The 93,933-nt window shown below is 73.0% G+C and carries 80 protein-coding genes, 1 tRNA gene and 1 riboswitch; of the genes, 42 read left to right on the top strand and 39 right to left on the bottom strand.

Going from position 1 to position 93,933, the window contains the following annotated elements:
• The first annotated feature begins 498 nt into the window (after positions 1-498).
• Positions 499-1,410 carry a Yip1 family protein gene (locus ACIQE0_RS33235; protein WP_402338999.1) on the top strand — a complete coding sequence of 304 codons (912 nt, stop codon included), beginning with the start codon at positions 499-501 and terminating at the stop codon, positions 1,408-1,410.
• A gap of 112 nt (positions 1,411-1,522) precedes the next feature.
• Here ACIQE0_RS33235 and ACIQE0_RS33230 read toward each other — a convergent pair whose 3' ends face one another.
• From ACIQE0_RS33230 to ACIQE0_RS33215, 4 genes are all read right to left on the bottom strand, one after another.
• Positions 1,523-3,046, bottom strand: a complete 1,524-nt coding sequence (locus tag ACIQE0_RS33230; protein ID WP_402338997.1) for a ricin-type beta-trefoil lectin domain protein — start codon at positions 3,044-3,046, stop codon at positions 1,523-1,525.
• Positions 3,047-3,241: 195 nt separating this feature from the next.
• Positions 3,242-3,730: a phosphoribosyltransferase gene (locus ACIQE0_RS33225; protein WP_366339065.1), complete on the bottom strand. Its 489-nt coding sequence runs from the start codon at positions 3,728-3,730 to the stop codon at positions 3,242-3,244.
• A gap of 78 nt (positions 3,731-3,808) precedes the next feature.
• Positions 3,809-4,384: a dCTP deaminase gene (gene dcd, locus ACIQE0_RS33220; RefSeq protein WP_366339015.1), complete on the bottom strand. Its 576-nt coding sequence runs from the start codon at positions 4,382-4,384 to the stop codon at positions 3,809-3,811.
• A 152-nt stretch (positions 4,385-4,536) separates the two neighbouring features.
• On the bottom strand, positions 4,537-4,695 hold the full coding sequence (locus tag ACIQE0_RS33215; RefSeq protein WP_167739062.1) for a hypothetical protein: 159 nt from the start codon (positions 4,693-4,695) through the stop codon (positions 4,537-4,539).
• 403 nt (positions 4,696-5,098) lie between these two features.
• Here ACIQE0_RS33215 and ACIQE0_RS33210 point away from each other — a divergent pair.
• From ACIQE0_RS33210 to ACIQE0_RS33180, 7 genes are all read left to right on the top strand, one after another.
• A tRNA-Gly gene (locus ACIQE0_RS33210) sits at positions 5,099-5,172 on the top strand.
• A 955-nt stretch (positions 5,173-6,127) separates the two neighbouring features.
• Entirely contained in the window at positions 6,128-7,234 is a 1,107-nt protein-coding gene (locus tag ACIQE0_RS33205; RefSeq protein ID WP_402338947.1) for a sensor histidine kinase, read from the top strand.
• Positions 7,231-7,890, top strand: coding sequence for a response regulator transcription factor (locus ACIQE0_RS33200; protein WP_366339019.1), 660 nt, complete (start codon positions 7,231-7,233; stop codon positions 7,888-7,890). The genes ACIQE0_RS33205 and ACIQE0_RS33200 overlap by 4 nt, the downstream gene beginning before the upstream one ends.
• A gap of 297 nt (positions 7,891-8,187) precedes the next feature.
• Positions 8,188-9,117, top strand: coding sequence for an ABC transporter ATP-binding protein (locus tag ACIQE0_RS33195; RefSeq protein ID WP_402338945.1), 930 nt, complete (start codon positions 8,188-8,190; stop codon positions 9,115-9,117).
• A gap of 80 nt (positions 9,118-9,197) precedes the next feature.
• Positions 9,198-10,010 carry an ABC transporter permease gene (locus ACIQE0_RS33190; RefSeq protein ID WP_402338943.1) on the top strand — a complete coding sequence of 271 codons (813 nt, stop codon included), beginning with the start codon at positions 9,198-9,200 and terminating at the stop codon, positions 10,008-10,010.
• 468 nt (positions 10,011-10,478) lie between these two features.
• Positions 10,479-11,267 (top strand): GntR family transcriptional regulator, encoded by a 789-nt coding sequence (locus ACIQE0_RS33185; RefSeq protein ID WP_402338941.1) that lies wholly within the window; start codon positions 10,479-10,481, stop codon positions 11,265-11,267.
• A 3-nt stretch (positions 11,268-11,270) separates the two neighbouring features.
• Positions 11,271-12,029, top strand: coding sequence for a glycosyltransferase family 2 protein (locus ACIQE0_RS33180; RefSeq protein WP_402338939.1), 759 nt, complete (start codon positions 11,271-11,273; stop codon positions 12,027-12,029).
• 86 nt (positions 12,030-12,115) lie between these two features.
• On the opposite strand, the gene ACIQE0_RS33175 is transcribed toward ACIQE0_RS33180, so the two are convergent.
• Positions 12,116-13,042, bottom strand: coding sequence for an FkbM family methyltransferase (locus ACIQE0_RS33175; protein WP_402338937.1), 927 nt, complete (start codon positions 13,040-13,042; stop codon positions 12,116-12,118).
• Between the two features lie 90 nt (positions 13,043-13,132).
• The gene (locus ACIQE0_RS33170; RefSeq protein WP_366339031.1) at positions 13,133-14,362 is read right to left on the bottom strand and encodes an amidohydrolase family protein; all 1,230 of its coding nucleotides are present in this window, start codon (positions 14,360-14,362) and stop codon (positions 13,133-13,135) included.
• A gap of 312 nt (positions 14,363-14,674) precedes the next feature.
• On the opposite strand from ACIQE0_RS33170, the gene ACIQE0_RS33165 reads away from it, so the two are divergent.
• Complete coding sequence (locus tag ACIQE0_RS33165; RefSeq protein WP_402338935.1) at positions 14,675-15,751, top strand: HpcH/HpaI aldolase/citrate lyase family protein; 1,077 nt, start codon at positions 14,675-14,677, stop codon at positions 15,749-15,751.
• A gap of 4 nt (positions 15,752-15,755) precedes the next feature.
• Positions 15,756-16,646: an HpcH/HpaI aldolase/citrate lyase family protein gene (locus tag ACIQE0_RS33160; RefSeq protein ID WP_402338933.1), complete on the top strand. Its 891-nt coding sequence runs from the start codon at positions 15,756-15,758 to the stop codon at positions 16,644-16,646.
• Between the two features lie 40 nt (positions 16,647-16,686).
• On the opposite strand, the gene ACIQE0_RS33155 is transcribed toward ACIQE0_RS33160, so the two are convergent.
• Positions 16,687-17,454, bottom strand: coding sequence for an ATP-binding protein (locus tag ACIQE0_RS33155; RefSeq protein ID WP_402338931.1), 768 nt, complete (start codon positions 17,452-17,454; stop codon positions 16,687-16,689).
• A gap of 496 nt (positions 17,455-17,950) precedes the next feature.
• Here ACIQE0_RS33155 and ACIQE0_RS33150 point away from each other — a divergent pair, with 496 nt between their 5' ends.
• Positions 17,951-18,790: a helix-turn-helix domain-containing protein gene (locus tag ACIQE0_RS33150; RefSeq protein WP_402338929.1), complete on the top strand. Its 840-nt coding sequence runs from the start codon at positions 17,951-17,953 to the stop codon at positions 18,788-18,790.
• Entirely contained in the window at positions 18,787-18,999 is a 213-nt protein-coding gene (locus ACIQE0_RS33145; RefSeq protein ID WP_402338927.1) for a DUF397 domain-containing protein, read from the top strand. The genes ACIQE0_RS33150 and ACIQE0_RS33145 overlap by 4 nt, the downstream gene beginning before the upstream one ends.
• 9 nt (positions 19,000-19,008) lie before the next feature.
• Here the strand turns inward: ACIQE0_RS33145 and ACIQE0_RS33140 are convergent, their stop codons facing one another.
• The 4 genes from ACIQE0_RS33140 to ACIQE0_RS33125 form a co-directional block, all read right to left on the bottom strand.
• A complete protein-coding gene (locus ACIQE0_RS33140) occupies positions 19,009-20,124 on the bottom strand; it encodes a CapA family protein (protein WP_402338925.1) in 1,116 nt (371 codons plus the stop codon).
• Between the two features lie 150 nt (positions 20,125-20,274).
• On the bottom strand, positions 20,275-21,810 hold the full coding sequence (locus ACIQE0_RS33135; protein WP_402338923.1) for an alpha/beta hydrolase: 1,536 nt from the start codon (positions 21,808-21,810) through the stop codon (positions 20,275-20,277).
• An 82-nt stretch (positions 21,811-21,892) separates the two neighbouring features.
• Positions 21,893-22,468 (bottom strand): transglycosylase family protein, encoded by a 576-nt coding sequence (locus ACIQE0_RS33130; RefSeq protein WP_366339043.1) that lies wholly within the window; start codon positions 22,466-22,468, stop codon positions 21,893-21,895.
• Between the two features lie 258 nt (positions 22,469-22,726).
• Complete coding sequence (locus ACIQE0_RS33125) at positions 22,727-23,443, bottom strand: hypothetical protein (protein WP_402338921.1); 717 nt, start codon at positions 23,441-23,443, stop codon at positions 22,727-22,729.
• A gap of 257 nt (positions 23,444-23,700) precedes the next feature.
• Between ACIQE0_RS33125 and ACIQE0_RS33120 the strand changes: the two genes are divergently transcribed.
• Together ACIQE0_RS33120 and ACIQE0_RS33115 are read left to right on the top strand one after the other, a co-directional pair.
• Positions 23,701-24,939 (top strand): sensor histidine kinase, encoded by a 1,239-nt coding sequence (locus tag ACIQE0_RS33120; RefSeq protein WP_402338919.1) that lies wholly within the window; start codon positions 23,701-23,703, stop codon positions 24,937-24,939.
• Between the two features lie 162 nt (positions 24,940-25,101).
• Positions 25,102-25,758: a response regulator gene (locus ACIQE0_RS33115; RefSeq protein ID WP_402338994.1), complete on the top strand. Its 657-nt coding sequence runs from the start codon at positions 25,102-25,104 to the stop codon at positions 25,756-25,758.
• A gap of 25 nt (positions 25,759-25,783) precedes the next feature.
• Here ACIQE0_RS33115 and ACIQE0_RS33110 read toward each other — a convergent pair whose 3' ends face one another.
• The 5 genes from ACIQE0_RS33110 to ACIQE0_RS33090 all read right to left on the bottom strand — a co-directional run bounded on the left by ACIQE0_RS33110 (position 25,784) and on the right by ACIQE0_RS33090 (position 32,640).
• Positions 25,784-27,580 carry an FAD/NAD(P)-binding protein gene (locus tag ACIQE0_RS33110; protein ID WP_402338917.1) on the bottom strand — a complete coding sequence of 599 codons (1,797 nt, stop codon included), beginning with the start codon at positions 27,578-27,580 and terminating at the stop codon, positions 25,784-25,786.
• 110 nt (positions 27,581-27,690) lie between these two features.
• The gene (locus ACIQE0_RS33105; RefSeq protein WP_358463345.1) at positions 27,691-27,768 is read right to left on the bottom strand and encodes a hypothetical protein; all 78 of its coding nucleotides are present in this window, start codon (positions 27,766-27,768) and stop codon (positions 27,691-27,693) included.
• Positions 27,769-27,939: 171 nt separating this feature from the next.
• Complete coding sequence (gene lanKC, locus ACIQE0_RS33100) at positions 27,940-30,654, bottom strand: class III lanthionine synthetase LanKC (RefSeq protein ID WP_402338915.1); 2,715 nt, start codon at positions 30,652-30,654, stop codon at positions 27,940-27,942.
• Entirely contained in the window at positions 30,651-31,355 is a 705-nt protein-coding gene (locus ACIQE0_RS33095; protein ID WP_366339053.1) for a GNAT family N-acetyltransferase, read from the bottom strand. The genes lanKC and ACIQE0_RS33095 overlap by 4 nt, the downstream gene beginning before the upstream one ends.
• Positions 31,356-31,371: 16 nt before the next feature.
• A complete protein-coding gene (locus ACIQE0_RS33090) occupies positions 31,372-32,640 on the bottom strand; it encodes a beta-ketoacyl-[acyl-carrier-protein] synthase family protein (RefSeq protein WP_402338913.1) in 1,269 nt (422 codons plus the stop codon).
• A gap of 427 nt (positions 32,641-33,067) precedes the next feature.
• Between ACIQE0_RS33090 and ACIQE0_RS33085 the strand changes: the two genes are divergently transcribed.
• Positions 33,068-33,247, top strand: coding sequence for a DUF5708 family protein (locus ACIQE0_RS33085; protein WP_274914770.1), 180 nt, complete (start codon positions 33,068-33,070; stop codon positions 33,245-33,247).
• An 87-nt stretch (positions 33,248-33,334) separates the two neighbouring features.
• Here the strand turns inward: ACIQE0_RS33085 and ACIQE0_RS33080 are convergent, their stop codons facing one another.
• Positions 33,335-34,585: a helix-turn-helix domain-containing protein gene (locus tag ACIQE0_RS33080; protein WP_402338910.1), complete on the bottom strand. Its 1,251-nt coding sequence runs from the start codon at positions 34,583-34,585 to the stop codon at positions 33,335-33,337.
• 382 nt (positions 34,586-34,967) lie between these two features.
• Between ACIQE0_RS33080 and ACIQE0_RS33075 the strand changes: the two genes are divergently transcribed.
• Together ACIQE0_RS33075 and ACIQE0_RS33070 are read left to right on the top strand one after the other, a co-directional pair.
• Complete coding sequence (locus tag ACIQE0_RS33075) at positions 34,968-35,624, top strand: DUF1707 domain-containing protein (RefSeq protein ID WP_366339059.1); 657 nt, start codon at positions 34,968-34,970, stop codon at positions 35,622-35,624.
• Positions 35,625-35,702: 78 nt separating this feature from the next.
• Positions 35,703-36,539 (top strand): ABC transporter permease, encoded by an 837-nt coding sequence (locus tag ACIQE0_RS33070; RefSeq protein ID WP_402338908.1) that lies wholly within the window; start codon positions 35,703-35,705, stop codon positions 36,537-36,539.
• Positions 36,540-36,771: 232 nt separating this feature from the next.
• On the opposite strand, the gene ACIQE0_RS33065 is transcribed toward ACIQE0_RS33070, so the two are convergent.
• Complete coding sequence (locus tag ACIQE0_RS33065; protein WP_402338906.1) at positions 36,772-38,505, bottom strand: thiamine pyrophosphate-binding protein; 1,734 nt, start codon at positions 38,503-38,505, stop codon at positions 36,772-36,774.
• Positions 38,502-39,761, bottom strand: a complete 1,260-nt coding sequence (locus ACIQE0_RS33060; RefSeq protein ID WP_402338904.1) for an aldehyde dehydrogenase family protein — start codon at positions 39,759-39,761, stop codon at positions 38,502-38,504. Before ACIQE0_RS33060 ends, ACIQE0_RS33065 begins: the two co-directional genes overlap by 4 nt.
• Before the next feature lie 364 nt (positions 39,762-40,125).
• Here ACIQE0_RS33060 and ACIQE0_RS33055 point away from each other — a divergent pair, with 364 nt between their 5' ends.
• Complete coding sequence (locus tag ACIQE0_RS33055; protein ID WP_402338902.1) at positions 40,126-41,403, top strand: helix-turn-helix domain-containing protein; 1,278 nt, start codon at positions 40,126-40,128, stop codon at positions 41,401-41,403.
• A gap of 87 nt (positions 41,404-41,490) precedes the next feature.
• Here the strand turns inward: ACIQE0_RS33055 and ACIQE0_RS33050 are convergent, their stop codons facing one another.
• Both ACIQE0_RS33050 and ACIQE0_RS33045 read right to left on the bottom strand, forming a co-directional pair.
• The gene (locus ACIQE0_RS33050) at positions 41,491-42,057 is read right to left on the bottom strand and encodes a 4'-phosphopantetheinyl transferase superfamily protein (RefSeq protein WP_402338900.1); all 567 of its coding nucleotides are present in this window, start codon (positions 42,055-42,057) and stop codon (positions 41,491-41,493) included.
• A gap of 510 nt (positions 42,058-42,567) precedes the next feature.
• A complete protein-coding gene (locus tag ACIQE0_RS33045; protein ID WP_402338898.1) occupies positions 42,568-42,813 on the bottom strand; it encodes an acyl carrier protein in 246 nt (81 codons plus the stop codon).
• A 266-nt stretch (positions 42,814-43,079) separates the two neighbouring features.
• Between ACIQE0_RS33045 and fabI the strand changes: the two genes are divergently transcribed.
• Genes fabI through ACIQE0_RS33025 form a run of 4 tightly spaced genes read left to right on the top strand, consistent with a single transcriptional unit; the run spans position 43,080 to position 46,105 of the window.
• Positions 43,080-43,850, top strand: a complete 771-nt coding sequence (fabI, locus tag ACIQE0_RS33040; protein ID WP_402338896.1) for an enoyl-ACP reductase FabI — start codon at positions 43,080-43,082, stop codon at positions 43,848-43,850.
• A 6-nt stretch (positions 43,851-43,856) separates the two neighbouring features.
• Positions 43,857-44,363, top strand: a complete 507-nt coding sequence (locus ACIQE0_RS33035) for a MaoC family dehydratase (protein ID WP_402338894.1) — start codon at positions 43,857-43,859, stop codon at positions 44,361-44,363.
• Positions 44,360-45,856, top strand: coding sequence for a class I adenylate-forming enzyme family protein (locus tag ACIQE0_RS33030; protein WP_366333258.1), 1,497 nt, complete (start codon positions 44,360-44,362; stop codon positions 45,854-45,856). The genes ACIQE0_RS33035 and ACIQE0_RS33030 overlap by 4 nt, the downstream gene beginning before the upstream one ends.
• Positions 45,857-45,883: 27 nt before the next feature.
• A complete protein-coding gene (locus tag ACIQE0_RS33025) occupies positions 45,884-46,105 on the top strand; it encodes a hypothetical protein (protein ID WP_402338892.1) in 222 nt (73 codons plus the stop codon).
• A gap of 84 nt (positions 46,106-46,189) precedes the next feature.
• Here ACIQE0_RS33025 and ACIQE0_RS33020 read toward each other — a convergent pair whose 3' ends face one another.
• From ACIQE0_RS33020 to ACIQE0_RS33005, 4 genes are all read right to left on the bottom strand, one after another.
• Positions 46,190-46,681, bottom strand: coding sequence for a DUF6344 domain-containing protein (locus ACIQE0_RS33020; protein WP_366333260.1), 492 nt, complete (start codon positions 46,679-46,681; stop codon positions 46,190-46,192).
• Positions 46,682-46,980: 299 nt separating this feature from the next.
• Positions 46,981-47,418 (bottom strand): DUF5994 family protein, encoded by a 438-nt coding sequence (locus ACIQE0_RS33015; protein WP_366333261.1) that lies wholly within the window; start codon positions 47,416-47,418, stop codon positions 46,981-46,983.
• A 73-nt stretch (positions 47,419-47,491) separates the two neighbouring features.
• On the bottom strand, positions 47,492-47,734 hold the full coding sequence (locus tag ACIQE0_RS33010; protein WP_366333263.1) for a hypothetical protein: 243 nt from the start codon (positions 47,732-47,734) through the stop codon (positions 47,492-47,494).
• 305 nt (positions 47,735-48,039) lie between these two features.
• Complete coding sequence (locus ACIQE0_RS33005) at positions 48,040-48,615, bottom strand: TerD family protein (protein ID WP_366333265.1); 576 nt, start codon at positions 48,613-48,615, stop codon at positions 48,040-48,042.
• A gap of 216 nt (positions 48,616-48,831) precedes the next feature.
• Between ACIQE0_RS33005 and ACIQE0_RS33000 the strand changes: the two genes are divergently transcribed.
• The 4 genes from ACIQE0_RS33000 to ACIQE0_RS32985 all read left to right on the top strand — a co-directional run bounded on the left by ACIQE0_RS33000 (position 48,832) and on the right by ACIQE0_RS32985 (position 52,272).
• Complete coding sequence (locus ACIQE0_RS33000; RefSeq protein ID WP_402338889.1) at positions 48,832-49,305, top strand: BlaI/MecI/CopY family transcriptional regulator; 474 nt, start codon at positions 48,832-48,834, stop codon at positions 49,303-49,305.
• A gap of 4 nt (positions 49,306-49,309) precedes the next feature.
• Positions 49,310-50,275 carry a M56 family metallopeptidase gene (locus tag ACIQE0_RS32995; protein WP_402338887.1) on the top strand — a complete coding sequence of 322 codons (966 nt, stop codon included), beginning with the start codon at positions 49,310-49,312 and terminating at the stop codon, positions 50,273-50,275.
• Positions 50,276-50,475: 200 nt separating this feature from the next.
• A complete protein-coding gene (locus tag ACIQE0_RS32990; RefSeq protein WP_402338885.1) occupies positions 50,476-50,670 on the top strand; it encodes a hypothetical protein in 195 nt (64 codons plus the stop codon).
• A gap of 267 nt (positions 50,671-50,937) precedes the next feature.
• Positions 50,938-52,272: an LCP family protein gene (locus ACIQE0_RS32985; RefSeq protein WP_366333468.1), complete on the top strand. Its 1,335-nt coding sequence runs from the start codon at positions 50,938-50,940 to the stop codon at positions 52,270-52,272.
• Positions 52,273-52,330: 58 nt separating this feature from the next.
• On the opposite strand, the gene ACIQE0_RS32980 is transcribed toward ACIQE0_RS32985, so the two are convergent.
• Positions 52,331-52,615 carry a DUF1876 domain-containing protein gene (locus ACIQE0_RS32980; protein WP_366333273.1) on the bottom strand — a complete coding sequence of 95 codons (285 nt, stop codon included), beginning with the start codon at positions 52,613-52,615 and terminating at the stop codon, positions 52,331-52,333.
• 254 nt (positions 52,616-52,869) lie between these two features.
• Between ACIQE0_RS32980 and ACIQE0_RS32975 the strand changes: the two genes are divergently transcribed.
• A complete protein-coding gene (locus ACIQE0_RS32975; protein ID WP_402338883.1) occupies positions 52,870-53,607 on the top strand; it encodes a DUF4097 family beta strand repeat-containing protein in 738 nt (245 codons plus the stop codon).
• 52 nt (positions 53,608-53,659) lie between these two features.
• Here ACIQE0_RS32975 and cobN read toward each other — a convergent pair whose 3' ends face one another.
• Positions 53,660-57,262 (bottom strand): cobaltochelatase subunit CobN, encoded by a 3,603-nt coding sequence (gene cobN, locus ACIQE0_RS32970; protein ID WP_402338992.1) that lies wholly within the window; start codon positions 57,260-57,262, stop codon positions 53,660-53,662.
• A 32-nt stretch (positions 57,263-57,294) separates the two neighbouring features.
• Positions 57,295-57,446, bottom strand: a riboswitch (cobalamin riboswitch).
• A gap of 83 nt (positions 57,447-57,529) precedes the next feature.
• Between cobN and cobG the strand changes: the two genes are divergently transcribed.
• The 3 genes from cobG to ACIQE0_RS32955 are packed head-to-tail and all read left to right on the top strand — an operon-like array spanning position 57,530 to position 61,247.
• A complete protein-coding gene (cobG, locus tag ACIQE0_RS32965) occupies positions 57,530-59,050 on the top strand; it encodes a precorrin-3B synthase (RefSeq protein ID WP_402338882.1) in 1,521 nt (506 codons plus the stop codon).
• Positions 59,047-59,679, top strand: coding sequence for a precorrin-8X methylmutase (locus ACIQE0_RS32960; RefSeq protein WP_366333279.1), 633 nt, complete (start codon positions 59,047-59,049; stop codon positions 59,677-59,679). Before cobG ends, ACIQE0_RS32960 begins: the two co-directional genes overlap by 4 nt.
• Positions 59,680-59,729: 50 nt before the next feature.
• Positions 59,730-61,247, top strand: a complete 1,518-nt coding sequence (locus ACIQE0_RS32955) for a precorrin-2 C(20)-methyltransferase (RefSeq protein ID WP_402338990.1) — start codon at positions 59,730-59,732, stop codon at positions 61,245-61,247.
• A gap of 14 nt (positions 61,248-61,261) precedes the next feature.
• On the opposite strand, the gene ACIQE0_RS32950 is transcribed toward ACIQE0_RS32955, so the two are convergent.
• Positions 61,262-62,032, bottom strand: a complete 771-nt coding sequence (locus ACIQE0_RS32950) for a cobalt-precorrin-6A reductase (RefSeq protein ID WP_402338880.1) — start codon at positions 62,030-62,032, stop codon at positions 61,262-61,264.
• Positions 62,033-62,049: 17 nt separating this feature from the next.
• Here ACIQE0_RS32950 and ACIQE0_RS32945 point away from each other — a divergent pair, with 17 nt between their 5' ends.
• A complete protein-coding gene (locus ACIQE0_RS32945; protein ID WP_402338878.1) occupies positions 62,050-63,210 on the top strand; it encodes a cobalt-precorrin-5B (C(1))-methyltransferase in 1,161 nt (386 codons plus the stop codon).
• Between the two features lie 97 nt (positions 63,211-63,307).
• Here ACIQE0_RS32945 and cobM read toward each other — a convergent pair whose 3' ends face one another.
• Positions 63,308-64,075, bottom strand: a complete 768-nt coding sequence (gene cobM, locus ACIQE0_RS32940; RefSeq protein ID WP_366333285.1) for a precorrin-4 C(11)-methyltransferase — start codon at positions 64,073-64,075, stop codon at positions 63,308-63,310.
• A gap of 21 nt (positions 64,076-64,096) precedes the next feature.
• Positions 64,097-65,383 carry a precorrin-6y C5,15-methyltransferase (decarboxylating) subunit CbiE gene (gene cbiE, locus ACIQE0_RS32935; RefSeq protein WP_402338875.1) on the bottom strand — a complete coding sequence of 429 codons (1,287 nt, stop codon included), beginning with the start codon at positions 65,381-65,383 and terminating at the stop codon, positions 64,097-64,099.
• A gap of 222 nt (positions 65,384-65,605) precedes the next feature.
• On the opposite strand from cbiE, the gene tsaD reads away from it, so the two are divergent.
• The 3 genes from tsaD to ACIQE0_RS32920 all read left to right on the top strand — a co-directional run bounded on the left by tsaD (position 65,606) and on the right by ACIQE0_RS32920 (position 69,261).
• Positions 65,606-66,679 (top strand): tRNA (adenosine(37)-N6)-threonylcarbamoyltransferase complex transferase subunit TsaD, encoded by a 1,074-nt coding sequence (gene tsaD, locus ACIQE0_RS32930; RefSeq protein ID WP_366333289.1) that lies wholly within the window; start codon positions 65,606-65,608, stop codon positions 66,677-66,679.
• A 258-nt stretch (positions 66,680-66,937) separates the two neighbouring features.
• Positions 66,938-67,954, top strand: coding sequence for a cation diffusion facilitator family transporter (locus ACIQE0_RS32925; protein ID WP_366333291.1), 1,017 nt, complete (start codon positions 66,938-66,940; stop codon positions 67,952-67,954).
• 302 nt (positions 67,955-68,256) lie between these two features.
• Positions 68,257-69,261: a hypothetical protein gene (locus ACIQE0_RS32920; RefSeq protein WP_402338873.1), complete on the top strand. Its 1,005-nt coding sequence runs from the start codon at positions 68,257-68,259 to the stop codon at positions 69,259-69,261.
• On the opposite strand, the gene ACIQE0_RS32915 is transcribed toward ACIQE0_RS32920, so the two are convergent.
• The gene (locus ACIQE0_RS32915) at positions 69,254-70,195 is read right to left on the bottom strand and encodes an NADP-dependent oxidoreductase (protein ID WP_366333295.1); all 942 of its coding nucleotides are present in this window, start codon (positions 70,193-70,195) and stop codon (positions 69,254-69,256) included. The genes ACIQE0_RS32920 and ACIQE0_RS32915 overlap by 8 nt on opposite strands.
• A gap of 187 nt (positions 70,196-70,382) precedes the next feature.
• Between ACIQE0_RS32915 and ACIQE0_RS32910 the strand changes: the two genes are divergently transcribed.
• Positions 70,383-71,540, top strand: a complete 1,158-nt coding sequence (locus ACIQE0_RS32910; protein ID WP_366333297.1) for a betaine/proline/choline family ABC transporter ATP-binding protein — start codon at positions 70,383-70,385, stop codon at positions 71,538-71,540.
• 86 nt (positions 71,541-71,626) lie between these two features.
• Here the strand turns inward: ACIQE0_RS32910 and ACIQE0_RS32905 are convergent, their stop codons facing one another.
• From ACIQE0_RS32905 to ACIQE0_RS32895, 3 genes are read right to left on the bottom strand one after another with little or no spacing between them, the layout of a single operon-like run.
• Positions 71,627-72,619 (bottom strand): ABC transporter substrate-binding protein, encoded by a 993-nt coding sequence (locus tag ACIQE0_RS32905; protein ID WP_402338870.1) that lies wholly within the window; start codon positions 72,617-72,619, stop codon positions 71,627-71,629.
• Positions 72,616-73,290, bottom strand: a complete 675-nt coding sequence (locus tag ACIQE0_RS32900) for an ABC transporter permease subunit (RefSeq protein WP_366333301.1) — start codon at positions 73,288-73,290, stop codon at positions 72,616-72,618. Before ACIQE0_RS32900 ends, ACIQE0_RS32905 begins: the two co-directional genes overlap by 4 nt.
• Complete coding sequence (locus ACIQE0_RS32895) at positions 73,287-74,018, bottom strand: ABC transporter permease (RefSeq protein WP_402338868.1); 732 nt, start codon at positions 74,016-74,018, stop codon at positions 73,287-73,289. The genes ACIQE0_RS32900 and ACIQE0_RS32895 overlap by 4 nt, the downstream gene beginning before the upstream one ends.
• Before the next feature lie 310 nt (positions 74,019-74,328).
• On the opposite strand from ACIQE0_RS32895, the gene ACIQE0_RS32890 reads away from it, so the two are divergent.
• A complete protein-coding gene (locus ACIQE0_RS32890) occupies positions 74,329-75,132 on the top strand; it encodes a polysaccharide deacetylase family protein (protein WP_402338866.1) in 804 nt (267 codons plus the stop codon).
• 166 nt (positions 75,133-75,298) lie between these two features.
• On the opposite strand, the gene ACIQE0_RS32885 is transcribed toward ACIQE0_RS32890, so the two are convergent.
• Positions 75,299-76,573 carry an alpha/beta hydrolase-fold protein gene (locus ACIQE0_RS32885; RefSeq protein WP_366333307.1) on the bottom strand — a complete coding sequence of 425 codons (1,275 nt, stop codon included), beginning with the start codon at positions 76,571-76,573 and terminating at the stop codon, positions 75,299-75,301.
• Between the two features lie 753 nt (positions 76,574-77,326).
• Here ACIQE0_RS32885 and ACIQE0_RS32880 point away from each other — a divergent pair.
• Both ACIQE0_RS32880 and metG read left to right on the top strand, forming a co-directional pair.
• Positions 77,327-79,051 (top strand): VWA domain-containing protein, encoded by a 1,725-nt coding sequence (locus tag ACIQE0_RS32880; RefSeq protein ID WP_402338863.1) that lies wholly within the window; start codon positions 77,327-77,329, stop codon positions 79,049-79,051.
• A gap of 236 nt (positions 79,052-79,287) precedes the next feature.
• Entirely contained in the window at positions 79,288-81,003 is a 1,716-nt protein-coding gene (gene metG, locus ACIQE0_RS32875) for a methionine--tRNA ligase (protein WP_402338861.1), read from the top strand.
• 153 nt (positions 81,004-81,156) lie between these two features.
• Here the strand turns inward: metG and aspS are convergent, their stop codons facing one another.
• Positions 81,157-82,944, bottom strand: a complete 1,788-nt coding sequence (gene aspS, locus ACIQE0_RS32870; RefSeq protein ID WP_366333313.1) for an aspartate--tRNA ligase — start codon at positions 82,942-82,944, stop codon at positions 81,157-81,159.
• Between the two features lie 270 nt (positions 82,945-83,214).
• Here aspS and ACIQE0_RS32865 point away from each other — a divergent pair, with 270 nt between their 5' ends.
• Positions 83,215-85,401, top strand: a complete 2,187-nt coding sequence (locus ACIQE0_RS32865; RefSeq protein ID WP_402338859.1) for a SpoIIE family protein phosphatase — start codon at positions 83,215-83,217, stop codon at positions 85,399-85,401.
• On the opposite strand, the gene ACIQE0_RS32860 is transcribed toward ACIQE0_RS32865, so the two are convergent.
• From ACIQE0_RS32860 to ACIQE0_RS32850, 3 genes are all read right to left on the bottom strand, one after another.
• Positions 85,317-86,477 carry an AI-2E family transporter gene (locus ACIQE0_RS32860; RefSeq protein WP_402338857.1) on the bottom strand — a complete coding sequence of 387 codons (1,161 nt, stop codon included), beginning with the start codon at positions 86,475-86,477 and terminating at the stop codon, positions 85,317-85,319. The two genes, ACIQE0_RS32865 and ACIQE0_RS32860, sit on opposite strands and share 85 nt — an antisense overlap.
• A gap of 160 nt (positions 86,478-86,637) precedes the next feature.
• Entirely contained in the window at positions 86,638-87,591 is a 954-nt protein-coding gene (locus ACIQE0_RS32855) for a pirin family protein (protein WP_366333319.1), read from the bottom strand.
• A gap of 172 nt (positions 87,592-87,763) precedes the next feature.
• Positions 87,764-88,228, bottom strand: a complete 465-nt coding sequence (locus ACIQE0_RS32850; protein ID WP_366333321.1) for an SseB family protein — start codon at positions 88,226-88,228, stop codon at positions 87,764-87,766.
• A gap of 217 nt (positions 88,229-88,445) precedes the next feature.
• Between ACIQE0_RS32850 and ACIQE0_RS32845 the strand changes: the two genes are divergently transcribed.
• The 3 genes from ACIQE0_RS32845 (at position 88,446) to ACIQE0_RS32835 (ending at position 93,842) form a co-directional block, all read left to right on the top strand.
• The gene (locus ACIQE0_RS32845; RefSeq protein WP_366333323.1) at positions 88,446-90,272 is read left to right on the top strand and encodes an acyl-CoA dehydrogenase; all 1,827 of its coding nucleotides are present in this window, start codon (positions 88,446-88,448) and stop codon (positions 90,270-90,272) included.
• Positions 90,273-90,577: 305 nt separating this feature from the next.
• Positions 90,578-91,873, top strand: a complete 1,296-nt coding sequence (locus ACIQE0_RS32840; RefSeq protein ID WP_366333325.1) for a M18 family aminopeptidase — start codon at positions 90,578-90,580, stop codon at positions 91,871-91,873.
• Position 91,874: 1 nt separating this feature from the next.
• Positions 91,875-93,842, top strand: a complete 1,968-nt coding sequence (locus ACIQE0_RS32835; RefSeq protein WP_402338854.1) for a BTAD domain-containing putative transcriptional regulator — start codon at positions 91,875-91,877, stop codon at positions 93,840-93,842.
• The last annotated feature ends 91 nt before the right edge of the window (positions 93,843-93,933 follow it).

The following is a 93,933-nucleotide window of genomic DNA, read 5'->3' as shown; positions in this document are numbered from 1 at the left end:
GGGGGGGCGGTGGGCGGGGGGCCTGGACCGCGACTGAGCCGCGCCCCCCCCCCCCTCCCGCCCCACAGACCCGTCCCCTCCCGTGTGTGGGTCGTAATTCCCAGGCGGGGCGCGCTGTTCGTGGGTCGGTGCGGGTCGTGTGTCGAGTGGTGACCGTTGGTGGCCCACTCGCCTTGGCCGCTGCGAGGGGTTTTCCACCCCACAACGGGAGGTGGCGGGCCTTCGGGGCTGGGGGTGTCCGGACGTAAAGCGCAGCAGTCCGGACACCCCCAGCCCCGAAGGCCCGCCACCGCACCCGACAGCCCCGCGCAGCGGACAATCAGCAAGCGCCGCAGGCGCAAAAGACAGCAACCCTCACGGCGGGGCAGCCAAACACGTGGGAAGCAACCCCGCCACCGCGGACTGTCACAGCTCGGCCCCAATAGGCCGCGCAGCCCTCCGTCGCGGGCCACCGGCTGCGCCGGAGCAGGTACTTTCGGAGGCGTGGCTGGATTCAGGATGGGGCGCGGACGGGACGGCCGTCCCGCACAGGACGGACAACAGGTGGGGCAGCAGGGGCCGCCCGGGTACGGGCCGCCGGCGCCGGGCGGGCAGCAGCCCCAGCAGGGGCAGTGGCCGGCGGCGCCGCAGTCGTACGCGGGACCGCAGGAGCAGCCCGAGTACTTCGGCGACGGCGGCTACCAGGCCCAGGGCCCGTCGTACGCGCCGTACGACTCCCACAACAACGTGGCGGGCCACACCCAGCAGTTCAGCGTCGGTGAGGTGCCGGACGCCTACGGTGCGTACGGGGACGGGCCCGGCCGGGGCGACGGGCAGTACGCGGAGGGCGGCACCTACCGCGCCGGCGAGGCGACCGCGCCCCCGGCCGGGCCCCGGCTGCCGTGGAAGGAACTGCTGTCCGGCATCGTGCTGCGGCCCACGGCCACGTTCTGGCAGATGCGCGACCACGCGCTGTGGGGCCCGGCGCTGATCGTCACCTTCCTCTACGGCCTGCTCGCGGTCTTCGGCTTCGACAAGGCCCGCGAGGACGTGCTCAACGCCACGTTGGGCAACAGCATCCCGTGGGTGCTGATCACCTCGGTGATGTTCGTCGTCGGTGGGCTGATCCTCAGCGCGGTCACCCACACCATGGCCCGCCAGCTGGGCGGTGACGGCTCCTGGCAGCCGACCATCGGTCTGGCCATGCTGGTCATGACGATTCCGGACGTTCCCCGGCTGCTTTTCGCCATGTTCCTGGGCGGTGACAGTCCGCTGGTGCAGATCCTGGGGTGGGCCACCTGGCTCGCCACCGGCTATCTGATGACGTCCATGGTCAGCAAGTCGCACGACCTGCCGTGGCCCAAGGCACTGGGCGCCGCCTCGATCCAACTGGTCGCGCTGCTGGCCCTGGTGAAGCTCGGCACCCTGTAACGGGCGCGCGGTCCGGCCCACGGAAGAGGGGCCCGTCCCGGGAGACATACCTCCTGGGACGGGCCCCTCGCCCGTACACGGGACGGGTCGGTTCAGCACCGACCGCGGGCGGTCAGGCGAACCGCTGGGCCGCCGAACCGTCGCACTGCTGGAGCCGCAGCGGGTCCTTGGCCGCGCCCAGCGTCAGGCAGAGCGCCTGTGCGGCGGCCGGCCGGAGCGTGCCGCCGTTCCGGACGAACTGCTGGTTGGCCGCGCCGGAGCAGCTCCACAGGATCAGCGCGGCCCCCTTCTCGTAGCGGGCCCCCGGTACGTCCAGGCACCGGGCGTGGGTCAGCTCCACGTGCAGCGACTTGTCGCCCTGGTCGTACCACCAGCCCTGGTTGCGCTGCCCGGCGGTGCAGTCCCAGCCGCCGACCGCCGTGCCGTTGCGGGACTGGCCGCCGGTGGCGTCCACGCAGGTGCCGGTCGCGGCGTTCTTCAGCGGCCGGTAGGCGTCGTCCCAGGCGCCCGGGTACAGCTTGGGCTGCCCGGTGTCGGCCGGGTCGGCGCAGGACGCCTCGCGCAGCTGCGGTGCCGCGTACAGCTGGGTCAGGCAGGACGCGAACGCGCCGTGCCCGCGGGCGTTGGGGTGGAACGACTGGCGGACCGAATTGGCGTCCGGCGGGAAGGGGTTGGAGACGTTCACGTACAGCCCGCGGGCCCAGGTGTTCGCCATGCACACCTCGTGCCCGTGGAAGAGCCGCGAGGCGTCGAGGTAGGTGGCGCCGGTGTCCTGCGCGATCTTGCGGACGCCGCGTTCGAAGGCCGGCACCGCGGCGTTGCGGCCCCAGGCGGCGTCCGAGGTGTAGCCCTCGCACCCGCCCGGGATCTGTCCCGGGTAGTTGGGGTTGTCCTGCATGTCCGGCCCGATGGGGCTGGGGTAGGACATCACCACCAGGCGGTAGTCGCCGTCGGCGTACCCGGCGTCCCGCATCACGGTCCGCAGGTCCGTCACCGTCGCCTCGACCTTCGGCACCAGGCCGTCGACGCGCGCCTGCCACCCCGGCCGGTACTTCGGCTCGCAGGCCCCCTGGAGCAGGAACCAGCGCTCGACGCAGTCCGTCATCACCGGCCCGAACTGGAGGTCGTCGTTGGCCCCGGCGACCAACAGCACCATCTTGAGCCGGGTGTTGCGCGCCGCGACCGCCAGGCTGTCGCTCTGCACCAGTTCGTCGGGGTACTGCTTGCTGCCACCGATCCGGATGTTGCCGGTGTACGCACCGGAGCAGGCGACGTTGTACGTGACGTCCGCCGCGATCCCGGTCCGGTGGATCGCCGAATCCGGCGACCGGTGGCACCAGTTGGTGGGCCCGTCGGTCCCCGCCTCGTACGTCCCGACGCCCTCGCCCGAGATCTCGCTGTCGCCCAGCGAGATCAGCGAGGTCTTCCGTTCGTCGAGCGGCCGCACGGCGGAGTCGCCGTACAGCTTCGTCGCCTGTTGTTCCCGGACCCGCTCCAGTTCCGGTGACAGCGGTTTGACGGCCGGCCGCACCGCCGCCGGGCCGGTGCCCGCCGAAGCGCCGCCGGTCCCCGCGGCGCTCGCGCCGCCCGCCGTCACCGTGAACACGGCGGTCAGCGCCGCCGCCGACACCGCCACGGCGGCCCGCAGCCGCCGTCCTCGCCCGTGTCTCGCACGCACCTCGGGCCTCCCCTCCGGTCTGCTGTTACCGCCGGTTTCTACTCGGAGGTAGTGACCGGTGGAACACCCGGAGCAGAACTGGCCGAAAGGCGTGCCCCAAAACGCCCGCGGGCCCGCAAAACGCGGGCCCGCGGTACGTGCAGAAACGATCCCTCAGGCGTCGAGCACCTGGCCGTCGCGCCGGACCACCGGCGGCTCGACGCTCCACGGGAAGTTGATCCAGTCGTCCGTGCGCTTCCACACGTACTCGCACTTCACCAGCGAGTGCGACTTCTCATAGATCACCGCGCTGCGGACCTCGGCGACGGTGCCCTGGCAGAAGTCGTGCACCAGCTTCAGCGTCTTGCCGGTGTCGGCGACGTCGTCGGCGATCAGCACCTTCTTGTCCGAGAAGTCGATCGCGTTCGGCACCGGTGCGAGCATCACCGGCATCTCCAGGGTGGTGCCCACCCCGGTGTAGAACTCGACATTCACCAGGTGAATGTTCTTGCAGTCCAGCGCGTACGCCAGTCCGCCGGCCACGAACACCCCGCCCCGGGCGATCGACAGCACGATGTCGGGCTCGTACCCGTCATCCGCGATCGTCTGCGCCAGCTCACGGACGGCTCCGCCGAACCGCTCGTACGTCAGGTTCTCCCGCACGTCACCCACGACTCTTCCCAGACCTTCTCTTCGTCTCCGGGGACCGCCCGGCCCCGCCTCACACCTGCGTAAGGTGCCTCACACCTGCGTACGGTGGAAGTTCTTGAACGACCGGGACGGGGTCGGACCGCGCTGCCCCTGGTAACGCGAGCCGTAGCGCTCGCTGCCGTACGGGTGCTCCGCCGGCGAGGTCAGCCGGAACATGCACAGCTGCCCGATCTTCATGCCCGGCCACAGCTTGATCGGCAGCGTCGCGACATTGCTCAGCTCCAGCGTCACGTGCCCGCTGAACCCCGGGTCGATGAACCCGGCGGTCGAGTGCGTCAGCAGCCCCAGCCGCCCCAGGCTGGACTTGCCCTCCAGCCGCGAGGCGATGTCGTCGGGCAGGCCGATGACCTCGTACGTCGAGGCCAGCACGAACTCACCGGGGTGCAGGATGAACGCCTCGTCGCCCTCCGGCACGACCTCACGGGTCAGATCGGGCTGCTCGACGGCGGGGTCGATGTGCGGGTAGCGGTGGTTCTCGAACACCCGGAAGAAGCGGTCGAGCCGCACGTCGATGCTGGACGGCTGCACCATCGAAGCGTCGTAGGGATCGATGCGCACCCGCCCGGCGTCGATCTCGGCCCGGATGTCCTTGTCTGAGAGAAGCACGCAGACGAGGATACGCGCCCGCACACACCCCTCCGCACGACGAGGGCCCGGCCCCCACCAGGGACCGGGCCGCTCCTGCCTCGCGCCGACGTCGCGCTCGAAGATCACGCCGACTTCCGTCGCCGGCCTCCGTCGCGCTCCCGCGACCGCCGCTACCGCTTCGCGTGCTCCACCGGCACCGCGTGCCGCAGCCGCGCACAGCGCGGGCAGCGCAGCAGCCGCCCGGGACCGAGCCGGTCGGTGGTCTGCATGGGGAACGAAGCGGTGCTGAAGACGTGCCCCTCGGCACAACGTACGACGGTGCGCTCCATCAAGTCCCTCTCCCAACTGCCTGGACAACAAAAGCCACATTAGGGGATGAACTGGATGCCCTCGCAGGCGGCACTCCGATGCCCCACCGTACGCCTCAACTCCCTTCCCCCGCACCCGCGTCCCACCCCGCGACCCCCACCGGAAGACCGCCGAAACGACACTGGAAGACCACCGAAAGACCACCGAAAGACCACCGGAATCCCGCGGGAAGGTCACCTGGAAACCGCTCCGTCGCAGCGCCCCTCGATGGCCTGGCGGCGCCCCGCCGACGCCCCCTCGGCGCCCCGCCGATGTCGCGGTGAAGTCGCCGAGCAGATCCCGGACATGCCAAATACGCCGCGGCGCGGTGATGGGGTAGAGTGTGCGACGACGCTTCGCCTCCAGACTCTGGGGCGGTGTTACGCGGGTGTAGTTTAATGGTAGAACATGAGCTTCCCAAGCTCAGAGCGCGGGTTCGATTCCCGTCACCCGCTCCATAGCGAAGGCCCAGGTCAGCGACCTGGGCCTTGTTTGTTGTCTGGCCCTGTCGCGGGACCGTGTGCCCTCCGCGTGTTCCAACTCGCGGACATATCCTGGCCGGAGGGGCAGTGCCGTACCTCCGAGGCCAAATCCCTGATCAGCGTGGTGCGGTGGGCTTCGCGCTTCTATGGTCCACCAACCAACGCACGCCGGCTCACGCACGCCGGTCGGCGAACCACCCTGCGGACGACGGGACTTGTCGGGCCGTACGTCGCCTCTGACGGAGATCGCTCCCGTGAAACCACGAAGAACCGGCAGGTGCTTGGCGGTTAAACCTGACTGGGGACGCGTGCTGCGTGGCGCTCGGCAATCAGGTTCCGAGGATGTGGGACGCCGCAGCAACGTGGCGTCGTCGGCATGCGTCTCCGATGAGGCCGAACACCAGGTAAGGACGCCGCCCGCCTGCCACCGCAACGACGCGGCGAGGAGGCAGCGGCTGGTACGGCCGGCGCGCCGGAGCGGCAGCAGGCTCGTACGCCGGGGGCCGGGGTGTTGGGCAACGCGCACCCAGAGCCCGTCCCGGCCGCCGAAGACGAGCCATGGCCGGTGGTCGCGCTGCACCGTGCAGCGAACGCCGCTTCAAACCCATCGTGGAAGACCCGGTCTAAACTGCCGAGTGGGCGACGGGCACAGGGTCCGTGCTCCGCGCCCGGGAGTCGACGGTGAAAGCGGAACCGCGACGAAGGCGGAAGCGCAGCGTGGGCCGAGCGGCCGGGGCCGCTCGGTCCGGGTGAGCAGGACGTGCCACTGGAGGTTCGCACCACCATGGGGACGTATCCCCCCGCATCGGCAGAGCCAGGCGGTCCCGGTCCGACGGCGCCGGTGTCGCACCAGCACCGTCCGGTCGGCTGGTGGTGGCAGAGGCCACAGCGGTTCCCGACACGGCCGTTTCGGTGGGAGAGCCGCCGGAGCATGCTGTTCGATGTTCTGGCCGCCCTCGGCTACACGACGGCCGTGGTGCTGCTCACCGTGCCCACGGGCCATCCCTTCGGGGTGCCGGAACCGATCTTCTATGCGGTGACGGTCCTTATCGGACTGGCGCTGACCGGACGCCGACGCTGGCCGGCTCAGCTGTGCGCGGCGGCGATCCTGGCCACACCCGTCCTGCTCCAGGTTTCCCCCCTCCCGTTCTTCCTGTACGCGGTGGCCGCCTACGGTCGCCGCCGCCAGCTGGTCGTGCTGACCGGGGCTGCGGTGCTCGCGCTGGCCGCCCTCATCTTTCTCCCCGCCCGCACCGGGCTGCTTCCGCTCTACACCCTGGTCTTCTTCGTGGCCGGCCCGGTGCTGCTCGGCTTGTACGCCGGGGCGCGACGAGCGGTGGTGGCGAACCTGCGGGAGCGCGCCGAGCGCCTGGAACGCGAACAGAGCCTGCTCCGTCGCCAGGCTCGTATGGAGGAACGGACGCGGATCGCCCGGGAGATGCACGATGTGGTCGCCCACCGGGTCAGTCTCATGGTCATCCATTCCGGAGCCCTGGAAGTCGGCGCGGCGGACGGGGAACGCGCGGCCGAAGCCGGTCGGCTCATCGGTGACATCGGCCGACAGGCTCTCGAAGAGTTGCGCGAGGTGCTCGGTGTGCTGCGGCTGGACGAGGACGAGGAGGCTGCCCCGCGCGCTCCGCAGCCGACCGTCGACGATCTGGCCACGCTCGTCGAGCAGTCGCGCTCCACGGGTATGCGGATCGAGCTGGTCTGCTCCGGCCTTCGCCGGCCGCCGGCCCAGGCCACGGGGCACACGGTGTACCGGCTGGTCCAGGAGGCTCTGACCAATGTGCACAAGCACGCCGGCAACGCCGCGACCCGGATCGAACTCCGGTACGGGCCCGATGCCCTTCATGTCGCCGTGGACAATGAGTTGCCCGCAGGGCCTGTGACCGTCGGGCTGCCCAGTGGGGGAAACGGCCTGGTCGGGCTCCGCGAGCGCATCACCCTCCAAGGTGGCGTCTTCGAAGCCGGTCCGCGGCCGGAGGGCGGATTCCGGGTCGTGGCCGAGTTGCCCATGAAAGAAGTGGCCCCATGAGTATCCGCGTCCTTCTCGCCGATGACGAAGCCCTGGTCCGCTCCGGCCTGAGCATGATCCTGCAGGCCGCTCCCGACATCACGGTGGTGGCTGAGGCGGGCAACGGCGTGGAGGCGGTGGAGTTGACCCGCGCGCACCGTCCCGACCTGGTGCTCATGGACATCCGCATGCCCGTCATGGACGGGTTGGCCGCCACCGTGGAACTCACACGGCTACCCCATCCTCCGAAGGTCGTCGTGCTCACCACCTTCGACCTGGACGAGTATGTGCACGCGGCACTGCAGGCCGGCGCGATGGGCTTCCTCCTCAAGAACTCCCCGCCCCGGGAGCTCGCGCACGCCGTCCGTACCGTCCACGAGGGCGAGGCCATGCTCGCCCCGTCGGTGACCCGTCGGCTGATCTCCGATTTCTCCGCCCGTGACAATTCCAGGGCCGCGGACGCCCGGAGCCGCGTCGCGTCTTTGACCGGACGGGAACGCGAGGTGCTGACCCTGGTCGCCGAGGGGCGCTCCAACGGCGAGATCGGCGCGGCCCTGCACATGAGCGAGTCGACCGTGAAGACCCATGTGAGCCGGCTGCTCGCAAAGCTGGAGTGTGCCAATCGCGTGCAGGCAGCGATCCTGGCCCACGACGCCGGCCTCCTCGACGCGGCATAGCACTGCTCGACGCGGCATAGCACTGCTCGACGCGGCGCGGCCCCGCCGGCCGGCGTTCCTGGGGCCGGACGCGACACCTGCGGGCGAGAGCCGGAAGCGGCTGATCACGGATCTGCCCGGCGCTCATACCTCCGGCGTACGGAGCCGTCCGTCGATCGTCGGACTCTGCGGGCGGCCGTCCGGGACGATCGTCGCCGCAGGTCGGACCGTATGGGCGTCCCGCGCGCGGGGCCCGGATTCCTACGGTGATCCGGCAAGGGGAACACCCCTTGGGAGCCGCGCGGAAGGAGCACGCCCATGAGGGCAGGCACATTGGAGGCTCAGGGCCTGACCAAGCACTACGGAAAGAAGGCGGCCGTACACGACCTGTCGTTCACGGTCCGCCCCGGCCAGGTGACCGGCTTCCTGGGGCCCAATGGGTCCGGCAAGTCCACGACGATGCGGATGTTCCTGGGCCTGGACCGCCCCGATTCGGGAAAGGCGCTGGTCGACGGCCGTCCCTTCGACCGGTTGCGGCACCCGCTGCGCGAGGTCGGTGCCGTGCTCGATGCCAAGGCCGTGCATCCTGGCCGCACCGCGTACGGCCATCTGCTGAGCCTGGCATACAGCAACGGCATCGGACGCGCGAGGGTGGCGGAGGTGCTGGATCTCGTCGGCCTCGTGGAGGTGGCAAACAAGCTGGTCGGCGGCTTCTCCATGGGGATGACCCAGCGGCTGGCCATCGCCGCCGCGCTGCTCGGTGATCCGCAGGTGCTCCTCCTCGACGAACCCCTCAACGGCCTCGACCCGGAGGGAGTCCGCTGGGTCCGCGACCTGATGAAGGGACTTGCCGCCGAGGGCCGCACGGTGTTCGTCTCCAGCCATCTGCTGAGTGAGATGGAGCTGACAGCGGACCACCTGGTGGTGATCGGGCGCGGCAGGCTGATCACTGAGGCCGGTGTGCGCGAGGTCATCGAGGCCGGCTCGGGGGGAGCGGTCAAGGTCCGTTCCCCCCAGGCCATTCAGCTCGCCGGTCAGCTGCGGAAGTCCGGCGCGCAGGTCACCGCGGACGCCGAAGGAACCCTGCTCGTCACCGGCCTGGACTCCGCGCGGATCGCCACGATCGCCTCCGGTTGCGGGGCGCTGTTGCACGAACTGGCCGTGCAACACGTCTCGTTGGAAACCGCGTTCATGCATCTCACCTCCGGCAGCACCGAGTACCGCAGCGAGAGGGCCGGACCCGCCTGACCCGCCCGGGGCGCTCCCGGCCCACCGCGCGAGCCCGCACCAGACCACCACGCCCGAACGACACCCCGGCAGGTACCCGCATGTCCCTCCCCCTTCCCGCCCACACCCACCGGAGCGCCGCCCCACCCCCCGCCCCACGGTTCGCCGACCTCCTCCGGTCCGAGTGGGTCAAGCTGCGCACCGTCCGGACAACGGTGTGGTGCCTGGCGGCCACCGCTCTCACGAGCGTCGGCGCGGCCGTCTTGGTTGCGGTGAAAGCCCGCAGCCAAGGCCCTCGTACGATCGACGTGACCGTGAACTTCAGCCACCTCGGAATCATGGTCGGGCAACTCGCCGTGATCGTCCTCGCGGTGACCGCCATCGGCAGCGAGTACCGCACCGGGACGATCTGCGTGTCCCTGACCGCCGCGCCCCGGCGTGCGCGGTGGCTCGCCGCCAAGACCGTCACGGTGGCGGCGCTCGGCCTCGTCACCGGGACCGTCCTGAGCATCGCGTGCTTCGCCCTCGTATACCTGTGCACGCCGCACGTCTTTGGTTCCCTCACGACGCCCGGCGTGGTCCGCGCAGTCGTCGGCGTGGGGCTCTATCTGTGTGCGTTGTCCGTGCTCTCGCTGGCGGTCGGCGCCGTCCTGCGCAGCACCGTCGGCGGCATCGTCGCGATGTTCGCACTGGTCTACGTCGTGCCGGGCGTCGTGGCCCTCTCACCCCTCCGTGAACTGGAACGATTCCTGCCTGCCGGAATCTCGCCGCCCAACGCCGGGTGGACGATCATGCAGGTCGCCCCGGAATGGCTCGGCGGCCTGCCCCCCTGGGCCGGGTTCGCGGTGCTGTGCGCCTGGGCGGCCGCCGCGATGGCGGGGGCGACCTATCTCCTGCACACGCGCGACGTCTGAGACCCGCACCGCCACCTGCGCGGAGCCGGCGAGGCCCTCCGTCGCACCGGCAACCCACTGATCGTGCAGATCTCTCGCGGGGGCGCAGGACGGCCGCGTGTCGGCCGTTTTCGGAGCGGTGCGGCCGCCTTCCGCGGCGCCCGTTCCGCGGGCGGCATGGCCAACTCGCTTGCCCTTGCGGACGGATGGAGAACTCCCCGTCAGGGAGGGCGGGTTCGGGTGTCCGCCGGATGAAGTAGCCGAGGGGCGGCGGCAGTTCCTCCGGCCGATGTTTCCGTCGTGCCCGCCCCTCCCTCGCGGATCACGTGCTCCCCGGTGGTGCGTCGGGGACGGCTCCGGCGGCTTTCCGAGGCGGGTGCCGGTCGGGTCGTCAAGACCTCTTGAGGAGTCGTAGGCTGGAAGTGGCGTCGGGCCGTCCGGCCTGGTCAGGTGGGGTCGGGGCGCCGAGGAGCGGGACGGTGAGCACCCATGGCAGTGGCGTACGAGCGGATCGCGGACGAGCTGCGGACGTCCATACGGGCGGGGCGGCTGAAGCCCGGTGACCGGCTGCCGGCGGAGACGCGGCTCGCCGAGCGGTTCGGGCACAGCGTGCCGACCGTCCGGGAGGCGCTCCGGGCGCTGCGCGACGAGGGTCTGATCGAGAAGCGGCACGGCATCGGTACGTTCGTCCGCCGTCGGCGGACCGTCGCCCGGCGCACCAACCTCCGGCACCAGTGGGAGAAGGACCGCGCCCGCGAGCCCCTGGAGCGGCGGGCGCAGACCGGGGCCACCGAGTACGACACCGGGCTCCAGGTCGACGATCTCGTCTTCCACGCCCGCTACCGCACGGTCGCGGCGGGGGCGGACCTCGCCGGGGCGTTCGACGTCCCCGAGGGCACGGAGCTCCTCGAACGCAGCTACCGGACGCGGTGCGCGGCCGAGAGCGCCCCGTTCAGCCTGGTGACCTCCTATCTCGTCCGCACCATGATCGCGGCCAATCCCGACCTCCTGGACGAGGCCAAGGAGCCGTGGCCGGGAGGCTCGCAGAGCCAGCTGCTCTCCGTCGGGATCGAGGTGGACCGCGTCGAGGAGCGCGTCACCGCCCGCCCGCCGGCGCCCGAGGAGACGGCGGAGCTGGAGCTGCCGCCCGGGACGTCGGTGCTGGTGCTGCGGAAGCTCTCGTACGACACCGGGGACCGCGTCGTGGGCGTCTCCGACACCGTGCTGCCCGGCGACCGCACGGAACTGCTGTTCACTACTCCCCTGGAAAGGTGGTGAGCCGTGCGCCGGCGCATCATCATCGTCACGGCCGTCCATGCCCCGTCCGCACCGTTCCTGCCGGACGCCTACGCCTCGCTCCGCCGGCAGGAGCTCCCCGACGGGTGGGAGTGGCAGTGGGTCATCCAGGAGGACGGGAAGAGCGACCAGGTCGCCCCGTACGTCCCGGACGACGCACGGGTGACCTTCCGCCAGGGGCGGCCGGGCGGACCGGGCGTCGCGCGCACCCTCGCCCTCTCGCAGGCGGCGGGCGAGTACGTCAAGGTCCTGGACGCGGACGACCAGTTGGCGCCCGGCGCGCTCGCCCGCGACCTGGCCGCGCTGGAGGGTGACCGCGGCATCGGCTGGGCGACCTCGCGCGCCCTGGACCTGCTCCCCGACGGCTCCACCGTCGGCTTCGAAGGGGACCCGGAGCCCGGCCCGATCGAGCACGGCGCGGTCCTCGACTTCTGGGCGGCCCACGACTTCCGGGCGCAGGTCCACCCGGCGACCCTCTGCGTCCGCCGCGACCTGCTCCTCGCCCTCGGCGGCTGGATGGCGCTGCCGGCCTCCGAGGACACCGGTCTGCTGCTGGCCCTGAACGCCACGAGCCGCGGCTGGTTCACCCCCGAGGTGGGCCTGCTGTACCGGAAGTGGCCCGGCCAGGCGACCGGCCAGCCCTCGCACACCGAGACCGCCGAGCGGGCCGCCCGCATGGCGGTGGTGGAGGCCCGGGCGCGCCACCTCGCCGCCTTCCGGTGGCGTCGTCCGGCCGACGGCTGAGGCCGACGGGCCGCCTGGCTGCGGCGAGTTGGCGGCCTTCGGCGCGTCGGGCGGGGTGGAGGTGGCGCGCGCCGGAGGTGAGGGGCTTAAGGAAGCTGTTCCGCGTCGACGCGGGAGAAGACCAGGTCGCTCTCCTCCACCACGGGGCCGCGCCAGCGGACGGGGGCGGAGGTCGCCGCCGCGTGCAGGGACGCGGGATAGCCGCCGGCGGCATAGGAGTTGGGGAGCCGGTAGGTGTGGAAGCCGTGCCGCCGCATGGTGTCCAGGAGTTCGGTGAGCGAGTCGCCCAGGCGCGCCATCCGCTCGGGGGTGACCTCGATGGTGATCTCGGCGTCGGGCCGCAGCTGGGCGAGGAGGGGTTCCAGACCGCGCACGACCGCGCCCTCCGCCCCCTCGACGTCGATCTTGATGACGCGGGCGGCGGCGATCTCCTCCGGGCGCAGGAGGGCCGGCAGCGGGTGCGCCTCGATGTCGAGCGTGGTCTCCGCCGGGCCCTCGTACGGGACGATGCTGGCGGCGCCCATGTTGCGGGAGCTGGCGAGGATGAACGTCAGCGTCCTCGGGGCGTCGGAGACGGCGGCGTTGACCGTGCGGACGTTGGTGCACCCGTTCAGCTCGACGTGCCGGGCGACCCTGCGGTGGAACGCCGGCATCGCCTCGATGGAGACGACGGTGCCGCGCGCGCCGACCAGGTGTGAGGCGAGCAGGCTGAAATAGCCGATGTTGGCGCCGACGTCGATGAAGCCGTCACCGGGCCGCAGCCGGCGGCGGAGCCAGTGCGACAGGTGCGGCTCCCAGAGGCCGAAGAGGTAGATGTAGCGCTGGATGAGGTCCTGGGTGTCGACGGCCATCCGGGCGCCGAACCGCGTGCGGACCACCCGGCGCCGCGGGTGGTCCCGCAGTCGCGCGTTCAGGAACCGTTCCGCCAGCGCGGCCTTCCCCAACAGGCCGGGCGCCTCGCGCAGATAGCCGCGCCCCAGCGTGGCCAGGGTCTCGGCCATGGTGTCGTTCATCGCTCGCCTCTCAGCGGGTCCGTGAACCGCCGTGCCGGGGGCCGGCGCCCCCAGCACCCCACCGCAGCGACCGGTCGGCGCGGGCGGTGCTCAAACAGCCGCCCGAGCACGGTCGAACGGCAGGTCCAGCATACGAATCGCGTTGCCGCGCAGGAGCTTGTAGGCCACGTCCTCGGGGAGGTGGCCGACGTGGTCGGCGGCCACCTGCCTGGTGTGCGGCCAGGTCGAGTCGACGTGCGGGTAGTCGGTCTCGAAGGTGGCGTTGTCGACCCCTACGGTGTCGATCGCCTCGATGCCGTGCCTGTCGCGGAAGAAGCAGCAGAAGATCTGGCGGTAGTAGTACGTCGAGGGCGGCTCCGGGACGAGGTCCTTGACCCCGCCCCAGGCCCGGTGCTCCGCCCAGACGTCGTCGGCCCGCTCCAGGGCGTACGGGATCCAGCCCATCTGCCCCTCGCTGTAGGCGAGTTTGAGCCGCGGGAACCTCACCAGCACCCCGCTGAACAGGAAGTCCATCATCGAGGCCATGGCGTTGTTGAAGGACAGCGACGCCTGGACGGCCGGCGGGGCGTCCGGGGAGGCCGCCGGCATCTGCGACGACGACCCGATGTGCATGTTGACCACCGTCCCGGTCTCCTCGCAGGCGGCGAAGAACGGGTCCCAGTAGCCGGAGTGGATGGACGGCAGCCCCAGGTGGGTGGGGATCTCGCTGAAGGTCACCGCCCGGACGCCGCGCGCGGCGTTGCGCTCGATCTCGGCGACGGCGAGGCCGACGTCCCAGAGGGGGATCAGGCACAGCGGGATCAGCCGGCCGCCGCTGTCGCCGCACCACTCCTGAACCATCCAGTCGTTGTACGCCCGGACGCAGGCCAGCCCGACCTCCTTGTCCTCCGCCTCGGCGAAGGTCTGCCCGCAGAACCGCGGGAAGGTCGGGAAGCACAGGGACGCCTCGACGTGGCCCCGGTCCATGTCCGCCAGCCGGGCCGCGGGGTCCCAGCAGCCGCGCCGCATCTGGTCCCGGGTGATCCCGTCCAGCGTCATCTCGTCGCGGGAGAAGCCGACGGCGGCGATGATGCGCTTGTACGGGAACAGCAGCCCCTCGTACTCCCACCAGTCCGTGAGCTGGCCCTCCGGGTCCGTGGTGAACCGGTACTTCCCGCCGACGTACGCCAGCTCGCCGATGCCTGCGGTGAACGGCTTCGGGCCGCGGTCCCGGTACTTCCGCGGGAGCCAGGTGTCGAAGAGGTGCGCCGGCTCGATCACGTGGTCGTCCACGCTGATGATCCTCGGAAGCTCCCCCGTACCGCTGTTGCCGCTGGTCACGTTGCACCCCCAACTGCCGGGCCGGCGAGCCTCGCGGACCGGCGTCCGACGTATCCGACGTATCTGACGATCCATCAGATCGGAGGTTAGGAGCCTTCCCCCGCAACCACAAGGGAAGGCCGGAAAGTCGGGCCGTCGGGGGCGGTTGCGTCCGTCGGCCGGGCCGGCCGGGCCGGCGCCACACCTTCCCCACTCGTGATCAACAGCACACATACTGCGCGGTAACAAGGGTGGGGCGGCGGGCCTAGAGTGTGCGCCGTTGGCCGGCTGCGGGTGGTCGGGCCGGGTGGTCGGTGCGCGTGGGGAGGCAGGGTGCGCTCTGCGAAGGACTTTTTCCGTCCGTTGGCCGTGGGGGCTCCACAACCGGTACGGGAGGTGCCGTTCCGGCCGTCGCGGATGATCCACTTCTTCGATCCGGGCAATCCGCGGATGGCGGCCAAGGTGCCGGACATCGCGCCGGGCGTGGACGTGCTGCTGGGGAATCTGGAGGACGCGGTCGCCGCGGACCGCAAGGAGGCGGCGCGGGCCGGGCTGGTCGAGATCGCGCGGGCCACGGAGTTCGGCCGGACGCAGCTGTGGACGCGGATCAACAGTCTGGACTCGCCCTGGGCGCTGGACGATCTGCTGACGCTGGTCACCGAGATCGGCGACCGGCTGGACGTGATCATGGTGCCGAAGGTGGAGGGCGCCGAGGACATCCACTACGTCGACCGGCTGGTGGCGCAGTTGGAGGCGAAGGCGGGGGTGCGGCGGCCGATCCTGCTGCACGCCATCCTGGAGACGCCGCGCGGGGTCGCGAACGTGGAGGAGATCGCCGGGGCCAGCCCGCGGATGCAGGGGATGTCCCTGGGGCCGGCGGACCTGGCGGCCAGCCGGCGGATGAAGACGACCCGGGTCGGCGGCGGCCACCCCGACTACCTGGTGCGGGAGGACCCCCGGGCGGGGGCGGCGGACGGGCCGCGGGCGACGTTCCAGCAGGACCTGTGGCACTACACGATCGCGCGGATGGTCGACGCCTGCGCCGCCCACGGGATCCTGCCGTACTACGGGCCGTTCGGCGACATCAAGGACACCGTCGCGTGCGAGGACCAGTTCCGCAACGCGTTCCTGCTGGGGTGCGTGGGAGCGTGGAGCCTGCACCCGGTGCAGATCGGGATCGCGAAGAAGGTGTTCTCGCCGGCTCCGGCGGAGGTCGCCTGGGCGCGCCGGGTCATCGCGGAGATGGGCGACGGCACCGGTGCGGTGATGATCGACGGGAAGATGCAGGACGACGCCACGGTCAAGCAGTGCCGGGTGGTGGTGGAGCTCGCCGAGGCGCTGGCGGCACGCGATCCCGAGCTGCGGGCGGCGTACGCGGCGGCGAGCGGCGAGGAAGAGGAAGAGGAGTAGGTCCGTGGGTGGCGAGGGCTGCGAGGACGTGGTGCGGGCGCGGCGGTCGGTGCTGTACATGCCGGGCGCCAACGAGCGGGCGCTGACGAAGGCGGCGTCGCTGCCGGCGGACGGGCTGATCCTGGACCTGGAGGACGCGGTCGCGCCGGACGCCAAGGAGGCGGCGCGGGAGCGGGTCGCGGCGGCGGTGGCCTCCGGCGCGTACGGCCGCCGGGAGGTGACGGTCCGGGTCAACGGGCCGGGCACCGCGTGGTTCGCGGACGACCTGCGGGCGGCGGCGCAGGCCGGGCCGAACGCGGTGGTGGTGCCGAAGGTGGAGTCCGCCGAGACCGTGCGGGAGGTGGAGCGGCGGCTGGAGGCGGCCGGCGCCCCGGACCGGACGGCGATCTGGGCGATGGTGGAGACGCCGCGGGCGATGCTGGACGCCCGTGCGGTGGCCGGGGCGAGCGAGCGGCTGACAGTGCTGGTGATGGGCACCAACGACCTGGCGAAGGAGCTGCACGCCGCGCATGTGCCGGGCCGGGCGCCGCTGTTGACCGGGCTGTCGCTGGCGCTGCTGGCGGCCCGGGAGGCGGGGAAGGCGATCCTGGACGGGGTGTTCAACGACGTCCAGGACGCGGCCGGGTTCGAGGCGGAGTGCGTCCAGGGACGGCAGTTCGGGTTCGACGGGAAGACGCTGATCCATCCGTCGCAGATCGAGCCGTGCAACCGGGCGTTCGCGCCGGCCGAGGCGGAGGTGGCCCGGGCGCGAAGGATCATCGAGGCGTTCGAGGCCGCGGCCCGGGAGGGGCGCGGGGTGGTCACCGTGGACGGCCGGATGGTGGAGAACCTGCACGTGGAGGAGGCGCGGCGGGTGCTGGCGCTGGCCGCGGCGGTGGCGGACACGGAGGCGTAGGGCAGCGACGGGTGCGCGGGCGGCGCGGCCCGGGGGCCGCTCACTGGGGAGCGCCCCCGCGACCGACGGCGATGTCGGCCCACACGGTGTGCCCGCCCGCGTCGGCCGTCCGCTCCCCCCACCCCCACCGCTCGGCAACCGCCCCGACAATCAGCAACCCCCGCCCGCGCTCCTGTTCCCCGTCCGGTTCTCGGCGTGCGGATGCCCACCCCTGCCCCTCGTCGATCACGCCGACCCGCACCACCCGGTCCGCGCGCGCCACCTCGACGACGATGTCCCGACTGCCGCTGTGTTCCAGCGCGTTGGCGACCAGTTCCCCGACGACCGTCTCCAGCACGTCGATCCTCTCCGGCGGCAACCGCCACGCCCCGGCCACCTCCCGTACGAAGCGACGCGCGGCTCGCGCGGAGGCGAAATCGTCACCGGGGAAGGAGGCGACGCCGCCCGGCCCGCACGGTTCGGCGACGCCTGCGTCCGCGCCCTCCCCCTCGTCCGCATCGTCGTCCGGCGGCTCGTCGTCCGGGGGCGCGAGACGCTTGCCGCGACTGTCCGCGACGCGCAGCGCGTCATCCAGGGCGTCCATCAACCGATCGTTGAGGAAACCGAGTTCGGCAGCGGTCTTCGCCCCGGCTCGGTCCCGCACGTCCCGCGCGTACCGGAGCACCCGGCCCGCGCTACCCAGCTGATCGGCCTCGATCCGGTCGGCGAGGCGGGACACGGGCCCGCTGCCGTCGGTGGAGAGGAAACCGGCCCGCCCGTCCGCGAACGTCCGCGGCAACAGCCGGACATCCGGGTCGTCGTGGTTCACCGCAACGCCCCCGTTCCGTGCGCGAGCAGGTAGGGGCGAACCCGGAGGGTTGCGTGCCCGTCGATGGGGGTGTCAGCGGGGTGCGTGGCGGGGCACCGGGGTGGCCTGAGCGTGGTGCGGGTGGGCGGGGTGGGGGCCACCGAATGTGCCTGACGGGCCCGTTGGACCAGGCGGGGTGTCCGTTTCGATGGCGTAGCGCGGTGTCGTCCGACAGGGACGAACAGAGCCCGGAGGCGGCCGCAAGCGCGGCTGATGAGGCTGGTCAAAATCCCAACTCCTTTTGTCGGAGCCGACTTCGAGTGCTTCACGGGAAGAATTTCATGGGAATCCCATAGAAGGCTCGACGGTGAGCGGACTTCATCAATGTGGGTGACCCGTAGACCAGACGCCGGAGGAGTACGCCAACTTCCGCATACTCTCGCGCTGTTGGGCCGCACGAGGATCCGGGGAGAATGGGGCGGGGATGACAGCGACACTGACAGGGCCTGCGGGACGCATGCAGATCGCCCGTGGCTTGATCGCGTTGCGCGAACGATGTGGTTTGACCCAGTCGCAGGTTGCCGAGCGAGCCGGTGTCAGCAAGACGACGGTGAGCCGCTACGAGATGTGGCAGGACCGGGCCCGTATTCGGTGGGCAACGGTCAAAGCGATTGCCGATGCCTGCGATGCGTCTGCGAGCGAATGCGACGCCCTGGTGGAGGTGGCGCGAACGCAGACCGACGGCTGGTGGGTCGGAAACAGTGCGGTGCCAGAGTGGATGGACCCGCTGGTTTCCTTTGAGCACGAGGCCGCATACGAGCACCTTTGCGCCAACACCGTCATCCCAGGGCTGCTTCAGACGCGGGACTACGCCCTCGCCATCCACCAAGCACGCGAAGTCCGCAGCCCGAACGACGTGATCGAGCAGATGGTGGACGCCCGGATTCAGCGCCAGGGCATCCTCCGGCGGGAACCTCCACTGCACGTATGGGCGGTGCTGGACGAAGCGGTGATTCGCCGCACTGTCGGCAACTCAAGCGTGATGGCAGACCAGTTGGACCATCTCCACGAGCTGGCGCAGGGCCCTACCGTTGAGATTCAGGTCCTGCCGTTCAGCGCAGGAGCCCATGCCGCGGGAGCCGGCGACTTCCTCATCGTCGGCAGGAACGACGAGCGGAACCCACTCAACTCCATGGCTGTGGTGTATATCGAGATGCGCCGTCGCGGTCTCTATCTCGATGACGCTGACGACGTAGCCGGTTATAAGCTCACCTTCGACTACCTTCGCTCGCAGGCGGCCGACAAACCGACGTCGCTGCGCCTGCTGGCCAAAGCCCGACGGGAGCTGTCGCCATGATTGATCGCCTGCTATCCGAGAGCGAAGCATCGGCCGTCACGTGGTTCAAGAGCAGCTACAGCGGCGGCGAGGGCAACGCCTGCGTCGAGGTAGCGGATCTCCGTACCCGGGTCGCCGTCCGCGACTCCAAGACCCCCGACGGCCCCATACTCGCCTTCCCCGCGGCCGCATTCACCGCGTTCGTCGCGGACGTCCGGGCTCTCGGCTGACCGACGGGGTCAGGCCGGCCGCAGGCTCAGGACCGGGGCCGGGGTGGTCGTGAGCGCGCCGGGGGCGAAGCCGCGGGCGAGGCGGTCGAAGAGGGCGCCGAGCCAGCGGGCGTCCTCGGCGCCGGCGTGCCGCAGCCGCATCCGGTACGCCTGGAAGGGGACGATGCGCAGTTCCGTCAGGCGGCCGGTGCCGGGCTCCAGGGCGGCGAGGTAGAGCGGGCGCAGATCGTCGCGGTAGTGCTCGTAGCCGGTGATGCCCTCGTAGTCGTCGATGAAGTCGCCGCACCCGTGGAGGACGAGCTTGCCGCCGTGGACCTCCAGGGGGCGCGGGTGGTGCGAGGAGTGGCCGTGGACGAGGTCCACGCCGGCGTCGATCAGGGCGTGCGCGCAGGCGGTCTGGGCGCGGGGGACGGTGTAGCCCCAGTTGGAGCCCCAGTGCACGGAGACCACCGTGAGGTCGCCGGGGCGCTTGTGGGCGCGGAGCAGGGCGGCCGCCTCGGCGGCGGTGGCGGGCGAGGGGCCGGCCGCCCAGTGGACGCCGCTGCGCCCGGCGGTCGCGGCCCAGGTGTGCGGGATGCCGCTGGACGGCATGCCCAGGGCGAGGACGAGGAGGCGGCGGCCGCCGGGCAGGGGGACGACCGCGGGGCGGCGGGCCGTCTCGGCGTCGCCGCCGGCGCCCGCCGTGCGCAGGCCCGCCGCGGCCAGGCTGCGCAGGGTCTCGGCGAGCCCCTCGCGGCCGAAGTCCAGGACGTGGTTGTTGGACAGCACGCAGACGTCGGGGCGGGCGGCGGCCAGGCAGGGGAGGTTCCCCGGGTGCATCCGGTAGTGGATCTCCCGGCCGGGGGCGAAGGTGCCGTGCCGGGTGACGGAGGTCTCCAGGTTGAGCACCCGGGCGGCGGGCGCGGCGGCGTCGAGCGCGGCCAGTGCGTCGCCCCAGGGGTAGCGGTAGCCGACGGGGCGGGGGACCGGGCCATTGGCCGCCTCGGCCAGCTCGAGGTAGGTCCGGGCGTCCGCGACGTACGGTTCGCGCAGCTCGGGGTCGCCGGGCGAGGGCAGGATCTGGTCCACCCCGCGGCCGAGCATCACATCGCCGCAGAGGGCGAGGGTGACGGGATCGGCGGTCATCGGCGCTCACCGGCTTCCTTGCTCCCAGGGTAGGGGCCGGACCGCGGGGGCGTGCGCCGACGCCGGCACCCGCCGCCGGGCGCCCCGGCCAACCGCCGCGCCTCCCCGGCCCGGTCCGTTCCGGTCCGCCACCGGCGGCCCGGCCCCGTCTCACGCCGCGCAGTACACGTCCCGCTGCGGCCGGCGGCCGTCCCGCAGGAAACCGGTCACCGCCCGGTCCCCGCAGGCGTTCCCGTGCGCCAGGTACACCCCGTGCCCGCCCTGGTCGACGACCACCATGCGGGCCCGCTTCCCCAGCGCCGCGCGCATCTTCCGCGCGCCGAAGAAGGGGGTCGCCGGGTCCCGGAGGTTCTGGATCATCACGATGTTGGCCGGGCCCCGGTCGGTGATCCTGACCGGCGGATCGGCCGGCCGGTCCTTCCAGAACGCGCACGGCGTGATGTTCGCCGTCAGCCCGGCGGTGAGCGGGTACCGCACCCGGTCCGCGGCCACCGCCCGCCGGTAGCCCTCCGGATCCCGCGGCCAGGCCACGTCGTTGCAGATCACCGCCGCGCTCACGGTCGCGTCCGGATCGGGCATCGGGGCGGCCAGGGCGCCCGGCAGCACCGGGGTCGCGGCGGGGTCCCGGGCCGCCTGGACCATCCCGGCGAGTTCGGCGAAGGACTCGTCGCCGTAGAGCGCGAGCTGCACCTCCTGCCGCAGCACGGTGCCGGTCAGCGGCCGCCCCGGGACGTTCGACGGCTTGGGCGCCCGGTCCAGCGCCGCCGCGAGCCGCAGCACCAACGGCCTTATGTCGGCGGCGCGTTCGGCCAGCCGCAGACCGTCCTTCGCGCGCGCCGGGTCCGCCGCCCAGGCCGCGAAGTCGGGGAACCGCTCGTCCGCCGCCCGCGCCATGTTGGCCAGCCAGCCCCGCGCCACCCGCGTGGGGTCCGGGTCGCCGCTGCTGTCCAGCACCCACCGGTCGGTCCGCTCCGGATGCTGCTGTGCGTAGACCGCCCCCACGTACGTCCCGTACGAGGTGCCCCAGGCCGACAGCTTCCGCTCGCCCAGCGCCTGCCGCAGCCGCTCGATGTCGCGGACCTCGTTGGCCGTGCTCAGGCTGCGCAGCACCGGGCCTCCGTTGCGTGCGCACGCCGCCGCGATCCGCCGCGAGCGGGCGATGTTCTGCGCGATCCCGCCGTCCGCCGCGGGCCAGGACCGCAGCGTCACCAGGTCCCGGTCGGCGGCGGCCAGCCCACAGTCGGCCTTCGAGCTGCCGCCCACTCCCCTCGGATCGAAGCTGACCAGGTCGTACGCGCCCGCCATGGCCCGTTGCAGCGCGGGCCCCTGCCGCGTCAGCTGGCCGACCCCTGATCCGCCCGGTCCGCCCGGGATCAGCAGCAGCACGCCGCGGCGGGCCGCCGGCCGGTCGCTGCGCGCCCGCGTCACCGCGAGCGTGAGCTGCGGCCCCGACGGGTCCCGGTAGTCCACCGGCACCGGCAGGTCGGCGCACTCCTGCCCGGCCGGCCCCGCGGGCTGCGCACAGGCCCGCCAGGCGAGCCGCGGGGCCGCCGCGCCGCCCTCGTCCCTCCCCCCGTCCGCCGCCCGGGCGCCCGGTGCCACGGCGTTCAGCGTCGCCGCCGCCATCACCCCCGACAGCCCCAGCAGTAACGCCCTTTGATACCTGATCCCCCTGTAACTCCTCATGGGGCGACGCTAGTTGGCGGGCCGCCGCCCTCCCCATCCGGCGGACCACCCCCTTCGCGGTGGGGCTGTCCCCCGCTCCCCCTCACCCCCGCAGGCGCAGTTGCTGGCCCGGGACGATGTGGTCCGCGCCCCTGGTGAGGCGGTCCTTGTTGAGGGCGTAGAGGGAGCGGGTGCCGCCGGGGACGCCGGTGCGGTGGGCGATGGCGGAGAGGGAGTCGCCGGGGCGGACGGTGTAGGACGGATGGTGGCCGGTGCTCCGGGAGTGGCGGGCCTGCCGCTCGGGGGACGGGGCGCCCAGGTGGCCGCAGTTGGGCCAGGGGGCCAGGCCGCGGTCCTGGGCGATGCGCTCACCGATGGCGATCTGCTGGTCGCGGGTGGCGAGGTCCGGGCGCGGGGCGTAGCGGTGGCCGCCGTAGGCGCGCCAGGTGGACGGCGCGATCTGGAGGCCGCCGTGGTAGCCGTTGCCCGTGTTGGAGTGCCAGTCCCCGCTGCTCTCGCAGGCGGCGATCTGGTCCCAGTCGGTGCCGGACGGTGACGGGTCGGCGGCCGCGGGGGCCGCGGCGGCGAGGGCGGCGCCCAGGAGCGCCACGAGGGAGACCAGGGCGAGCAGGGCGGACGGGATCGTTCCGGCGGTGCGTTCGGCGCGCGGCGACGGCATGAGTACTTCCTCCTGCGGGTGCAAGCGGCGTCGCGGCGTCGTGCCCGCCTCGACTCGAAGCACGCACCAGGTAACCCGTCAAGAGGGCGGACGGCAGGTCTGGGTGGGCCGAGCGCATTGTTTTTCACCCGGGCGGTCCCCTGGCAGGGGTTTGCCGTGTTGATTGCCGGGTTGCGCAAATGAACTATCGCGGCGCGCGGCAGGATTCCTTTTTCCGCCGGCGGGACGGCGGAAAAAGGAAGGCGCGGTGCCGCGCGTTCAGCGGAGGGAATAGGCGAAGGTCGGTGTGACGGAGGGCGGTTCGGGGGTGGCCACCGCGAACTCGTAGGCGGCGGAGAAGCGGAAGTTCCGCACGAAGACCGGGATTTCGGTGCCGCAGGGGCCGGGGACGGTGACCGTGCCGGTGTCGGAGGGGAATCCGGCCTCGACGCGCTCGGGGGCGAGCGAGAGGCCGCTGCCGACGGCCTGGAGGGCGGCGTCCTTGCGGACCCAGTAACGGGTGATGAGGCGTTCGCGTTCGGCGGGCGGGCGGGCGGCGGCGGTGCGGGACTCGTGCGGCGTGAGGATCTCGTAGGGGGTGTGCAGCAGCGAGGACTCCCGGCGGACGTGGCGCACCGACTCCACGGAGAAGCCCATCTGGCGGGCGCCGTCGCCGCAGGCCACGACCAGGAGGCCGTGCGTTCCGTACAGTTCCCAGTGGGCCGCGGCGGTCATCGCGGTGCGCACCCGGGCGGGGAGCCGGGCGAGCAGCCAGCCGCGGGACGCGGCGTCGAGGGTGGCTCTGGTGTGTCCGTTGAGGCCCGGACAGCTGTCGGCGGTGAGCTCGCTCCCGGAGCCGGCGGGCGGGGCGGTCCCCACGGGGACGACGAAGACGGGCACCTGGTCGGCACCGTCCTGGACGGGGAGTCCAGCGTCGGTGAGTCCCCGGCCGGGGATTTCCGGGGCCAGATCGAGAAGAGCGGCGTTCGTTTCCACGTACTTTCCGTCCTCCACAGTTGAGCGGTGGCTCGGCCGTACCGGAGGGTGACGGCCGGCAAGCGGTGGCGACTTTGGCCTCCCCCTTTTTCGCCTACATCGATCGATACAGTCAGGCCAAGGTTTGCACGTCCTCCGGAACCTTGGGGTCCTCCCTCCTGCCGATGTCCGGCTACATACTTCGATGTAGGGGGCGGCCCCTCAATTCGGCAGTCAGGCCAAGGTGGGAGCGCACACCGCGGACGTACTGTCCTGGTGTGTGGTTACGCCAATTCGCAAGGACCCGGCTGCACCGTGCGCCGATACCGCTGCGCGATCTCCGGCTGTCCGTGGGATTCTTCGCCGGCTGCCTGATCCTCTATGTGCTGGGCGGGGCGCGGGTCATGGGCGGGGAGATCCCCGTATGGCAGGCGGTGCTGCCGGTGGCGGTGCTGTGCGGCTCGACCGCCTTCCGCAGCGCCGCGCCGGGCAAAGCGGTGCTGGTCGGCACGGTGACCGTCAGCGTCGAGGCGGCCGCCAGCGGCGGGCTCGGCCCGGTGCTGATCTACACCGATCTGCTGTACGCGGCGGCGCTGTACGGAGCGCCGCGGCTGTGCCGGACGCTCCAGTTCGGGACCGTCGCCGCGACCACTGTGGCCACCGCGGTCTTCCTCTTCATCGGCGACCGCTCGGAGGGGGTGACGACCGGTCTCATCGTGGCGCTGCTGCTCATCTCGCCCGTGTGGACCGGGGTGTTGATACGGACCCACAAGGAGCAGGCGGACGCCGAGCGGCAGCGCGCGGCGCAGATCAACCGGCTGGCGGAACTGGACCGCAAGACCGTGCTGCAGACCGAACGCACCCGGATGGCACGGGAGTTGCACGACCTGGTGGCCAACCACCTCAGCGCCATCGCCATCCATTCCAGCGCGGTGCTCTCGCTCCAGGAGGGCCAGGGCGAGGACGATCCGGTGCTGCGGGCGCTGGCGGTGATCCGGGAGAACAGCGTGCAGGGGCTGGCCGAAATGCGCCGCATGGTGGTGCTGCTGCGCTCCGACCGGGCGGTGGACGACGACTGGGACCGGCCGCAGCTGAGCGCCCTGCCGACGCTGGTGGAGCAGGCCCGGCCGGCGGCCGACGCGGCGGCGCTGACGCTGGTCACGGAGTTCCCCGAGCCCTTCCCCGAGGTGTCGTCGGTGATCGAGGTGACCGCGTACCGCATCGTGCAGGAGGCGCTGACCAACTGCCTCAAGCACGCCGCGGCCGGCCGGGTGCGGATCCGCTGCGAGGCCGCCGCCGAGGAGTTGGTCCTCTGGGTGGACAGCCCGCTGGCCCGCCCGGACGGGCGCAGGCAGCAGCGGCCCGGCGACCCGCCGACCCCCAGCGCGGGCGCCGGGCTCACCGGGATGTCCGAGCGGGCGGCGCTGGTGGGCGGGGTCTTCGACGCCGGGCCCGACCGGTCGGCCCCCGGCCGGTGGCGGGTGCGGGCGGTGCTGCCGCTGGACCGGAACACCTGAGCAGGACCCGCGGACGCGGGCCGACCCCGCACCGGACAGCGAGCGAGAAGGGACCAGACAGTGGAGCGAGCGGCACAGCAGGAGGCGCAGCAGGCGGCGGCAGGGACCGGGGAGGAGGCGCGGACGGCGGGTCCGCAGGACACCTGCGCGGGCGTCCGGGTCCTGGTCGCGGACGACCAGGCCGCGGTGCGGTCCGGGCTGGTGCTGGTGCTCCAGACCGACCCGGGGATCACGGTGGTCGGCGAGGCCGGCGACGGCGAGGCGGCGGTGCGGATGGCCGGTGAACTGCGGCCCGACGTCGTCCTGATGGACGTGCAGATGCCGCTGCTCAACGGGGTCGCGGCGACCCGCCGGATCGTCGAGGGCGGGCTGGCGGAGGTGCTGGTGCTGACCACCTTCGACCTCAACGAGTACATCTTCGGGGCGCTGCGGGCCGGGGCCGGCGGCTTCATCCTCAAGAACGCCGAACCGGCCGTACTGGTGCGGGCGGTGCGCGACGTCGCCCATGGGGACGGCTTCCTCACGCCGGCCATCGCCCGGCGGCTGATCGGCGAGTTCGCGCACCAGACGGCGTCCGCGGGCGGGCCCTCGCTGCCGGACGGGTCGGCGCAGGCGCTGGACTCCCTCACCAAGCGGGAGTTGGAGGTGCTGGCCTGTATAGCCCGCGGTCAGGCCAACAGTGCCATCGCCGAGACCCTCCACCTCGCGGAGGGCACGGTCAAGACGCACACCAGCCGGATCCTGTCGAAGCTGAACCTGCGCAGCCGGGTGCAGGCGGCGATCCTGGCGCAGCAGCACGGGATCGCGCCCCGCGGGTGAGCGGACCGCCGCCGGCGCCGCGGGGTCAGGCGCCGGCGGCGTCGCCGAGCAGGCGGCGGGCCAGCGCGTCGGTCTGCCGGAGGGCGGCGGCGTTGGCGTGCGGCCGGGGGAACTGCGCCGGGCCGAGCACGAAGCGGTCCCGGTGCACGGTGCCGTCCGCGCCGACCGGATGCAGCGCGGGCCCGTCCAGACGGGGCACCGCCGCGCCCTCGCTGCCGGGTGCGAAGGACAGCTCCCCGCGGTCCCACAGGGCGCGCAGCAGCGGGTCGGCGAGCCGGTCGGGCGCCGGCATCGCCAGCCGGGCGTCCAGGAGGACGGCCGCCTCGTGGACGGCGCCGGGGACGGCGGGGCTGGTGGCGCGGAAGGCGCCGCGGCCGGTCTCCACCCGCAGGTCCGGGCCGACGAACGTGACGATGCCCGCCTCGGCCAGCGCCAGCAGCTGCGCGGCCCGCAGCGGCGGCGGCCCGGAGCTGAGGTAGGTGCCCAGGGCGAAGCGGCGCAGCGCGTCCGCGAGCGCGGTGCCGTCCAGGTCGCCGGCCCGCCACAGCTCCTCGATGACCTCGCCGGTCCGGCGCAGCGCGTCCACCAGGGCGCGTTCGGTACCGGCGGCGGGGCCGGTGCGGCGGTGCAGGGTCGTCGCCAGGTGGGCGCGCAGCCGGTGCTGCAGGTCATCGGGGCCGACGAAGGTGCGGCCGGCCAGGGGGGCGGCCAACCGGTCGAGGTCGAGGCGGTCGGCGGGGTCGGGGACCGCCGCGGCGGCCAGTTTGGCGAGCCGCTCGGCGTCGGTGACCAGGAGGGCGTACTGGGCGTCGAAGTCCGGCCAGGTCATCCGGGTGCGGTCGGGGCCGGCGGCGAACAGGGCGCGGTAGTGCCACCAGCCCAGTTCGGCCCGGATCAGCGGCCAGAGGTCGCGGTCGAAGTCCGCGCCGGGGCGGGCGAGTGCGGCCCGGCAGGCGGCGGCGCCGGCGAAGCGCAGCGGTTCCGCGCCGGTGGACGGGCCGGCCGGGTCCGGGGCCGGCTTCGGGGGCAGCGGGACGCCGCGCCGGGAGCCGGCGTACAGGCGCGGTTCGCGGCCCGAGGGCCGATAGCGCAGCGGCCCGCCGGGCGGGCCGGTGAAGCGGCCGCCGCGGCCCTCGGTCAGCAGCGCCAGGCAGTCGACGAAGACCAGGCCGAGGCCGCGGACGAGGACCGGTGCGCCGGGCGGGATGCGCTCCAGCGCGTCCGGGTCGGCCGGTCCCGGGCCGATCCGGGTCAGGCCGGACGGGGCGGGCTCGGGGCGGACGTCGGGGTGGCCCTGGGCGAGCACCACGCGGTCGGCGTGCACCGGTCCGCCGATGTCGAGGAGGACCTGCTGGCGGCCGTCGGCGCCGCGCCGCAGGTCGACGGCGCGCGCCCGGTGGAGGTGCAGCCGCACCGAGGCGGGCGCCGCTTCCGTCACGGCCGCGAAGAAGTCGAGGAGGTAGCGCCCCTGGTCGCGCCGGGCGGCGTAACTGCCGTCGTGCAGCGGCCCGTTGAGCCAGGCCGCGGTGGTGGGGCCGGGGCGCGGGGGGCCGGCGCAGTCGACGGTGGCGTCAGGATAGACGGTGACCTGGTCGGCGGCGGAGTTCATCCACAGCAGACCGGACTGGCCGGTGTGCCAGGTGCGGCCGGCGCCGGGCGGGTAGGGGTCCACGAGGTGCAGGTCGAGCGGCCGATCGCCGTACAGGGCCGGGACGTTGGCGAGGATCCGCTCGGTCAGGGAGGCGCCGCGGGGGCCGCAGCCGACGATGCAGAGGGAGAGCGGTGTGCCGCCGTCCCCGGTGTGCGCTCCGGCCCCGCCCATCGTCGTCCTTCCCGTCCCGCCCGCGGAGTTGCGTGCGCCGCCGGTCGGTCGCCGTACGACGCGAAGGCCCGGTGGGCCCGCACCGCAGTGCGGGGCCACCGGGCACGGCGTCAGCAGCCGCCGCTGATCGTGGAGCCGAGCGCCTGAGCGTCACGCTCGCCCGGCACCTCCAGGCCCTGAAGGTCCATGATGGTCATTTACGACACCTCCCTTCCGAACTCCCGTAGTGCTGTGTATAGTTGACAGACCCGGTGTTCCCGGACACCGGATCGGGCATCAGCAGCCGCCGCTGATGGTGGAGCCGAGCGCCTGAGCGTCACGCTCGCCCGGCACCTCCAGGCCCTGAAGGTCCATGATGGTCATTTCGACACCTCCTTCCTGGTGTCCGCTGGTCCCGCCGCCCCGGAGGGGGCGGTGGGGTCCAAGGCGCCCTGGGCGCCTCGGGCGCGCTCCGGAGCGGCCGGGTCGACGGCCGCGGCGGAACGCGAGTCGGTGAGGAACGGCAGCAGCGGGGTGCCCCGTTCGGCGGCGGCGAGGGCCAGCAGTACGCCGGCCCCGCCGGTGGCCACGTCCATGGAGATCCGGGCTCGGCCGTCACAGGGGAAGACCGTCGCGCCGTCCAGCGTCATGGCGTGGTGCGAGAGGTTGGTCAGATGGCGGCGTAGGTGCCGCTCGGCGGTCTGCGCGGGCAGCGGGACCAGTTCCCGCAGCGTGGCCAGGGTGCCGATCAGTCCGGCCCGGCCGCCCCACAGGCCCGATTCGATGACGAAGTCGGAGGAGCAGGCCCGCAGCAGGGCCGGCAGCGCCTCGCGGATCCGGGTGTCCTCCCGGTGCCGCAGGAGTTCGGCGGCGACCAGGGCGATGCCCGCACTGCCGTTGTCCAGGTAGGGCAGCAGCCGGAACCCCTCGTCCACCTGGAGCGTGTCCTGCTCCCCGGTGGTGCAGCGGTCGAGGTCGCGGTGGACGGCCCGGACCGCCTCGTCCAGCAGCCCGACGTCACCGGTGGCCTGGTGGGCGCGGAGCAGGAACAGCGCCGGTCCCGACCAGCCGTACATCAGCCCGGCGGCGTGCGTGGAGCCGATGCGGCGCCGGTGCTCGACGGGTTCGCGGCGGGCGGTGGCCAGCCGGTCGACGATCCGGTCGGCCAGGCCCAGGGCGCTCTCCCGCGGTGCGGGGTCATCCCAGGCGTCGGCGAAGTGCAGCAGGCTGAGTCCGGCGCCGGCCAGGCCGCGGTAGAGGCTGGGGCAGTGGCGGGCCGCGAGCTGCCCGTCGGCCCGGTCCAGGGCGTGCCGGGCCCCTTCGGGGTCGCCGAGTTCCGCGAGGACGTAGGCGATGCCGTGGAGTCCGTCGTAGAAGCCGGTGCGGGCGGCCGGCACCCGGTCGACCGCGGCCCGCAGCCAGGCGGTGTGCTCCTCGTCGCGGGCGCCGAGCACGGTGTGCCGGGCCCACAGGACGCCGGCCGCGCCGTGGGCGAAGCCCGCGCCGCCCTCGGCGAACTGGGCGAAGTCGCCGGGGAACAGCCGGTCCGTGCGGTGCGGGGTGGCGCCGGCGCGCAGTCCGCGGTCGATCGAGCCGGTCAGGTCCGGCGGCGGGAACGGGCCGGTGACGCCGGCCACGGGGCGGGCCGGGGTGCCGTCGGCCCGTAAGGCCGGTGCGGTCGGGGCGAGTTGGCGGGCCAGTCGGGCCACCAGCTCGTCCGGGAGGCGGAAGCGGCGGGCCGCGAGGTCCAGCAGCGCCGGTGCCTTGTCCGGCGCCAGGCCGCTCAGCGCGCCGAGCGGCAGGAACAGCCAGAGCGCGATGGCCGCGAGCGCGTAGTGGTCGCCGTCCGCGCCGGTGGCGTCGGCCCGGTGGAAGCCGGGTGCGCCGAGGCTGCTGGGGGTGGCCCGGTCGACCGCGTCGGCGACCTCGAAGTCCAGCAGGACCGGTATGTCGCCGGGCTGGATGATCAGGTTGCCCGGGTGCAGGTCGCCGATCCGGATGCCGCGGTCGTGCACCGAGGCGATCAGCTTCTCGATCCGGCCGAACAGGGCCAGCGCGCGGTCCCGGTAGGCGGTCACCGCCGCCTCGTCCGGTTCCGGCACGGTGAGCGGGTAGTGGCCGGCGAGCCAGGACTGGCAGTCCTTCCCCTCGATGTCCTCCAGGACCAGGAAGAGGTGGTCGCGGACCCGGAAGGTGCCGAAGGTGCGGGGGATGCCCGGCAGTCCGGCCAGCCGCGTGAGGATCTCGTGCTCGTGGGCGAGCCGTGCGACCGCGTCCCGGCCGACGCCGTCCGTCCCGGAGTACGGCCGGCCCTCCTTGAGGACGACGGTGCGCTGGCCGGCGCCGAGGGCGTCGGTGCCGGTCGGCTCGGCGCGGTAGACGCCGCCGCCGTGCGAGAAGTGCAGCGCCCCGGTGATCCGGTAGGGGAAGTCGTCGACGGCCTGGCGGGCCGCCAGGGAGTCCTTGAGGACGTCCGGCACCGGGACCCAGTCGGGGGTGCGGAAGACGGGGGTGCGGCGGTCCGGCTCCCAGGAGCCGTCGGGCCGCCGGATGGCGGTGACCAGGTCGCCGTGGTCGTCCTCGGTGTAGTGGGTGCGGAAGCCGCCATAGCGGACGTACAGCGGGCCCTCGCGAAAGCGCAGGTCGGTGAGGACGTACGGGCCGGGGCGGCCGCCGACGAGGGCGTCCAGCCCTTCGAGGGTGCGGGTCAACTCCGCCTCGTCCACGGGGTAGACGGTCAGCAGCTTGCCCGCGGAGGAGCGCTGGGCGTACTTGCGGCTCAGCGCGCGCTGCACGTTGGCGCTCTTGAGGTACTTGAAGTGCAGGCCGTTGCGGGCGCAGTAGGCGGCGACGTCGGCGAGGGTGCGTTCGGTGTCCTCGGGGGCCGCGGAGACGTGGATCTTCCAGCCGTGGTCGGGGAGTTGGGGTCCCTCGCCGGCCGGCGGGCGGCAGAAGGTCCAGGCCTCGTTGTCCTCGCGGGTCCAGCCCTCGGGGAGCGGCGGGGCGGGGAAGCGGGTGGCTTCCAGGTCCCAGTTGCCGGGCCAGTCGAAGAAGACCCGGTCGGCCAGGGCGAAGCTCTCGGCGCCGTCTCTCATGCCGCACCCCGCCCGTCCTCGGCGGCGTCGCGCAGCGGGCGCGGGCCGGCCGTGTCGAGGAAGGCGGCGACCGCGCTGCGGCCGGTCTCCGCCAGGTGCCCGGCGAGGATCTCGCGGGCCTGGACCTTGTCGTCCTCGGACACGAAGTCGTCGAGTCCGACGGCCAGGACGCGGTGCGAGTCGCTGGGTTCGAGCGAGGCGTAGTGCTCGTCCCGGAGGATGCCCCACACGATCGCGTCGTGGTAGGCGCCGTCGAGGTAGCAGTGGTCCCGCAGGATGCCCTCGACCACGAACTGGGTCTTGGTCATCAGCCGGATGATGCTCTTGTTGTAGGCGGCGGTGGTGACCTGGACGCGGTGGGCGTCGAGTTGGTGGAAGAGGTAGTCGACGAGGAGGACGACGGCCTCCGCCCCGTAGCCGCGGCGCCAGAGTTCGGGGGAGCCGATCGCGCCGCCCACGGAGTAGCCGCCGATCCGGCCGGTGCGCTGGTAGCTGACGGCGCCGATGCGGTCCCCGTTGTGGGTGCTGATCACCAGGTGGTGGACCCGTCCGGAGCGGTTGGCCGCCTCCACCTCGGCGGCGCCGAGCAGTTCCCAGTCACCGCTCATCACGGCCGCCGGCGAACCGGGCCGGAGCCAGGAGGCGATCGCCGCCCAGTCCTCGTCGCCGGGCCATTCCAGGGTTACCAGTCGTCCCTGCATGCTGCGTTTCCCTCCTTCAGCCGTGGTAGCGGGTGAGTACGAGTACGGCGTTGTGGCCACCGAAGCCGAATGCGTTGCTGAGCACCACGTCGCCGTCCCAGTCGCGCGGGCCCTTGGTGACGAGATCCAGGTCGGGCTCGTCGGGGTGGTCGCAGTTGCGGATCGGCGGGACCACGCGGTCCCGCAGGGAGAGCACCGCGGCGGCGGCCTCGGCGGCGCCGGACGCGCCGAGCATGTGCCCGGTCATGCTCTTGATCGCGGTGACCGGCGTGCGGCGCAGCGTGTCGGGGCCCAGCACCTCGCGCAACGCCGCTGCTTCGATGCGGTCGTTGAGGACGGTGCCGGTGCCGTGGGCGCTGATCTGCCCGACGTCCTCGGGGGCGCATCCGGCGTCGGCGAGGGCGGCGCGCATCGCGCGGACCGCGCCGGCACCGGTGGGGTCGGGTGCGGTGGGGTGGTGGGCGTCGGTGGTCGCGGCGTAGCCGGCCACCTCGGCGAGGATCGTCGCGCCCCGCCGTTCGGCGTGGCCGGCCTCCTCCAGGGTCAGGACGGTCGCGCCGACCGCCATGACGAAGCCGTCCCGGTCCCGGTCGAAGGGCCGGCTGGCGCCCTCGGGGTCGTCGTTGCGGCGGGAGAGGGCCTTGGCGTTGGCGGTCCCGGCCAGGTCGACCGCGGTGAGCGAGTCGTCGGTGCCGCCGGCCAGTGCGAGGTCGGCGCGGCCGTGCCGGATCATCTCGACCGCCTCGCCGATGGCCACCGCACCGGTCGCGCAGGCCGCGGAGACCGCGTTGCTGGGACCGGCGATGCCGTAGGCCAGGGACAGCAGGCTCGCCGGGTGGTCGATCGCGGTGAGCACCGAGTGGTACGGGGAGACCCGGCGCGGGCCCTGCTCCTTGAGGACGTCGTACTGCTGCTGGATCGCGGGGGCGGCGCCGTAGCCGGAGCCGATCACCGCGGCGAAGCGGTACGGGTCGATGTCGGCCGGGGGCCGGAGTCCGGCGGCGGCCAGCGCCTGGGCGGCGGCGACCGCGGCGTACTGCGTGAAGCGGTCGGTGCGCCGGGCCTGCTGGGGGGTGAGGACACCGGCCGCGACCGGGTCGAAGTCGGTGACGTCGCCGGCGATCTTGACCGGCAGCCCGCCGGTGTCGAAGCGGGTGACGATGGAGACGCCGCTGCGGCCGGCCAGGAGGGCGGTCCAGAAGTCCGCGGTGGTGTTCCCCAGAGGGGAGACCACGCCACAGCCGGTGACGACGACCCGGCGCCGATCCGCTGCCTGTGACTCCATGAAACCCTCCTCACTTTTCTGCCCCCTTGTCACGCTCGGGGCGTTCGCATGACTAGAAAGATGACAGCGGAGTCACTTCGCTGTCAACGGTCAAATCGCGGTGACTTTCGAGGGAACGGCTGGTCACACGGCGCCAGACCGGCCACCACCAGCGAAAACGTCGATCTCGACGTGACTGACAGAGTCACGAAAATTGACTATCGGGGCGTCAGAGCGGGCCGAGCGCGCCGGTCTGAGCCCCCACGCGCCCCCGTGTCGCGCCCGCACGCCGCCCCCGCGCCGCCCCCAGGGAGGGCCCGCGTACATAGAAAGTGACAGGGGATGCCGAGCAAAGTGCCTACCTGCGGATGATCCGCGCGCCCTGATCCGGACGGGACGCTGGAGCGGTCAACCAGCTCCGCACCAGCGACTAGGGACGAGGGAACTCATGAAGGGCATTGCCGTCGGTATTTTCCTGGCGATCGTCGGCGTCATCCTGTGGCTCACGACCAAGGAAGTGGAGACGCCGTACGTCTCCCTCCACAAGGCCGGGCTGGTCCTGGCGATCGTCGGCGGCGCGGAGGCGTTGTTCGCCCTCCTGGGATTGGGGAAGAAAGCGAATAAATAGCGAGCGATAGCGGCACAATGACGGCACGCGCGGCGCGGGCCCCTTATTTCGCCGTGACCGCCCCGGAATCCGGCGCCCGGTCGGGCGTCAGTTCCGCTTTTCGAGGAGGTCCGCCAGCCGTTCCCGGGCCCGGTCGGCGTGTCGGTACGCCTGGGCCCGCCGGAACAGCTCCGCGGAATACCAGAAGTGGCCGGCCGCCCTTTCCTGGTCTCCCAGCCGCACGCAGGCCGCCGCGATCTCCGAAAGCGCGGCGGCTTTCTCGTGGCACCGTCCGGTGTCGGGCAGTTCGGCCAGCTCCGCGCCGAGCGCGTACACCCGCTCGCGGTCCCCGGCCGCCTCGGCGCAGACCGCCTGGGCGGTCGTCAGCCACAGCGGGAAGTCCGGGTCCTGGGTCACCGAGGCGACGACCAGCCCGCGCTCCACGATGCTCCGCGCCGCCGCCCGCTCGCCGCGGCCGAGCAGCAGCAGCGCATAGCGGCCGTTGACGGCCTCCCAGAGCCGGAAGCCGGCCGCGGGGGTCACCCGGCGGGCGGTCTCGGCCAGCAGCTCGGCGGCCCGGTCGGTCTCCCCGCGGTCCCACAGGTCCAGCGCCCGGTGCAGCGCGATCCCGGCGCGCGGCCCGGGCAGTACCCCGTCCGAGGCGTGCCGCAGGCCACCGGCCTCCGGGGCCCAGTGGGCACAGCCGCTCCAGTAGGCGCAGCGGGTCAGTACGTCCAGGACGAGCAGCGTGTGGAAGGAGCTGCCGGGTGCCTGGGCGGCGGGCGCCTCCAGGGAGCCGGTGAGCGCGTGGCGCAGCCCGTCCTGGACCCGGCCGGCGGACTCCAGCAGGTCGGCCAGGGCGGTCAGGGCGCGCAGCCGGGCCTCGGCGTACGCCGCGGGGACGAGCCCGTCCAGCATCCGCAGCAGGACCGCCGCGCCCTCGTCGGCGCGGCCCAGCGAGCCCAGGATTTCCGCCATGGCGAGTTGGGCCTCGGTGGACACGTCGTCGGGGCGGCCGCCCGGTTCGGTCCCGGTCAGCGCGCGGAATTCCTCCAGCGCCCCTTCCGCGTCACCGCCCTCCCATTGGCGGCGGGCCGCGACCAATCGTCCGACCAGGTCGAGCCGGCGGACCCGGCCGGCGGATTCCGGCTGTGCGGCGCCGCCGGATATTTCCGTCACGCCGACTCCGAGCCGTTCCGCCAGGATCTTCAGGGCGCGGCCACTGGGAATGCGCTTACCGCGTTCGACGAGAGAGATGTAGCTGGCGGACATTTCGGACCCGGCGAGTTCGTGCTGGGTCATTCCCGCGCTGACTCGGAGCTCTTTGATTCGTCGCCCGGTGTCCGCCGGCTCAGGCATTCGACAAACCCTCCGGATTCGAACGGTTGAGGACTCCGGCTGGTTGGACAAAACACAGAGTCACAATGAGTGGTCGGCACTTTACCAACGAGTCAACAAGAAGTCGATACAGATTCCGTTTTCTTCACCGACCGACACATAACAGTAACGGGATCATTTCATCGGTGCCCGGAGCATTAACGAGGAGGGGCCGAAACGCGCCCCTCTCTGCGGAAACCGGGCGACCGGCGGGACACCGCGCCGACGACCCGGGCGAGCGTCTGCACCTTTCGATGTAGTACCGCACGCCGATGTCCGCACCCCGTGTGACGTGGTCGGATGACGTGCACAAGGGGGCACCCCGGCCCGCACCACTACCGCCCGACCAGCGGAGGCACACCCCATGACGCAACCCCAACGTCCCGATCTGCGCAAGGAATCGGGGCCTGTTCCGACCGCACCGCAGCCGGGTTCCGTGCTCGCCTCCGACGCCGAGCGCGAGGAGATGATCGAGCGCCTGCGGGAGGCCACCGCGGAGGGCCGGCTCACCCTGGAGGAACTGGCCGAGCGGTTCGAGGCCGCCTCGCTGGCCCGCACCCGCGAGGAGTTGGCCTCCGTCGGCCGGGACCTGCCGGCGGAGTCGACCCCGCCGGCCGCCGGCGCCGCGTCCCGACAGCGGGTCTTCAAGGCGCTGTTCGGCGATCTCACCACCAGCAGCCCGGCCCTGGAGGAGGGCATCGAGGTCACCGCCGTCCTCGGCGACGTCACCCTCGACCTGTGCGCCTCCCCGGCCCCGCCGAGCGGCGCGGTGACCATCGCGGTCCGCGCGATCGTCGGCGACGTCCACCTCCTCCTCCCGGAGGGGGTGCGGGTCGAGATGCAGTGCAGCAAGGTCTTCGGCGACCTGCGCAACCTGACCCGGGCGCACTCCGGCCCCGACTCCGCCACCCCGGTCGTCCGCGTCACCGGCTCGGCGGTCTTCGGCGACATCGTGCTCGCCCACCCCAGCAGCGACCGCCGCACGTACTGGCAGAAGTGGCTCGACGAACGCCGGTCCTGACGCCCCGTCCGGCCCCTGAGGGACCGCAGTATCCGGCCCGCCCGTGGCACACGGGGAGAAGAGCGGAGAGGAGCCCCCATGACGTCGTCCGAGGTGCTGCCGCACCCGGCGCCGACCGCCTCGTGCGAGGACGAGGGCCGGCTGCCGCTCCGCTCCCACCTGCGGCACATCGGCGCCCTGTCGCGCCGCGGCCTCCTCCACATCCGGCAGAACCCGGAGTCGATGATCGACGCGCTGCTGATGCCGATCGTGCTGACGCTGCTCTTCGTCTTCGTCTTCGGCGGCGCGATCGGCGCCGGCGGCTCCCGCCGGCAGTACACCGCGTTCCTGGTGCCCGGCCTGATGGTGATCCTCGGGATGACCGTCGCGATGGCCGTCGGCACCGGCGTCAACGACGACTTCCGCACCGGGGTGATGGACCGCTTCCGGGCGATGCCGGTGGCCCGTTCCTCGGTGCTGATCGCCAAGGTCGTGGTGGAGACCGGACGGATGCTCCTCGCCCTGACGGTGCTGCTGGCCGTCGCCGCGCTGCTCGGCTTCGACGTCGTCGGCCACGGTCCCGGACTGCTCGCCGCGATCGGTCTGACCACCGTGTTCGGGACGTCCCTGATCTGGGTCTTCATGCTGCTGGGGCTGACCCTGCGCAGCGCCCAGGCCGTCCAGGGGCTGTCGGTCGTCGTGCTGACGCCGCTGCAGTTCGCCTCGTCCGTCTTCGTGCCGCCGGCGACGATGCCGGACTGGCTCCAGGCCGTCACCCGCGTCAACCCGCTGACCCACATGGCCGACGCGGCCCGCGGACTCGCCCTGGGCACGGGCCCGGTGGCCGGCCCGGTGACCTGGACGCTGCTGTGGTCGCTCGGCCTGACCGCCGTCACCGCCCCCCTGGCCCTGGCCAAGTTCACCACCAAGACCTGACCGAAACCGTACGGAGCGAGGGCCGCTACCCCCGCACGCCCCGGCGTGGGCCCCTCCGTACGAAGAAGCCGTGCCCCGGCCCCACCCGGCTCCCCCCGTGGCCGGTCGGGCCGGGGCACGCACCCCGAAGGGCCCGGCGGTGGCCGCTGTCGCGACGGCCGCCGCCGGGCCCGTACGCCTGCGGGCGGGCACTTTCGCGAAGTGCCCGCCCGCAGCCGTGTCCGAGGGAGGCTCAGCCGCCGTCCCCCTCCGTGCCCTCCCGCTCGGGGAAGTCGCCGGCCGCACCGGCCATCCCGGGCGGGGTGTCGGTCAGCGCGACCGCCACCTCGACCACCGAGGTGGTGCCGCCCGCGACCTCCTGCCAGGCGGCCGCCAGCGCGGCGTCCAGCTCCGCCGCGTCGGTCACCCGCCGGTGGCCCAGCCCGTAGGCGGCCGCCAGGCCCGCGGTCCCGGTGGAACGGGCCGCGGTGAAGGCGAACCGGGAGCCGGTGCCGGAGACCCGGTCGAGGTTGGCCTGGAGCCAGCCGTAGCCCCCGTTGTCGAGCACCACGTAGAGGACCGCGACGCCCGCGTCGGCCAGAGAGGGCAGCTCGGACCGGAAGAGGTGGAAGGCGCCGTCGCCGACGAACGCCACCACCGGGCGCCCGGCCGGCAGGGCGAGGCGGACACCGGCCGCGGCGGCCGCGCCGAAGCCCAGCGGCGTCTGCTCGCTGGGCACCACGGCCCCGCCGCCCGCACCGAGCGTCCAATGGGGGAAGAAGTACGACCACATGTCCTGGAGGCCGTTCTCCTGGACGAGCACCCGGTCGGCGGGGACCGCGCGGTCCAGGGCGGCCAGCACCCCGGCCACCGGGACGGTGCCCGCGGGCGCGGCCTTCGCCGCCTGCTCGGCCCGGTCGGCGGCCCGCTGCTCCAGCGCGGCGCGCACCGCCCGCACCCGGTCCGCCCAGGCGCCGTCCGCCCGGTGGTCCGCGAGCAGCTCCCTCCAGCCGGCCACGATCCGCCCGGCGTCCCCCAGGACGTGGGCCCCGGGCCGTTCCAGCGCCAGCCCGTCCTCGCCCAACACCGCCTGGACGACCGGCAGTTGCTCCGCCGCGCCGTCCGGCCAGCCGAAGGTCGCGGTCTCCTCCAGCCGGCTGCCGATCGCGACGACCAGGTCCGCCTCCCGCCACAGCGCGTCCGCCGGCGGGGCCGCGTACAGGCCGCTGACGCCGCAGTACAGCGGGTGGTCCTCGGCGACCACGCCGCGGCCCGAGGCGGTGCTGAAGACGCCCGCGCCGAGCCGTTCGGCCAGGCGCTCGATCCGGCGGTCGGCGTTGCGGTGCCGGGCGCCGCCGCCGACCAGCAGCAGCGGCCGGCGGGCCGCGGCGATCCTGCGGGCGGTGGCGGCCAGCGCGTCCGGATCGGGTCCCGGGCGCTGCGGCGCGGCCGGCCGCCAGGCCCCGGGCCGGGGGACGGCGGCGTCCACCACCTGCTCGGCCAGCTCCAGGTAGACGGGCCCGGGGGTGCCGTTGACGGCGACCGCGGCGGCCTTCTCCAGCAGGGCGGGCAGCCGCTCCGGAGTGTCCGCGCGGGCCGCCCACTTCACGTACGGGCGGACCGCGGTCAGCTGGTCCAGCTCCTGGAACGCGCCGGTGCCGAGCCGGTCGAGCCGGGTGCCGTCGGCGATCAGGATCAGCGGGGCGGCGGCCGAGCGCGCCTCCAGGACGCCGGTGAGCGCGTTGGTCAGCGCCGGCCCCTTGCCCACCGCGCACACTCCGGGGCGGCCGGTGGCGAGCGCGTAACCGGTCGCCATGAAGACCGCGTTGCGCTGGTCGCGGCAGAGGACGACACGGGTGTCGGTGGGCTCCAGTGCGGCGAGCAGGGCCATGTCGTCGCCCGGTAGTCCGAACACCGCGCGGGTGCCCAGGTGGTGCAGATGGTCGGCGACCGCGGCCCAGGCCGTCGGGTAGGGGTGTCCGGTCACCGGGCGGCCCCCGGACGGTACGTGGCGACGGCCTGGGACACCAGGACGGGTTCGGCGCGCACCTCGTGGCCGTCGAAGACGTAGTTGGCCATCCGGCCGTAGCCGCCGAACGGCGCGTTGCCGTCGTCGATGGCGAGCAGGTTGGCGTCGAGGGTGACGGTGGTGCGCCGGCGCAGCGCCTCGACCAGGGCCGGGGCGGCGCCGTAGACGCTGGAGCCCAGGGCGCGTTCGGTGAACATGCCGGTGGTCAGGGTGGCGGCCAGGGCGTCCTCGTCGTGCCAGGCGGCGACATTGAAGATCGGGGCGAAGAACTCCGGCACCTGGGTGCGCGGGCTGAGGTCCTCCCCGACGACGACGGTGGGGTCCAGCCGCCGGGCGCGGAAGTCCACATGGCCGCCGTGCACGATGCCGTCCCGGTTGCGGGCCAGGAACTGCGCGGCCTCCTCCAGCGCCCCGTCGTAGAAGATCGGCCCGAAGTCGGCGTCCGGGTCGGTGTACGGGCCGTACCGCAGCCCCTTCAACTCGACGACCAGCGCGTCGAGGAAGGCGTCCAGGAGGGAGTGGTGGACCGCGAACAGGTCCGGGCCCAGGCAGTCCTGGCCCGTGTTGAGGGTCCGGATCTCGATGGCATCACGGGCGGCCTGCTCGACGTCGGCCCCTGGGGCGACGACGAACGGGTTGACCCCGGAGCCGAGGAAGAGCAGCAGCTGCCCGGGGGAGAGCTGGGCCCGGATCTGCTCGGCGTTGCGGTAGGCACCGGTGAACACCACGACGTCCGCGGAGTGCACCTCCCCGGAGAGGAACTCCCGCTGGCTGGCGCCGCTGAGCGTGATCGGCAGGCGGTGCCGCTCGGCGAGCAGCGCGTGCAGCCGCCGCATCTGGTCCTTGACCCGGCTGGCCGGGCGGAAGACCAGCGCGTCGGTGTAGAGCGCGGGCACAAGGAGGTAGAGGGCGTAGGAGTAGAGGATGACGTTGGACGGCATAAAAGCGGCGAGCCGGGGGACCCGGCCGGGCCGGTGGGCGGCCACCTCGTCCAGCGCCCCGTCCAGGGTGGCGATGGTGGACTCGATCTCGTAGCGAGCGGCCCGGTGGGTGGAGATCTCGCACAGCAGCTCGTGGACCGCCCCGCCGTCCTCGGCCAGGAAGTCCCGGACCCGGCGTAACGCCTCCGCGGTCCGGTGCTCGCTGCGGCCCGGGGTGCCGCTCTCCTCCTCCGGCTCGGCGGCCACGGTCGGCCGTGCGGGAGCGGAGCTCATATGTCCCTCCTCGGGGCGTAGTCCATGGAGGGTCAGCGTCAGCCAATTGTCATTTATTGTCAAGTAGAGTCATTATCCGAAAGAGGCAGTCGTGACAGCGAGACGACCCGGCCTGCCGGACAAGTGCCCGCCCACCACAGCCATTCACGCCAGAAGCGGGTCGACTGCCGGACTCTCGATGTGACAAAAGATGACTAGGGTGCGACGGTACGGGACCACCGCCGGGCCACGTCCGGTTGTCCACAGGCCGCCGCGCGCGAGGGGCCGGTGAGTAGACTCGGCGTCACCGCGGCGTCCGACCCTCCCACCGGCCGCCCGCGCACCGTCACCGTCCGTTCCCCCGACCCAACTGCGAGCGATTCCCTTGACCATTGAGCAGCCTGCCTTCGGGAAGCGAGTGCGGGAGATCCGGCGCGCTCAGGGCCTGTCCCAAGGGGACCTCGCCGGGGACGACCTCTCCCCCAGCTACGTCTCGCTGGTCGAGAACGGCCGCCGGATCCCCGGCGCCAAGATCGCCCGCTCCATCGCCGAGCGGCTGGGCACCACCGTCGAGGCGCTCAGCACCACCGACCAGCCGGCCGACGGGCTCACCCAACGCCTCGGCCTGGTCGGCCAGTTGGTGGCCGCCCGGGCCAGTCAGCTGGCCGGCGACTGGCCCGCGGCCCGGCGCCAGCTGGAGGCCGTGGTCGCGCAGGCCGACGGGACCGACCACGACGAGGTCCGCTGGGAGGCCCGCTGGGAGCTGGCCACCGTCCTCGGCCGGCTCGACGACCCCGCCCGCCACGAGGCCGCGCTGCGCGAGCTGCTCGACGACCCGGTGACCCGCTCCGCCCCCGTGCTGCACGCCCGGGTCGCCATCGAGCTCACCCACCTCCTGCGGGCCGCCGGCCGGCTCTCCGAGGCCGTCCGGTCCGCCGAGGACGCGGTGCGGGTCACCGCCGAGCTGGAAGCCGGCCGCCCGGAGCGGGCCCAGGCCCGGATGGCGCTGCTGTGCGCGTCCGTCGACAGCGGCGAGTGGAGCCGCGCCGACGAGCTCGGGGCGCAGCTGCGCGCGGAGGTCGCGCCGCTGCCCGCGGGCGAGTTGCGGGCCGGCGCCCTGTGGGCGGCGGCCGGTGCGCAGTACCTGCGGGGCGACGCCGCCGGCGCCCTGGAGCTGCTGGCCGAGGCCGACGCGCTGATCGCGTCGACGGACGGCATGCGGCTGCGGCTCCGGCTGGTCCGCGCCCGGACGCTGCTGGCGCTCGCCGCCGGCCCGTCGGCCGAGGCGGACGCCCTCCTGGAGCGCTCCCGACAGGCCGCGGCGCTGGTGGACACCCCGTCGGTGCGGAGCTGGCTGGCCCTGGTGGAGACGGCCGGCGCGCTGCGCCACGACGACCCCGAGGCCGCCGCCGCCCATGCCGCCGCGATCGACCCCGAGGCCGCCGAGCTGTCCCCGCTGGACCGCGCCCGCGCCCTGCTCCACGTGGCCCGCGCGCACCGCGCCGGCCACCGTCCCGCCGAGGCCGAGGAGTCCTTCAAGGCCGCCGCCGCGGGGTACGAACGGGCCGGCGCCTTCCGGCTGGCCCTGGAGACCTGGCGCGAGCTGAGCGCCGGCGCCCGGGCCGCCGAGGGGCCGGACCCGCACGCGGTGCTCATGCCGTAGGGCCGGTCGCCGTCCTCCCGTCGTCCGCCCTGCGGGCGGGCCGGGTGCCGGGCGGCGGGCAGGGGACCGCGACGCGGCGGGCGTGCCTCAACGGGCCGCCTCGGCCGGGGAGTCGGCGTCCCAGAGCCGTACGCCACGGGCCGGGGCGGACGTCGCCACGCAGGCCACCCGGTCCGGACCGGCCGGCAGGTCCCGGACATACACGACGGGGCCGCAGGCGCCGCCGGCGGCCGCGAGGGAGGGCGGGAGCAGCACCGTGCCGTCGCCGTCCGGCGCCCCGCTGAGCGCGTCGATCTCGTCGGCGACGGCCAGTCCGCCCCGTCCGGCCAGCCGCAGCACGGCCTCCTTGCGGGCCCAGAGCCGGGTCAGCTGCCGGGCCCGGTCCGCCGCCGGGACCTGCCGCAGGCTCGCGCGCTCCAACGGCGTGAAGGGGAGCAGCAGTTCACCGAGCGGGCCGCGGGGGACGGTGTGGACGCTGAGGGCCACCGGGAGGTCGCGGGCCAGGGCCAGGAGGGGGCGGTCCGCATCGTCGCCGACGGCCAGGAAGAGTCGGGCGTCGGGCGGCCAGCCGGCGGAGGCCGGCGGCCGGGCGGACACCGGGCGCCCGAAGTCGTCACGGGCCAGGGAAATGCCGTCGGCCGGGCAGCGCAGCACCGCGCCCAGGAAATCCGGTAAAGCGGCCGGGCGATGGATATCCCTGATTTCTGGCGAAAGGATATGCACCCGGCCGTCGGCTAATTCGGCGGAGTGCGCCGCTCGCCGGCCCCCCTCCCGACATGCGGAATTACTGGCTCCATCGGCATGGTTGAGCGTCTGCGCGCCATGGAAAGGCTCGTCCCCCCGCATAGGTCCCCTCGCACCACGACTCCTTTCACCGGACCGGTCGCGCCGGGAAAGCAGTGCATCGAGTCTTCTATTGATTACCCTCCGGAGATCTTCAAGGTAACCCCGCTCTATGCCCGAGTCAACAAGCGACGACTAGAGATCAACTCTGGTTTACTGACCGGCATTACTAATTTTCGCCATTGCGCGACTATCGAGCGGCGCCGCTTCGGCCGGCGGCCGCGGGCCCCGACCGTCCGGGCCTTCCCCGCCTCCGCCGCGGTGGCGCGCTCCGACCGGGCGGCGCGGCCGGGCCGGGTGCGCGCCGCCCGGCGGCCCGGATCAGGAGCCCAGCCGCTTCTCGACGCAGAGCGCCAGGTCCGCGACGGTGTGCAGATCGGTCATCTCCTCCTCCGGCAGCTCGATCCCGAAGCGCTCCTCGGCGATGACGATGACCTCCGCCATCGCCAGGGAGTCCACATCGAGCTCCTCGACCAGGGACTTCTCCTCGGTCACGTCGGCCGGCACCACACCGGCCACCTCGTGCAGGATCTCGGCGAGCTTGCCGACGATCTCTTCTCTCGTCATGGCGGTCCCTTTCTCCACTGCGGCTCCGCCAGAGGCGGGGCGGGCGGCCGCTCCGCACAACGGACGGCCAGGCGCGGTCATAACACCAAGTCAACTGATTGACTAAACTTGACTACTGTAGTCAACTGGAGGTCGGATGCGATGTCAACGAGTTCACTGACGGCCTCTCAGAATGCAGTCATGGCACCTGATGCGCGCCCCGATTTCGGCGGCGCTCGCTGACTGCGCGTCCGGAATCGAGTCAGGACGAGTCAGACGGAGGAGCGATGAGTGGGCTGCTCGACGGTAAGCGACTGCTGATCACCGGGGTGATCACGGAGCGCTCGATCGCGTACGCCGTGGCCCGGCTCGCCCAGCAGGAGGGCGCCCGGATCGTACTGACCGCGTACGGCCGGCCCACCCTGGTGGCCCGGCTCGCCCGTCGGCTGCCGTCCGAACCTCCCGTCGTGGAGCTGGACGTGACCGACGAGGAGCAGCTGGCGAGCCTCGCCGACCGGGTCGGCACCCACCTCGACGGCCTCGACGGCGTCCTGCACTCCGTCGCGCACGCGCCCGCCGGCTGCCTGGACGGCGGTTTCCTGACCGCCCCCTGGCCCGACGTCGCCGGCGCCCTGCACACCTCCACCTACTCCCTGGTGGCGCTGGCCCGCGCCTGCCGCCCGCTGCTGCGCCCCGGTTCCGCCGTCGTCGGCCTGGACTTCGACGCCTCCCGCGCCTGGCCCGGCTACGACTGGATGGGCGTCGCCAAGGCGGGACTTGAGGCGTGCTCGCGCTATCTGGCGCGCGAACTCGGCGGCCACGGCATCCGGGCCAACCTGGTCGCCGCGGGACCGCTGCGCACCCTGGCCGCGGGCGGCATCGGCGGCGACGGCCCGTCGTTCGAGCAGGACTGGGCCGACCGCGCCCCGCTCGGCTGGGACCCCAAGGACGCCGAGCCGGTCGCCCGCACCTGCCTGGCGCTGCTCTCGGACTGGCTGCCCGCCACCACCGGCGAGATCGTGCACGCGGACGGCGGCCACCACATGATCGGCGCCTGAGACCCGATGGCCGAGGAGCCGGTGGCCCCGGCGGCGCCCACCGCGGCCCCCGCACCCACCGTGACCCGCACGTACACCGTCGACCGGGACCGGATCGCCGCCTACGCCGCGGCGCTCGGCGGCACCCCGCACCCCGCCCACACCGACCCGGCCGCCGCCCGCGCACTCGGCCACCCCGACGTCCTCGCCCCGCCCACCTACCTCGCCGTCCTGGCCGCCGGGGCGGAGGACCGACTCCTCGCCCGGCAACCGGGGTTCACGACCGAAGGCGCGGTGCACCGGGAGCAGTCGGTGCGCCTGGCCCGCCCCGTCCACGCCGGGGAGACCCTGCGGGCCACCGTCCGGATCGCCGGCACCGGCACCCTCGCCGGCCGCCCGCTGCTCACGGTGGAGTCCGCCTTCCACGCCCCCGACGGCACCTGGGTGGCCACCACCACCGCGTCGCTGCTGGGCCCCGCCGCACCGGGGCCGGCCCGGCGCCCCCTCGACCCCACGGGATCGGAGCAACCATGACCGACACCATCGCGCCCGCCCCACCGGTCGCCGTGCCCCACCTGGTCGACGGCACCGCGTCCCCCGCGGACGGCACCGCCCGCCTCGCCGGCCCGGCCCTCGACCACCAAGTCCACACCGCCGCGCGCGCGTTGCGGGCCCTCGGCGTCCGGCCCGGCGACCGGGTCCTGGTCCAGGGCGACAACAGCGTCGACTACGTCGTCACGCTGCTGGCCCTGATGCACCTGGACACCTCCCTGGTGCCGCTGGACCACCGGCTCCCGCTACCGGACGCCGCCGCGGCCGCCGACCAGTCACGCGCCGGCTGGCAGGTCACCGCCGACCCCGCGGCGGCCCTCCCCGGCCTCCCGGCCCACCGCGTCCTGACCTACCCCTTGCAGGCCGCCGACGCCCCGCCGCCCCCCGGCGACGACGCCGTCGACCTGAGCGCCTGGTTCCACCGCGGCGACGCGCTCGTCCTGTGGTCCTCGGGCACCACCGGGCGCCCCAAGGGCGTGGTGAAGCCCGGCGCCGCCGTACTGGACAACTCGCTGCGCACCATCGAGGCGATGGGCTTCCGCCCGGACGACGTCATGGCCCCGCTGCTGCCCTTCTCGCACCAGTACGGGCTCTCGGTGATCCTGCTGTGGTGGCTGTCCCGGTGCACCCTGCTGGTCACCCCCTACCAGCGGCTGGACGCGGCCGTCGGGCAGGCCGCGGCGCACGGCGCCACCGTCGTCGACGCCGCGCCGTCCACCTACCACTCGCTGCTGGGCGTGCTGCGCCGCCGCCCCGAGGCGCGCGCCGCCCTCGGGCGCGTCCGCATCTGGGGCGTGGGCGGCGCCCCGCTGCCCGCCCCGCTGGCCGAGTCCTTCCACGCGGCACTGGGCCGTCCGCTCCTGGACGGCTACGGCCTGACCGAACTCGGCAATGTCGCGCTGGCGACGCCCGAGGTGCCGCACGGCTGCGGGCGTCCGCTGCCCGGTCTGCGGCTGCGGGTGACACGTCCCGACGGCACGGTCGCCGACCCCGGCGAACTCGGCGCCATCGAGGTGCGTTCCCCCGGACTGATGGCGGGTTACCTCCTGGAGGACGGCGCGCTCGCACCGGTCGACCGGGACGCCTGGTATCCGACGGCCGATCTCGGCAGCGTCGACAGCGACGGCATCGTCCGGGTCGTGGGCCGCCACCAGGCGGTCCACCGGCTGGGCTTCACGCTCTATCCCGAGAGCCTGGAGCGCCGCGCGGAAGCCTGCGGCCGGCCGGTCAAGGTGCTGGCCGTTCCCGACCAACGCCGGGGCAGCGCGCTGCACTTCGTCGTCGCGGACCCCGGCGGCGAGGCTCCGCTCACCTGGCGCCGGCGGCTCGCCCCGCACCTCGCGGAGTTCGAGCAACCCAACGCGGTCCATGTCCTCGACGACTTCCCGCTCACCCCGAACGGAAAGACCGACACCCGCGCCCTCCGCTCCCAGTTGGGCCTGGCGCCTGGTCCGCTCCCCGGTTCCGGAGGCTGAACGCCCGTCTGCCGCACGCCGTTTCACGTGAAACCACCGCTGGGCGGCCTCGCGTATCCGGCCTCGTCCCCGACGGCCTCCTGCCCGCCGACGTCGAACGCAACGTCACATCAAAGTCTGTGGGTCCTGCTGCGGGTCCTGCTGCGGGTGGCGCTGTGGCTGCTGCGCGGGCCGCTGTGCGTCGTGCCGCGGACGGCGCCTGCGCTGCCGCGTCGTACGGCTCCCTTCGCCACCACTGCCGCCCGGTGAGGCCGGAACCGCCGTGCTCCGCACTCCTCGCGGCGCACCCGACCGCTCCGCGCCCTCGTGCCGACGCGCATGCACGCAGGCATGTCAGGCGGTACCGGCGGTGGTGTGCGCACGGCGGCGGGCCGCCGGGATGACCGGGGAGGCCGGGGCGGCGCCGGTGCACGGCGCGGTGGACAGCGGCTGGGCGCCGGTGGTGCGGCGGGCGCGCGAGGTGGGGGAGGCGCCGTGCGCCTCGGCACGGATGCGCTGCTTGATGGTCGGCGGCAGCGCCGGCAGCGGGAACCTGCGGTGGACCGACCCGTCCTGGCCGTACCGGGGCGCGGTGCGCGCGGCGGGCACGAACGGCCCGGCGGTGTCCGTGGCGGGCGTCAACGGTCCTGGATCGTGGTCCGGTTCAGGGCCGTGCGCCGCCTCGGGGCGGGCCGTGGCCGGGGTCGCGCCGCCTGCGGTCCGCTCGGCGACCGCGGCCTCCCGACGGGCCGCGGACGCGGCGGCGGAGACCCCCAGTGACGCCAGCAGCCTGCCGAGCACCGCCAGGCATGCCGCCCAGAACTTCATGACCTTGGTCGCAGCCATGGTCCCTCGCTTTCGGTCGGGATCCCCGGAGGGATCCACGCGTTCCTTCTGTTGCGTTTTCTTATGATGAGTACGCAATGGGAGGATTCGCGGACCGACGCCCCTGGATCGGCGTTCTTCTGACGAACACCACCCGTCCGCAGTAGCCGCACCCGCAAAACCGCAGGCCGCAGGGGTGCGGAAGGCGGTGGGCGGCCCGTTGCGGGCCGGGTGGGACGGGCCCGGCGGATGCGCGCACCGGGATCCCGGGGTATGTCCGTACTCAGCAGGAGGGGCCGCGCGAGGCGCGTGACGTCGCGTCAGGCCGGGGCGGGAATCCCCGTCCGCGCCATCTCGGCCATGACCTGGACCGCGGCGGACTCAGGGGTGGTGGGCGGGAGGATCAGCAGGTCCCAGCGGCCGTGGCCGGCGGAGACCAGGCAGAGGGTGTCCGGGCCCGGGCGGTTGGTGGTGTGGCGCAGGCGGACGACGTGGCCGGCGACGAGGATCTGGCAGGGCAGCGCGGGCCAGCCGGCGCCGTTCACCGTGGCGTGGGTGATCCGCGGCCAGTCGAAGGGCAACGCGGTCAGGAGATCGGGGAGTTCGGCGAGCAGGTCGGTGGAGTGCGGCCACCACACCCCGTCGATCCGCCGGGTCACCTCGCTGTGCGGCGCGATGGCCAGCCGGGCGACCGGCGGCGGGGCGTGATGCCGCGAGGAGCGGGGGTGCGGGGAGCGGTCCTCGGGGGCGGTGGTCATACGGCGCTCCTGACGCGACGCGCGACGACCGCTGCGTCCGCGGTCGCCTGCGGGGCGGAGCCGGCGGCCGGGGTCACCGGTGCTCGTCCGGCTCCCGGGGAGGCGGCGGCGGGCCCGTCGGGTGCGTCTCCTGACGGTCGCCGTGCGCGTGCTTGTGCAGCCGCTCGTGGAGCGACTCCTTCATGTGCGCGTAGTGGTGCGGTGTGGGGCGTCCGGCCGTCTGGGCGTTGACCCGGGCCAGGAACAGCACTCCCACCGCCACCAGGGCCACGAGCACGATCAGGGACAGGATGGTCTGCATGGCGCTCACCCGCATACTCCCGGGTGCCCCGTGAACCGACACCGCGGGCGCTCTCGGAAACTCTTCGCTTTCCGGTGGTTTTTCCACCGTACTCCGAGCGCGGGGGACGTTTCGCTCCGAAGCCGGCCGCTACCGACGGGGTGGCGTCCGCACGCCTTCTGCACGGCTGCCGCCCTCCCGTCCGCGTGACCGGACGGATGCCGGGAGCGTGCCCGGGGCCCGCCCTCCGCGTGCTCGCGGCGGGTCCACGGGCCGGCCCTTGGGGGCGGCGGGGCGGGGCCCGGTGTGCCCCGCCCCCGCCGCCCCGAGGAGCCCGTGCGTCAGACGTTGACGCCGTAGTCCGCGGCGATGCCCGCCAGGCCGGAGGCGTATCCCTGGCCCACGGCGCGGAACTTCCACTCGGCGTTGTGCCGGTAGAGCTCGCCGAAGACCATCGCGGTCTCGGTCGAGGCGTCCTCGGTCAGGTCGTAGCGGGCGAGCTCGGCGCCGCCCGCCTGGTTGACGACGCGGATGTAGGCGTTGCGCACCTGGCCGAAGTTCTGGCCGCGGCCGGCCGCGTCGTGGAGGGAGACCGGGAAGACGATCCTGGTGATCTCGGCCGGCACGCTGGTCAGCGCGACGTCGACGGTCTCGTCGTCGCCCTCGCCCTCGCCGGTCAGGTTGTCGCCGGTGTGCTGCACCGAGCCGTCGGGGCTGGTGAGGTTGTTGTAGAAGACGAAATGGAGGTCGGAGGCGACCTTGCCGGTGTCGGTGCACAGCAGTGCGCTGGCGTCGAGGTCGTAGTCGGCGCCGGTGGTCGTGCGCACGTCCCAGCCCAGGCCGACCGAGACCGCGGTCAGGCCGGGCGCCTCCTTCGACAGCGAGACGTTGCCGCCCTTGGCCAGCGAGACTCCCATGCTTCCCTCCAGATGTGGCCGGTGCCGTTGTGCCGTGGCGGGCTCCCGGCGGTGAACTAGGACCTGCCGGAAAAACTACAGCAGTGTAGAAGTAAACGGCGGAGGGCGGCGCCCGCGGGTGCGAACGGGAAAAGGCCCGGCCGGCGCGGTGGCCGCCGCCGTAAAATGCCCCGGCGTCCCAGCCCGCGGGACGCCGGCACGACGGGAGGCGACGACATGGGCACCACCCCCTTCGGCGAGGCTCTCGGCGGCAACGGGCGGGAGCGCGCCCGACGCGGTCAGGGCGAGTTGGAGGCCCAGGTGCTGACCGCACTGCACCACGCGCCGGGGCCGGCCACCGCCGCCTGGGTCCAGCAGCGGCTCGGCGGCGACCTCGCCTACACCACCGTGATGACGATCCTGTCCCGGCTGCACACCAAGGGCGCGGTCACCCGCGAGCGGCGTGGCCGGGCCTACGCCTGGACCCCCGCGGCCGACGAGGCCGGGCTCGCCGCGCTGCGGATGCGCCGCGTCCTGGACGGCGAACCGGACCGGGACGCCGTGCTGACCAGCTTCGTCTCCGCGCTCTCGGCGCACGACGAGGACGTGCTGCGCAGCCTGTTGGCCCGCGCCGAGGACGACGGCGGAGCCCCCGACCGCGGCCCCGGCACGGGCCGTGCGGACGCCTCGGACGAAGCACGCGGGGGGTGAGGAGGTGGGCGTCTTCGTCTTCCTGCCGCTGGTCCTGCCGCTCACCGCCCTGCCGATCGCCCGGCTCGCGGAGCAGCACCTCCACCCCCGGGTCACCACCCGGCTGCTGACCCTGCTGGCCGCCGTCCTCGGCCTGTGCAGCACGCTCTGCCTGGCCCTGCTGGTGGTCGTCGGCACCGCCCAACTCCCCGGCAACCCGCTGCCGGACGGCTGGTCGGACCCGGAGGTGCGGGCCGCCGTGCCGTACGCCGAGGTGGCCGGCGTCGCGGCGATCTTCGCGCTGACCGGTGCGCTCACCGTGTGCGGCGGCACGCTGCGCCGGGACCACCGCATCCGGGAGCGGGCGCACCGCGCGCTGGACGTCCTGCCGGCCGGCACCGACCCCGCGGTGCTGCCGGACGACGCCCCCTACGCCTATGCCGTGCCCGGTACGCCCGCGCTGCCGGGGCGGCCGGCCCGGCCCGGCCGGATCGCGGTCTCCCAGGGCATGCTGCACAGCCTGGACGACGACGAGCGGCAGGCCCTCTTCGCCCACGAGCGGGCGCATCTGAGCTGCCGTCACCACCGTTATCTGCTCGTCGTCCGGCTGGCCGGATGCGCCAACCCGCTGCTGCTGCCGCTGCGTTCCGCGGTCGCCTTCAGCGCCGAGCGCTGGGCGGACGAGGAGGCGGCGCGGGCGGTCGGCGACCGCCGGCTGACCGCCCGGGCGGTGGGGAAGGCGGCGCTGCTCTCGCGGCCCGCGCCGCATCCGCAGCTCGCGCAGTTCGCGGCGCCCGAACCGGGGCCGGTGCCAAGGCGGGTGGCGGCGCTGCTCGGGCCGGTGCCGTCGGCGCGCACCTGGCCGCCGGCGCTGACCCCGGCGGGACTGGCCGCACTGGTCGCGGCGGCGGGCACCGCGGCCTCCGCGCTCTCCGCGCTGAACGCCGCGGTAGCTCTGTTCCTCGTTCTGAAGGCGGCAACGCCGTGGTGAGTGCACACTGATGCCGGACTCTCCAGGGCGCCACGCCACGGACACCCCTATGTGATCCGTAGCACACCAGTCGACTTCTACAGCGCTGTAAAAGTTGCCGGTAGGGTTGCGCCAGACATGCGCAACGGGCGCTGCCGGAGGGGGAGATGGCGACGAGGTGCGGACCCCTGACCTGGGACAGCCCGCCTCCAGAGGCGGAGGTGCGATGGGTCTATCAGCCGGTCGAGGTCCAATACCCCGGAGATGCCTGGGAGTTGGGCCGGATCAGCGCATGGTGGACGGACGACGCGGGCGAGACATGGTGCCTGCTGCGCACCGTGCCCGGCGGCAGCAGTCCCCAGTGGCTCCGCTACGACCCCGAATCCGTCCGGCTGTTGCCCACCGAGGGCATCTGAACCACCGGTGCGGGCCGCCGCCCCGCGGCCCGCTGCCGGCCCCGGCCGCCGGTGGCGTGCCCTCCCCCGCTTCCGCATACCCCTCCACCCAGCAAGACCAGTTCCAGAAGGACCATCGGCGTGCATGACAGGCAGACGCACAAGCAGGCGGCCCGGCGGGGCAACGGAAGCGGTCGGGCCGCGGCGTCGGAAGACGGCCGCGCCGGGCGACGGCGGTCGGACTCCGGGCGACGGGCCGGCAGTTCCCGCAAGGCCGAGAAGACCAAGATGACCCGGCGCGGCCGGATCGTGGCCTGGACGGGCGGGGTGCTCGGCGTCGTGCTGCTCGGTACGGCCGGCGCCGGTGTCTGGGTGTACCAGCACCTGAACGGCAACATCCACGGCGCGGACGTGGGCAGCGCGCTCGGCGGGGACCGGCCGGTCAACCTCAGCCCCGGCTCCAAGAACATCCTGGTCGTCGGCTCCGACAGCCGCGCCGGCAGTGGTGACAAGTACGGCAAGGGCCTGACCACCATGCAGTCGGACACGCTCATGGTGCTGCACATCGCGGCCAACCACGAGTGGGCCACCGCGGTGTCGTTCCCGCGCGACTCCTGGGTGCGGATCCCGGAGTGCGACAAGGGCAACGGCGAGAAGTCCGCACCGCACCACTTCAAGATCAACGAGGCGTACACCCTCGGCGGGCTCAGCGGCGACGTCGCCAAGGCCGCGGCCTGCAGCATCAAGACCGTCGAGAAGAACACCGGCCTGCGCATAGACCACTTCGTCTCGGTCGACTTCCAGGGCTTCAAGGGCATGGTCAACGCGCTGGGCGGCATAGAGATCTGCCCCAAGCAGGCCATCCACGACAAGAAGGCCCACCTCGACCTGGAGGCCGGCTGCCAGACCATCAAGGACGAGAAGGCGCTCGGCTACGTCCGCACCCGCTACAGCGTCGGCGACGGCTCCGACCTCGGCCGGATCGGCCGCCAGCAGGAGTTCATGAAGGCGCTGGGCAAGAAGGCGCAGGAGCAGCTGACCAGCCCCGGCTCGCTCTACGACTTCCTCGACTCGGCGACCAAGTCCCTGACCACCGACACGGACCTGGACAGCATCAACGCGCTCACCGGCCTCGCCTCGACGGTCAAGGACATCCCCTCCGACCGCCTCACCTTCCTCACCATCCCGACCTACCCGCGTGAGGCGGACGTCCCCACCGACAAGGCCAATGTGGTCTGGCAGTACCCGCAGGCCGGCGAGCTGTTCGGCGACCTCGCCCACGACCGGGAGGTCGGTGCCGAGGGCAAGAAGAAGTTCGCGGAGGCCGCCAAGAACCCGATCACCGCCCGCTCGGTCCGGGTGCGGGTGCTCAACGGCACCGCCAAGACCGGCCTCGCCGGGGTGGGCGCCCAGAAGCTGCGCCAGCTCGGCTTCACCGTCGTCTTCACCGACAACGGCGCGACCACCGACAAGACCGCCATCACCTACCCGCCCGGCCTCAAGGACCAGGCCGACGTGCTCGCCGCCCGGCTGCCGGGCGTCAAGGCGACGGAGTCGGCGCAGGCGGCGCCGGGAGCGGTGACGCTGACGGTCGGACCGGACCTCTCCGACATCGAGAGCTGACGCACCCCGCCCGGGCGGACCCCTCGCCGTCCGCCCGGGCACCCGGTGCGCGTCCCCGTCAGGCGTGCAGCCGCTCGACGGGGCGGGCGGTGTGCACCTCGATGTCGTGCGCGGCGCGGCTCAGCAACTGATGGCTGAGGTCCGACAGCGCCCGCGCCACCGACAACTCGTCCCCGATCGCGGGGACGTTCTCGTCCGCCGGATTGCATCTGGCGGTTCCCTCGCCGATGATCTGGCCGCCCTCCTTGCCGCGCAGCCGGGCCTCGGCCCGGACCTCGCTGCCGGTCTCGACGATGCTGATCTCGGCGTTCCACGACTTCGTACGCTCGCCCGTGCCGGTCACCGGAAGCCTCCTCCCTACCGCAGGGGAACAGTCCCGACCACTTCAGCGTCGCACCGGCGCCCGGGGGCCGCACGCGGAGGCTCTCCCCCACCCCGATCCGGGGGATAGCCCCATGGCCGGGCGGGCGGCGGAATCCCTAGAGTCGCTGGCGCAGGGCCCGAAAGGGGGCGGCCGGCAGGCCGCCGGTGCGGGCTCGGAGCAGGGCGACGGGCACCGCCCGAAGCCATGAACGGAACGGATTCCGGGGGGATTTCATGCGCAGGAGCGTCCGCTTCACCGGTGCCGCGGCACTGGCCGGGGCCGGGGTACTGGCCCTCGGCGCGTGCGGGCTGGTGGTCGGCGAGACCTTCTCCGACGACGCCACGGTGTCGCAGAAGATCACGTCGGTACGGGTGGACACCGCCGACGGCGGCGTGACGGTGCACGGCGGCAAGGGCGGCGGCACGACCGGTGTGCACCGCAGGGTCACCTACCACGGCGACCGGCCCGAGGGGCCCACGCACAAGGTCGAGGGCGGCACCCTGGTGCTCGGCGGCTGCGGCAACGGCTGCTCGGTGGAGTACACCGTCGACCTGCCCGGCATCGTCCCGGTGACCGGCGGGACCTCCAACGGCGCGCTGAGCCTGTCCAAGGTCGCCTCGGTGCAGGTCACCACCAGCAACGGGGGGATCGAGCTGGACGGGGTGTCGGGCGCGGTGGACGTGCGGACCAGCAACGGCGCGATCACCGGCACGGGCCTGGCGGGCCGGGGCGTCACCGCCCGCACCACCAACGGCGGGATCGAGCTCACCACGACCACCCCGCAGAACGTCCGGGCGCAGACGTCGAACGGCGCGCTCACGGTCACCGTGCCGGACACCGGCTACCGGGTGTCCGCCGAGACCAGCAGCGGCGCCAAGCGGATCGGCGTCCACGACGACCCGGCGGGGCGGTACCGCCTCGATCTGTCCACCAGCAGCGGGGAGATCACCGCGCGGACGGCGGGCGGCTGAGCCCGCCGGACGAGGGCGGTGATTCCCGTGGAACACCTCCCTCGCCGCGCCGTCAGTCGTCGCCCTCCAGCTCGCCCTCGGTCTCCAGGAAGGCGTCCCGCAGCGCCGCCAGCGTCTCCGCGTCCGGCTTCTCCCACATACCGCGGGACTCCGCCTCCAGCAGCCGCTCGGCGATCCCGTGCAGCGCCCAGGGGTTGGCCTCCTGGAGGAACGCGCGGTTCTCCGGGTCGAGCACATAGGTCTGGGCGAGCTTGTCGTACATCCAGTCGGCGACCACGCCGGTGGTGGCGTCGTAGCCGAACAAGTAGTCCACGGTGGCGGCGAGTTCGAAGGCGCCCTTGTAACCGTGGCGGCGCATCGCCTCGATCCAGCGGGGGTTGACGACCCGGGCGCGGAAGACGCGGGAGGTCTCCTCCACCAGCGTCCGGGTGCGGACCGTCTCGGGGCGGGTCGAGTCGCCGATGTACGCCTCGGGGGCCTTGCCCTTGAGCGCCTTGACGGTGGCGACCATGCCGCCGTGGTACTGGAAGTAGTCGTCGGAGTCGGCGATGTCGTGCTCGCGGGTGTCGGTGTTCTTGGCGGCCACCGCGATGCGCTTGTAGGCGGTCTCCATCTCCTCCCGGGCCGGGCGGCCCTCCAGCCCGCGCCCGTAGGCGTAGCCGCCCCAGACGGTGTAGACCTCGGCGAGGTCGGCGTCGGTGCGCCAGTCGCGGGAGTCGATGAGCTGGAGCAGGCCCGCACCGTAGGTGCCGGGGCGGGAGCCGAAGATGCGGGTGGTGGCGCGGCGCTCGTCGCCGTGCGCCGCGAGGTCCGCCTGGGCGTGGGCCCGGACGAAGTTGCCCTCGGCGGGCTCGTCGAGGCCGGCGACGAGCCGCACCGCATCGTCGAGCAGGCCGATGACGTGCGGGAACGCGTCGCGGAAGAAGCCGCTGATGCGGAGGGTGACGTCGATGCGCGGGCGGCCCAGCTCGTCGAGCCCGATGGCCTCCAGGCCGTTGACCCGGCGCGAGGCGTCGTCCCACACGGGGCGGACCCCGAGCAGCGCCAGCGCTTCTGCGACATCGTCGCCGGAGGTGCGCATCGCGCTGGTGCCCCACAGGGACAGGCCCACCGACTGCGGCCAGTCGCCGTTGTCCTCGCGGTAGCGGCTCAGCAGCGAGTCGGCGAGCGCCTGCCCGGTCTCCCAGGCGAGCCGCGAGGGGACGGCCTTGGGGTCGACGGAGTAGAAGTTGCGGCCGGTCGGCAGGACGTTGACCAGACCGCGCAGCGGCGAGCCGGACGGGCCGGCCGGGACGAAGCCGCCGTTCAACGCGTGGACCGCGTGGTCGATTTCGGCGGTGGTGGCGGCCAGTCGCGGGACGACCTGCCGGGCGGCGAAGTCGAGGATCGCGGCGACCGCTTCCGGGTGCCCCTCGGCGACCCGGGAGACCGCGGCCGGGTCCCAGTCGGCGTCCTCCATGGCCTGGACGAGGCCGCGGGCGACGGCCTCGGCCTCGTCGGCGGCGGTGCGGGTGGCGGCCGACTCGTCCAGGCCGAGCGCCTCCCGCAGACCGGGCAGCGCGGAGGTGCCGCCCCAGATCTGCCGGGCGCGCAGGATGGCCAGGACGAGGTTGACCCGGGCCTCACCGGCCGGGGCGGCGCCCAGCACATGCAGGCCGTCGCGGATCTGCGCGTCCTTGACCTCGCAGAGCCAGCCGTCGACGTGCAGCAGGAAGTCGTCGAAGCCGTCGTCGTCGGGACGCTCCTCCAGGCCCAGGTCGTGGTCGAGCTTGGCGGCCTGGATCAGGGTCCAGATCTGCGCGCGGATGGCGGGCAGCTTGGCCGGGTCCATCGAGGAGATCGCGGCGTACTCGTCGAGCAGCTGCTCAAGGCGGGCGATGTCGCCGTAGGAGTCGGCGCGGGCCATCGGCGGGACGAGGTGGTCGACGAGGGTGGCGTGCACCCGGCGCTTGGCCTGGGTGCCCTCGCCCGGGTCGTTGACCAGGAACGGGTAGATCAGCGGCAGGTCCCCCAGGGCCGCGTCCGGGCCGCAGGCGGCGGACAGGCCGGCGTTCTTGCCGGGCAGCCACTCCAGATTGCCGTGCTTGCCGAGGTGGACCATGGCGTCGGCGCCGAAACCGCCGTCGGCGGCGGGCGCGGCGATCCAGCGATAGGCCGCCAAGTAGTGGTGGGAGGGCGGCAGATCGGGGTCGTGGTAGATCGCGATCGGGTTCTCGCCGAAGCCGCGCGGCGGCTGGATGAGGATCAGCAGGTTGCCGCGGCGCAGGGCGGCCAGCACGATGTCGCCCTCGGGGTTCGTGCTGCGGTCGACGAACATCTCGCCGGGCGGCGGGCCCCAGTGCTCCTCCACGGACTCCCGCAGCTCCTGCGGCAGCGTGGCGTACCAGCGGCGGTAGTCGGCGGCCGGGATGCGGACCGGGTTGCGGGCCAACTGCTCCTCGGTCAGCCACTCCTGGTCATGGCCGCCGGCCTCGATGAGGGCGTAGATCAGCTCGTCGCCGTCGCCGGACGCGAGGCCCGGCACCGGCTCGCTGCCGAAGTCGTAGCCCTCGGCCTTCAGGCGGCGCAGCAGTTCGACGGCGCTCGCCGGGGTGTCCAGGCCGACCGCGTTGCCGATCCGGGAGTGCTTGGTGGGGTAGGCCGACAGCACCAGCGCCAGCCGCTTCTCGGCGGCCGGGATGTGCCGCAGCCGGGCGTGCCGGACCGCGATCCCGGCGACCCGCGCGGCCCGTTCGGCGTCCGCGACGTACACCGGGAGGCCGTCCTCGTCGACCTCCTTGAAGGAGAACGGCACGGTGATCAGCCGCCCGTCGAACTCGGGCACCGCGATCTGCGAGGCGGCGTCCAGCGGGGAGAGCCCCTCGTCGTTCGCCTCCCAGGAGGCCCGCGACCCGGTCAGGCACAGGGCCTGGAGGATCGGCACGTCCAGGGCGGCCAGCGCGCCGGCGTCCCAGGACTCGTCGTCGCCGCCCGCGGAAGCCTCGGCCGGCTTGGTGCCGCCGGCGGCCAGGACGGTGGTGACGACGGCGTCGACCGCGCGCAGTTCCTCGACCAGCTCCGGCTCGGGGGCGCGCAGCGAGGCGACGTAGAGCGGCAGCGGACGGCCGCCGGCGCGCTCGATCTGGTCGCACAGGTCGTGCACGAAGGCGGTGTTGCCGCTCATGTGGTGGGCGCGGTAGTAGAGCACGGCCACCGTCGGACCGGTCGCCTTTGACGCCGGCCGCTCCAGCGGGCCCCAGGACGGGGCGGTCGCGGGCGGCTCGAAGCCGTGGCCGGTGAGCAGGACGGTGTCGCTGAGGAAGCAGGCCAGCTGGGAGAGGTTGGCCGGGCCGCCGTGCGCGAGGTAGGCGTGCGCCTCGGCCGCGATCCCGACGGGGACCGTGGAGGCCTCCATGAGCTGGGCGTCGGGGGCCTGTTCGCCGGTGAGCACCACGACCGGGCGGGGCTGGTCCGCGGCCAGCAGCACGTCCAGGCCGTCCTGCCAGGCCCGCAGGCCGCCGAGCAGGCGGACGACGACGAGGTCGGCGCCCTCCAGGAGACCGGGGAGTTCGGCGACGTCGAGGCGGGCGGGGTTGGCGAGCCGGTACGGCACGGGGCCCGCGGCCGCGCGAGCGCTGAGCAGGTCGGTGTCCGAGGTCGACAACAGCAGGATCACGGCGCAGCCCTTCCTCGGGGTGTCCACGCCCCGGGTGGTCGTATGGACGGCGGGAGTTCCTGGCTCACCCGGCCGTGGCCGGGTTCACAGTGGCGGGACCGCGCCGGATTCTCACCGGGCTTCCTCCCTGGCGCCGTCGCTGGCGTCCGGCGGGTCAGCCGACCCGCCGACCTGCATAGTAAGGGCTGCGGGCACGCTGCGGGAGCGGGCGTCGGGAACCCGTCCCGCACGCCCCCTCGCCCCGGTTCCGGGTCCGGTGGCGTAGGTATGCTCGCCGCCATGCCGCCCTCCCCCTCTTCACGCCCCGACCGGGCCGGACCGCCGGTGCGGGATCGCGGTGACGCCTGCCCGGGAGCGCTGCGGCTGCACTCCGCCGCCGACGGCAGCCTCGCCCGAATACGGCTGCCCGCAGGGGACTTGACGTCTCATCAGGCCGACGCGCTGGCGGACGCCGCGGAGCGTCTGGGCGACGGCCACCTCTCGCTCACCTCCCGCGGCAACGTCGAACTCCGCGGTCTGCCCGACGACTGCGGCGGCCCCCTCGCCGACCTCCTCGCCGACGCCGGGCTGCTGCCGTCCGTACGCCATGAGCGGATCCGCAACATCCTGGCCTCGCCGCTGGCCGGGCTGGACCGGCACACCCCCTCCGACGTGCGGTTGTGGGCCCGGAGCCTGGACGCGCTGCTGTGCGCGAGCGAGCCGGCGACGGCGCTCTCGGGCCGTTTCCTCTTCGTCCTCGACGACGGGCGGGGCGATGTGGCGGGCCTCGGCGGCGATGTGACCTTGCTCGCAGAATCGGTCCGGCCGGCCGCGGCGGCCACCGCGTCCGCGCCGGGAGCGGCGTCCGGGCAGGGGGCGCTGCTCCGGGTCGGCGACGACCGGACGGCGCTGCGGATCGCGGCGGACGACGTCCCGCGGGCGGCGCTGACCGCCGCCGAGACCTTCCTGGCCGCCGCCACGGCGAGCGGCAGCGGCGCCTGGCGGGTCCGCGAACTCCCCGCCGCACGGCCGCTGACCGCCCAGGACGTCCACGGTGCGCTGCGGTCCGCGGGGATCTCCGCGGAGTACGCCGGGGCGCCCGGCCCGCGGCCGGCGGCGCCGTACCCGGACCCCACCGCGCCCGGCCCGGTCGAGGGTCCGGACGGCCGCCGCGCCCTCGTGGTCCTGGCGCCGCTCGGCCGGCTGACGGTGGCCCAGTGGCGGCTGCTGGCCGAGGTCGCCGCCGCGGACGGCTCCGGCGCGCTGCGCCTCACGCCCTGGCGCGGCATCGTCCTCCCCGGCCTGCCGGCCGCCGCGGCGGCCCGACGGCTGTCCGACCTCGCCGCCGCCGGGCTGGTCACCGACCCGGCCTCCCCGTGGCGCGGGGTCACCGCCTGCACCGGTCTTCCCGGCTGCGCCAAGTCCCTGACGGACGTGCGGAGCGATGCCGCGGCCGCCCTCGCCGAGGGCCTGACCGTCCCGGCGGACGGCCCCGGCCTGCCCGGTGGACTGCCCGTGCACTGGTCGGGCTGCGCTCGGCGTTGCGGTCATCCGCACGGTGCCTGGGTCGATGTCCTGGCCACGTCCGACGGGTACCGCACCACCGCGGTACGCCCCAACACCCTTGCCCCGCCGCCGGTTTCACGTGAAACCTCGCGGCCGGGCACCGTTTCACGTGAAACACCACCGCGGGATCCGGTGTCCCGCACCACGGCCGAACCGGCCCCGGTGCCACGGGAAACCGCGTCCCCCTCCGGTACGCCCCACCCCTCTTCCACCCCGCACTCCACGACCCCGAGGCCCCAGTGACCGCGTTCGACTACGAAAAGGACGGGGCGGCCATCTACCGCCAGTCCTTCGCCACCATCCGCGCCGAGGCGGACCTGTCCGGACTGCCCGCCGACGCCAGCCGGGTGGCGGTCCGGATGATCCACGCCTGCGGCATGGTCGATCTGGTCCGCGATCTGGCCTTCACGCCGGGCGTCGTGGCCCGTGCCCGGGCCGCGCTGCGCGCCGGTGCGCCGATCCTGTGCGACGCCACCATGGTGGCCAGCGGCGTGACCCGCAGGCGGCTGCCCGCGGACAACGAGGTGCTGTGCACCCTCGGCGATCCGTCCGTTCCGGAGCTGGCCGCCGCGATGGGCACCACGCGCAGCGCCGCCGCCCTCGAACTGTGGCGGGACCGGATGGAGGGCGCCGTGGTCGCCTTCGGCAACGCCCCCACCGCCCTCTTCCGGTTCCTCGAAATGATCGAGGAAGGGGCACCGCGCCCCGCCGCCGTCCTCGGCATCCCGGTCGGCTTCATCGGCGCGGCCGAGTCCAAGGACGCACTGATCGACCATCCGTCGCAGCTGGAGCACATCGTGGTGCGCGGGCGGCGCGGCGGCAGCGCCATGGCCGCGGCGGCGCTCAACGCCCTGGCGAGCGAGGAAGAGTGAGCGTGAGCGAGCAGCAGGCCAGCAGCGGTACCCCGGACCAGTCGGCCGCGGTGTCCCCGCGGCGGTCCACCGGGCGCCTCTACGGCGTGGGCCTCGGCCCCGGCGACCCGTCCCTGATGACCCTGCGGGCGGTGGAGGTGATCGCCGAGGCCGATGTGGTGGCGTACCACAGCGCCCGGCACGGACGCTCCATCGCGCGCTCCATCGCCGCGCGGCACATCCGCCCGGACCACGTCGAGGAGGCCCTGGTCTACCCGGTCACCACCGAGTCGACCGACCATCCCGGCGGCTACCGCGGCGCGCTGGACGACTTCTACGAGGAGGCGGCGGAACGGCTCGCGGCCCATCTCGACGCCGGCCGCACCGTGGCGGTGATATCCGAGGGCGACCCGCTCTTCTACGGCTCGTACCAGCACATGCACAAGCGGCTGGCGCACCGCTACCCGACCGAGGTGGTGCCCGGCGTCACCTCCATCAACGCCGCCGCGGCCCGGCTGGGCACCCCGCTCACCGAGGCCGACGAGGTGCTGACCGTCCTCCCCGGCACGCTGTCCGAGGAAGAGCTGACCGCCCGTCTGAGCGCCACCGATTCCGCGGTGGTGATGAAGCTGGGCCGCACCTTCCCCACCGTCCGCCGCGCCCTGGAGCGCTCCGGCCGGATGCCGGAGGCCCGCTACGTCGAGCGCGCCACGATGGCCGGGGAGCGCACCGGCGCGCTGTCCGACATCGACGCCGACACCGTCCCGTACTTCTCCGTCGCGGTCGTCCCCAGCCGCCTCGCCACCGCGGCCGAGGCGCCGGAGCCGGCCGCCGCGGACCGCGGTGAGGTGGTGGTGGTGGGCACCGGTCCGGCCGGGCCGCGCTGGCTCACCCCGGAGTCCCGCGGAGCCCTCGCCGCCGCCGACGACCTCGTCGGCTACACCACGTATCTGGACCGCGTCCCGGTGCGCCCGGGCCAGCGCCGGCACCCCTCGGACAACAAGGTCGAGTCCGAACGCGCCGAGTTCGCCCTGGACCTGGCCCGCCGCGGCCGCCGGGTGGCGGTGGTCTCCGGCGGCGACCCCGGGATCTTCGCGATGGCCACCGCGGTCCTCGAAGTGGCGTCGGAGGAGCCCTACCGCGCCATCCCGGTACGGGTCCTGCCCGGCGTCACGGCCGCCAACGCCGCCGCCGCCCGCGCCGGCGCCCCCCTGGGCCACGACTACGCGGTGATCTCGCTCTCCGACCGGCTCAAGCCCTGGGAGGTGATCGCCGAGCGGCTGCGCGCGGCGGCCTCCGCCGACCTGGCGCTGGCGCTCTACAACCCCGGCTCCCGCAGCCGCACCTGGCAGGTGGCCAAGGCCCGGGACGTCCTCCTGGAGCACCGTGCGCCGGACACCCCGGTGATGCTCGCCCGTGACATCGGCGGCCCCGAGGAGTCGCTGCGCACCGTCCCGCTCGCCGAACTCGATCCCACCGAGGTCGACATGCGCACGCTCCTGCTGGTCGGCTCGTCCCAGACCCGGCGGGTGCGGCGCGACGACGGCACCGAGGTGGTCTGGACGCCGCGGCGGTATCCGGAGCGCTGACCGCCCGCGGGGCGTCAGCGCAGGAGCGCCCGCACCCAGCCCAGCGCCGCGTCCGGCTCTTCGGCCACCGGCACGCCCTCCGGGACGGGCGGCCGCCGGACGACCACCACCGGCACCCCGGCCTCCCGGGCGGCCGCCAGCTTGGGGGCGGTCGCCGCGGCGCCGCTGTCCTTCGTCACCAGGACGTCGATGCGGTGGCGGCGCAGCAGCTCCCGTTCCCCGTCGAGGGTGAACGGGCCGCGGTCCAGGAGGGTGGTCATCCGGGGCGGGTGCGGGGCCTCGGGCGCGTCCACCGAGCGGACCAGGAACCACAGGTCGGTGAGGTGGGCGAAGTGGGCCAGGCCCATCCGGCCGGTGGTCAGGAAGACCCGGCCGCCGAGGGCGGGGAGGGCGGCGGCGGCCTCGGTCAGCGAGGGCACCGGGTGCCAGACGTCGCCGGGCTGCGCGACCCAGCCGGGGCGGCGGAGCGCCAGCAGGGGAACATGGGCGGTGGCGGCGGCCCGGGCCGCGTGGAAACTGATCGTGCCGGCGAAAGGATGGGTGGCGTCGATGAGCGCGTCCACCGCATGTTCCCGCAGCCAGCGGGCCAGGCCCTCGGGGCCGCCGAACCCGCCGATGCGCACCTCCCCGGCGGGCAGCCGCGGCGTCGCCACCCGGCCGGCCAGTGAGCTCGTCACCCGCACCCCCGGCTCCTCCGCCAGCGCCGCGGCCAGCCGGCGGGCCTCCGTGGTGCCGCCGAGGACCAGCACATGGCGGACGGAATCGTGGACGGGTGAAGACGGCATGAGCGGCGGGTTCCTCCGTGGGTGAAGCGCAACCGAAGGGTACGGGAGGGCGGAGCGCGCAGCTCGCGCACACCGGGCTGCGGCACGGGTGGACCACCGGGGCGTGTGCCACCGCGGCGAGCACCGCCGCGTACACCGCGCTGCTGAGCGGGGAGTTCCCGGACCCGGTCACGATCACGCTGCCGAAGGGGCAGACGCCGTCCTTCGCGCTCGCCGTGGAGGAACTGACCGCCGGGGCGGGCCCGGCCACCGCCATGGCCGGGGTGGTGAAGGACGCCGGGGACGATCCCGACGTGACGCACGGGGCGCTGGTGCGGGTCACGGTGCGGGCGCTGTCGGCCGGGAGCGGCGTGGTCTTCAAGGCGGGGCCCGGCGTGGGGACGGTCACCCGCCCGGGACTGCCGCTGGACGTCGGCGAACCCGCCGTCAATCCCGTACCGCGGCAGATGATCCGGGAGCATCTGGCACACGTCGCACAAGCGCACCGGGGAAGCGGCGCGACCGCGGACGTCGAGGTCACCGTCTCCGTCGACCACGGCGAGGAGATCGCGCGCAGCACCTGGAATCCGCGTCTGGGCATCCTCGGCGGACTGTCGATCCTGGGGACGACGGGGATCGTCGTGCCGTACTCCTGCTCGGCGTGGATCGACTCGATCCGGCGCGGGGTGGACGTGGCACGGGCAGCGGGCCGGCGGCACGTGGCCGGATGCACCGGTTCGACGTCGGAGAAGGTCGCCGTCGCCCTGCACCACCTGCCGGAGGACGCGCTGCTGGACATGGGGGACTTCGCGGGGGCGGTGCTCAAGTACATCCGCCGCCATCCCGTCGACCGGCTGACGATCTGCGGCGGCTTCGCCAAGCTCTCCAAGCTCGCGGTCGGGCATCTGGACCTGCACTCGGCGCGGTCCCAGGTGGACAAGGGCTTCCTGGCCGAACTGGCCCGGCGGGGCGGTGCCGACGAGGCGCTGGCGGAGGCGGTGGCCGGGGCCAACACCGGCCTCGGCGCACTCCAGTTGTGCACCGCGGCCGGCGTTCCGCTCGGCGATCTGGTGGCGGCCTCGGCCCGGGACGAGGCGCTGGCCGTACTGCGGGGCGCGCCGGTCGCCGTCGACGTCATCTGCATCGATCGGGCGGGGCTGGTCGTGGGCCGGGCCGAGCCGCGGGGGCCGGGAGCCTAGGAGCGGTCCGCGAGGCCGGCGCGCGACGTTTCACGTGAAACGCGCGCCGACCGGGATCCGGCCCCTCCGTGCGCCCCTTCGCCGCCTCTGCCGCCCCTCAGTCCCCGGTGCCGCAGGGCGCATGCGGGCGCTCCCGCTCCGACGAGTAGAGGTGGCTGTCGCGGAACTGCTCGGCCCCCAGCGTGCGGCCGACCATGATCACCGCAGTCCTGACCACACCGGCGTCCTTCACCTGGCCGGCGATGTCGCCGAGCGTGCCGCGCAGCACGAGTTCCTCGGGGCGGGAGGCCATCGCCACGACCGCGGCCGGGCAGTCCGCGCCGTAGTGCGGCAGGAGTTCGTCCACGATCCGGTCGACGTACATCGCCGCCAGGTGCAGCACCAGCAGTGCGCCGCTGCGTCCCAGGGTCGCCAGGTCCTCGCCGTCGGGCATGGGGGTGGCGCGCTGGGCGACGCGGGTGAGGATGACGGTCTGGCCGACGGTGGGCACGGTCAGTTCGCGCTTGAGGGCGGCCGCCGCCGCGGCGAACGCGGGCACGCCGGGCACGACCTCGTACGGCACTCCCGCCGCGTCCAGGCGGCGCATCTGCTCGGCCACCGCACTGAAGACGGACGGGTCGCCGGAGTGCAGCCGGGCGACGTCCTGGCCCTCCTCGTGGGCGCGGACCATCTCCGCCGTGATCGCGTCCAGGTCCAGCTGGGCGGTGTCGATCAGCCGGGCCCCGGGCGGGCATTCCGCGAGCAGTTCGCGCGGCACCAGGCTCCCCGCGTACAGGCACACCCCGCAGGAGGCGAGGGTGCGGGCGCCGCGCAGGGTGATCAGGTCGGCGGCGCCGGGGCCCGCGCCGATGAAGTGAACGGTCATGCTGTCGGTCTCCTGGGGAGGTTACGAGGGGTCGTGGGAACGGGCCGGCGCGGCAGCCTCCTGCGGTCCACGCTCAGCCGGCTTCACCACCGACCACTGGGTGACCGGCATCGCCTGCCGCCATCCCGTGAAACCGCCGACCGGCACCGCATGGGCGACCGCCAGCCGCACCAGTTCGCCGCCGTGGCGCCGGTACCACTCGGTGAGCAGCGCCTCGGACTCCAGCGTCACGGTGTTCGCGACGAGCCGGCCGCCCGGGGGCAGCGCCGCCCAGCAGGCGTCCAGCAGCCCCGGCACGGTCAGGCCGCCGCCGATGAACACCGCGTCCGGCGTCGGCAGTCCGGCCAGCGCGGCGGGCGCCGCCCCGTGCACCACGTGCAGGTCCGGTACGCCGAGCGCCCGTGCGTTGCGGCCGATCCGGGCCGCCCGTGCGGCGTCCCGCTCGACGCCGACCGCCCGGCAACTGCGGTGCGCCCGCAGCCATTCGACGGCGATGGAGCCGGAGCCGCCGCCGACGTCCCAGAGCAGCTCGCCGGGCGCGGGGGCCAGCGCGGCCAACGTGGCCGCCCGGATATGGCGCTTGGTCAGTTGTCCGTCGTGCTCGTAGGCGTCGTCGGGGAGTCCGGGCACGACCGGCAGCCGCGGGGCGTCCGGCTCCCGCGCGCAGTCCAGCGCGATCACATTGAGCGGATCGCCGGCGGGTGCGTCCCACCCCTGCGCGGTGCCCTCGACCAACCGCTCGTGTACGCCGCCGAGTTGCTCCCACACCCGTATCCGGGTCGGGCCGAAGCCCCGCGCCCGCAGCAGTTCCGCGACCTCACCGGGCGTTCCGGCCCCGGCCGACAGCACCAGCACCCGCCGCCCGTCGTGCAGCGCCCGCACCAGGTTCTCCGCCGGCCGCCCGACAAGGGTGACGACCTCGGTGTCCTCCACCGCCCAGCCCAGCCGCGCGCAGGCATACGCCACCGACGACGGATGCGGCACCACCCGCAGCGGCCGCCGCACCGCGGCGTCCTGCGCCATCACCTCGGCCAGCGTCCGCCCGATCCCGTAGAACATCGGGTCCCCGCTGGCCAGCACGCAGACCCGCCGCCCGGCGTACGCGGCGAGCAGACCCGGGACCGCGGGCCGCAGCGGCGAGGGCCACGGCACCCGCTCGCCCGCGCACTCCGCCGGCAGCAGCGCCAGCTGCCGCGCGCCGCCGATCACCACCTCGGCCGCGCCCAACTCCCGCCGCGCGACCGCCGACAGCCCCTCCCAGCCATCGGCCCCGATACCTACGACGAAGAGCGGAAGCGGGGGAGTCACGGCGGGGTACCTCGGGGCGCGAAGGGACGGGAGGGCGGAGCGGAGCCCTGCGGGGGCACGGGTGCCGAACTCTACTGACCGGCCGGGCGCCCCCGGATTCCGGGGAGGGCCACGCGCCCCGGCACGTCCCCGTGCGCCCACCCCGGCCCTCTTGCACACGATGTGCAATTACTTGCTATTACTGTCCCGGACGCGGAACGAGAGGCAGAAGGAGTGCGGTCCATGGGCTCGCCGGTGGTGCTGGGTATCGAGTCGTCCTGTGACGAGACGGGCGCCGGCCTGGTGCGCGACGGGCGGCTGCTCGGGCACGCCCTCGCGTCGAGCATGGACGAGCACGCGCGGTTCGGCGGGGTGGTGCCGGAGATCGCCGCCCGGGCGCATCTGCACGCGCTCACGCCCGTGGTGCACGGCGCGCTGGCCGAGGCGGGGCTGCGGGCGTCCGACATCGGGGCGGTGGCGGTGACCACCGGACCGGGACTCTCCGGTGCGCTCCAGGTGGGGCTGGCCGGAGCCAAGGGGCTCGCGTACGCACTGGACGTGCCGCTGTACGGCGTCCACCACCTGGCCGGGCACGTCGCCGCCGACTCCCTCGCCCACGGTCCGCTGCCCAACCCCTGCGTGGTGCTGATCGTCTCCGGCGGGCACACCTCGCTGCTGCTCGTGCGCGATCTGGCCCGCGACCCGATCGCGCATCTCGGCGACACCCTGGACGACGCCGCCGGGGAGTGCTTCGACAAGGTCGCCCGGGTCTTCGGGCTGCCGTACCCCGGTGGTCCGGCCATTGACCGGACAGCGCGCGAGGGGGATCCGCGCGCTGTCCTCTTTCCCCGCCCGCTCACCGCGGGTCCGCCCGAGAAGCGGTTCACGTTCTCCTTCTCGGGGCTGAAGACCGCGGCGGCGCGCTGGGCGGAGAGCCACCACGCCGCGGGCCGGTCGCTGCCGGTCGCCGACGGCGCGGCCGCGCTCCAGGAGGCGGTCGCCGATGTGCTGACCCGCAAGGCGGTCGCCGCGTGCACCGAGCACGGCGTGGGGACGCTGGTGGTGGTCGGCGGGGTGGCGGCCAACTCCCGGGTGCGGGCGCTGGCCGAGGAGCGCTGCGCCGCGGCGGGCATCACGCTGCGGGTACCGCCGCTGCGGCTGTGCACGGACAACGGCGCGATGATCGCGGCGGTCGGCGAGCTGCTCGTCCGGGCCGGCGCCGCACCCGCGCCCCTCGACGTGTCCATCGACCCGTCGGCGCCGCTGGAGTACGCGGCGCTGCACCCGGTGGCGGCGGGCCGCGCCCGGGCCGCCTGAGACCGGCCGGGCGGCGCTTCCCGGGAAGCCGTGCCCGGTTTCACGTGAAACCGGGCACGTCCCGTGGCGCGGCGGCCGTTCCCTTCGCAGGCCGGATCGTGCCGCTCCCCTCGCGCACCTTCGGGGCAACGCTCTGACCAGGCACGATAGACCGTTCGACGGTAATGACAACGGTCACCGATGCAGCCTTTGGATCTTTCGCCGAAGTGCGGTTTGCTTCGCAGCGAGGAGCACGGTTGGAGCCAAGAAGGAGCGCGCATGACCGAGCACGCCCACCACGAGCACAGCCACGCACACGGCCACACCCATGCGGTGTCCCCGGACGCCGACCGGCGCTGGCTGCGGGCCGCACTCATCCTGCTCACCGCGTACATGGCGGTCGAGGTCGCGATCGGTTTCCTGGCGCAGTCGCTGGCGCTGATCTCGGACGCGGCCCATATGCTCACCGACGCGGTCTCGATCGTGCTGGCACTGGTCGCCATGCGACTGGCCGCGAAGCCCGCACGGGGCGGCTACACCTACGGCCTCAAGCGCGCCGAGATCCTCTCCGCGCAGGCCAACGGCATCACCTTGCTGGTGCTCTCCGTCTGGCTGGCCTACGAGGCGGTCCAGCGGCTGATCTCACCGCCCGACGTCACCGGCGGCCTGGTCGTGATCACCGCATTGTCCGGTGTCGTGGTGAACCTGATCTGCACCTGGCTCCTGTCGAAGGCCAACCGCTCCAGCCTGAACGTCGAGGGGGCCTACCAGCACATCCTCACCGACCTGTTCGGCTTCGTCGCCACCGCGATCTCCGGTCTGGTCGTGCTGCTCACGGGCTTCGCCCGGGCCGACGCGATCGCCTCGCTCGTCGTCGTCGCGCTGATGCTGAAGGCCGGTGCGGGGCTGGTGCGGGAGTCCGGCCGGATCTTCATGGAAGCCGCCCCGGCCGGCATCGACCCGGACGCGCTGGGCGACCACCTCGTCGCCGCGGACCAGGTCGTGGAGGTGCACGACCTGCACATCTGGCAGATCACCTCCGGGCAGTCCGCACTCTCCGCGCACATCCTGGTCGCCCCGGGCGGCGACTGCCACAGGGTCCGCCGCAACCTCCAGGGGCTGCTGCACACCGAGTACGGCATCACCCATGCCACGCTCCAGGTCGACCACCTCGGCGAACAGTTCGAGGACGAGCTGCTGACCCTGGGCCCCGGGCCCGGCCCCGTCCAGCCCTCCGGCAGCCACTGCGACGACTCCCACGGACCGGTCCACCGCCCCGGACCGCACCGCCACTGATCCCGCCGCCCCGGGCCCGCCCGCACTCGGGTGGACCCGGCCCGGGCACGGCCCGCAGGCTGGACGGTGACCGCCCTGGCCTGCGCGCCGTTCGCCCCCGGTGTGGTCCGCGCGGTCCGGCGGAGGAAGGCCCGACGGTCCGGCTGAGCGGCGCTCCGGGCCCGCTCGGCGGCCCTCGATCCCCCCTCCGGTCGCGCACCGTGAGGTCACCCATTGGCACCGGCCCCGCTCGCGCCCGACCACCGCGCCGACTTGCCTGGAGGGGTGGCAGCAACCGCCGTTTCAGGAGGGACCGCGACGCGATGTCAGCGAGTGCACCCGCACGCGCCGACGGCCGGGTGACGGAGGCGCGCTGCCCGCCGGGACGGCCGCGCCGGGCCCGCTCACTGGCCGGCGGGGCGCTGCTGGTGATCGGAATGCTGCTGCTGCCGCTGAGCCTGGCCGCCGTCTGGGCCCGCTCCCAACTCACCGACACCGACCGCTATGTGGCCGCGGTCGCCCCGCTCGCCGGCAACCCCGCCGTCCAGGACGCCCTCGTCCACGACGTCACCGACGGCGTGATGCCCCACGTCCGCCTCGACGGCCTGCTCAAGGTCGTCCCGTCCGCCCAACGGCCCGCGCTGCGCCGGAAGTTCACCCGCGGCATCCGTGAGTTCGTCGACAAGCAGGTCCGGCAGGTCGTCACCGACCGCGCGTTTCCCGCGCTCTGGAGCGGGGTGCACCGCATCGCCCACCGGGCCTTGGACGGCACGCTGGCCTCCTCCGGCAACGGCCCCGTCACCCTCAACCTCGCGCCGGTCCTCGCCCGCGTCCGGCACCAGCTCTCCGGCAACGGGCTCGGCATCGACATCGTCCGCCACGTGCCCCCCACCGGCACCTCGATCGTGCTGCTCAAGCCGCCCGACGTGCCCCGCTTCCGAGCCGTCTTCCAGGACGCGCGCGCCGGTGCGCGGCTGCTGCCGCCGACCGCCGCGCTCTGCCTGCTGACCGGTCTGCTGCTGGCCCGACGCCGGCGCCGGGCGCTGATCTACACGGCGCTCGGCTGCGCGGTGGCCTGCGCCCTGCTGTCCGCGGCGCTGGCCCTGCTCCGCACCCGGCTCCTGGAGGCGCTGCCCGCCGCGGTCTCCCGCCCCGCCGCCGACGCCTACGCCGACGCCCTGACGGCCTCCCTGCGCACCGGTGTGTGGACGGCGATCGGCACGGCCGCCGCCGTCATCGTCCTCGCCACGGCCGGCCCGCTGACCACCCGCCTCCGCCGCACGGCGCCGCCGGAACCGCAGGCTCCTTCCCAGGGCGTCCTCAGATAGCCAGGACGGTCTTCCCCTGTGCCCGCCCGGTGCGGCTGGCCGCCAGGGCCTCCGGGGCTTCCGCCAGCGGGACTTCGAGGCCCACGAGGACCGTGAGCCGCCCCGCGTCGAGGTGCCCGGCGAGGATCTCCAGGAGTTGGGGGGAGGGGCGGTTGACGAAGTTGAAGCCGCGCAGATTGTGCTCGGTGAGCACATCGGCGTCGGCGGCACCGATCAGCGAGACCGCCACCCCGCCGTCCCGTACCGTCCGGGTCATCTCGACGAAGTCCTTGGCGTCGCTGGTCATGTCGATCAGCACGTCCACCCCGTCCGGGTGCGCCGCCAGGACCTGCTCGGCGACCGGGCCCGCGGTGTAGTCGACGGTCTCCGCGGCACCCAGCGTGCGCATCAGCTCCGCCTTGGCCGGGCGGGCGGTGGCGATGACCTCGGCGCCGCGGCCGGCCGCGATCTGGGTGGCGAAGGTGCCGACCCCGCCGGTCGCACCGACGATCAGCACCCGGCGGCCCTCGCCGACCCGGGTCTCCTCGACGAGGTTGTACGCGGTCATCCCGGCCGTCGGCACGGCGGCGGAGGTCGCATAGGTCACGCTGCGGGCGGCCAGCGCGATGTCGCCCTCCCGGGCCGCGGCGAATTCGGCGTACGAGCCGCCGCCCCGCTCGGGCCGCTGGAACTGGCCGAACACCGGGTCCCCCACGGTGAACCGCCGTACGCCGCTGCCCACCGCGACCACCTCCCCCGCCCCGTCCGATCCCAGGACCAAGGGGAAGGATGCCTGCACAGCAGGCCCGAACATGCCGTCGGCGAGCTTCCAGTCGATGGGGTTGAGACCGGCGGCGGCCAACCGCACCAGGACCTCACCGGGCCCCGGCTCGGGCTGAGGCAGCTCCATCAGCTGCGGGTCCTCACCGAAGGCGTTGACTGCTACGGCTCTCATGTGGCGTTCCCTTCCACCCTTCCGAGGAGCGGCCGGAGTGGATCGTAAGCACGCCGGGCAGGCCGGGCGCGGGAGGACGGGAGGCGGTGCCCGGGAAGCACTCGTACGGCCCCCGTCGCCGTTCCGATTCCCCACTCGATTGCCCGCATGACGGGAGCGGTGGCGGGGCGCGGGATTCAATGGCGCAATGATCCGGTTCGAGTCGGTCACCAAGCGCTACCCGGACGGGACCACCGCCGTCGACGACCTCTCCTTCGAGGTCGGCGAGGGCGAGTTGGTCACGCTGGTCGGGCCGTCCGGGTGCGGCAAGACGACGACCATGATGATGGTGAACCGGCTCATCGACCCCACCGCGGGCCGGATCTTCGTCGACGGCGCGGACGTCTCCGGTGTCGACCCGGTCCGGCTCCGCCGCCGCATCGGCTACGTCATCCAGCAGACCGGCCTCTTCCCGCACCGGACCGTCCTCGACAACACCGCGACCGTGCCGGTCCTGACCGGCTGGAAGAGGGCCAGGGCCCGGGAGCGGGCCGCCGAACTCCTGGACCTGGTCGGGCTGGACCCGGCCGTCTACGGCTCGCGCTATCCCGACCAGCTCTCCGGCGGCCAGCGCCAGCGGGTGGGGGTGGCCCGCGCCCTGGCGGCCGATCCGCCCGTGCTGCTGATGGACGAACCGTTCGGTGCCGTCGACCCGGTCGTCCGGGACCGCCTCCAGAAGGAGTTCCTGCGGCTCCAGGCCGAGATGCACAAGACGGTGCTGCTGGTCACCCATGACATCGAGGAGGCCATCCGGCTCGGCGACCGGATCGCGGTCTACGGCGCCGGCCGCATCGAGCAGTTCGACACCCCGGCGCAGGTGCTGGGTGCGCCCGCCACCTCGTATGTCGCCGAATTCGTGGGAGCCGACCGGGCGTTGAAGCAGCTTTCGGTGACCTCGATCGACCGTGCCGACCTCGAACGCCCGCCGTTCGCCCGGCTCGCCGAGCCGGCCGCGGAGGCGGTGGCCCGGCTACGGGCCGAAGGCGCCTGCTGGGCCGTGGTGCTGGACGCCGACGGGACACTGCACGGCTGGGTGGGCACCGAGCGTCTGGCGGGCGCGAGCGGAACCGTCGCGGACCACGCCCGCCGGATGGAGGCGTGGGTCCCGGTGGCCGGGACGCTCAAGGAGGCGTTCAGCGAGATGCTCAAGCACGACGCCGGATGGATCGCGGTCCTGGACGGCCCACGGCTGGTGGGCGTCCTGACCCCGACGACCCTGCACGAGGCGCTGCGCCGCACCATCGCCCCGGAAGAGCGGGACGTGTCGCAGGGACGGCCGGAGGTGGATTCGGTCCCGCCGGGGTGAGGTGAAGCGACCGGGCAGCGGCGGTGTTTCACGTGAAACACCGTGCTGGGCATGCCGTTTCACGTGAAACATCGCCTCGTATGACATCAGCGCTTCCTCAACAGCCCTTTCCGCATGAGGTAGTTGTGTGCCACATCGGCGGGCAGCCGGCGCCAGCTGTCGACCTGTTCGTTGAGCTGGGCCAGGTCCTCGGTGGTCAGCACCGTGTTGAGGCGGTTCAGCGCGGCGGCCGGGCGCGCGCCGCCGGCCCGGGCGCGGTTGACGACGGGGACGAGGTAGTCGGCGTTCTGGAGCTTCCGGTCGTCGGCGAGGACGACGAGTCCGAACTGGCCGAGGGTGGCGTCCGTGCTGGTGGTCAGCACCATCTGGTCCTGGCCGTTCTGTACGGCCTGCTTCGCCGGCGTGGTACCGACGCCCTTCGGGTCCACGGCGATGAGGTTGATGCCGTAGGTCTTCCGCAGCCCAGGGGCGCAGAACGGCCGCTGGACGCACTCGTCCCCCGCCGCCAGCCGCACCGGCAGTCCGGCCCGGCCCAGGTCGCTGAGGGTGCGGAGGTGGTGCTCGGCGGCGTAGTCGGCGCGTACCGCGAAGGCGTTCTGGTCGACGGCGCGGCCCGCGGGGAGCACGGTCAGGCCGCGGGGGGCGGCGAGCCGGCGCAGCGCGGCCATGGTGGCGGCCAGGTCGGGGGAGGCGACCGGGGCCGCCTTGGGGCCGTGTTTCTTGGCGTTGAGCCAGTCCGCGAAGGTGGCGGCGTATTCGGGGACGACATCGATCTGGCCGGCCTCCAGTGCCGGTTCGTACAGCTCGCGATTGCCGACGGTGAGCAGATGGGCGTGGTAGCCGGCCTGGCGGAGCAGCGCCGCGTACATCTGGGCGAGCAGCTCGCTCTCGGTGAAGCCGGCCGAGCCGATGGACAGTTCGCGGCTGTCGCCGGGTGCGGCGGTGATCGCCCCGCGGTGCTCCAGCGACGGCCCGCTGGAGCAGCAGGCCAGGCCGGCCAGCGCGGCCAGGACCGTCAACGCGGTCGACGCGCCGCGGATCGGGCGGCGCGGGACCGGCGTCGGACGGACCCTCCTCATGGCGTCCGCCCGCGCGCCCGCACCGGCGCATACCGCTGCACCAGCTCGAACACGGCCTCCATCAGCAGCGCGAACACCGCCACCACCACCGCGCCGGCCACCACCTGCGGGGTGCTGGCGAGATTGAAGCCGGCGGTGATGATGCGGCCGAGCCCGCCGCCGCCCACCAGCGCGGCCAGTGTGGCGGTGGCGACCAGCTGCACGGCGGCGATCCGCACACCGGTCAGCACCAGCGGCAGGGCGAGCGGCGCCTCCACCCGCCACACCAGCTGCGGCCCGGTCATCCCCATGCCCCGGGCGGCCCGGACCACGTCCTGGTCCACCTCGCGCATCCCGACGTAGGCGTTGGTCAGCAGCGGCGGAACGGCGAACAGCACCAGCGCGATGATCGTCGGCCACTGCCCGTGCCGCCCCAGCGGCGTCAGCAGGAGCAGGACGAGGACCGCGAAGGTCGGCACCGCGCGGCCGGCGTTGGCCAGGTTGATCGCGAGCGCACCGCCGCGGCCGAGGTGGCCCAGCGTCAGCGCGACCGGCAGCGCGATCAGGGCGCTGAGGGCGAGGCAGGCGAAGGTGAGGACGACGTGCTGGGCCAGCCGGTGCCAAATGCCGTTCTCGCCCGACCAGTTGGCGGCGGTGGTCAGCCAGGCCCACACGGCGGCGAGGGTGCTCATGCCTGCCGCCCGGAGGCGGTGGCCGGCTCGCGCCCCGACGCCGGCCGCGGGCTCCGGCCCGCCCGGCGCCAGGGCGTGAGCAGCCGTTCGGCACCGAGCAGCAGCAGGTCCAGGACGACCGCGATGAGCACGCAGAGGACGGAGGCGGTCAGCACCTGTGCCTTGAAGTAGGTGTTCATACCGGCGTAGATGAGGTTGCCCAGCCCGCCGTACCCGACGATCGCGCCGACCGTGGTCAGGGCGACCGCGGAGACCGTGGCGATCCGCAGTCCGGCCATCGCGGCGGGCACCGCCAGCGGCAGCTCCACCGTCAGCAGTTGCCGCAGCGGCCCGTACCCCATGCCACGGGCGGCCTCCCTGGCCTCGGCGGGGACGCCGTTCAGCCCCGCCAGGATGTTCCGGACGAGCAGGGTGAGGGAGTAGAGGGCGAGGCCGACCACGACGAGGGTGGCGGAGAGTCCGTAGACCGGCAGCAGCAGCGAGAACATCGCCAGCGACGGGATCGTGTAGAGCACGGTGGTGATGCCGAGCACCGGCCCGACCGTCCAGCGCCGGCGGCGGGCCAGCAGCGCCAGCGGGAGCGCGACCGCCAGCCCGAGCCCCACCGAAACCACCGTCAACTGCACGTGCTGGCCGACCGCGTCGAGCAGGACCTGACGGCGGGTGCTCAGGTAGTCGCCGCAGATCCAGTCGTTGCGGGCCAGGCAGTCGTCCGGCGGGGCGGTCACAGCAGCAGTCCACCGCGGGCGCGGCGGGGTGTCGCGCGGGGCGCGCCCGATCGGGCTGTCGTCGGCATCACACCACGCTTTCACACCATCTATACACATGGTGTGTACCTGGTCTGTATAGTCCCGGGAGTCCGTTCGACAGACGGTCGGCGCGGCGGAGCCTCAGCTCCGTCCGCGTCCGCTTCACCGTGCCCGGAAACCGGGTCGCGGACGCCCCGGACACCACGGGCGAGCACAGGGTTTCGCGCAGGACCGCCGAGAACTCCACAGCAGCCACCAACCCCAGCGAACGACTCCAGGAAGACCTCGCATGCCGAAGCAGATATCCGCGGCCCGCCGCTCGCCCATAGCCGGGCTGCTGACGGCCGCCTCCCTGGCACTGACCCTCAGCGGCTGCGCCTCGTACGACGTCACCGCGCCGGCCGACGCACGGGCCAACGCCTCGTCGGCCGACGTCAAGGCCGGCGACCCCAAGGCCGAGAACGCCGGCAGCGGCGACGCCGTCGACTGCGACAAGGCCAAGTGCGTGGCCCTGACCTTCGACGCGGGCCCGAGCGAGAACACCAACCGGCTGCTGGACATCCTCAAGGAGAACAAGGCCCACGCCACGTTCTTCATGCTCGGCAAGAACCACATCGCCGAGCGCCCCGCCGAGGTGAAGCGGATCGACGCCGAGGGCCACGAACTGGCCAACCACACCTGGTCCCACCAGATCCTCACCGAGATCAAGCCGGACGAGGCCAAGCGCGAGATCTCCCGCGTGCAGGACGAGGTCCGCAAGATCACCGGCAAGACGCCCGTGCTGATGCGTCCGCCGCAGGGCAGGACCGACGAAGAGGTCTCCAGGATCAGCAAGGAGCTCGGGGTGGCGCAGGTCCTGTGGAGCGTGACCGCGAAGGACTACCAGACCACCGACTCGGCCCTGATCACCAAGCGGGTGCTCGACCAGACCAAGCGCGACGGCATCATCCTGCTGCACGACATCTACAAGGGCACCGTCCCGGCCGTCCCCGGCATCCTCAAGGAGCTCAAGAAGCGCGGCTACACGGTCGTCACCGTGTCCCAGCTGATCGCGCCCGCGAAGCCGGAACCGGGGATGGTCTACCGGCCGTGAGCCGGGCCCGCGGAAGCGGGTCGGCGACCCGTTGGGGCGGGCCGCGCGGCCGGGACCGGAACGGCGTCCTCGCGCAGAGGGCGCAGCCGCACGAAAAAGAAGGGGCGCCGGATCATCCCGGCGCCCCTTCCGCGCGCTGCCGTCCTCGGCAGCGGTCACCTCACCCCTAGGGGTGCTCGGCCTCCACCCGGTTGTGGGACCGGTCGTCGGCCGGAACCTGTGCCTTGGACACGCCCCTCGCCTGGCCCGGCGCCGGCTTCTGCGGCTTGTTCGGCTCGGTGTCCTGCGGGAAGGTCAGCTGCTGGCTCTGCCACTCCAGGGCCGGTACGACCTCCTGCCGCCAGGTCCCGAACTGGTGGCTGCCGCGGGGCAGGATGATCGAGTCGACCCGCATCGGCGACTTCACCGCGTGGATGAAGTCCATGGTGGCGCCGTAGTCCGACTCGCCCTGGCGGCTGCTGGCCACCAGCGCGGAGACCTGCGGTGCGGGCAGGTTCTTCAGCCGCCACAGCAGGTCGTGCTCGCGCTGGCGCTGGGCACCTTCCGGGCCGGGACCGAAGAGGCTGCCGGTGGTGAGGTCGTCCTTGATCGCGTAGTCGCCGGAGAGCGAGACCGCCGAGGTGTACGCCTTCGGGTTGCGCATCGCCAGCTGGAGCGAGCAGGTGCCACCGGAGGAGTATCCGAACGCGCCCCAGGCGCTGGGGTCGTGCCCCACGCGGTAGGCCGACTTCATGGCGTCCGGCAGGTCCTTGGTGAAGAACGTCTCGGCCTGCGGGCCACCCGGCACGTCGACGCACTCGGTGTCGCGCGGCGGTGCGATGGTCGGCCGCACCATCACCAGCACGGTCGGCTGCATCTTGCCCTGCGCGATCAACCGGCCCGCGTTCTGCGGGATCTGGAGGTGCTGCGCGAGGTTCATGATCCCGCCCGGGTAGCCGCTGATGACGACCATGACGGGGAACCGCTGCCGGTGGAACTGCTGCTGGAAGTACTGCGGCGGCAGGTACACGAAGCCCGGGTTGATGGCCCGGGTGCGACGGCCGATGATCCGCACGGACTCGACCTTGCCCACCTTGCTGGCGGGCCCCTTCGGCAGCCCGGTCACCCGGTCGAGCCCCTGGGGGCCGGCGGGCTGGATCAGCCCGCCCTTGATGTCGCCGACCGTGGCGTACTGCCCGCCCCCCTGGCTCACCGCGGCCGGGGCCTGCTCGTTGTTGCCCAGCAACTCGTCCCAGTTGCCGTAGAACTCGAAGTTCGTGTTCACGGCGAGGGCGAGCGCGCACACGATCGACAGCTGGGTGACCACGATGGCCCCCAGCCTCCCCAGCACATGGCGCCAGCCGTTGCGCGACAGCCGGGGCCAGAGCCACACCGTCGCGGCGACACAGGCCACCGCCAGCACGATCACCGTGATTTCGAGCGACTGACTGGTCAGCCCCATGCGCCCACATCTCCCGTCACCCTCGAAAGGGTTCTTGCCTTCTCACCAGCCGCCCCCGAGGCACAACGGGCGGCTCAGGACAATGGTCACCGGAGAAGACGAGCGCATCCGCACATCGGATACCTGAGCGACCTACTTCTTACCGACCTCTTGCCTGGTCGTTTCCCCCACGTGATGTGCGCGGGCGGTGCCGGGAGACCCGTATCACCTGACGGGACTGAGCACATGTTTCACGTGAAACGAAGAATCGGTGAACCCCCGGCGGCAAGGCGCCCTCTTCCCCTCCGAAACACCCCCGGGGCCGAACGGCCTCCCGGCCCCCTCGACGTGAACTGGCCACTTTGACGCACCAGTTGACGCCTTCGCCGCACAGGCTCCCTCTCACCGCACACGACATCCCCGACAAATTCGTCATCCCTCATATTGGGCGCGCCATAGGCCACTTCTGCACCACGGATGAGGCCGAGACCTGCGGGTAAACGGTCAAGTAGTGCTGCACAAACGAGCAATCGGACTTTCCCTCAAAGATCGAGCATGCGCTTTCCGACACCGGGCACTCTCTTTCCGGGCCGACGACGCGCTGGCCGAAACCACATCCGCGCTCAACACCCCCGTATGGCGCACCATCCGGGGCGCGGGTTCCCGCGATCAAGCGGGTGTAGGCCGCTACCCTTACGTAACTGTCCTGGTCAGGGACATGTCCGCGCTTCACGGACATTCGCCGCACCCACCACACGCACGAGAGGTCAGCCAATGGGCATTCGGAGTCTGCTGCGCAACGCTTTCGGTCGCTCAAAGGCGGCCCGCGACGAATCCCGCACGGCTCGGAAGAACGCCGACAAGCCGGAATCGGCCACGATCCCGGAGGCCCGTGAGGAATCCACCCCGGCGCCGGCCGCGGCTCCGGAAGCCGAGGTCCCGGCCGCCCGTACGGCGCCCGCCGACCCGACGCCCGCGTCGACCCCGGCAGCGGCCTCACTCCCCGCCCAGAGCAGCCCAGTTGACCGTGCGCCGGAGCCCGCGGCGAAGACGGCGTCCGCCACGGCGGACGAGGCTCCCGTAGGCGCCGAACCGCCGACCGAAGCCGCGGTCACGACCGATGCGCCGGACCAGCAGCCGATCGCCGCCGAGGTACCGAAGCCGACGGCCGACACGTCCGCCCCCAAGAACGCGGACACCGACGACAACGCGGACGCCCCCAAGGACACGGACCAGGGCGCGGACCATGGCACGGAGACCGTCAAGGGCGCGGCAACGCACGAGCGCGCGCCCGAGGAAGCGGCCCTCTCCAAGGACCTCGACGAGCCGGCGGCCGCGGAGGCCAGCGGGCCCCAGCCGGGCGCCGAGACCGAGGCGCCCGCCCCCGCCGTCTCCGACTCCGCCGCCGACCTGGTCAGCCAGGCATTCGACAACCCGGCACCCGCCGCGGCGGCACCCGCGGAGGACGACTCCGAGCCGAAGCCGGCGGCCCAGCCGCAGAAGGAAGCAGCAACGGCGGAAGCAGCGGCGACAGCAGCGGCCGTGACGCCGGAGCAGACGGAGAAGACGGAGGAGCCGAAGAAGGCGGAGGAAGCGGCCCCGGCAGCCACCCCTGAGGCAGCCGACAAGGCAGCCGACGCGACCTCCCCCGACAAGGCAACCGACGCCTCCGCCCCCGAAGCAGCACCGACCGCCCCGGCCGCCGAGCCCGTCGCGCAGAAGCCCGTCGCGCAGGAGGCCGCCGAGCAGGAGCAGGAGCCCGTCGAGCAGGCCCCGGCCCCCGCCTCCGCCCACCCCGTCGCGGCCGCGGCCCCCGCGCTCCTCCCCCTGTACGAGGCGGCGCGCACCACGCTGGAGAAGCACCAGCTCACCACCCAGCGCGCCACCGTCTACCTGGTCCTCGACCGCTCCGGGTCGATGCGCAACTACTACAAGGACGGCACGGTCCAGCACCTCGCCGAGCAGGCCCTCGGCCTCTCCGCACACCTCGACGAGAAGGCCACCGTCCCGGTCATGTTCTTCTCCACCGACGTGGACGGCACCGCCGACCTGGACCTCACCACCTACGAGGGCCGCATCGAGGAACTGCACGCCGGCCTCGGCCACATGGGCCGGACCAACTACCACTGGGCCATCGAGGCCGTCGTCGAGCACTACAAGAAGTCGGGCTCCACCGCCCCCGCCTTCGTCATCTTCCAGACCGACGGCGCACCGACCTCCAAGCCCGCCGCCGAGCGGGCCCTGTGCGAGGCCGCCAAGCTGCCCATCTTCTGGCAGTTCATCGGCTTCGGCGACCCCGAGGCCAAGGGCTTCGACTTCCTCCGCAAGCTCGACGACCTGACCATCCCGGAGAAGCGCGTGGTGGACAACGCCGGCTTCTTCCACGCCGGCCGCGCCCCCCGCGACCTCTCCCACGAGGAGCTCTACCAGCAGTTGATGGTCGAGTTCCCCGAGTGGCTCGCCGAGGCCCGCGCCGCCAAGGTCCTCAAGGACAGCTGAACCACCGCACCAGCAGAAGCACGCATGCGGCCGGGCCCCAGGGGGTCCGGCCGCATGCGTGATGATGGACGGGGGAGGACGGGCGTGTTTCACGTGAAACACGCGGGCGGGTCGCCCCTCTCCGCCCGCTCCGGACCGGAAAATACCCGAGCGGAACCCTCCACCCCGTCCAGTACGATATTGACGTTGCGTAAAGCAAATCATCACTCACCGTAGCGACTTGGGAGCAGCCGGCAATGGCTCGACACCTCATCACCAGCGCCCTTCCGTACATCAACGGGATCAAGCACCTGGGCAACATGGTGGGGTCCATGCTCCCGGCCGATGTGTACGCCCGGTACCTGCGGCAGCGCGACCACGACGTCCTCTACATCTGCGCGACCGACGAGCACGGCACGCCCGCCGAGCTGGCGGCGAAGGACGCGGGGCAGTCCGTCGCGGAGTTCTGCGCGGAGCAGCACGACAAGCAGAAGGCGATCTACGACGGCTTCGGCTTGGAGTTCGACCACTTCGGCCGGAGCTCCTCGCGGGAGAACGTCGAGCTGACCCAGCACTTCGCGCGCAAGCTGCACGAGAACGGCTTCATCGAAGAGCGGACCATCCGCCAGGTCTACTCCAACGCCGACGGCCGCTTCCTGCCGGACCGCTACATCGTCGGCACCTGCCCGCACTGCGGCTACGACAAGGCGCGCGGCGACCAGTGCGAGAACTGCACCCGCGTCCTGGACCCGACGGACCTGATCGACGCCCGTTCGGCGATCAGCGGCAGCGGTGACCTGGAGGTGCGCGAGACCACGCACCTCTTCCTGCTCCAGTCCGAGCTCCAGGTCGAGGTCGAGGGTTGGCTGGCCGGCAACGGCAGCAAGGACTGGCCGACCCTGGCGTCGTCCATCGCCCACAAGTGGCTGACCGAGGGCCTCCAGGACCGGGCGATCACCCGCGACCTGGACTGGGGCGTCCCGGTGCCGGCCGATGTGTGGCCGGAGCTGGCCGCCGAGGGCAAGGTCTTCTACGTCTGGTTCGACGCCCCGATCGAGTACATCGGCTCGACGAAGGAGTGGGCGGACCAGGCGCCGGAGGAGCGCGACTGGAAGTCGTGGTGGTACGAGGCCGACGACGTCCGCTACACGGAGTTCATGGCCAAGGACAACGTGCCGTTCCACAGCGTGATGTTCCCGGCGACGCAGCTGGGCACCCGCGAGCCGTGGAAGCGGGTGGACTTCCTCAAGGCCTTCAACTGGCTCAACTACTACGGCGGGAAGTTCTCGACCTCGCAGCAGCGCGGCATCTTCACCGACGCGGCGCTGGAGCTGCTGCCGGCCGACTACTGGCGCTACTTCCTGATGGCGCACGCCCCGGAGTCCGACGACACGTCCTTCACCTGGGAGCTGTTCTCCTCCTCGGTCAACAAGGACCTGGCCGACACCCTCGGCAACTTCGTCAACCGCGTGCTCTCCTTCTCGCGGAAGCGGTTCGGCGACGAGGTGCCGGCCGGTGCCGAGGCGGGTGCCGCCGAGCAGAGGCTGGGCGAGGAGATCGCCGGGCTGCTCGCGGAGTACGAGGGCCACATGGAGGCGCTCCAGTTCCGCAAGGCGGCGGCCGCGCTGCGCGCCCTGTGGAGCGCGGGCAACTCCTACCTGGAGGAGAAGGCCCCCTGGCTGGAGATCAAGACCGACAAGGACGCCGCGGCGCTGACGCTGCGGACCGCGATGAACCTGATCCACCTCTACTCGGTGGTCTCCGAACCGTTCATCCCGGCGTCGGCGAAGGCCATGCGCGGCGCGTTCGCGCTGGCGGGCGACACGGCCAGCTGGGTGTCGCAGGAGGAGGCGAAGGCGCTGGCCTTCGTGCCCGCCGGGACGTCGTTCACGGTGCCGCCGGTGCTCTTCGCGAAGATCACCGAGGACGACCTGGCGGCGTACCGGGAGCGCTTCGGCGGCGAAGAGGGCTGACGCCCGGCGCACGGAGCGCATGACGCACGAGGACGCCCCTGGACCGGTCCGGTCCGGGGGCGTCCTCGTGCGTGGTGCGGGGCGGCGGGACGGCCGCTGCCGGATGTGCAGGGGCCCGGGACCACCGTCGCGGTCCCGGGCCCCTGCTCCGCCTTACTTGGTCGGCTTGTACGGCGTCGGCTTCGCCGGGCCGGTACGGATGCTCAGGTGCAGCTCCTTGAGGCGGGACTCGTCGACCTCGGACGGGGCGCCCATCAGGAGGTCCTGCGCGTTGCCGTTGAGCGGGAAGGCGATGGTCTCGCGGATGTTGGGCTCGTCGGCCAGCAGCATCACGATCCGGTCGACGCCGGGGGCGATGCCACCGTGCGGCGGGGCGCCGAACTTGAAGGCGCGGAGCATGCCGCCGAACTCGGCCTCCACGGTCTCCTTGTCGTAACCGGCGATCGCGAACGCCTTGTACATGACGTCCGGCTCGTGGTTCCGGATCGCGCCGGAGGAGAGCTCGGTGCCGTTGCAGACGATGTCGTACTGCCAGGCGAGGATGTCCAGCGGGTCCTTGGTCTCCAGCGCCTCCAGGCCGCCCTGCGGCATGGAGAACGGGTTGTGGGAGAACTCGACCGCGCCGGTGTCCGCGTTGCGCTCGAACATCGGGAAGTCGACGATCCAGCAGAAGCGGAACTCGTCCTCGACGAAGTGGCCGGCGCGCTTGGCGGCCTCGACGCGCACCGCGCCCATGATCTTGGAGACCTCGTCGAACTCACCGGCGCCGAAGAAGACGGCGTGGCCGGGCTTGAGGTCGAGGGCGGCGACCAGCGCCTTGACGTCGTCCTCGGTGAGGAACTTGGCGATCGGACCGGCGAGCGCGTTCTCGTCACCGACGCGGACCCAGGCCAGGCCCTTGGCGCCCTGCGCGACGGCGAAGTCGCCCAGCTGGTCGAAGAACTTCCGCGGCTGGTCGGCGGTGTCCGGCACGGCCAGGGCGCGGACGTGCTTGCCGGCGAACGCCTTGAAACCGGAGTTCGCGAAGACGTCGGAGACGTCCACCAGCTCCAGCTCGGCGCGCAGGTCCGGCTTGTCGGAGCCGTACTTGAGCATCGCCTCGCGGAACGGGATGCGCGGGAAGGGCGAGGTGACCGTGCGGCCGTTGCCGAACTCGGTGAAGAGCTCGGTCATCAGCTGCTCGATCGGCCGGAAGACGTCCTCCTGCTCGACGAAGCTCATCTCGACGTCGAGCTGGTAGAACTCGCCCGGCGAGCGGTCCGCACGGGCGTCCTCGTCGCGGAAGCAAGGCGCGATCTGGAAGTAGCGGTCGAAGCCGGCGATCATCAGCAGCTGCTTGAACTGCTGCGGGGCCTGCGGCAGCGCGTAGAACTTGCCGGCGTGCAGACGGGACGGGACCAGGAAGTCGCGAGCGCCCTCGGGGGAGGTCGCGGACAGGATCGGGGTCGCCATCTCGTTGAAGCCGAGGGCCACCATCTTGTGCCGAATCGCGGAGATCACGGCGGTGCGCAGCATGATGTTGCGGTGCATGCGCTCGCGGCGCAGGTCGAGGAAGCGGTATTCGAGGCGCTTCTCCTCGTTGACGCCGTCCTCGGCGTTGATCGTGAAGGGGATCTGCTCGGCGGCGCCGAGCACCTCGACCTCGGTGACCTCGATCTCGATCTCGCCGGTCGGCAGGTCGGGGTTGACGTTGTCGGCGCCGCGGGCGCTGACCTTGCCGTCGACGCGGACGACGGTCTCCTTGGTCAGCGAGCCGAGGGCCTCGTTGGCCGGGGTGCCGGGGCGGGCGACGAGCTGCACCAGACCGTGGTGGTCCCGCAGATCGATGAAGAGGATGCCGCCCAGGTCACGTCGATTGTGCAGCCAGCCGCTGAGGCGGACGTCGGTGTCGACGTCCGCGGCTCGGAGCTCGCCGCAGTTGTGGGACCGGTACCGATGCATCGCTCATCCAAGTCGTCGCGAGTCGAGGTGGGGAGCTGACGGGCGGGAAGGGGGATACCAGGCTCACTCGCCCGATCGACCGCCTTGTGGATCACCCGAAAGACCACCCCAGGAATGGCATAACCGCTCCAGGTTACCGCCCGGCCCCGACGAGCTGGTTGACATATACCCCTCAGCGTCACCCCGGCGAGAGACCGGGCACCCGGGCTGCGACGATGGTCGGGTCCGGCACGTCGGTCGGGCCACTTCAAATCCGCCTAAAGTGATGCAATGCGCACTAAGGACCTCTTGGCCGCCCTCTCGACCGGCCTGTGGCGCTGGGACAACGCATCCGGCCGAGTGGCCCTCGACGCGGAGGCGGCCAGGCTGCTGGGACTTCCCGCCGAACCGGCCGAACTGACCGAGGCCGCCGTGCGATCCCGTTTCCACCCCGTCGACTTCACCGAGATCAACGGCGGGGTCCGGCTCGCGATCTCCGAGGGCACGGTCGCCGAGGCCCGGCTGCGCATCGTGGACGAGCGGGGGCGGGTGCAGCGCGTCGTCCGCTCCCGTTCCCGCCCGCGGATCGTCAACGGTGCCTTCGAGTTGGTCGGCTCCCTTCAGGAGGTGCCCGGGCAGCAGCCCGGCACATCGGCGGCCACCGCCCCGGTCACCGGCGACTGGCGCCGCTCGCGCGAGGCGTTCCTGCTGGACGCGGGCCGGGCGCTGTCCGAGGCGCGGTCCACGGCCGAGGTGCTGCGGGTCGCGGCGGGGCTGGCCATGCCCGGCTTCATGCCGGACGGCCTGGCGGTCTTCGGCATCCAGGGCGATCGGCTCGCGGTCCTCGGCCACCACGGGCACCGCCCCGGCGACGAGCAGCCCTTCTCCCCGATGACGCTGGACACCGACTACCCGGCCGCCGAGGTGGTCCGGAGCGGCCGGGCCGTCTACCTCCCCACGCCGGAGGACTACCAGCGCCGCTATCCCGCCGTCTGGCCCCTGGCCGCCCGCTTCGGCCGCGCGTCCTGGGCGTTCCTGCCGCTGGTCAACGCCGGTCGGACGATCGGCGCCTGGATGACCGGGTTCGCCCAGCCGGTCGCCTTCACCCCGGACGAGCGCTCGGTGCTGACCACCGTGGCCCGGATGCTGGCCCAGGCGCTGGCCAGAGCGGGGGTGCAGGAGTCGCAGCACGAACTGGCCGTGGGACTCCAGCGGAGCATGATGCCCACGGTGCAGCCGGACGTCCCCGGGATGGCGGTCGCGGCCCGCTATGTGCCGACCGGTGGCGGGCTGGAGGTCGGCGGCGACTGGTACGACATGATCCCGCTGCCGTCCGGCCGGATCGCGCTGGTCATCGGGGACGTCCAGGGCCATGACGTGCGGGCCGCGGGCCTGATGGGACAGCTGCGGATCGCACTGCGCGCCTACGCCTCCGAGGGCCATCACCCCGACGCGGTGCTCTCCCGTGCCTCCCGCTTCCTGGCCGGGATCAACGAGACCGGGTTTCGCGGCCACGGTGAGGACCAGCGCTTCGCGACCTGCCTGTACATCGAGGTGGATCCGGCGACCGGGCTACTGGACGTGGCGCGGGCCGGCCACCCCGACCCGGCGATCAGGATGGCCGACGGCGCGGTCCTGGTCCGGCCGACCGCGGGCGGGCTGCCGCTGGGCATCGACCCCGACACCGACTACCCCACCACCCGGATCGTCCTGGAGCCCGGCGAGACCATGCTGGTGTGCACCGACGGGCTGATCGAGAGCGGCGGGCACGACCTGGAGACCGGCTGGGGGCGGCTGCGCGACACCTTCAAGGCCCACGACGCCACGGCGGACGAAGGCGGTGCGGAGAGTCTGGAACGGCTGGCCGACGCCCTGGTCCAGGCCGTGCACGGCCCCTCGTCGCAGCGCACCACCGGTCCGCTGGTGGACCGCCGCGCGGACGACATCGCCCTGTTGCTGCTCTCCCGTGAGAGCGCCAGCTGCGGCGTGGGAGCCGGCGACCGGCTCGCCCGGCGGCCCGGGCGGCGCACCGTGTTCTCCGTCGCGCAGGCCGAGCCGGAACGGATCGCCGCGGCGCGCCGCCAGATACGCGATGTGCTGCACGACTGGAGCGATCCGGACCAGGTCGACTCCGCCGTACTGCTGGTCTCCGAGATCGTCACCAATGTGCTGATGCACACCGACGGGGATGCGCTGCTGGTGGCGGAGGTCTCCGGCGAGCGCGGTTCCCGGCGTCTCCGGGTCGAGGTGGCCGACGCCAGCGACGAGTTGCCGCACCTCCGCAGGCCCGGCGAGCTGGCGTCCTCGGGGCGCGGCCTGGTGCTGTTGGAACTGCTGGCCGGGGCGTGGGGCGTGGACCCGCGCGGGGACGGCAAGTCGACGTGGTTCGAGCTCTACGAGGACGCCGGGGCGGCGGGGGAGTCGTCCGGTCCGGTGTCGCCGGGCCCCGAGGAGCCCGTACCCGAGCCCGCCGCGTAGTGGTTGCGCAGCTCGTGGAGGACGCCGGAGGCGGCCGCGGTCAGCGGTACGGAGAGCAGCATGCCGAGGATGCCGGCGACGCTCGCACCCGCCGTGATCGCCAGCATGACGACGGCCGGGTGCATCTGCACGGTGCGGCTCTGGATCATCGGCTGGAGCACATGGCCCTCCAGCACCTGGACGGCGACGACCACCCCGAGCGCCCAGAGCGCGATGACGACGCCGCGGTCCGCGAACGCCACCAGGATCGCCACCGCACCGGAGATGAACGCGCCCAAGTACGGGATGTAGGCCCCGACGAAGACCAGCGCGCCCAGGCCGAGCGCCCCCGGAACGTCCAGGATCAGCAGGCCGACGGTGATGCAGAGGGCGTCGATCAGCGCGATGAAGGTGGTGCCGCGCATAAAGCCCTCGATGGACTCGAAACCGCGGCGGGCCATCCGTTCCAGGCGCGGTGCCGAGCCGCCCGGGGCCCAGTCGTGCAGGGCGCCGACGGCCTTGTCCGAGTCACGCAGGAAGAAGAACGTGAGCAGCAGGGCCAGCACCGCCGCGGCGATGAACTGTCCCACGATGCTCACCCCGGCGAGCAGCCCGGAGGCCGCGGTGCTGCCGAACCTGGAGGCCAGCGTCTTGGCGTTGGTGGCGAGATCGCTGAGCGAATTGCCGGCCGTCCCGAAGTGCTGGGAGAGGTCCGCCGCCGCGCTCTTGAGGGACGCGATGATCTGGTCACCGGTGTCGACCAGCACGGTGACCACGACGTATCCGGCCCCGCCGACCACGACCATCAGAACGGCGCAGGTCAGCCCCGCCGCCAGCGAGCGGTTGAACCGCATCGCCACCAGCTTCCGGTACAGCGGACCGAGCAGCCCACTGCCGAGCAGGGCCAGCAGGACGGGTGTGACCGCGGCGCTCAACTCGACGCAGAGCCAGACGCCGACGGCCAGCACCGCGGCGACCAGCAGTCCGACCGCGCACCAGGCCCCGGCCCGGCGAGCCTCGATCGGAAGCAGCGGCTGGGCGTGCGGCGGCGGGCCGGGCTCGGCACCGCTCCGGTCGTGATCCGAGTCGTTTCGCACACCGACAGTCCACCACGGCAGAACGGCCGTTGAGCGGTATTGACGGGTGTGCTCGCCGCACACAGCCCGACCGGCAGCGCCGTGATTCACGTGAAACACGAGTGCGGGGGCGGTGTTTCACGTGAAACACCGCCCCCGCGATCCCGCCTTCGGCGGCCGCTCAGAGCGCGTCAGCGGGAATCGTTCCCAGGCGGCCGGCTTGGAAGTCCTCGAAGGCCTGGGCCAGTTCGGCGTGAGTGTTCATCACGAACGGGCCGTAGTGCATCATCGGCTCGCGGATCGGCTGCCCGCCCAGCAGCACCACCTCGAAGTTCGGGCTGCGCGACTCCTGGCTCTCGTCGGCCCGGATCGTCAGCGCGTCCCCCTCCCCGAACACGACCGACTGCCCCATGTGGAACGGGCGCCCCTCCGTGCCCGCCGTACCGCTTCCGGCCAGGGCGTAGGCGAGGCCGTTGAAGTCCGCACGCCAGGGCAGCGTCACCTGGGCACCCGGGCTCACGGTCACATGCATCATCGTGATCGGGGTGTGGGTGACGCCGGGCCCCTGGTGGCCGTCGATGTCACCGGCGATCAGCCGCAGCAGCGCACCGCCGTCGGCCGAGGTCAGCAGCCTGACCTGGCCGCCACCGATGTCCTGGTAGCGCGGCGCCATCATCTTGTCGCTCTTCGGGAGGTTCACCCAGAGCTGGAGGCCGTGGAAGAGACCGCCCGACATGACCAGCGACTCCGGCGGCGCCTCGATGTGCAGCAGACCGGAACCCGCCGTCATCCACTGGGTGTCGCCGCCGTTGATGACCCCGCCGCCACCGTGCGAGTCGCGGTGCACGAAGGTGCCGTCGAGCAGGTACGTCACGGTCTCGAAGCCGCGGTGCGGGTGCCACGGGGTGCCCTTGGGCTCTCCGGGCGCGTACTCCACCTCGCCCATCTGATCCATCATGATGAACGGGTCGAGGTGCTTGTAGGCGATACCGGCGAAGGCACGGCGCACCGGGAAGCCCTCGCCCTCGAAGCCGCTGGGAGCGGTGGTGACGGCCAGTGCGGGCCGGTTGCGCGCCCCGGCAGGCGCGGTCACCTTCGGCAGGGTCAGCGGGTTCTCTACGGTCACAGCGGGCATGACGGCCTCCTCGGTCGCTCGCATCCAAGTTAGTTGAATGCTGAACAACTAGCAAGGCGTGCGGATTCCCGACCGCGCCCCTCGGGCGTCTCCGCAGGTCAGCGAGGAGGGGAGAGGGGAGAAGAAAGGAGGAGAGGAAGAGGGGCGACCGCAGGCCGCCCCGGGGGAGTCGTCAGCCGTACATCCGGCGCATCGCGAAGTCGACCATCTGCTCCACGGCCTTGGCGTCGAAGACCATCCGGTGGTCGCCCTCCATGTCGAGGACGAATCCGTAACCGGTCGGCAGCAGGTCCAGCACCTCGGCGCCGGTGATCACGAAGTACTTGGACTCCTTGCCCGCGTACCGGCGCAGCTCCTTGAGCGAGGTGAACATCGGGATGACCGGCTGCTGGGTGTTGTGCAGCGCCAGGAACCCGGGGTTGTCGCCGCGCGGGCAGTAGACCTTGGACGTCGAGAAGATGCCCTGGAAGTCCTCGGCCGACATTGAGCCGGTGGTGAAGGCGCGCACCGCGTCGGCGAGGGAGGGCGGGGACGGCTCGGGATACAGCGGCTGCTCGCCGTAGCCCCCGGGGGCCGGTTGCTGCGGCGGCGCGCCGTACTGCTGCCCGGCGCCCGCGTTCTGGTCGTAGCCGTACATGCGGCACAGCGTACTGATTCGGAGCGGGCGCGGGGGACCCTCGCTGCGGGCCGGACGCGGGGGACGCTCGTCACAGATAGGCCGCGGGGGGGTTGCTTCTTATTACCCACGGGTAGCATCATCGGAGCTACTTGCTGGTATTGCGTATCGAGGTCCCTTCCTCGGATCGAGGCATTCCTCGCACGAGGCCCTCCCGAACCCTTACGGAGCCGTACCCATGGGGCACTACAAGTCGAATCTCCGCGACATCGAGTTCAACCTCTTCGAGGTGTTCGGCCGCGACAGCGTGTACGGCACCGGACCGTTCGCGGAGATGGACGTCGACACCGCCAAGAGCGTGCTGTCCGAGATCGCCCGGCTGTCGGAGAACGAGCTGGCCGATTCGTACGCCGACGCCGACCGGAACCCTCCGGTCTTCGACCCGGACACCAACACCGCGCCGGTGCCGGACACCTTCAAGAAGAGCTACCAGGCGTACATGGACGCCGAGTGGTGGCGCCTGGGCATCCCGGAGGAGATCGGCGGCACCACCTCGCCGCGCTCGCTCCTGTGGGCGTTCGCCGAGACCATCCTGGGCGCGAACCCGGCCGTGTGGATGTACGCCTCCGGCCCGGCCTTCGCCGGCGTGCTCTTCGAGGAGGGCACCGAGCAGCAGAAGCACATCGCCAAGGTCGCGGTGGAGAAGGGCTGGGGCTCCACCATGGTGCTCACCGAGCCCGACGCCGGCTCGGACGTCGGCGCCGGCCGCACCAAGGCGGTCCAGCAGGAGGACGGCTCCTGGCACATCGAGGGCGTCAAGCGCTTCATCACGTCCGGTGAGCACGACATGGCGGAGAACATCCTCCACTACGTCCTCGCCCGCCCCGAGGGCCACGGCCCCGGCACCAAGGGCCTGTCGCTCTTCCTCGTGCCGAAGTACGAGTTCGACTTCGAGACCGGCGAGCTGGGCGAGCGCAACGGCGTCTACGCCACCAACGTCGAGCACAAGATGGGCCTGAAGGCGTCCAACACCTGCGAGATGACCTTCGGCGACCGCCACCCCGCCAAGGGCTGGCTGATCGGCGAGAAGCACGACGGCATCCGCCAGATGTTCCGGATCATCGAGTTCGCGCGGATGATGGTCGGCACCAAGGCGATAGCCACCCTCTCCACCGGCTACCTCAACGCCCTTGAGTACGCCAAGGAGCGCGTGCAGGGCGCGGACCTGGCGGCGTTCACCGACAAGGCCGCCCCGCGCGTGACGATCACCCACCACCCGGACGTGCGCCGCTCGCTGATGACGCAGAAGGCGTACGCGGAGGGCATGCGCGCCCTGGTGCTCTACACCGCCACCGTCCAGGACGAGATCCTGGTCAAGGAGGCCGCCGGCGAGGACGCCTCCGCCGTGCACGCCCTGAACGACCTGCTGCTGCCGATCGTCAAGGGCTACGGCTCGGAGAGGTCCTACGAGCAGCTGGCGCAGTCGCTCCAGACCTTCGGTGGCTCCGGCTACCTCCAGGAGTACCCGATCGAGCAGTACATCCGGGACTCCAAGATCGACACCCTCTACGAGGGCACCACCGCCATCCAGGGCCAGGACTTCTTCTTCCGGAAGATCGTCCGCAACCAGGGCGCCGCCCTGACCCAGGTGGCGGAGGCCATCAAGACGTTCCTGGCCGACGCCGAGGGCGGCGCCGAGCTGGAGCAGGCCCGTGGCGAACTGGCCAAGGCCGCCGAGGGCCTGGAGGCGATCGTCGGCATCATGCTGACCGACCTCGCCGCCACGGAGAAGGACGTCAAGTCCATCTACAAGGTCGGCCTGAACACCACCCGCCTGCTGATGGCCTCCGGTGACGTCGTCGTCGGTTACCTGCTCCTCAAGGGCGCGGCGGTGGCCGCCGAGAAGCTGGCCGGCGCCTCGTCGAAGGACAAGGCGTTCTACACGGGCAAGATCGCCGCGGCGAAGTTCTTCGCGCACAACGTCCTGCCGGGCGTCGCGGTCCAGCGCACGCTGGCCGAGTCCGTCGACCAGTCCCTGATGGAGCTGGACGAGGCCGCCTTCTGAGACTGAGCCGAGTCGTGACGGTCCGGGGCGCCTGTTCCCGGACCGTCACCGCGTTCTCAGACCCTTCTCAGAATCGCTGCACACACTGACACCGCCCGCCTCCTTACTCCCCCGGGGAGGCGGGCATCAGCATGCCGGGGCGAATGATGCGGACGAGCCCACCGGTACACCTGCGACCGGACGGAGCGGAACCGCCCCCTCCGGCACCGGATCTGCTCTGGAATGCGGAAATCGTGGCCGGAAGGCAATGGAGTCGCACCCTAGGACCACGCGGAAGTGCGGAGTTGGCTCCTTATGCTGAATCCATGACCAACTCCGCCCGCTTCGACCGCGGCCACACCGACGACCTGATGTCCTTCCTCGCCGCCAGCCCCTCGCCGTACCACGCGGTGGCGAACGCGGCGGAGCGGCTGGAGAAGGCCGGCTTCCGGCAGGTGGCGGAGACCGACGAGTGGGACGGCCGAAGCGGCGGCCGGTACGTGCTGCGGGGCGGCGCCATCATCGCCTGGTACGTCCCCGAGGGGGCCACCGCCGCGACCCCGTACCGCATCGTCGGGGCGCACACCGACTCCCCCAACCTCCGCGTCAAGCCGATTCCGGACACCGGCGCCCACGGCTGGCGGCAGATCGCCGTCGAGATCTACGGCGGGACGCTGCTCAACACCTGGCTCGACCGCGACCTGGGCCTCAGCGGCCGGGTGACGCTGGCCGACGGCAGCAACCGGCTGGTCACCGTGGACCGGCCGCTGCTGCGGGTGCCCCAACTGGCCGTGCACCTGGACCGCTCGGTGAACTCCGAGGGCCTCAAGCTCGACAAGCAGCGCCACATGACGCCCCTCTGGGGCCTGGGCGAGGTCGCCGAGGGCGATCTGATCGCGTTCGTGGCGGAGGAGATCGGGGTTCCGGCCGGCGACATCAAGGGCTGGGACCTGATGGTGCACAGCGTGGAGGCGCCCGCCTACCTCGGGCGCGACCGCGAACTGGTCGCCGGGCCGCGGATGGACAACCTGCTGTCCGTGCACGCCGGTACGGCCGCGCTCGCCGCCGTGGCCACGGCCGGCGGCGAGCCGACCAGCATCCCGGTGCTGGCCGCCTTCGACCACGAGGAGAACGGCAGCCAGTCGGACACCGGCGCGGACGGCCCGCTGCTCGGCACGGTGCTGGAGCGTTCGGTCTTCGCCCGCGGCGGCACCTACGAGGACCGGGCACGGGCCTTCGCCGGCACCATCTGCCTGTCGTCGGACACCGGACACGCGGTCCACCCCAACTACAGCGACCGGCACGAGCCGGGGCACCACCCGATGCCCAACGGCGGTCCGATCCTGAAGGTCAACGTCAACCAGCGGTACGCGACCGACGGCACCGGGCGGGCGGTGTTCTCCGCGGCCTGTGAACGGGCCGGCGTTCCCTGGCAGACTTTCGTCTCCCACAACGCCATGCCGTGCGGCACCACGATCGGCCCGATCACCGCCGCCCGGCACGGCATTCAGACCGTCGACATCGGCGTGGCGATCCTGTCGATGCACTCGGCCCGCGAACTGTGCGGAGCCCAGGACCCCTACCTGCTGGCGAACGCCCTCACGGCCTTCCTGGAGAGCTGAGTTGGAATTCTCACTGCTCGGCCCGATCTCCGTGTTGTGCGGCTCCGAGGAGCTGCCGCTCGGGCCCGCCAAACGGCGCAGTGTACTGGCGCTGCTGCTTCTGCAGCCCAACACCACCGTCCCACTGGAGCAGTTGATCGACTCCCTGTGGGAGGACGAACCGCCCGAGCACGCCCGCACGGTCGTACAGGGACACGTCTCGCGGCTGCGCGCCACGCTCGCCGCGGGCGGTGCCGAGGTGTACGGCATCGAGCTGGCCACCCACGGCTCGGCCTATCTGCTGCGGCTGCCGGAGGAGCTGATCGACGCCCACCGGTTCGGTGAACTGGTCGCACTGGCCCGCCCGGAGGCCGCACCGTCCGATGCGGTCCCGCTGCTGCGCGAGGCGCTGGGGCTGTGGCGCGGGCCCGCGCTGACCGGCACGGTCACCAGCCCGCCGTTCGCGGCCGCCGCGCACGCCCTGGAGGAGCGCAGGCTGACCGCCGTGGAGGCGCTGGCCCGGGCGCACGGCGCGCTCGGCGAGCACGAACAGGCCGCGGCCGTCCTCTACTCCGCTGCCGTCAGCCATCCCCTGCGGGAGGGGCTGATCGCCGCGCTGATGCGGGCGCTGTTCCGCACGGGGCGGCAGTCCGACGCGCTGGAGTGGTACCACCGCACCCGGCGACTGCTCACCGAGGAGCTGGGGGTCGATCCGGGCGAGCGGCTGCGCGCGGCGTACGAGGAGATCCTGCGGGCCGAGGCCACGGGCGGGGCCCGGCAGGCCGCCGCGCCCGCGGGCGCCCCGGCCGACCCGCGCACGTTTCACGTGAAACACGGCGGCGACAGGCCGGCCCCCGGCAAGGGGGAGACGGGCTCGGGCGGCGGCGCCGGTCCGACGGCGGGCGCGGAGGCCGGCCGGAGCAGGGCCGGTGCGGCGCCCCGGCTGTTGCCCAGGCCGCCGGCCCGCTTCCTGGGACGGGATGCCCAACTGGGTTCTCTGACCGGGGCGTTGACGGACCGTACGACCGGGGAGAGTCCGCTGGCGGTGGTCGTGGGCCCGGCCGGGGTCGGCAAGACCGCATGCGCGGTGCAGTGGGCGCATCTGCACGCCGAGGCCTTCCCCGACGGGCAGCTCTTCGCCGATCTGCGCGGTTTCGGGGAGGGTGACGAGGCCGCACCGGCCGAGGTCCTGCGCGACTTCCTCCAGGCGCTCGGTACTCCTCCGGAGCGGGTGCCCAGCTCCGCACAGGCCGCCTCGGCACTGTTCCGCTCGCTGGTCGCCGAACGCCGGCTGCTGGTCGTCCTGGACAATGCGCGGAGTTCGGCGCAGGTGCGGCCGCTGCTGCCCGGTGGTCTGCACTGCGCCACGATCGTCACCAGCCGCAGCCGGCTCGACGGGCTGGTCGCCACGGACTGCGCCCGGCCGGTGGGCCTCCAGGCCATGGGGCACGAGGAGGGCGGGGCGCTGCTCGGCGCCATGCTCGGGCCGGACCGGGTCGCGGAGGATCCGGCGGCGACGCGGGAACTGGTCGATCTCTGCGACGGGTTGCCGCTGGCGCTGCGGGCCGCGGCCGCGCAGCTGACCGCCCGGCCGCGCTGGCGGCTGGCCAGGCTGGCCTCGGCACTGCGCGACGAGCGGCGACGGCTGGCGCTGCTGTCGGCGGAGGACACCGGGATCGCGGCGGCGCTGCGGATGTCGGTCGCCCGGCTGTCCGCCGACGACGCCCGACTGCTCCGGGCGCTGGCGACCAGCCCCGACGGACACCTCAACGCCTCGGCGGCCGCGGCGCTCGCCGGATACGACCAGGAGCGGACCCAGGACGGGCTCGAACGGCTCGCGGAAATGCACCTGGTGGACGAAGAGGCCACCGACGTCTACACGATCAGTGCGCTGACCCAGTTGTTCGCCCGGGACACGAACGGGGAAGGCGGACGGCGGCGGGAGAGCGGCGACGGGGCGGAGCCCGACGGGCTTCCGGGTGGCGGCTAGGTGTTCTGTCCGGGGAGGTTGTGGACAGTGAGCCAGGTCTCGGCCGTGGGATCTTGAACGGGTGAGGGCCTTCCGGGTTCGGTGTGGATTG

It is taken from the genome of Streptomyces sp. NPDC093097 (assembly GCF_044754325.1).
GTDB lineage: Bacteria > Actinomycetota > Actinomycetes > Streptomycetales > Streptomycetaceae > Streptomyces.
Note: the sequence above shows the minus strand (reverse complement) of the source record. Positions and strands in the feature narration are given on the sequence as shown.

Coding starts and splice junctions, on each gene's coding strand:
- ACIQE0_RS33085 (WP_274914770.1), top strand. CDS start 33,068: ATGAAGGGCATTGCCGTCGGTATTTTCCTGGCGATCGTCGGCGTCATC.
- lanKC (WP_402338915.1), bottom strand. CDS start 30,654: ATGAGAGACGGCGCCGAGAGCTTCGCCCTGGCCGACCGGGTCTTCTTC.
- ACIQE0_RS33095 (WP_366339053.1), bottom strand. CDS start 31,355: ATGCAGGGACGACTGGTAACCCTGGAATGGCCCGGCGACGAGGACTGG.
- ACIQE0_RS33140 (WP_402338925.1), bottom strand. CDS start 20,124: ATGACCGCCGATCCCGTCACCCTCGCCCTCTGCGGCGATGTGATGCTC.
- ACIQE0_RS33060 (WP_402338904.1), bottom strand. CDS start 39,761: ATGAGCTCCGCTCCCGCACGGCCGACCGTGGCCGCCGAGCCGGAGGAG.
- tsaD (WP_366333289.1), top strand. CDS start 65,606: ATGGGCTCGCCGGTGGTGCTGGGTATCGAGTCGTCCTGTGACGAGACG.
- ACIQE0_RS32900 (WP_366333301.1), bottom strand. CDS start 73,290: ATGAGCACCCTCGCCGCCGTGTGGGCCTGGCTGACCACCGCCGCCAAC.
- ACIQE0_RS33000 (WP_402338889.1), top strand. CDS start 48,832: ATGGGCACCACCCCCTTCGGCGAGGCTCTCGGCGGCAACGGGCGGGAG.
- ACIQE0_RS33205 (WP_402338947.1), top strand. CDS start 6,128: ATGCTGTTCGATGTTCTGGCCGCCCTCGGCTACACGACGGCCGTGGTG.
- ACIQE0_RS33030 (WP_366333258.1), top strand. CDS start 44,360: ATGACCGACACCATCGCGCCCGCCCCACCGGTCGCCGTGCCCCACCTG.
- ACIQE0_RS32905 (WP_402338870.1), bottom strand. CDS start 72,619: ATGAGGAGGGTCCGTCCGACGCCGGTCCCGCGCCGCCCGATCCGCGGC.
- ACIQE0_RS32840 (WP_366333325.1), top strand. CDS start 90,578: ATGACCAACTCCGCCCGCTTCGACCGCGGCCACACCGACGACCTGATG.
- cobG (WP_402338882.1), top strand. CDS start 57,530: ATGCTCGCCGCCATGCCGCCCTCCCCCTCTTCACGCCCCGACCGGGCC.
- ACIQE0_RS33130 (WP_366339043.1), bottom strand. CDS start 22,468: ATGCCGTCGCCGCGCGCCGAACGCACCGCCGGAACGATCCCGTCCGCC.
- ACIQE0_RS33185 (WP_402338941.1), top strand. CDS start 10,479: ATGGCAGTGGCGTACGAGCGGATCGCGGACGAGCTGCGGACGTCCATA.
- ACIQE0_RS33190 (WP_402338943.1), top strand. CDS start 9,198: ATGTCCCTCCCCCTTCCCGCCCACACCCACCGGAGCGCCGCCCCACCC.
- ACIQE0_RS33195 (WP_402338945.1), top strand. CDS start 8,188: ATGAGGGCAGGCACATTGGAGGCTCAGGGCCTGACCAAGCACTACGGA.
- ACIQE0_RS33110 (WP_402338917.1), bottom strand. CDS start 27,580: ATGGGCGGGGCCGGAGCGCACACCGGGGACGGCGGCACACCGCTCTCC.
- ACIQE0_RS32910 (WP_366333297.1), top strand. CDS start 70,383: ATGATCCGGTTCGAGTCGGTCACCAAGCGCTACCCGGACGGGACCACC.
- ACIQE0_RS32855 (WP_366333319.1), bottom strand. CDS start 87,591: ATGCCCGCTGTGACCGTAGAGAACCCGCTGACCCTGCCGAAGGTGACC.
- ACIQE0_RS33175 (WP_402338937.1), bottom strand. CDS start 13,042: ATGAACGACACCATGGCCGAGACCCTGGCCACGCTGGGGCGCGGCTAT.
- ACIQE0_RS33235 (WP_402338999.1), top strand. CDS start 499: ATGGGGCGCGGACGGGACGGCCGTCCCGCACAGGACGGACAACAGGTG.
- ACIQE0_RS32920 (WP_402338873.1), top strand. CDS start 68,257: ATGTCAGCGAGTGCACCCGCACGCGCCGACGGCCGGGTGACGGAGGCG.
- ACIQE0_RS33145 (WP_402338927.1), top strand. CDS start 18,787: ATGATTGATCGCCTGCTATCCGAGAGCGAAGCATCGGCCGTCACGTGG.
- ACIQE0_RS32865 (WP_402338859.1), top strand. CDS start 83,215: ATGCGCACTAAGGACCTCTTGGCCGCCCTCTCGACCGGCCTGTGGCGC.
- ACIQE0_RS33005 (WP_366333265.1), bottom strand. CDS start 48,615: ATGGGAGTCTCGCTGGCCAAGGGCGGCAACGTCTCGCTGTCGAAGGAG.
- ACIQE0_RS33080 (WP_402338910.1), bottom strand. CDS start 34,585: ATGCCTGAGCCGGCGGACACCGGGCGACGAATCAAAGAGCTCCGAGTC.
- ACIQE0_RS33015 (WP_366333261.1), bottom strand. CDS start 47,418: ATGACCACCGCCCCCGAGGACCGCTCCCCGCACCCCCGCTCCTCGCGG.
- ACIQE0_RS33070 (WP_402338908.1), top strand. CDS start 35,703: ATGACGTCGTCCGAGGTGCTGCCGCACCCGGCGCCGACCGCCTCGTGC.
- ACIQE0_RS33200 (WP_366339019.1), top strand. CDS start 7,231: ATGAGTATCCGCGTCCTTCTCGCCGATGACGAAGCCCTGGTCCGCTCC.
- fabI (WP_402338896.1), top strand. CDS start 43,080: ATGAGTGGGCTGCTCGACGGTAAGCGACTGCTGATCACCGGGGTGATC.
- ACIQE0_RS32850 (WP_366333321.1), bottom strand. CDS start 88,228: ATGTACGGCTACGACCAGAACGCGGGCGCCGGGCAGCAGTACGGCGCG.
- ACIQE0_RS33105 (WP_358463345.1), bottom strand. CDS start 27,768: ATGGACCTTCAGGGCCTGGAGGTGCCGGGCGAGCGTGACGCTCAGGCG.
- ACIQE0_RS32885 (WP_366333307.1), bottom strand. CDS start 76,573: ATGGGGCTGACCAGTCAGTCGCTCGAAATCACGGTGATCGTGCTGGCG.
- aspS (WP_366333313.1), bottom strand. CDS start 82,944: ATGCATCGGTACCGGTCCCACAACTGCGGCGAGCTCCGAGCCGCGGAC.
- ACIQE0_RS33090 (WP_402338913.1), bottom strand. CDS start 32,640: ATGGAGTCACAGGCAGCGGATCGGCGCCGGGTCGTCGTCACCGGCTGT.
- ACIQE0_RS32915 (WP_366333295.1), bottom strand. CDS start 70,195: ATGAGAGCCGTAGCAGTCAACGCCTTCGGTGAGGACCCGCAGCTGATG.
- metG (WP_402338861.1), top strand. CDS start 79,288: ATGGCTCGACACCTCATCACCAGCGCCCTTCCGTACATCAACGGGATC.
- ACIQE0_RS33215 (WP_167739062.1), bottom strand. CDS start 4,695: ATGGAGCGCACCGTCGTACGTTGTGCCGAGGGGCACGTCTTCAGCACC.
- ACIQE0_RS32950 (WP_402338880.1), bottom strand. CDS start 62,032: ATGCCGTCTTCACCCGTCCACGATTCCGTCCGCCATGTGCTGGTCCTC.
- ACIQE0_RS32985 (WP_366333468.1), top strand. CDS start 50,938: ATGACCCGGCGCGGCCGGATCGTGGCCTGGACGGGCGGGGTGCTCGGC.
- ACIQE0_RS33135 (WP_402338923.1), bottom strand. CDS start 21,810: ATGAGGAGTTACAGGGGGATCAGGTATCAAAGGGCGTTACTGCTGGGG.
- ACIQE0_RS32845 (WP_366333323.1), top strand. CDS start 88,446: ATGGGGCACTACAAGTCGAATCTCCGCGACATCGAGTTCAACCTCTTC.
- ACIQE0_RS32890 (WP_402338866.1), top strand. CDS start 74,329: ATGCCGAAGCAGATATCCGCGGCCCGCCGCTCGCCCATAGCCGGGCTG.
- ACIQE0_RS32880 (WP_402338863.1), top strand. CDS start 77,327: ATGGGCATTCGGAGTCTGCTGCGCAACGCTTTCGGTCGCTCAAAGGCG.
- ACIQE0_RS33010 (WP_366333263.1), bottom strand. CDS start 47,734: ATGCGGGTGAGCGCCATGCAGACCATCCTGTCCCTGATCGTGCTCGTG.
- ACIQE0_RS33045 (WP_402338898.1), bottom strand. CDS start 42,813: ATGACGAGAGAAGAGATCGTCGGCAAGCTCGCCGAGATCCTGCACGAG.
- ACIQE0_RS32975 (WP_402338883.1), top strand. CDS start 52,870: ATGCGCAGGAGCGTCCGCTTCACCGGTGCCGCGGCACTGGCCGGGGCC.
- ACIQE0_RS33035 (WP_402338894.1), top strand. CDS start 43,857: ATGGCCGAGGAGCCGGTGGCCCCGGCGGCGCCCACCGCGGCCCCCGCA.
- ACIQE0_RS33150 (WP_402338929.1), top strand. CDS start 17,951: ATGCAGATCGCCCGTGGCTTGATCGCGTTGCGCGAACGATGTGGTTTG.
- ACIQE0_RS32925 (WP_366333291.1), top strand. CDS start 66,938: ATGACCGAGCACGCCCACCACGAGCACAGCCACGCACACGGCCACACC.
- ACIQE0_RS33020 (WP_366333260.1), bottom strand. CDS start 46,681: ATGGCTGCGACCAAGGTCATGAAGTTCTGGGCGGCATGCCTGGCGGTG.
- cobM (WP_366333285.1), bottom strand. CDS start 64,075: ATGACCGTTCACTTCATCGGCGCGGGCCCCGGCGCCGCCGACCTGATC.
- ACIQE0_RS33075 (WP_366339059.1), top strand. CDS start 34,968: ATGACGCAACCCCAACGTCCCGATCTGCGCAAGGAATCGGGGCCTGTT.